The 114728-nt window shown below is 61.3% G+C and carries 102 protein-coding genes, 5 tRNA genes and 1 riboswitch (1 of these 108 cut by a window edge); of the genes, 59 read left to right on the top strand and 48 right to left on the bottom strand.

Annotation, left to right across the window (positions count from 1 at the left end):
• Both GSQ73_RS13755 and GSQ73_RS13750 read left to right on the top strand, forming a co-directional pair.
• A protein-coding gene (locus tag GSQ73_RS13755) for a M1 family metallopeptidase (RefSeq protein ID WP_158884917.1) crosses the window boundary here: on the top strand, positions 1-1131 show its 3' end. It extends 1521 nt beyond the left edge of the window; only the last 1131 of its 2652 coding nucleotides appear in the window; the start codon falls outside the window, past its left edge; the stop codon is at positions 1129-1131.
• A 174-nt stretch (positions 1132-1305) separates the two neighbouring features.
• Positions 1306-2082 (top strand): hypothetical protein, encoded by a 777-nt coding sequence (locus tag GSQ73_RS13750; RefSeq protein ID WP_158884915.1) that lies wholly within the window; start codon positions 1306-1308, stop codon positions 2080-2082.
• Position 2083: 1 nt separating this feature from the next.
• On the opposite strand, the gene GSQ73_RS13745 is transcribed toward GSQ73_RS13750, so the two are convergent.
• Positions 2084-2635 carry a cysteine dioxygenase family protein gene (locus GSQ73_RS13745; RefSeq protein WP_158884913.1) on the bottom strand — a complete coding sequence of 184 codons (552 nt, stop codon included), beginning with the start codon at positions 2633-2635 and terminating at the stop codon, positions 2084-2086.
• A gap of 201 nt (positions 2636-2836) precedes the next feature.
• Here GSQ73_RS13745 and GSQ73_RS13740 point away from each other — a divergent pair, with 201 nt between their 5' ends.
• Together GSQ73_RS13740 and GSQ73_RS13735 are read left to right on the top strand one after the other, a co-directional pair.
• Positions 2837-3184: a helix-turn-helix transcriptional regulator gene (locus GSQ73_RS13740; protein WP_158884911.1), complete on the top strand. Its 348-nt coding sequence runs from the start codon at positions 2837-2839 to the stop codon at positions 3182-3184.
• Positions 3174-4091, top strand: a complete 918-nt coding sequence (locus GSQ73_RS13735; RefSeq protein WP_158884909.1) for a hypothetical protein — start codon at positions 3174-3176, stop codon at positions 4089-4091. Before GSQ73_RS13740 ends, GSQ73_RS13735 begins: the two co-directional genes overlap by 11 nt.
• A gap of 11 nt (positions 4092-4102) precedes the next feature.
• On the opposite strand, the gene GSQ73_RS13730 is transcribed toward GSQ73_RS13735, so the two are convergent.
• Both GSQ73_RS13730 and gcvP read right to left on the bottom strand, forming a co-directional pair.
• Positions 4103-5311 (bottom strand): FAD-dependent oxidoreductase, encoded by a 1209-nt coding sequence (locus GSQ73_RS13730; RefSeq protein ID WP_158884907.1) that lies wholly within the window; start codon positions 5309-5311, stop codon positions 4103-4105.
• 52 nt (positions 5312-5363) lie between these two features.
• Positions 5364-8279 (bottom strand): aminomethyl-transferring glycine dehydrogenase, encoded by a 2916-nt coding sequence (gene gcvP / locus GSQ73_RS13725; protein ID WP_158884905.1) that lies wholly within the window; start codon positions 8277-8279, stop codon positions 5364-5366.
• A gap of 38 nt (positions 8280-8317) precedes the next feature.
• A riboswitch (glycine riboswitch) is annotated at positions 8318-8421 on the bottom strand.
• Between the two features lie 4 nt (positions 8422-8425).
• Here gcvP and GSQ73_RS13720 point away from each other — a divergent pair.
• The 3 genes from GSQ73_RS13720 to GSQ73_RS13710 all read left to right on the top strand — a co-directional run bounded on the left by GSQ73_RS13720 (position 8426) and on the right by GSQ73_RS13710 (position 13094).
• Complete coding sequence (locus GSQ73_RS13720; RefSeq protein WP_254063457.1) at positions 8426-9778, top strand: helix-turn-helix domain-containing protein; 1353 nt, start codon at positions 8426-8428, stop codon at positions 9776-9778.
• Between the two features lie 381 nt (positions 9779-10159).
• Positions 10160-12493 (top strand): S53 family peptidase, encoded by a 2334-nt coding sequence (locus tag GSQ73_RS13715; protein WP_158884901.1) that lies wholly within the window; start codon positions 10160-10162, stop codon positions 12491-12493.
• 193 nt (positions 12494-12686) lie between these two features.
• A complete protein-coding gene (locus GSQ73_RS13710) occupies positions 12687-13094 on the top strand; it encodes a VOC family protein (protein WP_158884899.1) in 408 nt (135 codons plus the stop codon).
• Between the two features lie 75 nt (positions 13095-13169).
• Here the strand turns inward: GSQ73_RS13710 and GSQ73_RS13705 are convergent.
• Positions 13170-13256 (bottom strand) — tRNA-Leu (locus GSQ73_RS13705).
• Positions 13257-13386: 130 nt separating this feature from the next.
• Here GSQ73_RS13705 and rnr point away from each other — a divergent pair.
• Genes rnr through GSQ73_RS13690 form a run of 3 tightly spaced genes read left to right on the top strand, consistent with a single transcriptional unit; the run spans position 13387 to position 17116 of the window.
• On the top strand, positions 13387-16086 hold the full coding sequence (rnr, locus tag GSQ73_RS13700) for a ribonuclease R (RefSeq protein ID WP_158884897.1): 2700 nt from the start codon (positions 13387-13389) through the stop codon (positions 16084-16086).
• Positions 16083-16829: a 23S rRNA (guanosine(2251)-2'-O)-methyltransferase RlmB gene (gene rlmB / locus GSQ73_RS13695; RefSeq protein WP_158884895.1), complete on the top strand. Its 747-nt coding sequence runs from the start codon at positions 16083-16085 to the stop codon at positions 16827-16829. Before rnr ends, rlmB begins: the two co-directional genes overlap by 4 nt.
• Positions 16826-17116 (top strand): hypothetical protein, encoded by a 291-nt coding sequence (locus tag GSQ73_RS13690; protein WP_158884893.1) that lies wholly within the window; start codon positions 16826-16828, stop codon positions 17114-17116. Before rlmB ends, GSQ73_RS13690 begins: the two co-directional genes overlap by 4 nt.
• A gap of 3 nt (positions 17117-17119) precedes the next feature.
• Here the strand turns inward: GSQ73_RS13690 and phoU are convergent, their stop codons facing one another.
• The 6 genes from phoU to rnt all read right to left on the bottom strand — a co-directional run bounded on the left by phoU (position 17120) and on the right by rnt (position 22480).
• On the bottom strand, positions 17120-17845 hold the full coding sequence (gene phoU / locus GSQ73_RS13685; RefSeq protein ID WP_158884890.1) for a phosphate signaling complex protein PhoU: 726 nt from the start codon (positions 17843-17845) through the stop codon (positions 17120-17122).
• Positions 17846-17862: 17 nt separating this feature from the next.
• On the bottom strand, positions 17863-18672 hold the full coding sequence (gene pstB / locus GSQ73_RS13680) for a phosphate ABC transporter ATP-binding protein PstB (RefSeq protein ID WP_158884888.1): 810 nt from the start codon (positions 18670-18672) through the stop codon (positions 17863-17865).
• Positions 18665-19531 carry a phosphate ABC transporter permease PstA gene (pstA, locus tag GSQ73_RS13675; protein WP_158884886.1) on the bottom strand — a complete coding sequence of 289 codons (867 nt, stop codon included), beginning with the start codon at positions 19529-19531 and terminating at the stop codon, positions 18665-18667. Before pstA ends, pstB begins: the two co-directional genes overlap by 8 nt.
• On the bottom strand, positions 19531-20547 hold the full coding sequence (gene pstC / locus GSQ73_RS13670) for a phosphate ABC transporter permease subunit PstC (RefSeq protein WP_158884884.1): 1017 nt from the start codon (positions 20545-20547) through the stop codon (positions 19531-19533). Before pstC ends, pstA begins: the two co-directional genes overlap by 1 nt.
• A 63-nt stretch (positions 20548-20610) precedes the next feature.
• Positions 20611-21645, bottom strand: a complete 1035-nt coding sequence (pstS, locus tag GSQ73_RS13665) for a phosphate ABC transporter substrate-binding protein PstS (RefSeq protein WP_158884882.1) — start codon at positions 21643-21645, stop codon at positions 20611-20613.
• Positions 21646-21790: 145 nt separating this feature from the next.
• A complete protein-coding gene (gene rnt, locus GSQ73_RS13660) occupies positions 21791-22480 on the bottom strand; it encodes a ribonuclease T (protein ID WP_158884880.1) in 690 nt (229 codons plus the stop codon).
• 209 nt (positions 22481-22689) lie between these two features.
• On the opposite strand from rnt, the gene GSQ73_RS13655 reads away from it, so the two are divergent.
• On the top strand, positions 22690-24081 hold the full coding sequence (locus GSQ73_RS13655; protein ID WP_158884878.1) for a carbohydrate porin: 1392 nt from the start codon (positions 22690-22692) through the stop codon (positions 24079-24081).
• A gap of 96 nt (positions 24082-24177) precedes the next feature.
• Here the strand turns inward: GSQ73_RS13655 and hflD are convergent, their stop codons facing one another.
• Genes hflD through GSQ73_RS13640 form a run of 3 tightly spaced genes read right to left on the bottom strand, consistent with a single transcriptional unit; the run spans position 24178 to position 26470 of the window.
• Positions 24178-24801: a high frequency lysogenization protein HflD gene (gene hflD, locus GSQ73_RS13650; protein WP_158884876.1), complete on the bottom strand. Its 624-nt coding sequence runs from the start codon at positions 24799-24801 to the stop codon at positions 24178-24180.
• On the bottom strand, positions 24798-25976 hold the full coding sequence (gene mnmA / locus GSQ73_RS13645; RefSeq protein WP_158884874.1) for a tRNA 2-thiouridine(34) synthase MnmA: 1179 nt from the start codon (positions 25974-25976) through the stop codon (positions 24798-24800). The genes hflD and mnmA overlap by 4 nt, the downstream gene beginning before the upstream one ends.
• Entirely contained in the window at positions 25973-26470 is a 498-nt protein-coding gene (locus tag GSQ73_RS13640) for an NUDIX hydrolase (RefSeq protein WP_158884872.1), read from the bottom strand. Before GSQ73_RS13640 ends, mnmA begins: the two co-directional genes overlap by 4 nt.
• Before the next feature lie 118 nt (positions 26471-26588).
• Here GSQ73_RS13640 and clpS point away from each other — a divergent pair, with 118 nt between their 5' ends.
• Together clpS and clpA are read left to right on the top strand one after the other, a co-directional pair.
• Positions 26589-26915 (top strand): ATP-dependent Clp protease adapter ClpS, encoded by a 327-nt coding sequence (gene clpS / locus GSQ73_RS13635; RefSeq protein ID WP_158884870.1) that lies wholly within the window; start codon positions 26589-26591, stop codon positions 26913-26915.
• Positions 26916-26980: 65 nt separating this feature from the next.
• The gene (gene clpA, locus GSQ73_RS13630) at positions 26981-29260 is read left to right on the top strand and encodes an ATP-dependent Clp protease ATP-binding subunit ClpA (protein ID WP_158884868.1); all 2280 of its coding nucleotides are present in this window, start codon (positions 26981-26983) and stop codon (positions 29258-29260) included.
• Positions 29261-29353: 93 nt separating this feature from the next.
• Here the strand turns inward: clpA and infA are convergent, their stop codons facing one another.
• Together infA and GSQ73_RS13620 are read right to left on the bottom strand one after the other, a co-directional pair.
• Positions 29354-29572 (bottom strand): translation initiation factor IF-1, encoded by a 219-nt coding sequence (infA, locus tag GSQ73_RS13625; RefSeq protein ID WP_007081871.1) that lies wholly within the window; start codon positions 29570-29572, stop codon positions 29354-29356.
• A gap of 122 nt (positions 29573-29694) precedes the next feature.
• The gene (locus GSQ73_RS13620; protein ID WP_158884866.1) at positions 29695-29970 is read right to left on the bottom strand and encodes a polyhydroxyalkanoic acid system family protein; all 276 of its coding nucleotides are present in this window, start codon (positions 29968-29970) and stop codon (positions 29695-29697) included.
• 99 nt (positions 29971-30069) lie between these two features.
• Here GSQ73_RS13620 and GSQ73_RS13615 point away from each other — a divergent pair, with 99 nt between their 5' ends.
• The 5 genes from GSQ73_RS13615 (at position 30070) to kdsB (ending at position 35341) form a co-directional block, all read left to right on the top strand.
• Positions 30070-30837: an FHA domain-containing protein gene (locus GSQ73_RS13615; RefSeq protein ID WP_158884864.1), complete on the top strand. Its 768-nt coding sequence runs from the start codon at positions 30070-30072 to the stop codon at positions 30835-30837.
• An 84-nt stretch (positions 30838-30921) separates the two neighbouring features.
• The gene (gene serC, locus GSQ73_RS13610; protein WP_158884862.1) at positions 30922-32007 is read left to right on the top strand and encodes a 3-phosphoserine/phosphohydroxythreonine transaminase; all 1086 of its coding nucleotides are present in this window, start codon (positions 30922-30924) and stop codon (positions 32005-32007) included.
• A gap of 74 nt (positions 32008-32081) precedes the next feature.
• Positions 32082-33170, top strand: coding sequence for a prephenate dehydratase (gene pheA, locus GSQ73_RS13605; protein ID WP_158884860.1), 1089 nt, complete (start codon positions 32082-32084; stop codon positions 33168-33170).
• A 24-nt stretch (positions 33171-33194) separates the two neighbouring features.
• Positions 33195-34502 (top strand): 3-phosphoshikimate 1-carboxyvinyltransferase, encoded by a 1308-nt coding sequence (gene aroA / locus GSQ73_RS13600; RefSeq protein ID WP_158884858.1) that lies wholly within the window; start codon positions 33195-33197, stop codon positions 34500-34502.
• A 62-nt stretch (positions 34503-34564) separates the two neighbouring features.
• Entirely contained in the window at positions 34565-35341 is a 777-nt protein-coding gene (gene kdsB, locus GSQ73_RS13595) for a 3-deoxy-manno-octulosonate cytidylyltransferase (RefSeq protein ID WP_158884856.1), read from the top strand.
• Positions 35342-35390: 49 nt separating this feature from the next.
• On the opposite strand, the gene fabV is transcribed toward kdsB, so the two are convergent.
• Positions 35391-36596, bottom strand: coding sequence for an enoyl-ACP reductase FabV (gene fabV / locus GSQ73_RS13590; RefSeq protein WP_158884854.1), 1206 nt, complete (start codon positions 36594-36596; stop codon positions 35391-35393).
• Between the two features lie 177 nt (positions 36597-36773).
• Here fabV and uvrC point away from each other — a divergent pair, with 177 nt between their 5' ends.
• The 5 genes from uvrC (at position 36774) to GSQ73_RS13565 (ending at position 39789) form a co-directional block, all read left to right on the top strand.
• Positions 36774-38612: an excinuclease ABC subunit UvrC gene (uvrC, locus tag GSQ73_RS13585; RefSeq protein WP_158884852.1), complete on the top strand. Its 1839-nt coding sequence runs from the start codon at positions 36774-36776 to the stop codon at positions 38610-38612.
• 72 nt (positions 38613-38684) lie between these two features.
• Positions 38685-39293 (top strand): CDP-diacylglycerol--glycerol-3-phosphate 3-phosphatidyltransferase, encoded by a 609-nt coding sequence (gene pgsA, locus GSQ73_RS13580; protein ID WP_158884850.1) that lies wholly within the window; start codon positions 38685-38687, stop codon positions 39291-39293.
• A gap of 53 nt (positions 39294-39346) precedes the next feature.
• Positions 39347-39422: transfer RNA gene (locus tag GSQ73_RS13575), tRNA-Gly, on the top strand.
• Between the two features lie 136 nt (positions 39423-39558).
• Positions 39559-39634 (top strand) — tRNA-Gly (locus tag GSQ73_RS13570).
• 81 nt (positions 39635-39715) lie between these two features.
• Positions 39716-39789 (top strand) — tRNA-Cys (locus GSQ73_RS13565).
• A 74-nt stretch (positions 39790-39863) separates the two neighbouring features.
• On the opposite strand, the gene GSQ73_RS13560 is transcribed toward GSQ73_RS13565, so the two are convergent.
• Positions 39864-40556 carry a DUF4142 domain-containing protein gene (locus GSQ73_RS13560; protein WP_158884848.1) on the bottom strand — a complete coding sequence of 231 codons (693 nt, stop codon included), beginning with the start codon at positions 40554-40556 and terminating at the stop codon, positions 39864-39866.
• Between the two features lie 255 nt (positions 40557-40811).
• Here GSQ73_RS13560 and GSQ73_RS13555 point away from each other — a divergent pair, with 255 nt between their 5' ends.
• The gene (locus GSQ73_RS13555) at positions 40812-42659 is read left to right on the top strand and encodes a chloride channel protein (RefSeq protein ID WP_254063409.1); all 1848 of its coding nucleotides are present in this window, start codon (positions 40812-40814) and stop codon (positions 42657-42659) included.
• A gap of 568 nt (positions 42660-43227) precedes the next feature.
• Positions 43228-44142 carry a DUF535 family protein gene (locus GSQ73_RS13550; protein ID WP_158884846.1) on the top strand — a complete coding sequence of 305 codons (915 nt, stop codon included), beginning with the start codon at positions 43228-43230 and terminating at the stop codon, positions 44140-44142.
• Positions 44143-44175: 33 nt separating this feature from the next.
• Here GSQ73_RS13550 and GSQ73_RS13545 read toward each other — a convergent pair whose 3' ends face one another.
• From GSQ73_RS13545 to GSQ73_RS13520, 6 genes are all read right to left on the bottom strand, one after another.
• Positions 44176-44682, bottom strand: coding sequence for a PH domain-containing protein (locus GSQ73_RS13545; RefSeq protein ID WP_158884844.1), 507 nt, complete (start codon positions 44680-44682; stop codon positions 44176-44178).
• 158 nt (positions 44683-44840) lie between these two features.
• A tRNA-Leu gene (locus GSQ73_RS13540) sits at positions 44841-44927 on the bottom strand.
• A 96-nt stretch (positions 44928-45023) separates the two neighbouring features.
• Positions 45024-46256, bottom strand: coding sequence for a TraB/GumN family protein (locus tag GSQ73_RS13535; RefSeq protein ID WP_158884842.1), 1233 nt, complete (start codon positions 46254-46256; stop codon positions 45024-45026).
• 78 nt (positions 46257-46334) lie between these two features.
• Positions 46335-47225: a carbon-nitrogen hydrolase gene (locus GSQ73_RS13530; RefSeq protein ID WP_158884839.1), complete on the bottom strand. Its 891-nt coding sequence runs from the start codon at positions 47223-47225 to the stop codon at positions 46335-46337.
• Positions 47226-47304: 79 nt separating this feature from the next.
• On the bottom strand, positions 47305-48339 hold the full coding sequence (locus GSQ73_RS13525) for an agmatine deiminase family protein (protein WP_158884837.1): 1035 nt from the start codon (positions 48337-48339) through the stop codon (positions 47305-47307).
• A 130-nt stretch (positions 48340-48469) separates the two neighbouring features.
• Positions 48470-48820, bottom strand: a complete 351-nt coding sequence (locus GSQ73_RS13520) for a hypothetical protein (protein WP_158884835.1) — start codon at positions 48818-48820, stop codon at positions 48470-48472.
• Between the two features lie 217 nt (positions 48821-49037).
• Between GSQ73_RS13520 and GSQ73_RS13515 the strand changes: the two genes are divergently transcribed.
• The 12 genes from GSQ73_RS13515 (at position 49038) to mug (ending at position 64685) form a co-directional block, all read left to right on the top strand.
• The gene (locus tag GSQ73_RS13515; protein ID WP_158884833.1) at positions 49038-50951 is read left to right on the top strand and encodes an ATP-binding cassette domain-containing protein; all 1914 of its coding nucleotides are present in this window, start codon (positions 49038-49040) and stop codon (positions 50949-50951) included.
• A gap of 1 nt (position 50952) precedes the next feature.
• Positions 50953-51876, top strand: coding sequence for a phosphoglycerate mutase (locus GSQ73_RS13510; protein ID WP_158884831.1), 924 nt, complete (start codon positions 50953-50955; stop codon positions 51874-51876).
• Positions 51873-53585 (top strand): single-stranded-DNA-specific exonuclease RecJ, encoded by a 1713-nt coding sequence (gene recJ, locus GSQ73_RS13505; RefSeq protein ID WP_158884829.1) that lies wholly within the window; start codon positions 51873-51875, stop codon positions 53583-53585. The genes GSQ73_RS13510 and recJ overlap by 4 nt, the downstream gene beginning before the upstream one ends.
• A gap of 63 nt (positions 53586-53648) precedes the next feature.
• Positions 53649-54020 carry an STAS/SEC14 domain-containing protein gene (locus GSQ73_RS13500; RefSeq protein ID WP_158884828.1) on the top strand — a complete coding sequence of 124 codons (372 nt, stop codon included), beginning with the start codon at positions 53649-53651 and terminating at the stop codon, positions 54018-54020.
• A 331-nt stretch (positions 54021-54351) separates the two neighbouring features.
• Positions 54352-56043, top strand: coding sequence for an asparagine synthase B (asnB, locus tag GSQ73_RS13495; RefSeq protein WP_158884826.1), 1692 nt, complete (start codon positions 54352-54354; stop codon positions 56041-56043).
• Between the two features lie 134 nt (positions 56044-56177).
• Positions 56178-57303 (top strand): peptide chain release factor 2 gene (prfB, locus tag GSQ73_RS13490; protein ID WP_158884824.1). Its coding sequence is split into 2 segments (ribosomal slippage): positions 56178-56252 and positions 56254-57303, totalling 1125 coding nucleotides; the frame shifts between segments, so codons are not numbered across the junction.
• A gap of 38 nt (positions 57304-57341) precedes the next feature.
• Positions 57342-58880: a lysine--tRNA ligase gene (gene lysS, locus GSQ73_RS13485; RefSeq protein ID WP_158884822.1), complete on the top strand. Its 1539-nt coding sequence runs from the start codon at positions 57342-57344 to the stop codon at positions 58878-58880.
• Positions 58881-58883: 3 nt separating this feature from the next.
• Positions 58884-59189: a YciI family protein gene (locus GSQ73_RS13480; RefSeq protein WP_158884820.1), complete on the top strand. Its 306-nt coding sequence runs from the start codon at positions 58884-58886 to the stop codon at positions 59187-59189.
• The gene (locus GSQ73_RS13475; protein ID WP_158884817.1) at positions 59186-59458 is read left to right on the top strand and encodes a BolA family protein; all 273 of its coding nucleotides are present in this window, start codon (positions 59186-59188) and stop codon (positions 59456-59458) included. Before GSQ73_RS13480 ends, GSQ73_RS13475 begins: the two co-directional genes overlap by 4 nt.
• 132 nt (positions 59459-59590) lie before the next feature.
• Positions 59591-63100, top strand: a complete 3510-nt coding sequence (gene smc, locus GSQ73_RS13470) for a chromosome segregation protein SMC (RefSeq protein ID WP_158884815.1) — start codon at positions 59591-59593, stop codon at positions 63098-63100.
• Between the two features lie 10 nt (positions 63101-63110).
• A complete protein-coding gene (gene zipA, locus GSQ73_RS13465) occupies positions 63111-64106 on the top strand; it encodes a cell division protein ZipA (RefSeq protein ID WP_158884813.1) in 996 nt (331 codons plus the stop codon).
• Positions 64107-64166: 60 nt separating this feature from the next.
• Entirely contained in the window at positions 64167-64685 is a 519-nt protein-coding gene (mug, locus tag GSQ73_RS13460; protein ID WP_158884811.1) for a G/U mismatch-specific DNA glycosylase, read from the top strand.
• A gap of 216 nt (positions 64686-64901) precedes the next feature.
• Here the strand turns inward: mug and fos are convergent, their stop codons facing one another.
• Together fos and GSQ73_RS13450 are read right to left on the bottom strand one after the other, a co-directional pair.
• Positions 64902-65336: a fosfomycin resistance glutathione transferase gene (fos, locus tag GSQ73_RS13455; protein WP_158884807.1), complete on the bottom strand. Its 435-nt coding sequence runs from the start codon at positions 65334-65336 to the stop codon at positions 64902-64904.
• 140 nt (positions 65337-65476) lie between these two features.
• Entirely contained in the window at positions 65477-66178 is a 702-nt protein-coding gene (locus tag GSQ73_RS13450; RefSeq protein ID WP_158884805.1) for a metal ABC transporter permease, read from the bottom strand.
• 155 nt (positions 66179-66333) lie between these two features.
• Here GSQ73_RS13450 and GSQ73_RS13445 point away from each other — a divergent pair, with 155 nt between their 5' ends.
• From GSQ73_RS13445 to GSQ73_RS13385, 13 genes are all read left to right on the top strand, one after another.
• A complete protein-coding gene (locus tag GSQ73_RS13445; RefSeq protein ID WP_158884803.1) occupies positions 66334-66873 on the top strand; it encodes a DUF2058 domain-containing protein in 540 nt (179 codons plus the stop codon).
• Positions 66874-67009: 136 nt separating this feature from the next.
• Positions 67010-67489: a GFA family protein gene (locus GSQ73_RS13440; protein WP_158884801.1), complete on the top strand. Its 480-nt coding sequence runs from the start codon at positions 67010-67012 to the stop codon at positions 67487-67489.
• Between the two features lie 43 nt (positions 67490-67532).
• Complete coding sequence (locus tag GSQ73_RS13435) at positions 67533-68213, top strand: DUF4124 domain-containing protein (RefSeq protein ID WP_254063408.1); 681 nt, start codon at positions 67533-67535, stop codon at positions 68211-68213.
• Between the two features lie 203 nt (positions 68214-68416).
• A complete protein-coding gene (locus GSQ73_RS13430; RefSeq protein ID WP_158884799.1) occupies positions 68417-68977 on the top strand; it encodes a sigma-70 family RNA polymerase sigma factor in 561 nt (186 codons plus the stop codon).
• The gene (locus GSQ73_RS13425) at positions 68974-69765 is read left to right on the top strand and encodes an anti-sigma factor (protein ID WP_158884797.1); all 792 of its coding nucleotides are present in this window, start codon (positions 68974-68976) and stop codon (positions 69763-69765) included. Before GSQ73_RS13430 ends, GSQ73_RS13425 begins: the two co-directional genes overlap by 4 nt.
• 7 nt (positions 69766-69772) lie before the next feature.
• Positions 69773-71203 carry a deoxyribodipyrimidine photo-lyase gene (locus GSQ73_RS13420; protein WP_158884795.1) on the top strand — a complete coding sequence of 477 codons (1431 nt, stop codon included), beginning with the start codon at positions 69773-69775 and terminating at the stop codon, positions 71201-71203.
• 184 nt (positions 71204-71387) lie between these two features.
• The gene (locus GSQ73_RS13415) at positions 71388-72287 is read left to right on the top strand and encodes an acyl-CoA desaturase (RefSeq protein WP_174236124.1); all 900 of its coding nucleotides are present in this window, start codon (positions 71388-71390) and stop codon (positions 72285-72287) included.
• Between the two features lie 2 nt (positions 72288-72289).
• Positions 72290-73582, top strand: a complete 1293-nt coding sequence (locus GSQ73_RS13410; protein WP_158884791.1) for an FAD-dependent oxidoreductase — start codon at positions 72290-72292, stop codon at positions 73580-73582.
• Positions 73579-74343, top strand: coding sequence for a DUF1365 domain-containing protein (locus tag GSQ73_RS13405; protein ID WP_158884789.1), 765 nt, complete (start codon positions 73579-73581; stop codon positions 74341-74343). Before GSQ73_RS13410 ends, GSQ73_RS13405 begins: the two co-directional genes overlap by 4 nt.
• Positions 74344-74350: 7 nt before the next feature.
• Entirely contained in the window at positions 74351-75634 is a 1284-nt protein-coding gene (locus tag GSQ73_RS13400; protein ID WP_158884787.1) for a cyclopropane-fatty-acyl-phospholipid synthase family protein, read from the top strand.
• Positions 75631-76185 carry a DUF2878 domain-containing protein gene (locus GSQ73_RS13395; protein WP_158884785.1) on the top strand — a complete coding sequence of 185 codons (555 nt, stop codon included), beginning with the start codon at positions 75631-75633 and terminating at the stop codon, positions 76183-76185. Before GSQ73_RS13400 ends, GSQ73_RS13395 begins: the two co-directional genes overlap by 4 nt.
• A 47-nt stretch (positions 76186-76232) precedes the next feature.
• Entirely contained in the window at positions 76233-76964 is a 732-nt protein-coding gene (locus tag GSQ73_RS13390) for a DUF1295 domain-containing protein (protein WP_158886479.1), read from the top strand.
• Positions 76961-78043, top strand: a complete 1083-nt coding sequence (locus tag GSQ73_RS13385; RefSeq protein ID WP_158884783.1) for a cyclopropane-fatty-acyl-phospholipid synthase family protein — start codon at positions 76961-76963, stop codon at positions 78041-78043. Before GSQ73_RS13390 ends, GSQ73_RS13385 begins: the two co-directional genes overlap by 4 nt.
• 25 nt (positions 78044-78068) lie before the next feature.
• Here the strand turns inward: GSQ73_RS13385 and GSQ73_RS13380 are convergent, their stop codons facing one another.
• A complete protein-coding gene (locus GSQ73_RS13380) occupies positions 78069-78245 on the bottom strand; it encodes a hypothetical protein (protein WP_158884781.1) in 177 nt (58 codons plus the stop codon).
• A gap of 166 nt (positions 78246-78411) precedes the next feature.
• Here GSQ73_RS13380 and GSQ73_RS13375 point away from each other — a divergent pair, with 166 nt between their 5' ends.
• Positions 78412-79263: an NAD-dependent protein deacetylase gene (locus tag GSQ73_RS13375; RefSeq protein ID WP_158884779.1), complete on the top strand. Its 852-nt coding sequence runs from the start codon at positions 78412-78414 to the stop codon at positions 79261-79263.
• 3 nt (positions 79264-79266) lie between these two features.
• Here GSQ73_RS13375 and tadA read toward each other — a convergent pair whose 3' ends face one another.
• The 4 genes from tadA to folD form a co-directional block, all read right to left on the bottom strand.
• Positions 79267-79707, bottom strand: a complete 441-nt coding sequence (gene tadA / locus GSQ73_RS13370) for a tRNA adenosine(34) deaminase TadA (RefSeq protein ID WP_174236123.1) — start codon at positions 79705-79707, stop codon at positions 79267-79269.
• Between the two features lie 67 nt (positions 79708-79774).
• Positions 79775-81367, bottom strand: a complete 1593-nt coding sequence (guaA, locus tag GSQ73_RS13365) for a glutamine-hydrolyzing GMP synthase (RefSeq protein ID WP_158884775.1) — start codon at positions 81365-81367, stop codon at positions 79775-79777.
• Between the two features lie 168 nt (positions 81368-81535).
• Positions 81536-82993, bottom strand: coding sequence for an IMP dehydrogenase (gene guaB / locus GSQ73_RS13360; RefSeq protein WP_158884773.1), 1458 nt, complete (start codon positions 82991-82993; stop codon positions 81536-81538).
• An 82-nt stretch (positions 82994-83075) separates the two neighbouring features.
• Entirely contained in the window at positions 83076-83936 is an 861-nt protein-coding gene (folD, locus tag GSQ73_RS13355; RefSeq protein ID WP_158884771.1) for a bifunctional methylenetetrahydrofolate dehydrogenase/methenyltetrahydrofolate cyclohydrolase FolD, read from the bottom strand.
• Between the two features lie 59 nt (positions 83937-83995).
• Between folD and GSQ73_RS13350 the strand changes: the two genes are divergently transcribed.
• The gene (locus GSQ73_RS13350) at positions 83996-84583 is read left to right on the top strand and encodes a GNAT family protein (RefSeq protein WP_158884769.1); all 588 of its coding nucleotides are present in this window, start codon (positions 83996-83998) and stop codon (positions 84581-84583) included.
• Positions 84584-84589: 6 nt separating this feature from the next.
• Here the strand turns inward: GSQ73_RS13350 and der are convergent, their stop codons facing one another.
• The 7 genes from der to ndk form a co-directional block, all read right to left on the bottom strand.
• Entirely contained in the window at positions 84590-85993 is a 1404-nt protein-coding gene (gene der, locus GSQ73_RS13345; RefSeq protein ID WP_158884767.1) for a ribosome biogenesis GTPase Der, read from the bottom strand.
• A 21-nt stretch (positions 85994-86014) separates the two neighbouring features.
• Positions 86015-87226, bottom strand: coding sequence for an outer membrane protein assembly factor BamB (gene bamB, locus GSQ73_RS13340; protein ID WP_254063407.1), 1212 nt, complete (start codon positions 87224-87226; stop codon positions 86015-86017).
• Entirely contained in the window at positions 87223-87873 is a 651-nt protein-coding gene (locus tag GSQ73_RS13335; protein ID WP_158884765.1) for a tetratricopeptide repeat protein, read from the bottom strand. The genes bamB and GSQ73_RS13335 overlap by 4 nt, the downstream gene beginning before the upstream one ends.
• Before the next feature lie 147 nt (positions 87874-88020).
• Positions 88021-89031 carry a RodZ domain-containing protein gene (locus GSQ73_RS13330; protein WP_158884763.1) on the bottom strand — a complete coding sequence of 337 codons (1011 nt, stop codon included), beginning with the start codon at positions 89029-89031 and terminating at the stop codon, positions 88021-88023.
• Complete coding sequence (gene pilW / locus GSQ73_RS13325; RefSeq protein WP_158884761.1) at positions 89028-89816, bottom strand: type IV pilus biogenesis/stability protein PilW; 789 nt, start codon at positions 89814-89816, stop codon at positions 89028-89030. The genes GSQ73_RS13330 and pilW overlap by 4 nt, the downstream gene beginning before the upstream one ends.
• Positions 89806-90951: a 23S rRNA (adenine(2503)-C(2))-methyltransferase RlmN gene (gene rlmN / locus GSQ73_RS13320; RefSeq protein ID WP_158884758.1), complete on the bottom strand. Its 1146-nt coding sequence runs from the start codon at positions 90949-90951 to the stop codon at positions 89806-89808. The genes pilW and rlmN overlap by 11 nt, the downstream gene beginning before the upstream one ends.
• Positions 90952-91019: 68 nt before the next feature.
• Positions 91020-91445, bottom strand: coding sequence for a nucleoside-diphosphate kinase (gene ndk, locus GSQ73_RS13315; protein WP_158884756.1), 426 nt, complete (start codon positions 91443-91445; stop codon positions 91020-91022).
• A gap of 222 nt (positions 91446-91667) precedes the next feature.
• Between ndk and GSQ73_RS13310 the strand changes: the two genes are divergently transcribed.
• The 3 genes from GSQ73_RS13310 to GSQ73_RS13300 all read left to right on the top strand — a co-directional run bounded on the left by GSQ73_RS13310 (position 91668) and on the right by GSQ73_RS13300 (position 96011).
• On the top strand, positions 91668-92294 hold the full coding sequence (locus GSQ73_RS13310; RefSeq protein ID WP_158884754.1) for a TetR/AcrR family transcriptional regulator: 627 nt from the start codon (positions 91668-91670) through the stop codon (positions 92292-92294).
• 63 nt (positions 92295-92357) lie between these two features.
• Positions 92358-94745, top strand: a complete 2388-nt coding sequence (locus GSQ73_RS13305; RefSeq protein ID WP_158884752.1) for a 3-hydroxyacyl-CoA dehydrogenase/enoyl-CoA hydratase family protein — start codon at positions 92358-92360, stop codon at positions 94743-94745.
• Between the two features lie 60 nt (positions 94746-94805).
• Positions 94806-96011 carry an acetyl-CoA C-acyltransferase gene (locus GSQ73_RS13300; protein WP_158884750.1) on the top strand — a complete coding sequence of 402 codons (1206 nt, stop codon included), beginning with the start codon at positions 94806-94808 and terminating at the stop codon, positions 96009-96011.
• A gap of 152 nt (positions 96012-96163) precedes the next feature.
• Here the strand turns inward: GSQ73_RS13300 and GSQ73_RS13295 are convergent, their stop codons facing one another.
• The 4 genes from GSQ73_RS13295 to GSQ73_RS13280 all read right to left on the bottom strand — a co-directional run bounded on the left by GSQ73_RS13295 (position 96164) and on the right by GSQ73_RS13280 (position 99407).
• Positions 96164-97177, bottom strand: a complete 1014-nt coding sequence (locus tag GSQ73_RS13295; RefSeq protein ID WP_158884748.1) for a hypothetical protein — start codon at positions 97175-97177, stop codon at positions 96164-96166.
• A gap of 69 nt (positions 97178-97246) precedes the next feature.
• Positions 97247-97606 carry a hypothetical protein gene (locus tag GSQ73_RS13290; protein ID WP_158884747.1) on the bottom strand — a complete coding sequence of 120 codons (360 nt, stop codon included), beginning with the start codon at positions 97604-97606 and terminating at the stop codon, positions 97247-97249.
• Positions 97607-97610: 4 nt separating this feature from the next.
• The gene (locus tag GSQ73_RS13285) at positions 97611-98207 is read right to left on the bottom strand and encodes a hypothetical protein (protein ID WP_158884745.1); all 597 of its coding nucleotides are present in this window, start codon (positions 98205-98207) and stop codon (positions 97611-97613) included.
• A 174-nt stretch (positions 98208-98381) separates the two neighbouring features.
• Positions 98382-99407, bottom strand: coding sequence for a hypothetical protein (locus GSQ73_RS13280; RefSeq protein WP_158884743.1), 1026 nt, complete (start codon positions 99405-99407; stop codon positions 98382-98384).
• Positions 99408-99832: 425 nt separating this feature from the next.
• Here GSQ73_RS13280 and GSQ73_RS13275 point away from each other — a divergent pair, with 425 nt between their 5' ends.
• On the top strand, positions 99833-100741 hold the full coding sequence (locus tag GSQ73_RS13275; RefSeq protein ID WP_158884741.1) for a hypothetical protein: 909 nt from the start codon (positions 99833-99835) through the stop codon (positions 100739-100741).
• Between the two features lie 288 nt (positions 100742-101029).
• On the top strand, positions 101030-102838 hold the full coding sequence (locus GSQ73_RS13270) for an ATP-binding protein (protein ID WP_158884739.1): 1809 nt from the start codon (positions 101030-101032) through the stop codon (positions 102836-102838).
• On the opposite strand, the gene GSQ73_RS13265 is transcribed toward GSQ73_RS13270, so the two are convergent.
• The 3 genes from GSQ73_RS13265 to GSQ73_RS13255 all read right to left on the bottom strand — a co-directional run bounded on the left by GSQ73_RS13265 (position 102835) and on the right by GSQ73_RS13255 (position 107925).
• The gene (locus GSQ73_RS13265; RefSeq protein WP_158884737.1) at positions 102835-103548 is read right to left on the bottom strand and encodes a response regulator transcription factor; all 714 of its coding nucleotides are present in this window, start codon (positions 103546-103548) and stop codon (positions 102835-102837) included. The two genes, GSQ73_RS13270 and GSQ73_RS13265, sit on opposite strands and share 4 nt — an antisense overlap.
• Positions 103549-103676: 128 nt before the next feature.
• Positions 103677-107006 carry a protease pro-enzyme activation domain-containing protein gene (locus tag GSQ73_RS13260; protein WP_158884735.1) on the bottom strand — a complete coding sequence of 1110 codons (3330 nt, stop codon included), beginning with the start codon at positions 107004-107006 and terminating at the stop codon, positions 103677-103679.
• 316 nt (positions 107007-107322) lie between these two features.
• Positions 107323-107925 carry a hypothetical protein gene (locus tag GSQ73_RS13255; protein WP_216844781.1) on the bottom strand — a complete coding sequence of 201 codons (603 nt, stop codon included), beginning with the start codon at positions 107923-107925 and terminating at the stop codon, positions 107323-107325.
• Between the two features lie 358 nt (positions 107926-108283).
• Between GSQ73_RS13255 and GSQ73_RS13245 the strand changes: the two genes are divergently transcribed.
• Complete coding sequence (locus GSQ73_RS13245) at positions 108284-109861, top strand: SDR family oxidoreductase (RefSeq protein ID WP_158884729.1); 1578 nt, start codon at positions 108284-108286, stop codon at positions 109859-109861.
• Between the two features lie 4 nt (positions 109862-109865).
• On the opposite strand, the gene GSQ73_RS13240 is transcribed toward GSQ73_RS13245, so the two are convergent.
• Complete coding sequence (locus GSQ73_RS13240; RefSeq protein WP_158884727.1) at positions 109866-110363, bottom strand: hypothetical protein; 498 nt, start codon at positions 110361-110363, stop codon at positions 109866-109868.
• 225 nt (positions 110364-110588) lie between these two features.
• Positions 110589-112232, bottom strand: coding sequence for a M28 family peptidase (locus tag GSQ73_RS13235; protein WP_158884725.1), 1644 nt, complete (start codon positions 112230-112232; stop codon positions 110589-110591).
• 186 nt (positions 112233-112418) lie between these two features.
• Here GSQ73_RS13235 and GSQ73_RS13230 point away from each other — a divergent pair, with 186 nt between their 5' ends.
• Positions 112419-113120, top strand: coding sequence for a pirin family protein (locus GSQ73_RS13230; protein WP_158884723.1), 702 nt, complete (start codon positions 112419-112421; stop codon positions 113118-113120).
• A 56-nt stretch (positions 113121-113176) separates the two neighbouring features.
• Here the strand turns inward: GSQ73_RS13230 and GSQ73_RS13225 are convergent, their stop codons facing one another.
• Both GSQ73_RS13225 and GSQ73_RS13220 read right to left on the bottom strand, forming a co-directional pair.
• Entirely contained in the window at positions 113177-114082 is a 906-nt protein-coding gene (locus GSQ73_RS13225; protein WP_158884721.1) for a sulfotransferase, read from the bottom strand.
• Between the two features lie 167 nt (positions 114083-114249).
• The coding region (locus tag GSQ73_RS13220) for a glycoside hydrolase domain-containing protein (protein ID WP_174236102.1) at positions 114250-114728 on the bottom strand (479 nt) is incomplete at its 5' end.

Here is a 114728-nt window from a genome sequence, read left to right as displayed (position 1 = left end):
TTCACGCGTGACCGACCGAACAAGGCCGCGCTGAAATGGCGCGTGCCGGTGATCGCGCAGAGCATCGGCGGCACAGCCGCACGCACGCTGGTCAGCGACGGCAAGGCCACGCTTGCGGTGAGCGGTTGCGGTCCGGTGATCGTCAACGCGGGGCAGAGCGGTTACTACCGCACGCTGTATGCGCCAGCGCAGTTCGCTTCGATCCGCGACAGCTTCGCCAAGCTCGCGCCGATCGATCAGCTCGGCCTGCTGAGCGACACCTGGGCGCTCGGCATGGCTGGCCTGCAGCCGGCGTCCGATGTGCTGAGTCTTTCGAAGAACACGCCGGCCGATGCCGATCCGCAGATCTGGCAGGACGTCGCCGAGGATTTCGATTCGCTCAACAACTATTACCGCGGCGATGCGAAACGGCAGGCGCGATTCCGCGCGTTCGCGATCAAGCGGCTGTCGCCGGTATTCGCGCGAGTCGGCTGGGAAGCGCGTGCGGGTGAAGCGGATCCCGTCGCGATTCTTCGCACGCAGCTGATCGGCGTGCTGGCCGATCTCGGCGACGACACGGTGATCGCCGAAGCGCGTCGTCGCTATGCCGCGCAGGACACGGATCCGAAGGCGATGCCGGCCGAACTGCGTAAGACCATCCTCGCTGTGGTGGCTGCGCACGCGGATGCGGCGACTTGGGACAAGCTGCACGCGACGGCCAGGAACGAGAAAACGCCGTTGATCAAGGATCAGCTGTACTCGCTGCTATCGATCGCCGAAGACGACGCGCTCGCGCAACGCGCGCTGGATCTGGCGATCACCGACGAACCGGGCGCGACCAACAGCTCGGGCATGATTGCCGCGGTCGCCTACCACCACCCGGACATGGCTTTCGATTTCGCGATGGCGCATCGCGCGCAGGTCGACAAGCTGGTGGATTCCACGTCGAGCAGTCGTTACTACCCGGCGCTTGGCGGCAGTTCGTTCAACCCCGCGATGATCGACAAGATCAATACGTATGCGAACGCGCACATCGCTGCCGGTTCGCGCCGCGTTTCGAACACGGTCGTGGGCAACATCCGCTATCGCATCATGGTCCGCAACGAGCGCATGCCCGCGATCGATGCATGGCTGGAGAAAAACGGCGACTGATCGGCGCGCAATTTCATGCTGATGGTTGGACGAAGAAGCCCCGGAATCCGGGGCTTTTTCGCAAGAAAAAGTCGATGTGCGATTGATGTCATCCATACGACAAAAGCTCCGTTAGCATGCGTACCGGTTGCGTTGATCATTCATGCCGCATCGGACTACCCAAGGAGATAAGCGATGGCGATGTCATCAAGGAAAATCATGCCGCGCTGGATGTTCGCCGGCTTGCTCGCAACATCGCTGGTGTCACTGATGTCGGTGTCCGCGGCGCAGGACACTACGCCGGCATCCGCTGCATCGAGCGCGACGAAAGTGCCCAGCGATACCGACCTGGCCGCTGCGCATTGCGTGATCGGCGAAGAGAGATTTCTGCCGGGCGATTACTACTATTGCCTCGCCTCGCAGAGCTACGGTTTGCAGCGCTACGAATATGCGAAGAAATTTTTCACGACCGCGGCGAGCTGGGCCAGCAAGCCCGCGCAGTACGTGCTCGGCGTGATGGCGTTGCAGGGTGATCACCAGCCGGTGAACCGACCGCTTGCGCTCGCGTGGTGGACACTCGCTTCCGAACGTCCGAACTCGACGTTCAAGGCGGCGCACGATGCGCTGTACGCCAAGGCGAGCCGCGCCGATCGACGCGAGGCGGACAATCTCCTGACCACGATGCGCGCCACTTATGCCGATGCTGTCGCGGCCACGCGCGCGGAACAGCGTTACACCCGAGGCATGGCGGACCTTGCCCGGCTGGACAAGGGCGGCAGCAAGTTCTGCCTCGCCGGGATGTCGCCTGCCTCAAGTCCGGTCAACGATCCGGAGAGTTGCCCCACGATCCAGGCGGTGACGAAACAGATCGACCATGCCGCGATCAATGTCTTCGACGGCTGGAGTGGCCACGTCACGGTGGGCCCGTTGCAACAGGTCGACGCGCCGAGCCACGCGGGCGGCGCGCTCTAGTTCAAAGCGGCTCGGTGTTGGTGGACTGACGGCGGGGCAGTTCGTCGCTGGTCGGCGGATAGACCGAGTACGACTGCAGCGGCCCGCCATACACGTGCAGGCTGAGCGCGGGCACGCTGGCCGATGGATTCGAGCATGCATGCGCATACGCCGCTTCGTCGAAAACGGCGGCGTGATCGGGCGTGAGATCCAGCGTGCGCACGGGGCTGGGTTGCTGCCCCGACATCAGCTTGAATTCGTCGACATGCAAGGCACCGCACAGAACCAGTTCGATGCCCCAAAGGCCATCGTGATCATGTACCGGCGTCTGATAACCGGCCGGCCAACCGATGAGAATCGCTGAATAACCGTCGCCTTCGGCCACGAGCCAGCGGCGGTAGCTGGTGTCGATCTGTGCGGCGCGTTCCGACAACGCGCGACGTGAGTCGGTGTGATCGGTCACCGCCGTCAATGACGCACACAGCGCATCGAGATCATGCGGCAGGCGTGGTTGATGTTCGATCAGCACACGTGCGATTGCAGCGCGCCAGATTTCCAGGGGAGAGAGAGTCATGCATGGCGAACGTCAGCTGGGGACGATCACCATAACGGAAAAAATCCGCGATTTGTTCACAGGATGTTGGAGCCGGAACCGCGGAAGGCGCGATACCGCCGTGCGCGAGTAGCCGTCTGTTCGGCGTCTCGTGATGGCGCGATGTCGACAGGCCTGCATGCGTCGTTGACTTACTGTTTGCCGCACAGTACAGTGCGGCACATGGCTAAGGATGATATTCCACCACTCGCGCTCGAACTGCGCCGCGGCGTCATCGTGCTGGCGGCGTTGTCGCAACTTCGCTCGCCTCGTTACGGATACGAATTGCGCCAGGCACTGGCCGACTGCGGCATGGTGATCGAGGAAGGCACGCTGTATCCGCTGTTGCGTCGATTGGAAACACAGGGCGTACTGAGCAGCGAATGGCGCACGAACGAGGGCGCGCCTCGACGTTATTACGTGCTGAGTGCGGAAGGCCGACGCTTGTTCAAGCGACTGACCGAAACCTGGTATGGCTTGAACGAAGCGATGGGTCGATTACTCACGAACGGAGGACACGATGGACGTTGATTCGATGATTGCAACCTACGTGGACGACGTCACGCAGTTGCTTCCGCGGAAGCAGCGCAGGGATGTCGCGCTCGAATTGCGTGAACTGGTACGTGAAGAATTGCAGGGTCGTGCAGCGGCTCAAGGGCGCGTACTCGACGCCGATATCGCGCTGGCAGGATTGCGCGCTTTCGGCACACCGCAGGACGTGGCCGCGCGATACTTCGAACCGTGGGTCATCGTGCCGGCAACGCAGACGCGGCGCTTCGGATTTGCCGCAGTGATCGGCATCGCGGTGCTCGTGGCGCTGACGCCTCTGAGCAACGAATCATCGCCGGCCAATTCGCTCGCCTTGGCGATACTCGCGTGGCTAGGCGTGCTGGTTGTCTATTTCGGATGTCGCAGCTTGATGCAGCGACGTGGCGCGAGCGAAGCTGCATGGGTGCCGCGCGAACGCGACAAGGTGAATCGCATCGGCTCCGTGCTGCTGATCGTGGTAATCGGGCTCGGCATTATCGCGTATGGCGCGCCGGGCTGGTTGTTCGCACAACTGACGCATGGTCACAAACTTGCCGCGTGGCTGGACTATGACCCGACGTTCCACGACACGCGCCTGCCGGTGCTGTTCGTGTTGTGGGGATGCCAGGCGATTCTGTTTGCGACGCTGGCTGTTCGAGGCCGCTGGAATGTATCGCTACGCCGAGTGGACGTCGCGCTGGGCGCGGCGGTGGTGCTGGTGCTGTTGTGGTTTCTCGTCGCCGGCCCGGTCTTCAGGGAAGCCGTACCGAATCGCGTGGCGCTCAGCCTGATCAGTGCGTCGATCCTGTTTCTGCTGATCGACATCGGCGTAAAGCTTTATCGCGGTGTGGATCGTGTTGCGGGCGAGGTCGCGTTCGATGCGCCTTCGTTATCGATGACGCGCAAGTAGCTCGATGTGATTCAACCGCGACGTATGCGCGAGAATAAATCGGCCAGCTGCAGGACGGCCGCTTCGGACACAGCGCGATCGGGCGTGGTATCCGGGTTGTTGAAGTTGCCCGTATCGCCGAGCACTTGCACGAGCAGGCCATCGCTTCGCGGCACCATGCTCACGTGTTCGGTGTTGAGCCCGTAGGTCACTTCCGGTTGCGGAATCAATCGCGCCGTTTGACCGCGCACGGGGATGATTGAGTCATCGTTGAACAACGCGCGGGCACCGTAGCCGGTGGCGTTGATCAAGGTGCGTTCGGGCAAGGCGTGCAGATCGTGAGGGCGATGGAATTCGCGTACCTCGATCTTGCCGCCGGCGGCGAGGAAGTCCGTCATCAGCATGCGCGCGTAAGTGCTGATGTTGAACATCATCGTGGTATAGCGGCGCGCGTAGCGTTGCGGAAATGGATGGCTGCCTTCAGGCAGTTCCACCGAGTGCGGTGTGAGATCGCGCACGCGTTCATGGAAGCTGCCGTATTCCGGTTCGTCGGAGATCGCTTCCACGTGCTGACCGGGCGGTGTGTCGGAAAGCGAATAGCCTTCTATCCAGTCGATCGGTTTGCCGGGCAGGCCGAGCATCGTCTGATACATGCCGAACGATGTGCGCGCCATCTCTTCCCAGCGCGCGCCGAGCGCCGGTGCATGTGCGGCATCACAGATGCGCGAGTCGGGCGTCCACAATCCAGTCGCGCGCATCGAATAGACGTCCGGCGGCAACGCCTTCGCATAGATGCGCACCGACAAGCCGGCACGTTGTGCGAGCAAGGCGGACGTAAGGCCCAACGCACCGCATCCGATGACGCCAAGATGCTTCACGCCGGTCGCCTGCGCCATGCGCAAGGCCAGCGTGCTCGATCCCCACGACAACGACCAGCCGCTGCCGCCGTGACCGTAGTTGTGCACGATGGTCTTGTCGCCGAGACGTTCGGTTTCGATGCGCGGACCGGCAGCGCGGAATGGTCGCGTGCAGACGTAGACGCCGGTGATGCGGTCGATACGCGCCTTGATCGGCGCAAGCTCGGCGATGCCCGATGTCATGCGCGCCACCATCGGCGGTGCGACGACATTCGGCATCTTTGTCGCAGGCATCACTCGCTGGTTCGCGCAGGCGACGAGCCCACCGGTGGACACCACCGCGAGTGTGGTGCCGGCCTGACGCAGGAATTGGCGACGTTGCATGGACGTGCTCCCGAAAAGTCTCAAGTGATCGGACGCGTCCTGCGACATGACCTCAGCCGACGTTGGGTTCGCTGAAGGCTTCGATCTCTTCTTCCTTGAAGTCGTTGATCGGCACGCAGCTGCAGAAAATATTCTTGTCGCCGTAGACATTGTCCACGCGCGCGACCGGCGACCAGTATTTCTGCAACCTCAGGCTGGCCAGCGGGAACGCCGCCAGTTCACGCGGATACGCGTGCGTCCACTCGCTGGCCGAAACCATCGTGGCCGTGTGCGGCGCGTGCTTGAGCGGGTTGTCCTCGCGGTCGAGCTTGCCTTCCTCGACGGCGCGTATCTCGTTGCGGATCTGGATCATCGCGTCGATGAAGCGATCGAGCTCGATCTGCGATTCACTTTCGGTCGGCTCCACCATCAAGGTGCCGGCGACCGGAAAGCTCAACGTCGGTGCGTGGAAACCGAAATCGATGAGGCGCTTGGCGACGTCCTCTGCACCGATGCCGGTGGCATCCTTCAGTGGGCGCAGATCGAGAATGCATTCGTGCGCCACCAGACCGTTGCGGCCGGTGTAAAGCGTTTCGTAATGCGGGGCCAGGCGCTTCGCAATGTAGTTGGCGTTGAGCAGCGCAACCTGCGTGGCCTTGCGCAAACCCTGGCTGCCCATCAGCGTGATGTACATCCACGAGATCGGCAAAATCGACGCGCTGCCGAAACTCGCTGCGCTGACCATGCCCACATCGCCTTCGCCGCCGAGTGTCCTTGGAAGGAAGGGCGCGAGATGCGACTTCACAGCGCATGGGCCGACGCCCGGACCGCCGCCGCCGTGCGGAATGCAGAATGTTTTATGCAGGTTGAGATGCGAAACATCCGAACCCCACTTGCCCGGCTTGGCCACACCGACCAGCGCATTCATGTTGGCGCCATCGGTATAAACCTGACCGCCATGCTGATGCACGATGTCGCAGATGGCGACGATGTCTTCCTCGAACACGCCGTGCGTGGACGGATACGTGATCATCAATGCGGCAAGACGATCGGAATATTTCTCGGCGGCGCGGCGGATGTCTTCCACGTCGACGTTGCCGTTGGCATCGCACTTGGTCACCACCACGCTCATGCCGCAGAGCTGCGCGGAGGCCGGGTTGGTGCCGTGCGCAGATTCGGGAATCAGGCAGACATCTCGCTTCTCGTCGCCGCGCGAACGGTGATATGCGCGAATCGCCAGCAGGCCGGCGTATTCGCCTTGCGCACCGGAGTTCGGCTGCAGGCTCACCGCGTCGTAGCCAGTGCATTCCACCAGCATCGCTTCGAGGCCGTCGATCAATTTCTGATAACCGACCGTCTGTGTGGCGGGTGCGAGCGGATGGATGTTGCCGAACTCCGGCCACGTCACCGGGATCATTTCCGCGGTGGCATTGAGCTTCATGGTGCATGAGCCGAGCGGGATCATCGTGCGATCCATCGCCAGATCCTTGTCGGCGAGCGAACGCATGTAGCGCAGCAGTTCGTGCTCGCTGTGATGCGTGTTGAACACCGGATGCGTAAGGAAGGCGCTCTTGCGCGAGAGCGCAGCGGGCAGGGCGTCGACAGTAGTGGCGTCGAGCTGGTCGATGCCATCGGCGGTGATGTCCGCACCAAAGACTCTCGCCAGTGCTATCACGTCTTCCCGCGTGGTGGTTTCATCGAGGCTGATCGAGACACTGCGATCATCGATGTGGCGCAAGTTGAGTTGCGCGGCATTCGCGTTCGCGTGGATGGTCTTCGCATCCACATCCATGATGTGCAGCGTATCGAAGAAATCGTTGCCGACTTCAACGCCCGCCTTGCGCAAAGCGCCAGCCAGAATCGCGGCCAGCCGATGCGTGCGGCGCGCGATGCGCGTGAGGCCGCCCGGGCCATGGTACACCGCGTACATGCTGGCCATCACAGCAAGCAATACTTGCGCGGTGCAGATGTTGGACGTGGCCTTTTCGCGGCGGATGTGCTGCTCGCGCGTCTGCAGTGTGAGGCGATACGCAGGCTTGCCTTCCGCATCGATGGAGACACCGATGAGTCGACCCGGCATCGAACGCTTGTACGCATCGCGGCAGGCCATGAACGCGGCATGCGGGCCGCCGAAACCGAATGGCACACCGAAACGCTGCGAGTTGCCGACGACGATGTCCGCGCCCCATTCGCCGGGTGAGGCGATCAGCGTGAGTGCGAGCAGATCGGTGGCGACGGCGACCAGCGCGCCGCGTGCATGCGCGGCATCGGCGAGATTCCTGTAATCGACCACGGTGCCGAAGCTGTTCGGGTACTGCAGCAATACGCCGAAGCTGTCGACGCTCGCGCCTTCCGCGTCATCGCCGACGTGCAACGCGATGCCCAGCGCTTCAGCGCGCGTCTTCACCACTTCCAGTGTCTGCGGATGCACGCCGCGCGACACGAAGAACACGTTGGACTTCGACTTGCACGAACGCTTCGCCAGCGTCATCGCTTCGGCGGCGGCGGTGGCTTCGTCCAGCAGCGACGCATTGGAGATTTCCATGCCGGTGAGGTCGGCACACATCGTCTGGAAATTGATCAGCGCCTCCATGCGGCCCTGCGAAATTTCCGCCTGGTACGGCGTATACGCCGTGTACCACGCCGGGTTTTCGAGGATGTTTCGCAGGATGACGTTCGGCGTGTGCGTGCCGTAATAGCCCTGACCGATGAAGCTGCGAAATACCTGATTCTGATCAGCCAACGTGCGGATTTTTGCCAGCGCTTCGACTTCGGTAATCGCCTGCGGCAACGCGAGCGGAGCGGGAGATTTGATCGCGGCGGGCACGATCGCGTCGGTCATCGTCTCCAGCGATTCGTGGCCGATGACGCGAAGCATCTGCGCGATTTCCGCATCGTTGGGGCCGATGTGGCGATCGATGAAAGCGCCGTGGTTTTCGAGATCGCGCAGGCTCGCGCCGGAGAAAGAAGAAGAGTGGGTCTGGCTCATGATTCGGGCATCCGCTGACAACGTGCCGTGCCGCACGTGGGCGCCCCTCTGTCCTTTTGCCTGAGAGTTTGGAAGCGGCGATGCCTGCCTGCTTCGTGCACCTTCGGCGCCGGATTCAACCGGTCTCTCCAGAGTGTTTACGCGTGATGGTATGGGGCCTGAGCGATTACGGGCGTTGCGTCTTCGGCAGCGTTACGAACCTGGAACAAGGTCGCGCGCTTCTCCCACCATGCGTTTACCGCAGCGATTATACAGGGCGCAGGAGCGTGTGTCGGCCGGGCTTCGATATCCAATCTCGTCGTTGCCCGATCTCCGAAGAAGCGTGGCGAGCAGCGCGAATCAGGTCGGCTAGACTGCCTTGCAGGCCACAGTGTCCATTGGCCGAACATCCTCATCGTCGAGCTTCCCTTTCCAAAAGCCTCCCAACGCCATCCGGAGCGGTGATGAACGTAGACAGCAAAAGCTCGTTCAATCCCAGAGCATTGGAGGCACTGGGTATCAGTGAAGCGGAGGAACAAGCCTATCGGGTCGTGCTGACCCATCGGCAGGCGTCCGCCGAGGAAGTCGCGAACCTGCTTTCGCTGTCGCCACGCAAAGCTCAACGCTTGCTCGACAGCATTCAGTTCAAGGGATTGGTTTCTCATTCGCCGTCGCGTCCGCGCCGTTACGCGGCGACGCCGCCCAAGCTCGCCGTCGAAGCATTGATCGCCCAGCGACAGGCCGTGCTCGAAGGTGCGCGCCGGTCGATTCCGGAGCTGACCGAACAGGCCAGGTTGTCTTCGGGTGTGGCGGATCGTGAGCAGGCGGTGGAGGTCATCAGTGGTCGTGCGGCGGTCGGGCAGATCCTGATGCAGCTGATGCAGACGGTACAGAGCGAAATCGTGGGGTTTCAACGCGCGCCGATGTTGTATATCCGCGCCGTGCAGTCGGAGATGCCCAGGGGCGTGGTGATCCGGAGTATTTCGGATGCCGGTTATCTGGCATTGCCCGGTGCGCTGGAATCCCTGCGTTCGGATGTGGAAAAGGGCGAGCAGGCGCGCATCTTTCCGGATCTGCCGGTCAAAATGATGGTGGTGGATCGGCGGATCGGCTTGATTCCTTTGAACACGGGCAATGAAGAGGGAACCGTGTTGCTGGTTCGATCGTCTGCGTTGCTTGATGCGCTCTACGCGTTATTCAATTTGCTTTGGGAGCGGTCGACGCCGATCGTGTTCGGCAGTAATGGAGAATTGAACACCTCCATGACAACGCCCATCGTTTCCGATGCGCTCGAACAGGTGATACCGCTCTTGGCTGCGGGCCTCAACGACAAGACCATCGCGCACGAAGCGGGGATTTCCGCGGCGACACTCAATCGGCGCATCGCTTCTCTGATGAAGCGTTTCGACACACGCACCCGTTTTCAGCTCGGCTGGCGTGCAGCGATTGAATCATTTCCTCAACACCTGGCAGAACCTGCGCGGGAAGTCACACTGCCGCCGGTCGCAGTGGTTGTTTGACGGATTTCTTTCACGAGAGAAATCCCTCAGCGTTTTCTATTGATGCCTTCATGGCCCGAGCCGATACTAGACGCTGACCGGGACCAGCAGCCGGGCAGGGGCAATCATCGGGTGGCAACGGGGCGATTCGTCCGCGCGATGCCGATGTTCTCTTCGTAGGGAATCCATTTCGTTTTGCGCATCGCCTGAACAGGCGAGACAGTCGCGTGTGCGCGCGATTCGTCTGCAGTCGTCCGTCGACTGCGAAAAGGCTACGCAAAGCGAGCAGCGACGCGATGGAAGTGCGCAAGGAATCTGCTGAGTTCGCGACACACCGTTCCCCACTGCTGTGGGCGACGAAGCCCCTTCCATTCCGACTCCATGACCCAGAGGTTCCGCGACATGAAGCAAGCCCATGTTCTGCTCAGCGCATCGATTGCCGCCGCACTCGCCAGCGCAACCTTCTCGCTGCCGGCCCAGACGATCAACGCAGGCAACGCGCCGCGGATCACCCAGACTGTCGACAACAGCCAGCTGTTCACGATCCCGAAAAGCCATTTGGCCTTTGTGGCCAAGGTGCCAACGAAAACGCTGCTGGCCGATGCGACGAAGATGAATCATCTGCAGCTGGTCTTGAAACCGGGCATGGCGCATCAGGCTGAAATGGAAGCGCTGATTGCCAGCCAGCACGATCCCAAATCCACGCAATTCCAGCATTGGCTCACGCCGCAACAGTTCGGCGCGAAATTTGGTCTGGCCGACCGCGATATCGCGACGGTGACGGCATGGCTGACGTCGCAGGGCTTCACGGTCAACAACGTGTACCCGAACAAGTTACAGATCGATTTCAGCGGCACAGCCGGGCAGGTGAACCAGGCGTTCCACACCAGCGAAGGCATCTACAAGATGAAAGACGCTTCGCATCTGGCGAACGCCGCTGATGTGAGCGTTCCCGCGGCATTGAAAGATGTCGTCGCCGGCGTGATGGGCCTGAACGATTTCCACGCCAAGCCGTTCGTGAAGAAACCCATGGTCGGCAAGTGGGATGCGTCGAAGAAGGCATTCGTCGCGAAGCCGGGAACCTTCGCGCACAGCGGCAACAAGGTGATCGACCAGACCATCGGCTACCCGGATGGATCGCTTCGTCTGCTGGTGCCGAATGACCTGGCCACGATGTACGACATCAAGTCGATCCGCGCGAACGGCGTGACCGGGCAGGGCATCACGATCGCCGTGGTGGAAGGCAACGACATGGTGCCGGGCGACTGGAACAGTTTCACCGATGCGTTCAACCTCACCAGGTACGGTGGCTCGCTGACGCAGGTCAACCCGGCACCTGCCACGGGGCCGAACAATTGCGTCGATCCTTCGGTCGAGATGCAGGGCGAATCCTTCGAGACGGTGATGGATACCGAATGGGCCACCGCCATCGCACCCGGCGCTCATATTGTGGTCGCGAGTTGTTCGAGTTGGGAGGCCGACTATTCGACGCCCACGACAGACAACTTTTTCGGCGGCGTCTATCTGGCATCCGCAAACCTGATCAATAGCAATGCGCGACCCGACATCATCAGCGCCAGCTATGGCTATGGCGAGTTCTTCACGGATCCGGCCAGCAAGACGGCGATCGATCTGATGTGGGCGCAGGCCGATGCCGAAGGCATCTCGGTGTTCGTGTCTACCGGCGACTCGGGATCGAACCCTAGTTTCAACGGTGGCTACATCAACGGCTTCTACGGCAACACCGCGGTCGATGCGAATTCCTTTGCGACGTCGCCGCATGTCACGGCGGTCGGTGGGACCGATCTGGCCGATTCACTCGATGGCACCACCAGCAAGTATTTCGCGCCGACACCCAGCGTGGTCGGTGGGTCGGCCCTCTCGTATGTGCCGGAGATTCCGTGGAACCAGTCCTGTGGCAATGGCGTGGCAGCGAAAGCGGCGGGTTACGCAAGCGCGGTGGCGTTCTGTCAGGCGTTGCTGAGTTTCGACACGCTCGGTTATTACCTCACTTCCGAAGCAGGCAGTGGCGGGCCGTCTTCGGTCGATGCCAAACCGGACTGGCAGAAACTGGTTTTCAACGCGGCCAAGGACAACTCGCGCGATCTGCCCGACGTGGCATTGTTCGCCGGTGCGTATGCCAACCGCACGTGGGCGGTGATCTGCACTTCCTACTATCCGTGTTCGCCGACCTGGTCGGAAAACGTGACCACGTTCAACGGCGGAACGTCGCTCTCCGCGCCGATGTTTGCCGGCATCCAGGCGCTAATGGATCAGGGTCTTGCCGCGCGCGGCGTCGCGAAAGACCAGGGCAACGCCGCACCGACGTTGTATGCACTGGCCGCGACGGAATACGGCGGCGCATCGGGCCCGGCTCCGGCAAGCCTCGCGGCCTGCAACGCGGACAACGGCACGACGGGCACCGCCAACTGCGTCTTCCACAATGTGACCCGCGGGTCGAATTCCACGCAGTGCATGTCGCGCCATGACGACTTCGACTACCAGACGGCCAATTGCTACACCTACGGCACGCTCAAGCATGGCCAGGTGCAATACGGACTGACGACTACGGATGCACAGCCGACTTCGTATGGCGTGGCGAACAAGGCGTTCGGTGCGCAGCCGGGCTGGAGCTTCGCTTCGGGTCTGGGTTCGGTGGATGCCAAAAACCTGTTGATCGCCTGGCGCGCTTTCGCCAACGCAGCACCGGCACCAGCGAGCGTGGCTTCTAAATAAGGCGAGCCTTCTGCCGGCCAAATAAAAACCAGCTGTTTCACTTTGATCCGCGGCATACCCTGACCGCGGATTTTTTTGGGCGTCTGTATGGTCCGGCGCGCGCATCGAATGAGAATCAAGTTGGGAGTTGTGGAGCCATCGGCACGGCGCGTTATCCTCCGCGCTTTGATGTTGTGCTTGACGGAGAATGGCGATGATCCGCATCGGCGAGATCGACCACGTGGTGTTTCGTGCCATCGACATGGTGGCGATGCAGCGCTTCTATTGCGATGTGCTGGGTTGTCGCGAAGAGCGACGACAGGACGAGATCGGGCTGGTGCAGCTGCGTGCGGGATCCTCGCTGATCGATCTGGTTCGCATCGATGGCAAGCTCGGTCGCCATGGCGGCGCGGCACCCGGCAGCGAAGGCCACAACGTGGACCACGTTTGCCTGCGTGTGCAGAACTACGACGAGGCGGCAATTCTCGAACACCTCAAGGCACATGGTGTGCGCATCGGCGAAAATGGCATGCGTTATGGCGCGGAAGGCGAGGGGCCGTCGATCTATCTGTATGACCCGCAGGGCAACATGATCGAATTGAAAGGGCCGGCGGTCGCGTGACGGCTAGCAGCGCAAAGCGAATACCTGAACCCTGAAAAGACGAAAGCCCGCATCGCTGCGGGCTTCGTTTACAATTGGTGCCCGGGAGAGGACTCGAACCTCCACGGAGTTGCCCCCGCTAGCACCTGAAGCTAGTGCGTCTACCAATTCCGCCACCCGGGCATGTCACGCCGCTCTGCGAGCTGCGTGAGCCGCGTAATGTAGGCATCCGTCAACAGGTTGTCAACTCTTTTTCACCCCATTCATTGCGTCGTGTCATCACACTACGCATCGTTTTCCACAAGGACATTTAGTGACCAGAAAAACTCCCAGGCAGTCCGGCAAAGACCAGGACTCCCAACCCACGACGAGCCGCGCGAAATCCGCCGGTCCGACCACGCGAATCAACGCGCCGAAGGCATCACGCAACAAGGCAGCCACAGGCGCCGGGCGTGATCTGCGCGCCGATCCGCAGGCCGATCGTGAAGCGCAGCGTTATGCGCGACCCATTCCGAGTCGTGAGGCGATTCTGGCCTTGCTCGACGAACGCGGCGAAATGATGACCGAGGCGCGCATCGCCGAAGCACTGCGTATCGACGACGAAGGTGACCTCGAAGCTCTGCGCAAGCGCCTCGCTGCGATGGTGCGCGATGGCCAGTTGCTGCTCGGCCGTCGCGGCGGTTATGCACCGGCGCAGAAACTCGACCTGATAGCCGGCGTGGTGATCGCCAACGCGGAAGGCTACGGCTTTCTTCGCCCCGATGAAGGCGGAGACGATCTCTACCTTTCGCCACAGCAGATGCGCGCCGTGATGCACGGCGATCGTGTACTCGCCAGCGTCGTCGGCATCGATCGCCGCGGCCGCAAGCAGGGCGCCATCGCCGAAGTGCTGCAGCGACGCTCGCCACGACTGGTCGGCCGAGTGGTGATCGAGGATGGCGTGACCTTGGTGACGCCGGACGACCGCCGCCTGAATCACAACGTGATGATCAAGCCCGGTCAGGATCAGGGCGCCAAGTCGGGCCAGATCGTGGTGGTCGAAATCACCGAGCCGCCGACAGCCAATCGCGGGCCGATGGGCGAGATTCGCGCCGTGCTCGGCGAACGACTTCAGCCATCGCTGGTGGTTGAGATGGCCATCGCCAGCCATGATTTGCCAAACGAATGGCCGGCTGAAGTGCTGCGCGATGCAGCGCAGGTCGAAGCGACCGTCACTGCCGCCGAACGCGAAGGTCGTACGGATATCCGCTCGTTGCCGCTGGTGACGATCGATGGCGCCGATGCACGCGACTTCGACGATGCCGTTTATGCCGAACCGAAACGTGGCGGCGGCTGGCGCCTGATCGTGGCGATCGCCGATGTCTCGCATTATGTGCAAGTCGGCAACGCGCTGGACCGCGAAGCGTATGAGCGCAGCACGTCGACGTACTTCCCGGGCTTCGTGGTGCCGATGCTGCCGGAGACGTTGTCCAACGGCATCTGTTCGCTGAACCCGAAAGTCGAGCGACTGTGCATGGTCTGCGACATGCAGATCGATGCCGAGGGCAACGTGGTCAAGTCGAAGTTCTACGATGCGGTGATGCTGTCGCATGCGCGACTCACCTACGACAAGGTGTGGCAAGTCGTCGGACTGAAAGACGCCGACGCGCGCCATGAAGTGGCCGATGTTTTGCCGCAGCTCGAGAACCTGCATGCGCTGTATGGCGCGATGGCAGCACAGCGCAAGCGTCGCGGCGCGATCGATTTCGAGACGCCGGAAGTGAAGTTCCGCCTCGATCAGACCGGCAGCGTCGAATCGATGGGCGCCACCGAGCGCAACGATGCGCACAAGCTGATCGAGGAATGCATGATCGCCGCCAACGTGCAGGCGGCGTTGTTCCTCGAGAAGAAAAAAATCCCCGCGCTGTTCCGTGCGCATGAGCCGCCGCCGGCGGAGAAGTACGAAGACCTGCAGCAGTTTCTGCGCGAGTTCAAGTTGCGCATGCCGCCGGTTGATGAAGTAACGCCGGCGGATTTCTCCGAAATCCTGCGCATGGTGAAGGATCGCCCCGAGCGCGAATTGATCCAGAACGTGCTGCTGCGTTCACAAAGCATGGCGGCGTATCAGCCTGACAATCGCGGACACTTCGGCCTAGCCCTGCAGGCGTACGCGCATTTCACTTCGCCGATCCGCCGCTATCCTGATCTACTGGTGCATCGCGCGATCCGTTTCGCGCTCACCGGTCGCAAACCCGTCGACTACAGCTACAGCCCGGCCGAGATGGCGGCGATGGCGATCCATTGTTCGCAACGCGAACGTCGCGCCGAGGAAGCCGAGCGCGATGTCGACGAGCGTTTCAAATGCGCGTGGATGGAAAAGCACATCGGCAGCGAATTCGAGGGTGTGGTCACCGGCGTCACTTCGTTCGGCCTGTTCGTGGAACTGGACGAGTCGAAGGTGTCCGGCCTCGTGCACATCAGCCAGCTCGCCAACGATTACTACCATTTCGACGCGGTGCGAAAACTGCTCAAGGGCGAACGCACCGGTGCGCAGTTCCGCCTCGGCGATCACGTGCGCGTGCAAGTGCTGCGGGCGAGCCTGGAAGATCGCAAGATCGATTTCCGTCTGGTTACGCCGCGCGCGACTGCGGCGGTACCTGGGGGAAGCGCCAAGGCTTACGACTATGCAGCGAGCGGCGAGCGTTACTCGTTGCCCAAGAAGCCGTCACCACCCGTCAAGACGCCGAACATGTTCGGACGTGCGGCCAACGCGATTGGTCGCGCATTCGGCCGTCGTGAAGCCGCACCGGTCGAAGCGCCGGTGGTGCGCGACTATCCGCCAGCGCGTTCGCATGCACCCGCGCCAGCCGCCGATAACGATCGTCGTCCGCGTCGTGGATCGTCGTCGCCCGCCAAATCGGCACAGCAGCCGAATCGTGGCAAACGGCAGGGCTCGGCGTCCAGGCCGGAATCCACGGCACCATCCGGCAACCGCAGCCGCGCACGCAAACCGAAACCGAAAGGCAAGCCATGAGCGAGAGCTGGATCGTCGGGATCAACCCGGTCGAAAGCATATTGAGCACCGATGCCGAGCGCGTGTGCGAGGTGGTGGTTGAACAGGGTCAGCGCAATCCACGCGTGCTGGAACTGGCCGAGCGCGCGAAGGCGTTGAAGATTACGGTGAACCATCGTGCGCGCGAGCAACTCGACAAACTGGCCGGTGACGCGCGTCATCAAGGCATCGCCGCGCTTCACGAACCGCCACCGGCGGCGACTGAAAACGATCTTGCCGCATTGATGGAACGCGATGGCAGCGGCACCTTGGTGCTGGTGCTGGATGGCATCACCGATCCGCACAATCTCGGCGCGTGTCTGCGCAGCGCGGCTGCTGCGAACGTCACTGCGGTGATCGTGCCGAAGGATCGCGCTGTCGGTCTGACGCCGGTGGTTCGCCGTGCATCGGCCGGTGGCGCGGATCGTGTGCCGTTGATCGCGGTCACCAATCTTGCGCGCACATTGCGCGAGCTGAAAGACGCAGGCGTGTGGATCACCGGGCTGGCCGGTGATACCGACACGTCAATCTACGGCGTGGACTTCAAGGGGCCGGTGGCGCTGGTACTCGGCAGCGAAGGCGAGGGCATCCGCCGGCTGACCCGTGAGCTCTGCGACTTCGTGGCGAAAATCCCGATGCCAGGCACGATGGAAAGCCTCAACGTTTCCGTCGCAACGGGTGTGGTGTTGTTCGAAGCGTTGCGACAACGGAGTGCGAAGCGATGACCACACTTTTCTGGCATGACTGGGCCGGTTACATCGGCGTGGTGCTGGTATTGCTCGCGTTCCTGCTGCTGCAGGCACACAAGCTGCACGGCAACGGGCTGACCTACCAGCTGATGAACATCCTCGGCGCGCTCGGCGTTCTGATGTCGCTGACGTTCGGCGGACACAACTGGTCCGCGTTCGTGATGGAAGCGGCGTGGTTGCTGATCAGCATCTACGGCGTGATGCGCAGCCTGCGGTTGCGCCGCGAGGGGCGCACACCGCCGGGTCAGTCGATGGTGCCCTGAGATTTACTCGCCCAGCTTGGTCATCTCGGGGTTGGAGGTGAAATCGCCCTTGCTGCGTTGTTTGTTCAGCGGCTCGCCGGTGACCTGGAACCACACGTTCTCGGCGATGTTGGTGGCGTGATCGCCGATACGCTCAATGTTTTTCGCCATGAACAACAGATGCGTGCATGGCGTGATGTTGCGCGGATCTTCCATCATGTAGGTCAGCAACTGGCGGAAGTAACCGGTGTACGCCTCGTCCAGCACCACGTCGTCTTTCCATACCTGATAGGCACGCTCCGCGTCGCGGTCGCGATACGCGTGCAGCACTTCGCGCACTTCGTTCGCGGCCAGTTCCGCCAGATGCTCCAGGCCACCGACCGGGCCAACTGGCGCGACCATCGACAATGGAATCGAACGCTTCGCGACGTTGGCAGCGTAGTCGCCGATGCGCTCGATGTCGGCGGCGATGCGCAGCGCCGCGAACACGTTGCGCAGGTCGCCGGCCATCGGTGCGCGCAGCGCGAGCAGGCGCACCACGTCGTGGCTGATTTCCTGTTCGAGTTGATCGATCGCGTCATCGTTGCCGACTACGCGTTGCGCGGCACGCTCGTCGCGACGCTCCACCACGTCGAGCGCGGCTTCGAGCTGGCTGACTGCGAGTTCGCCCATGCGAACGATCTCGCCGGTGAGGCGGGTGAGTTCGTCGTCGTAGCTCTTGATGATGTGATCTTTGCCGCTGCCGCTCATGATGATGTCCTGTGTGATCAGCCGAATCGACCGGTGATGTAATCCTCGGTCTGCTTCTTGCCCGGCTTGGTGAAGATCTTTTCGGTGACGTCGAATTCGATCAGCTCGCCCATGTACATGAACGCCGTGAGGTCCGACACGCGTGCGGCCTGCTGCATGTTGTGGGTAACGATGACGATGGTGAATTCGCTTTTCAATTCTTCCACCAATTGCTCGATGCGACTGGTGGCGATGGGATCGAGCGCGGAGGTCGGTTCGTCCAGCAGCAGCACTTCGGGCTTCAGCGCGATCGCCCGGGCGATGCAAAGACGTTGTTGCTGGCCACCGGAAAGACCCAGCGCGTTGTTCTTCAGCTTGTCTTTCACTTCGTCCCACAGCGCGGCACTGCGCAGTGCTTTTTCCACGCGGTCGCTCATGTCCGCTTTCGACAATTTTTCGTGGTGGCGAATGCCGTAGGCAACGTTCTCGAAGATCGTCATCGGGAACGGCACCGGTTTCTGGAACACCATGCCGACCTTGCTGCGCAGGCGGTTCATCGAATAACGCGGGTCGAGAATGTTCTCGCCGTCGAGGGTGATTTCGCCTTTCGCCTCAAGCTTCGGATAGATCGCGTAGATGCGATTGAAGATGCGCAGTAGCGTCGACTTGCCGCAACCGGAAGGCCCGATGATCGCGGTGACTTTCTTCTCCGGGATATCCATGGCGATGCCTTTCAGCGCATGGAAACCGTTGTAGTAAAAGTGCAGGTCGCGCACGGTGAGCTTGGGCGCGACAGCCGATGCGGCCGCTGCCTGCGCCGGATTCGTGGCGAGGGCGGAATCAGTCATGGGACACCTTGTTGCGGGAAAACAGCAGGCGGGAGGCAAGGCTGAGCAGCAGTACGAACATGGTGACCACGAACGCGCCGGCCCACGCCATGGCGTGGAGATCCGCGCCGGGATCGTTGGCGTACTGGTAGATGATCTGCGGCAGGCTCGACATCTTGTCGATCGGATTCAGCGCCATGTAGTTGTTGCCGAAGGCGGTGAACAGCAGCGGCGCTGTTTCGCCGCTGATTCTCGCCAGCGCCAGCAGCACGCCGGTGATGATGCCCGAGCGCGCCGCGCGGATCAGGATCTGCATGGTGAGCTTCCACTGCGGCACGCCGAGCGACAGCGCCGCCTCGCGCAATGTGGAAGGCACCAGCCGCAGCATTTCGTCCGTGGTGCGCACGATCACCGGCAGCGCGATCAGCGCCAGCGCGACACCGCCGGCGAAACCGGAGAAGGTGGTCGAGCCATTCGTGATCGCCGTGCTCGGCAGCACGATGATGGTGTAGACGAACAGGCCCATCACGATCGACGGCGCCGACAGCAGAATGTCGTTGAGGAAGCGGATCGATTCGCCGAGTTTGGTGCGGTTGGCGTATTCGGCCAGCCACATGCCGGCCATCACGCCGATCGGCGTGGCGATGGCGATGCCGATGAAGTTGATGATCAGGCTGCCGACCATCGCGTTGGCGAGTCCGCCGTCAGCGCCATTGGCGGTGATTTTCGTGAACAGGCTCAGGTGCAGCGCGCTGATGCCCTGGCGCAGCGTCTCCCACAGAATCCATGCAAGAAACGCGAGGCCAATCAGCGTGGCCAATGTGCTCAGGCCCATCGCCAGCCAGTTGGTGATGCGACGACGCAGGTAGAGCGAGCTCATCAGCGACCTTCCTTGCTGGCCAGCCGGCGCAGCATCAGTCGCGCGATCAGCAACACGATGAAGGTGACAACGAACAGCAGGAACGCCAGTGCCATCAACGACGATTTCTGCAAGCCGGACGCTTCACTGAACTGGTTGGCGATGGTCGACGCAATCGAGGTGCCCGGATCAAGCAGCGAGGCTGACAGGGTCATCGCATTGCCGAGCACGAAAGTTACCGCCATGGTTTCGCCGAGCGCACGGCCAAGGCCGAGGAACACGCCGCCGATAACTGCCGATCGCGTGTAGGGAAGCACGATGTCCCACGACACCTCCCAAGTGCTGGAGCCGAGCGCATACGCCGACTCTTTCAGGCGCGTTGGAACGGTCTGGAATACTTCGCGCATCACCGAGGAGATGAACGGGATGATCATGATCGCCAGCACGATGCCGGCGACGAGGATGCTGGCGCCGAACGGGTAGTCGCTGCCAAACAACTTGCCGATGAAGGGCACGTGCTGGGCGATCCACGAGAGTTTGCCGTCGTCGGGTTTGTTGCCGAGGTTGCTGGTGAGCCACGGCTTGATATGGTCGGCGAAGAACGGGGCGAAGATGAAAAGGCCCCACATGCCGTAGATGATCGAGGGAATGCCGGCGAGCAGTTCGATCGCCGAAGCGACCGGTGTGCGCAGCCAGGCGGGTGCGACTTCGGAGAGATACAACGCGATGCCGAAACTGATCGGTACGGCGATCACCAGCGCAATCAGCGACGTCATGACGGTGCCGTAAACCGGCACCAGCGCGCCGTAGACATCGTTGCCCGGATCCCACGCGGTGCTGACCAGGAAATGCCAGCCGAAGGTGGAGAACGCTTCGCGTCCACCCCACAACGTGGCACCCGCGGCACCGAGCAGCGAAGCCAATACGAGCAGGGCGCAGCCTTTGAGCAGCCAGCGGAACAGCCGTTCGGCACGGGCATCGCGCTTGCTGCGTTGCTCCAGGTCGATGGCTGAAACGGCGGCTTGGCTGGCTGACATGGTCTATCGAAACTCCGTGGCGTAAAAAGCCATCTCCCCGCGTGCGGGGAGATGGTTTGAAACTTAGTGCTTGTATTCGGAAGCCCAGTACGCCTCGATGCGACTGACCAGTGCGGGCGGCAGCGGCACGTAGTCGAGTGCGGCGGCATCCTGCTGGCCGCTCTCGAGCGCCCACTTGAAGAAGTCGAACGCGACCTTGCTGTTCGCGGCGTTCTTCGGCGACTTGTACATGATCATCCAGGTGGTGGCGGTGATCGGCCACGCCTGCGCACCGGGTGCGTTGGTCATGATCAGGTTGAAGTCCTTGGCGCTCGCCCAGTCGGCGGTGGAAGCAGCGGCGGCGAAAGCGGCAGCGTTCGGCGCGACCACATTGCCGGTGGCATTCTTCAGGTCGATCCAGGGGATGCTGTTCTTCACGGCATACGCATATTCGACGTAGCCGATGGAACCCTTGATCTGCTTCACGTACTGCGACACGCCTTCATTGCCCTTGCCGCCCACGCCGGTCGGCCATTCGACGGCCGTGCCGAACTTCACCTTGGCAGCCCAGTCGGCGTTGACCTTGGACAGATAGTTGGTGAAGTTGAACGAGGTGCCCGAACCATCCGAACGATGCACCACCGTGATCTTGCCGGCGGGCAGGGTGAGGCCGGCATTCAGCGCGGCGATCTTCGGATCATTCCAGTTGGTGATCTTGCCCAGGAAGATGTCGGCGAGCGTGGTACCGTCAAGCTTGATCTGGTCGGCCTGCACGCCGGCGATGTTGACGACCGGCACGATGCCGCCGACCACGATCGGGAACTGGCCGAGACCGTATTGCTTGAGGTCTTCCGGCTTCATCGGTGCGTCGGACGCGCCGAAGTCGATGGTGCCTTCCTTGATCTGCGCGATGCCGGCGCCGGAGCCGACCGACTGGTAGTTGAGATGGTTGCCGGTTTTTTCGGCGTATGCGGCCGACCACTTGGACATGACCGGATAGACGAAGCTGGAGCCGGCACCAGTGATATCGGTGGCCTGCGCGGCGACGCCGAACGTCGAAGTCACGGCAAGCGCGGCAACGGCGGCGAATCGAATCGAAGATTTGCGGGAGGTCAACACGGTAGCTCCTTGGAGAGATGTCGGATGAGACCCCGCCATTTCAGGCCTTTCGTGTTGCCATTGGATGTAATGAATGTTTCAGGCAGATGACAATCGACGACGGATTGTCATGCAACGGCGACGGATCGACGACAAGATCGCCTGATCAGCCCTGCAGATTCAACGCCATCATCGCTTCACTGGCTTCGCGCGATGCGTGTGATTGTTCGAAGAGTTCGAGCTGGCGCCAGCGGTTGATCACTGTACAAAAGAGTTGCGCCGTACGTTCCGCGTCGTAGACCGCTGAGTGCGCTTCCCGTCCGTCGAAAGCGTGGCCGGCGGCCAGCACGGCCTTGCTCAGCACGGTCTGTCCATAGGCGAGCCCGCCGAGGCTGACCGTATCGAAGCAGCTGAAAGGGTGGAATGGATTGCGTTTGTGCCCGCAACGACGCACGGCCATGTTGAGAAAGCCCAGATCGAACGCGGCGTTGTGGCCCACAAGGATGGCGCGCTGGCATCCGGCTTCGTGCACGGCCTGGCGTACCGCGTGAAAGATGTGATCGAGCGCGATGCGTTCGGCGAGTGCGCCACGCAGCGGGTTATATGGATCGATGCCGGTGATCTCCAGCGAACGCGGATCGAGATTCGCGCCGGGAAACGGTTCGACATGAGTCGATATCGTCGGTAACAGGCGCAGATAACCTTCCGCGTCCATCGACAGCGGCACCGCTGCAATTTCCAGCAGCGCGTCGGTCGCGGCATCGAAACCGCCGGTCTCGACATCGACCACCACCGGCAGAAAACCCCGAAACCGCTCAGCCATGCGGATCGAGGCGCTGTTGCTCATGATTTCCATCGGCAAAGCATATCAGCCGGTCGCCCGTGGCACGGCGGCCGCCGGCGTCGGCAAGTCGGGCCGTTACTCGGGCTGTCTTGGTTCTGTCATGAAAGTTGCATCCAACCGTAAAGACCTCCCGGCATCCTGCCTCCCGTTCTTGCTTGGTCGGCCAGCGATGCGTTTTAGGGGGCCGTCGAGATATTCCTTCCAACATTGCGGAGAAATTCATGCGATCCAAATTGATCGCGGTGGCCATTGCCACCGGCTTGGGCGTAAGCAGCTTCACGGTTGCTGCGGCGGCACCGGTAAAACACAAGCACAAGAAGGTGCAGACCCAGGCCCAGGTTGCTGATTCGTCGGCGTCCACCAACGCCGAGGTCGAAGCGCTCAAGGCGCAGCTGGCCCAGTTGCAGGCCCAGGTAGCTGCACTGGAACAGCGCACTGACGCGCAGTCGGACATCAACGTCTCCACTGGCCAGGCCGTGGAAACGGTGCAGAAGGCGCAGGTCGCCAGCGACGCGAAAGTCTCCACGATCGACAAGTTCGTCAGCAATACCAAGGTCAGCGGCACCATGTTCTTCGACATGACCGACACCGACCACAAGGAACAGACCGGCACCGGCAGTTCGGTCAAGAAGGACGGCCACGGTTCGGTCAACGGCATCGGCTACGACGTGAAGCGTTTCTACCTCGCCGTCGATCACAAGTTCAACGACATCTGGTCGGCCAACCTCACCACCGACTTCAACTACGTTTCCACTGATTCCGAAACGCAGCTGTTCGTGAAGAAAGCCTACCTGCAAGGCACGTTCGATCCGATGTTCACGGTGCGCTTCGGTGCGGCCGACATGCCCTGGATTCCGTTTGTCGAGAAGTGGTACGGCTATCGCTTCCTCGAGAACACCATCACCGATCGCAGCATCGACGGCGGTCGCGGTACCGCTGGCACCGCAGCTACCGGTGTGGGCTCGTTTGGCAATTCGTCCGACTGGGGTATCCACGCACTCGGCGGCACGCCGGGCGACAATTCGCTTAACTATCAGGTGTCGGTGGTCAACGGCGGCGGCTACAAGAATCCGACCCGCTCCAACGGCATGGACGTCGAAGCACGTCTCGGTTATCAGCCGATCAAGGAAATGGTCATCGCCGTGGGTGGTTACGACGGCAAGCGCGGCAAGGACGTGCAGAACGGCGCGCCAACGCAGGACACCAAGCGTGGCGATGCGCTCGTCGCATTCCGCAACGACACCTTCGGTATCGGCGCGGAATATTTTACCGCCAAGAACTGGGATGACGTGCTCAAGTACGCCGGCGCGCTGCCTGCACCGGTGGCGATCCGCGACAAGGCGGACGGCTACTCGGCCTTTGCCGACTGGACCTTCGTGCCGCAGTGGGCGTTGTTCGCTCGTTACGACAGCGTCGACTACCGGTACTGGGGCGTGAGCGACGTGCAGAACAAGCTCAAGGACACGTACTACAACGCCGGTATTTCCTACGACGTGCTGAAGAATCTGCGCCTGGCACTCGCCTGGAAGTACGACAAACTCGCCGGCCCGGTCGCCAGCCCGTTCACCTTCAAGACCAACGAAATCGGCTTCTGGGGCGTGCTGACCTACTAAGCCTTATCGTTATCGAAGGGAGTTCCACCCAAGGACGGAAAACGGCGGGCATTGCCCGCCGTTTGCTTTTTCATCGTCACGAATGCGGCGCTGGAATCAGCGGTTGTCGAGCGTCGCGCCAGTGAGCATGCCGCGCGCCAGCATGCTGCACTGCCGGCGATAGATCAGCAGCTGCCATTGCCGACCTCCGACCTGTCGCCACAGCACGGCGGAGCGCACGGCGGCGAGCAGATTGGCGCGCACTTTTTCCACCACGACCGGCAACTGCAGTTGCTGTGGATTGCCGCTGACCATCACGCGCGGTTTCAGCGTCGACAGCGTGGACGTATAGACCTCGGCGAGGCGGCGTGTGACCTGCGACGAGTCTTGGCCGAAATGCTCTACTTGGCGCTGTGTCGCCAGGATGCCTTGCTGCAATTTTTCCAGCAGCTCCGGCCGGCGCGACAGGCTGCGCTCCAGTCGCATCACGGTCACCACCATGCGGGTAACTGCCATGTCGCGATCGCTTTCGTCGAGCTGCGAGATCAGGTTGCGCAATCCAATGCGCACGTTGGAGATGCTGCCATAAACGCCCACCACCGATGGCGCATCGATGCGGAACACGCTGGCCACGCTGGCTTCCATCGCGCTGTCGTCGCAGCGTCCGTCATTGGCGAGTTGCTGGGCAAGCGCGCACGCCTGGAACAAACCGGCGAGGGAGAGAACGCGCTCTTCATTCATGGCAAGGTTTTCAAGCACGGTTCGGATTTTCTCGTAGTGGCATGGCTGTTCGCCGATGGCATGAAGATAGTGGAGGACGTTGACGGCATGCCGCCGTAGGGTGCGTCGGTGGCGGCGATCACGGCGCCGCCCAGGCAGATGTCGCCATCGTAGAGGACCACTGACTGACCGGGCGTGACTGCGCGCTGGGCATCATCGAAGCGCAACAGAAGCCCGGTGTCGTCGACTTCGACTTCGCAGGGCTGGTCGATTTGGCGATAGCGCGTCTTAGCGGTGCATCGGAACGTCGCAGCCGGCGTATGGCCGGATACCCAGGTCGGTGTTTCCGATCGCACTTGCTGCGAATACAGCCAATGGTTTTCGCCACCTTGGGCCACATAAAGCACGTTGGCCGACACGTCCTTGCCGACGACGTACCAGGGCTCGCCGCTGGCGCCGTGACGACCGCCGATGCCGAGTCCATTGCGCTGACCCAGCGTGTAGTACATCGCACCCTGATGTTCGCCGACGAGTGTCCCGTCGGGCGTTCGCATCTCGCCGGGTCGCGCCGGAATGTATTGCGCAAGGAAGCCGCGGAAGTCGCGCTCGCCGATGAAACAGATGCCGGTGGAATCCTTCTTTGCATGCGTCGGCAAATTTGCTTCGCGCGCCAACTCACGCACGCGCGGCTTCTCGATATCGCCGAGCGGAAAAAGCGTGGCCGACAGCTGCCGTTGTCCGAGTGCGTGCAGGAAATAACTCTGGTCCTTCCCCGCATCGACAGCGCGCAGCAACCGATAGCATCCACCAACAGCATCGACACGTGCGTAATGACCCGTGGCGATTTTCTCCGCGCCCAACGCGTGAGCTTCGTCCAGAAAAGTCTTGAACTTGATTTCGCGATTGCACAGCACATCGGGATTGGGCGTTCGGCCCGCGCGATATTCCGCAAGGAAATGCTCGAACACGCCGTCCCAGTATTCGGCTGCGAAATTGCGTGCGTGAAATGGAATGCCCAGGCGGCCACACACGGCCACGGCATCCTTGCGATCGGTGTCGGTGGTGCAAGGACCCTGGCGTTCGTCCTCCTCCCAGTTCTGCATGAAGAGACCTTCAACATCGTGTCCCGCCTGCTGCAGAAGCAAGGCCGCAACGGAGGAGTCGACACCGCCGGACATGCCCAGCATCACTTTCATGCTGGCTTGTCCGCGAGGTAGCTCAAGGCTGCGAGCGGTAAGCGCTGACCGGCGAGCCAGGCATCTATGCTGAGCAGGACCATCGGGCTGCGCAGCTGCGAACCCAGTGCAGCGATTTCGCTGCGGGTCATCCACAGCGCGCGAAGGATGCCGGTGTCCAGCGGGCGCGAGGCGTCGTGGCTCAGCGCTCGAGCGGCGAAACTGAAACGCACGACGGCGTCGCCGTGTTCGGTACTGCGCCATTGATGTGCGCCGATGAAGTGTTGTAATTCCACGGTCCAGCCGGTTTCCTCGAGCGTTTCGCGGAGTGCAGCGGTGGCGAGGCTTTCGCCATCGTCCAGATGACCCGCAGGCTGGTTGTAGGCCAGTTTGCCGCTTACCTCTTCCTCAACCATCAAGTAGCGATCGCCATCGGCGACCACGCACGCCACCGTGACGTGTGGGCGCCAGACGTCATAGCCGGATATCGCGTCGCTGGAATCGGAATTCGCCATGATCATTGCGGGCACTGGAAAAACCGGCATTGTGCCATCACCTATGCAGTCGGAAGCCGCACAGTGACGCATCCGGTGCGGCGTATACTTCGTATCAGAGATTGAACTCCAAGAAACCATGGCCCACGAATCAGAAAACGAGCAAGACAGCGGCCGCGGACTGGCGCTGGAAGTTGCGAAGCCCGAAGTTGCACGTCCACCCTTGTTCCAGGTGTTGTTGTTGAACGACGACTTCACGCCGATGGACTTCGTGGTGGAGGTTCTACGCGCGTTTTTCAATCTCGATCAGGAACAGGCGGTACAGGTGATGCTCCACGTGCACACCCGCGGCAAGGGTGTATGTGGCGTCTTTACGCGGGAAGTGGCCGAGACCAAGGTCACGCACGTCAACGAATATTCACGTTCCCATCAACACCCGTTGTTGTGCACTATGGAAAAGCTGTGAGCGTCCCCATTTCGTGCTCATCGCGGCGTTGAAAGCCGCCCACTTTGCAAGCGGAGACGATCCGAATGTTCAGCAAGGATCTGGAAGTCACCATCGGCCATTGCTACAAGCAGGCCCGTGAACAACGCCACGAGTTCATGACCGTCGAGCACCTGCTGCTCGCCCTCACCGAAAATCAGTCGGCCATCGGCGCGCTGCGCGCTTGCGGGGCGGATCTGCCGCGACTCTCGTCCGAACTCGAGCGCATCATCGCCGAGACGGTTCCCGTGTTGCCGCAGGGCGACGAACGCGACACGCAGCCCACGCTGGGTTTCCAGCGTGTCTTGCAGCGGGCCGTCTACCACGTGCAATCGTCAGGCCGAAAGGAAGTGACTGGCGCGAACGTGCTGGTGGCGATCTTCGGCGAGAAGGATTCGCACGCGGTGTATTTCATGCATCAGCAGGAAATCACCCGTCTCGACGTGGTCAATTACATCTCGCACGGCATTGCCAAGATCGGCGACGAGCCGGCTGCAGGCGCAGCCAATGCGAGCGAGCGTGAAGGCGAAGAGGGCGGCGAAGCCAAGGGCAATCCGCTGCAGGAGTTCGCCAGCAATCTCAACGAGCTGGCACTGGAAGGGAAGATCGATCCGCTGATCGGCCGTGCCGACGAGATCGAACGCACCATTCAGGTGCTGTGCCGTCGCCGCAAGAACAACCCGCTGTACGTGGGCGAAGCCGGCGTGGGCAAAACCGCGCTGGCGGAAGGTCTGGCCAAGCGCATCGTCGATGGCGAAGTGCCCGAAGTACTCGAGAGCGCCACGATCTGGTCGCTCGATCTCGGCTCGCTCGTAGCCGGAACCAAATATCGCGGTGATTTCGAGAAACGTCTCAAGGGCGTGATCGCGCAGCTGAAGAAACAGCCGGGCGCGATCCTTTTCATCGATGAAATCCACACCATCATCGGCGCCGGTTCGGCGTCGGGCGGCACGATGGATGCGAGCAACCTTATCAAGCCGATGTTAGCTTCGGGCGAGCTGCGCTGCATCGGATCGACTACGTTCCAGGAATATCGCGGCGTCTTTGAAAAGGATCGCGCGCTCGCGCGGCGCTTCCAGAAGATCGACGTAGTCGAGCCGACCGTGGCCGATAGCCTGGAGATCCTCAAGGGTCTGCGCTCGCGCTTCGAAGAACATCACCACGTCTCGTATACCAACGAAGCTTTGAAGGCCGCGGTGGATCTTTCGGTCAAGCACATTCCCGACCGTCTGTTGCCGGACAAGGCCATTGACGTGATCGACGAAGCGGGTGCGCGCCAACGCCTGTTGCCGGAGGATCAGCGCACCGGCAAAGTGGATGTCACCGAGGTGGAATACATCATCGCCAAGATGGCGCGCATTCCGGCCAAGCAAGTGTCGGCTTCCGATCGAGACGTGCTGCGCAACCTCGAACGCAACCTCAAGATGGTGGTGTTCGGGCAGGATCCGGCGATCGAAGCCCTGGCCGCTTCGATCAAGATGGCGCGCTCGGGTCTTGCCGATCCTTCCAAGCCCATCGGCTGTTTCCTGCTTGCTGGTCCCACTGGCGTCGGCAAAACCGAGGTGACCAAGCAGCTCGCGATGCAGCTCGGTATCGAGATGATCCGCTTCGACATGTCCGAGTACATGGAAGGCCATTCGGTTTCCCGACTGGTCGGCGCGCCTCCGGGGTATGTCGGTTTCGATCAGGGCGGCTTGCTTACCGAGGCCGTGACCAAGCATCCGCACGCGGTGCTGCTGCTTGACGAAATCGAAAAGGCACATCCGGATGTGTTCAACATCCTGCTGCAGGTCATGGATCGCGGCGTGCTAACCGACACCAACGGACGCGAAGCGAACTTCAAGAACGTGGTGGTGGTGATGACCACCAATGCGGGTGCGGCGATCGCTTCGAGGCGCACGATGGGTTTTGTCGAACAGAAGCACGAGTCGGATGCGATGGAAGTGATCCGCCGCATCTTCACGCCGGAGTTCCGCAATCGTCTGGACGCGATCATCCAGTTCGGCGCGCTCGATTTCGAACATATCCTGCGCGTGGTCGACAAGTTCCTGATCGAACTGGAAAGCCAGTTGACCGAGAAGCAGGTGAGTCTGGACGTCGATGCGGACGCACGACGCTGGTTGGCCGAACACGGCTTCGATCCTCAGATGGGTGCGCGTCCGATGGCCCGCGTCATCCAGGAGAAGGTCAAGCGTGCGCTGGCCGACGAGCTGCTGTTTGGCAGGCTCGCCGATGGCGGCAAGGTGCACTTGAGCGTGCGCGACGGCGAGCTGCACGTCGAATGCGAAGCGTCCGAGCAGTTGGCTGCCGTCGTCGAACCAAGCTGACGCATCAGTACTCAGGCAAAGCAAAGGCGGCGCAATGCGCCGCCTTTTTTGTTCCGCATCCGCGACCGTTGGTCAGCGACTTACTTCAGCGAATTACTTCATGCGGTACGTGATACGGCCCTTGCTCAGGTCGTACGGGGTCATCTCGATCTTGACCTTGTCGCCGGTAAGAATGCGGATGTAATGCTTGCGCATGCGTCCGGAAATATGGGCGATGACTACATGCCCGTTTTCCAGTTGCACACGAAACATGGTGTTGGGCAAGGTCTCCTGGACCGTGCCCTCCATTTCGATGACGTCGTCTTTGGCCATGTGTTCCGGGGGTTCGCGCACAACCGTGATGGCTGCGTAAGCCGACGATTATGCCATGGATACGCGCCTGGTTGAAGAATCCACAGGCAATCGCCCCGGAGGTTGTACTGAAGAAGGAAATCTCAGGCGAAATGTTCGTCCAGCTTGCGTCGAATTTCCTGCTCGATCATGCCTTTCAGCGGCGACAACATCATGCCCAACTCGACGACCACCTGGATGGCATCTTCACCCACGTGAATGCTGCCTTTGGCTCCTGATCGCGAAAACTCCAAGGTGTCGCCTTGCCATTTTCCGTCCATGCCGAACTTCTCGCGCATGCGCTCGGCGACCTTGTCCACGACGGCCCGGGCTTCGGCGATCGAGAGCAGGTGAGGACGACGGATATCGATCTTCGGCATGCGCTGATCTCTCAAAAGGGAGCCAGTTTAATGCCTGCCACCGACCGAAGGATGTGAACGCACATGTTAGAGTCCCGCGGTCCATCGAGCGGTTTTTTCATGCGTATCGAATTTCCCAATGCAGCCCGTGAGAATTTTCACTGGACACATTCGCAGCTGCGCATCGGCAGTGCGGCCGACAACGACCTCGTGCTTGCCACCGGACAGGCGGCGCCTCATCACATGCAGGTCCAGCAGGATCGTCGTGGCTGGGTATTGCGCATCCTTTCTCCCGCTGATCGCGTGCATGTGAATGCACGTCCCGTGCGCGAGCGCGCCTTGCTGCGTGCCGGCGATGTGATCAGCGTGGGCGACTGCCGCATGCTGCTTTGCGCCGATCAGGATCCGACAGCCCGTGTACCGGTTGCGTCGCCGATGCACGAACATTGCACCGTCGCCTTGCGCGCAATCGCCGGGCCGCTCTCCGGAAAGGTGTTGCCCGTAAAGGACGGTCTCGAACTCGGCTCCGGCGGGCGCTATCCGCTCGAGTTGCCGCAGGGTGACGCGGCCGCGTTTCGCGTCGGCTGGCGCGATGCGCAGTTATCGCTGGAATTGACGCAATCGTCAGAACGTCATCCGTTGCGCGTCAACGGGGTCGTTGCACAGAAGCTCGCGCTGCAACCCGGCGATCAGATCGGTGTGGCCATGCATCGATTCGTGGTCGACGCGCCCGGCATGGAGCCGGAACCCGAAATCGTCATGCCGGAATTGCCAGTCGAGCACTTGCCCGAAGAAGCGGCCGGTCCCGCGCGCGAAGTGTGGTGGCTGATCGTCACGGCGGCCGTCCTCGCCTTGGGCATCGCGCTTGTATTGTTCATCCGTTTCTAGATCAGTCCGTGTTCACGGCGGGTTGACCACCGCGTGCTGCGCCGCGCCATAATGCGCGGACCACTTTTATCGGACGCGACACACGTGAGCAGAGTCTGGAATTTCAGTGCCGGCCCGGCGGCGATTCCGCAGGAAGTCCTCGAGCGCGCTCAGCGCGAAATGCTCGACTGGAACGGGAGCGGCGCATCGGTGATGGAGCAATCCCACCGCGGCAAACGCTTTATCGACATGGCTGCACAAGCGGAGTTCGATCTGCGCTCGCTACTGGCGGTTCCCGACGACTATGCCGTGTTATTCCTGCAGGGCGGGGCCACCCAGCAGTTTGCACAGATTCCGATGAACCTGGCGGGCGAGGGTGACAGTGCCGACTACATTGTCAGTGGACACTGGAGCGCCAAGGCAGTCAGCGAAGCCGGCCCGTATGTGCGAGTGAATGTTGCAGCGAGCGGTGAGCCCGACGATTTTCTGAAGCTGCCGGCACGCGCGGACTGGCAACTCGATCCGCGCGCCGCGTACGTTCACTACACGCCCAATGAAACCATCCATGGCGTGGAGTTTCACGACATCCCCGATGTCGGCGAGGTGCCGCTGGTGGCGGACATGTCGTCAAACATTCTTTCGGAGCCGCTGGACGTTTCGCGTTTTGGTTTGATCTACGCTGGTGCGCAGAAAAACATCGGGCCATCCGGCTTGCTGGTGATGATCATCCGGCGCGACCTGTTGCTGCGGACCAGCCGTTCGATGGCGCGCATCTTCCGTTTTGCCGAGCAGGCCGCCAACGATTCCATGCTCAACACGCCGAACACCTGGGGCTGGTATCTGGCCGGGCTGACTTTCCAGTGGCTGCATGCGCAAGGCGGCTTGGTGGCGATGGGCGAACGCAATCGCGCCAAGGCTGCGCTGTTGTATCGAACCATCGACGATTCGGACGGCTATTACCGCAATCCGATCGATCCGAGCGCTCGCTCGCGCATGAATGTCCGCTTCACCCTGCATGACGCCGCGCTGGACGCTGCATTCCTGGAGGAATCCGAAGCTGTCGGTCTGCTTGCGCTGAAAGGTCACAAGGCGCTGGGCGGCATGCGCGCGTCGCTCTACAACGCGGTACCGCTCGAAGCGGTTGAAGCGTTAACTCAATTCATGGGTGACTTTGCGACGCGCCATGGATAACGGCGCAACAGCGGTATTTTTCGGGCAAGATGTCCTTCCCCATTTGGACTTCTTTCCTTCCAGGCGGCTAAACGATGAGTGACCAGAAAACATCCCTGAGCGAAATGCGCGAACGCATCGACCTTATCGATCGGCAGATCCAGCAGTTGATCTCGGAACGCGCCAACCACGCGCTGACCGTGGCCAAGGTGAAAGGCGCAGGGCTTTCGGCCATCGACTACTACCGACCCGAACGCGAGGCGCATGTGTTGCGTATGGTGGTCGACCGCAACGACGGGCCGTTGTCCGACACGGAAATGGTGCGGCTTTTCCGCGAAATCATGTCCTCGTGCCTCGCGCAGGAAGACCCGCTCAAGATCGGATTTCTCGGCCCCGAAGGCACCTTCAGCGAACTGGCGGTGCGCAAGCATTTCGGCCATGCCGCTTATGGCTTGCCGCTGGGGAGCATCGAAGAAGTGTTCCAGGAAGTCGCTGCGGGCCATGCCGATTTTGGCGTGGTGCCGGTGGAAAATTCCGGGCAGGGCATGATTCAGGTCACGCTCGACATGTTCCTGACTTCCGAAGCCACTATCTGCGGCGAAGTCGAGTTGCGCGTGCATCAATGCCTGCACTCGCTGGTGGGAAAACTTGAGGACGTCAAGCGCGTCTATGCGCACGCGCAGTCGTTGCAACAGTGCAAGACCTGGTTGCGCATCAATCTGCCGGGTGTCGAGTGCGTCGCCGTGGCCAGCAATGCGGAAGCGGCAAGAATGGCCCGGCATGCAGATGACTCGGCTGCCATCGCTGGCGAAACCGCGGGCAAGGTCTATGGCCTGAAAACCGTGGCCACGGGGATCGAGGATCGCGCCGATAACACCACGCGATTCCTGGTGATCGGTCGCTCGCTGTTCCCGCCGTCCGGCAACGATCGCACGTCGCTGTTGATCACCGTGAACGACAAGCCGGGCGCGCTTTACGACGTGCTCAGTCCGTTTGCCAAGCACGGCATCAGCCTGAACCGGATCGAGTCGCGCCCTGCACACACGGGCAAGTGGCAGTACGCGTTTTTCATCGATGTTTCCGGTCACATTCATGGTCCCGAATTGCAGGCCGCGGTGCAGGACATCGGCGAATCGGCAGCCACGATTCGCGTGCTCGGTTCCTATCCGGTCGCGTTGCCCTGATACGCCAGACATGGAGAAGTTGAATTGAATCGTCTCGACTGGATCAGTCAGGCTGGCAAGCCATTGCGTGGCTCGGTGCAGATACCCGGCGACAAATCCGTTTCGCATCGCGCATTGATGCTTTCGTCGATCGCTGACGGAACATCGCGCATCCGTGGTTTTCTCGAAGGCGAAGACACCCGCGCCACTGCGGCCGTGCTGTCGCAACTGGGCGTACGCATCGAAACGCCTTCGCCCGGCGAGCGCGTGGTGCACGGTGTCGGCCTGCATGGATTGCGTGGATCGGCGCAGCTTCTGGATTGCGGCAACGCCGGCACTGGCATGCGCCTTCTGACCGGGCTGCTCGCTGGCCAGGCTTTCGACAGCAGCCTGGTGGGCGACGAGTCGTTGTCCAAAAGACCAATGCGTCGCGTCACTGATCCGCTGACGACGATGGGTGCGCGCATCGATTCGAATGAGGGCTTGCCGCCGCTGAAAGTGCGCGGTGGGCAGTCACTTCACGGCATCCGCTACGAATTGCCGGTGGCCAGCGCACAGGTAAAGTCGGCATTGTTGCTGGCTGGACTTTACGCGTCAGGCAAAACCGAAGTGATCGAGCCGCATCCGACGCGCGATTACACCGAACGCATGCTTTCAGCGTTCGGCTGGCCGATCCGTTTCTCGCCGGGACACGCCACGCTCGAAGGTGGTCATGCATTGCGCGCGACCGATGTCGATGTGCCCGCCGATTTTTCATCGGCTGCGTTTTTTCTCGTTGCCGCAAGCATCGTTCCCGGCTCCGAATTACGACTGCCAGCGGTCGGCTTGAACCCACGCCGAACCGGGTTGCTGCAGGCGTTGCGGTTGATGGGCGCGGCGATCACGGTGGAGCACGAGCGCAGCGCGGGCGGCGAGCCGGTCGGTGATCTCGTGGTTCGGCACGCGCCGTTGCATGGCATCGAACTGCCCGAAGCGCTGGTGCCCGACATGATCGATGAATTTCCTGCGCTGTTCATCGCTGCTGCCGTCGCCAATGGCAGCACGATCATCCGCGGCGCTGCCGAGTTGCGCGTGAAAGAATCCGATCGCATTTCGACGATGGCGACCGGTCTTCGATCGCTTGGCGCATTGATCGAGGAAACACCGGATGGCGCAATCATCCATGGCGGCAAGCTTGGCTCCGGCACCGTGGAAACTGATCTCGATCACCGGATCGCGATGAGTTTCGCAATCGCCGGACTTGTCGCTGGCGGTCCGGTTCGCATCAACGATTGCACGCATGTCGCGACGTCGTTCCCGGGCTTTCTCGAACTCGCCAACGGATGCGGTTTTGCGTTGCAGGCGGCGCCGTGATTCATCCGCTCGCCAGCATTGGCGCCTGCGGCTAGGCTTGCTGGAAAACCTTCGGATCATCCATGTCCAACGCCACGACACCGTTCATTGTCGCTATACCCGCCCGCTACGGTTCGACCCGTCTGCCGGCCAAGCCGTTACGTGAAATCGGCGGCGTGCCGATGGTGGTGCGGGTCGCACAACGCGCGCTGCAAGCGGGCGCAACCCAGGTCGTGGTGGCCGTGGACGATCGCCGCATCGCCGACGCGCTGGAGGGGCAGGGCGTGGAGATCTGCATGACGCGCAGCGACCATGCATCCGGCAGCGATCGCCTCGCCGAATGTGCAGCTCACTACGGCTGGAGCAACGACACCATCGTGGTGAACCTGCAAGGTGACGAACCGTTCGCCCCCGCTGCCGGCATCCGCGCGGTGGCGCAGGCACTCGCTGGTGACGATGCGCCGATGGCGACACTCGCCACGCCAATCATCGACGCCGAGGAACTGTTCGATCCGAATGTGGTGAAGCTCGTGCGTGCGGCGAACGGGCGCGCGCTGTATTTCAGTCGTGCACCGTTGCCATGGGCGCGCGACGCTTTCGCGGCCGATCGGCACGCACTGCCTTCGGGCACGCCATTTCTGCGTCACATCGGCATCTACGCTTATCGCAGGGCGTTCCTCGCCCGCTATGCCACGTTGGCGCGTACGCCGCTGGAACAGGCCGAATCACTGGAACAGTTGCGCGTGCTGGAGCACGGCCACGCGATTGCGGTGCGCCTGACGCCGGAACCGTTTCCGCCGGGCATCGACACGCTCGAGGACCTGCAGCGAGCCGAACGCTGGTTGCAGGCGCAAGGCTGAATCGGATCCGTCGATCGCGCCGCCGATGGCGCGGCAGCGCGACGATCGCTCAAAGTTCGACGCAGTCGAACGAAACTTCAGTAGCAACGTCGGCGTTGTAGTCGACGTCGTTGCGATCGAAACCGAACAGTTGCAGGAAGCTGCGTTTGTAGCCGGCGTAATCGGTCAGCTCGAACAGGTTGGCGGTATTCACCTGCGGCCAGAGTTCCTTGCAGCGCTGCTGGACATCTTCGCGGAGCTCCCAGTCGTCCAGGCGCAGGCGGCCTTCGTCATCGGTCTGCGACGGCTGGCCATCGGCGCGATAGAGATGTTCGCGGAACAGGCGATTGGCCTGTTCTATGGTGCCTTCGTGGATGCCTTTTTCTTTCATCACGCGAAATACCATCGCGATGTACAACGGCAGCACGGGAATCGCCGCGCTGGCCTGTGTCACCACCGACTTCATCATCGCCACGTTGGCGGACAAGCCTTTCGCCTTGTAGCGATCGCGCAATTCGGCGGCGGTGCGATCGAGGTGTTGTTTGGCGCGGCCAAGCGCACCGTGCCAGTAGATCGGCCATGTGATCTCGGTGCCGATATAGCTGAAGGCGACGGTCTTGGCTTTCTCGGCAAGCACGCCGGCATCATTCAGCGCGTCGATCCACAGCGCCCAGTCCTCGCCGCCCATCACGGTGACGGTGTCGTCGATTTCCTTTTCGGTGGCGGGCTCGACCGAGACCTCGACCACGGTGTCCTTGTTTGTGTCAACGGTGGTGGCGGTATAGGTCTCGCCGATGGTTTTCAATGCCGAGCGAACCACTTCACCGGTGCCCGGCACCTTGCGCACGGGCGACGCCAGCGAATAGATTACCAGGTCGACCTGTCCGCCCATCTCGTTCTTGATGATGTCGATGACGCGCGCTCGCGCTTCGTCGGAAAACGCGTCGCCATTGATCGACTTGCTGAACAAGCCAGCCTGCTTGGCCTGCCGATCGAAAGCGGCGGAGTTGTACCAGCCAGCGGTGCCGGGCTTCGCATCGGTGCCAGGCTTTTCGAAGAAAACACCCAGCGTCGCGGCGCCATAACCAAACGCGGCGGTGATGCGCGCGGCCAGGCCATAACCGGTCGACGCGCCGATCACCAGCACGCGCTTGGGCCCGTTGCCGGGCTTGCCGAGCGCTTCGGTGATCTGGATCTGGTCGCGCACGTTCATTTCACATCCCAGCGGATGCGTCGTGATGCAGATGAAGCCTCGAACCCGGGGTTGAATGATCACGCGCTTTCCTCTGAACGGAGCAAGCGCGCATTTTAGCCTGTCGGGCATCGCGTGGTGCGGATCAGCACGGCGGCGCGATTGCCTCGATGCTTCGTCGCCCCCATACGTAGGAGCATGTTCAACCCGGATACGACTTCGTTCGCGGACGACATCCGCGCACCACGTTAAAATCACTCGATGCAAAACGACACTTCGCCGCCTGTGCCGCCGTTCGACGGCAAGGCGTTCGTCCGCACGCTCACTTCGTCGCCTGGTGTGTATCGCCATTTCGATGCGGAAGGCGAGCTGTTGTATGTCGGCAAGGCGGGCAATCTCAAGAATCGCGTCGGCAGCTATTTCCTGAAGCCGCGGATGGAGCCGCGCATCGCCGCGATGGTGGCGCAGATCGCACGCGTCGAGATCACGGTGACGCGCACTCAGGGTGAAGCGCTGTTGCTGGAATCGCAGCTGATCAAGTCGCTGAAGCCGCGCTACAACATTCTTTTGCGCGACGACAAAAGCTATCCATACATTTTTTTATCTGCTGGCGAAGATTACCCCCGGCTGGCCTTCCATCGTGGCGCCCGCAATTTGCGTGGGCGCTATTTCGGGCCGTACCCAAGCACGTACGCGGTGCGCGAAAGCCTTAGCCTGATGCAGAAGCTTTTCAAGGTGAGGCAGTGCGAAGACAGTTATTTTCGCAATCGCTCGCGTCCTTGTTTGCAACATCAGATCGGTCGATGCACGGCGCCGTGCGTGCAGCTGATCGGCGTGGAGGATTACCGCAACGACGTGCGCCACGCCGAGATGTTTCTCGAAGGCCGCAGCAATGCGGTGATCGACGAGTTGGCCGAGGCGATGGAACGGGCCAGCAAGGAGCTGAATTTCGAACGCGCAGCGACGCTGCGCGATCAGGTGTCGCCGCTGCGCCAGTTGCAGGCGCAGCATCACGTCCAGGGCGCGAGTGCTGACATGGACGTGATCGCCTGCCGAATCGAGTCCGGACTCGCCTGCGTCAGCGTGCTGTTTTTCCGCAACGGCATCAGTCTCGGTACGCGCGATTTCTTTCCGCGCCTCCCGCTGGAAGATGCGACATCGGGCGATGTGGTGGCGCAGTTCATCGCGCAGTACTACCTGGATCGGCCGGTACCGCGCGAACTGATTCTCGGCGAGGCGATTCCGGATCAGGATGTTCTCGCGGAGCTGCTCGCTCAGCAGTCGGGCCATGCGGTCGATCTCAAGTCCAGTGTGCGCGGTGACCGTGCGCAGTTCCTGCAGATGGCCGAACGAAACGCGCGCGCATCCTTGACCGCCCGACTTGCAAGCCGTCAGACGCTGGGCACGCGCTTCGACGATCTGCAAAAGATTCTGGGCCTCGCGCAGCTTCCACGGCGCATTGAATGCTTCGATATCAGCCACACGATGGGCGAAGCCACCGTCGCGTCCTGCGTGGTGTTCGGGCCGGAAGGCGCGGAGAAATCGCACTACCGGCGCTTCAATATCGCTGGTATCACACCCGGCGACGATTACGCGGCGATGCATCAGGCGCTGACCCGGCGTTTCCGCAAGGTCGCAGAAGGCGAGGGCATGCGCCCCGATGTGCTGTTGATCGACGGCGGCGGCGGACAAGTCGCGCAGGCGCTCGAAGTCCTGAAGACGCTTGGCGTCGAGGGCATCGAAGTCGTCGGTGTGGCCAAAGCTCCGGGCCGACGTGCCGGAGAAGAAACACTCGTGCTGGCCGACTCCGGGCGCGAGCTTCATCCTGGTTCGTCATCACCAGCGCTACACCTTGTGGCCGCAGTGCGCGATGAAGCACACCGGTTTGCGATCACCGGCCATCGCAAGCGGCGCGAGAAAGCGCGCGAGCGTAGCGTGCTTGAAGATGTTCCCGGCATTGGTGCGCGTCGGCGGTCTGCCTTGCTGAAAGCCTTCGGCGGTCTGGCCGGCGTGGAGAAGGCGGGCGTCGAGGAACTGATGCAGGTCAAGGGTATCGACCGCGGTCTGGCCGAACGCATCTACGCCAGCCTGCATGGCTGAACACTTCCGCCAAGTGCATCTCAACGCGCCGGGAACAGCATGCGACACTGTTGCAAATCATCGGGAAGAATCATGCGCATCAACCTGCCGACCTGGCTGACTCTGTTCCGCGTCGCGTTGCTGCCGGTGATGGTGGTGGTGTTCTACATGCCGTTTCAAGGGCACAACATCACCGCGGCCATCGTGTTCGTGCTGGCGGCCATCACCGACTGGTTGGACGGCTATCTGGCGCGTCGCATGAATTTGACTTCGGCGTTCGGCGCGTTTCTCGATCCGGTGGCCGACAAGTTGATGGTGGCCGTGACATTGTTTCTGCTGGTGGAATCGCATCCGAGCGGTGGCTGGTCGGGCATCGTGATGGCGGTGACGGCGGCGATCATCGTCGGGCGCGAGATCAGCGTATCGGCGCTGCGCGAATGGATGGCTGAAATCGGCATGAGCGCTGCCGTGAAAGTTGCCCTCGTGGGCAAGCTCAAGACCGTGATGCAGATGGTCGCGCTGGTCGTGTTGATCGTGCAGCATGAAAAAGTCGCGACCGCATTGCGGCTGTATCACATCGGCGAAGCGCTGCTGGTGATCGCCGGCATCCTCACGATCTGGTCCGGTCTTTACTACCTGCGCGCGGCGTGGCCCAGCCTGCGAGATGAAGCGGCGAGGCCGCAGGCCGGCCATCAGGATTGAAGTAACTCAGGGTTGACGATCCGCATTCACGTATTAGAATGCGCGGCTCCAATGCGGGAATAGCTCAGTTGGTAGAGCACGACCTTGCCAAGGTCGGGGTCGCGAGTTCGAGTCTCGTTTCCCGCTCCAGTGTTTCTCAAAGCCCCGATCCGTCGGGGCTTTGTCGTTTCGGAATGTCCCCGCGCGCGGAATGGAAATTCCGCGCTTCGAATGCTCGGCGGCTATTCAAATCCCGAGACCTTCTGCTATCATTCGCGGCTCCGATGCGGGAATAGCTCAGTTGGTAGAGCACGACCTTGCCAAGGTCGGGGTCGCGAGTTCGAGTCTCGTTTCCCGCTCCAGTTTCAAGCAAAGCCTCGGTCGTCCGGGGTTTTGTTTTGTCCAGGTAGCTTGTGGCCTCAGGGCTACGAATGCCAAGCAATGGCCTGGTGGCAGAGTGGTCATGCAGCGGCCTGCAAAGCCGCGTACGCCGGTTCGATTCCGACCTAGGCCTCCATTGCGCAACGGCTGCATGCAGCCAGCAAAAAGCCCGCTTCGGCGGGCTTTCTGTTTAGGGCAGTCGCAATTTTCTCAGTGCGATTTGGTTGCTGTCGGGGTTGACGCCGGTGTTGTTGGTTTCGCAGCGGAGGTTGCAGCGGGTATAGCCACCGGAGTCGTTGCAACCGCGGGTGTAACGGTGGTCGGGTCGGTACTTTGGGTCATCGACTTCATGACCTGATCCATCGATTTATCGCGCGCGTCGGGAACAGCGGCAAGTTGCGTGGCCATCGTCAGGTGCGATTGCAGCGTCGGCAGCGTGGCTTGCGCAAACTTGCGCAAATCATCGTCCTTGCTGTCCTTGGCCTCGGTCGTAAACAGTTTTACGGCCTTCTTGTGGTTGTCGACAATGGCCTTCGTCCACGCCTTGTCGAAAGCGGGGCCTTTCAATGCGTCGAGCTTCTTGCTCTCTTTCTGCGCATCGGCGTCAGGACCCGTCGGCAAAGTCATCTGCTTGCTCGCGGCAATCGCCTTGAGCTGATCGTTGGCCTTGGTGTGGTCGTCGACGACGTGCTGCGCAAAGTCCTTGAGGGATGCATTGGACGTCTTGCCCAACGCCATCTGGCCCATCTGCACTTCCGCCATGCCATCGGCAGCGGCGTGCTGCACAAATGTCTTGTCTGCAGCGCTCGGCGTGGCTTTCGCATCGGCCAGCGCATGGGCCGCGCCAATCATTCCAAGCACCAACGCGGCGGTACACAGCTTTGCAACAGGTTGTGAAGTCACGTTCGATCTCCGGAAGTTCGACAGGGAAGACGTCCGTCCTTGGCGCAATGAAAGTGCTTGTCATCAGAACACCGGATCAAGTGTCTCGTGAAAGTTGTGAACCGCGCGTTCACCGCAAGGCGCCTCCTTTAAATCGTCGGATGTCTGCGGACCGCAATGAACCGGGCATCACCAAAATCGGCGTTCATTTTCCAGCCAGCCACTGGGCCTCAAACCGCGTAGCCTCGATCGGCTGTACCTGAGGCCGAGCGCACGATGCCATCGAAAATTACCGAGCCACATTCGCGTGCGGCCGTTCCGCTGGCGCCATCGCTGGATGAGACGCTCGTCGCGTCGCACATGCCGCGGCGCTTCCGGCCGCTCGATCGACGGGTGATCTGGATTTCCGGCACCGCCATGTTGCTCGCTGTGGCCATTGGCGTTGTCGCGAAAATGCTGACGGCGTTAATCGGATTGTTCACGAATCTGACGTTCTTCGGCCGATGGGATTTCAGTTTCGTCAGCCCGGGGGGCAACCATCTCGGTTTGTGGGTTGTGTTGGTGCCGGTGGCTGGCGGACTCATCGTGGGGGCAATGGCGCACTGGGGTTCGCGTGCGATACGGGGACATGGCATTCCTGAAGCGATGGAGCAGGTGCTACTCAACGAGAGCCGCATCCCGCCGATGATCACCTGGTTCAAGCCGCTGTCTTCGGCGGTTGCGATCGGAACCGGTGGACCGTTCGGCGCGGAGGGTCCCATCATCGCGACCGGCGGGGCGCTCGGCTCGCTTGCCGGCCAGCTCATGCACGTTACCGCCGATGAGAGAAAAACATTGCTCGCAGCGGGTGCGGCTGCCGGCATGGCCGCGGTGTTTTCTGCGCCGGTGTCAGCGGTACTGCTGGCAATCGAGTTGCTGCTGTTCGAGCGCCGCGCTCGCTCGCTCATTCCGGTCGCGCTTGCTGCCGTCGTTGGTGCAGCCATGCATGGCATCTTCGAAGGCAACGCCGCGATGTTTTCGATGCCCGATGTCGCCGCACCCGGTGTCGCGGCGTTGGCCGCCTACATCGTGATGGGTGCGCTTGTCGGTGTTGCCAGCGTCGGCGTCACCCGACTGACGTATGCGATCGAAGACGCGTTCGAAAAATCGCCCATTCACTGGATGTGGTGGCCGGCGCTGGGCGGTGTCGTGGTCGGCTTGGTTGGATATCTGATGCCGGTCACGCTGGGCGTGGGATACACCAACATCAGCGCGGTGATTTCCGGACACATGGGTCTGGTCGCACTCATGTCGCTCTGCCTGCTGAAACTTCTGTCGTGGTCGGTGGCGCTGGGCAGCGGCACGTCGGGTGGGACGCTGGCGCCGCTGTTCACCATCGGTGGTGCGCTCGGCGGCGCAGTGGGTTTGCTGACGATGGCTTTCGCGCCGTGGCTGCATATCGATCCGGATCTGGCGGCGCTAGTCAGCATGGCGGCGATGTTCGCGGGCGCATCGCGCGCGTTCTTGACCTCGGTGGTATTCGCGTTCGAGACGACACGGCAATCGCAGGCGCTGCTTCCACTGCTGGGTGCTTGCGCCGCCGCGTATCTGGTTTCGGGCCTGATGATGCGCAACACCATCATGACCGAGAAGATCGTGCGGCGAGGCGTGCGTGTTCCTTCCGACTACGCCGCTGACTATCTCGATCAGATGATGGTGCGCGACGCATGCACGCGACAGGTCGTCAACCTGCAGGCAAACCACCGGGTATTGGATGTGCGCGCGTGGATGCGCGTCGACGGTCAGGACACCAGGCACCAAGGCTTTCCGGTGATCGACGAGCAAGGCCGGTTGATCGGCGTGGTGACGCGTCGCGATCTTTTCGCGCCGGGTCTATCCGAAAGCGCGTTGATCGAATCACTGATTCGACGCGCACCCTTAGTGGTCGAGGAGACGCATTCGCTGCGGGAAGCCGCCGATCACATGGTCGAATCGGATGTCGGTCGACTGGTGGTTGTCGCCGCAGATGACTCTCGCCGCATGACGGGGATAATCACGCGCGGTGATCTGCTTGCGGCGCACGCGCGGAGATTGAAGCAAGCCAGACACATGGGGCGTCACCTCCGTGGAAAACAACCCGCATAGCAGTTTCTGCTGGCGGCTCAGCGGCGCGCGGAGAGACCTTTCAGGCGCCACGCATCGCGCGCGGCTACATCCATTTCAAAAGCAGCCTGACATGACCCGAGTCGCGCCCAAACGGCCTGCATCTTCGGCGTTCCCGTCTGGCATGCTTTAAGAGTGGCTGCGCGAAGCTGGTCGTTGTACGCGTAAGACGATGGATCGATCTTCAAATCGCGAAGCTCGGCTGCGTGATCCTGGCCTCGACAGCCGGTACACAAAATCATCCAGGCAACGGCCAGGAACGCGACTCGGCGCGAACTCATGCAGATCTCTAGACCTCATTGAAACAATACGGTGACAGGCGATCGCGATCGCGATATTCCGTCGCGACCACTTGCTCGGACAGCGCATGTTGAGCTTCGTTTCTTTCTGCAGCATTTCGATGCATGGCTGCAGATGCGTGCGGCCGAATCAGACGGTGCGAAATTCATCAGAATAGCCGCCAGTCTTTCATTTTTCTTTCGACGCCGGAAAGTTTTTTGACAGGAGCGGCAAGTAGAAAGGCACCTCGATAGTGGATGGTGTCTTGCTCATGATTCGCGACATTTTTTTTCGCTCCCTCAAAAACCGGTTCGACTGGCGCGGCGCTGCACCCGAGCGTGTATGGCACTGCGTTAAGTACGTCGGGCGCAGCCTGTTGATGGCCAGGCAGCAAGCGCGATGGCTTTCGTTTTTATACGGCTCGGAAAGCATGAAGCAGATCGCCGCGCGCGATCCACGCATCCATGAAAGACCGCACCATCACTACATCAATCGACGGCTCACACGCGCATCCCGCTTCGACATCATCGAAAGTCACTATCGCTTTCTGCTGAAGCGATGGCCCATTGCCTTGCTGGAAGACATCTACATTCGCGATGGCGTCTCCCTTGGAAAACTCACGCTGAAGGATGGCAGTAACGTTGAGTTGTGCCTGCGAATCCCGGTGGGTCGAAGTCGCGAAGGCGAGTTGGCGCTCTATCTGTTGCGCTCGGATGGACAAGCGTTGGCGTCCATCATTTTTACCATCGCCAATGATGGTGCGAGCACGCTCATCGGTTGCGTGCAGGGTGCCTCCGATGGACTTGGCCTGGATGCGGTTCGCCAATTCACCAGGCAATCGCACGGATTGCGTCCGAAGAACCTGCTCCTCTCGATGCTCTATGCGTTTTGCGAGGTTTTCGATATTCGAGATCTGCGTGGCGTCGGCAATCACAATCATCCGTTCGCCGGAAGCCGCAAGATCAAGGCCGACTACGACGCTTTCTGGAAGGAATGCCAAGGTGTCAGGCTGGGAAACGGGTTCTATCAGCTACCACAGCGCGAAGCCGTACGCGACGAACGTTTGATCGAAAGCAAATCCCGCTCGGCGTTTCGCAAGCGCGAGACGCTGCGTGGTGAAGCGACTGATCTGATCCGTCGTCGATTCGGAACGACTTGTTTACGCGCGACTGCGTTGGCTGCCTAACTCAGATCAACTGCAGTGGAGATTCGCGCGCGACTACAAATGTTCGATCGGCATCACCCGTCGACGTGTGCGTTCACGCAACGAGCATTCGCGCAATTGGTCGGCCAGCGCCTCCAGATCGGGTATGCCGTAAAGCTCGACCGATTCCATGCCTTCGTCAGATGAATGCAGATGCACCGCGCATTGACCAAGCATGCGCATGCCCAACGGTTTCTGCAGATCGAAGTGATCGACCCGAAACAGTTCGAGGTTGTCCTGCACTTTCGAGAAGATGCCGCGTTCCACACGCACGCGCTGGGTCGTGAGCGTGAACGTGGTGGAAAGGCTCTGCAGCCAGTAGACTAGAAAGCCGATGCCGAGCGTGATCACGGACACCACGCACTGCCCGAATGTGTAGATGACTTTTGGATGGCCAGAAAAAAGCGTCTGCTCGACCGTGGCTTCCCGCGATGCGACATACGCATCGAGATCCGTTCCGCAATAACGACACTTGTGCGCCGCCGCCTGGATCGGCTCGGCGCACGCAGGGCAGGCTTTCATTCCATCTTCCATTGTCTTCTCACGTCATAGAGTGATCGGAAGAATTGTCACACAAACGCTGCTGCGTTCACGCGTCTGCGTTTGGTGGAGTACGCGTTGTTGGAATGTCAGCGCTACCGGCCGCGCATCCTTAAATTATTTGAATCGTCAAAAAGCGTTGGTGCCCGGGGCGGGGATCGAACCCGCATCGCCTTGCGGCGGAGGGATTTTAAGTCCCTTGCGTCTACCAGTTTCGCCACCCGGGCAGGGCGTTTCGCGTCGCGTTGTCGCGACAAGCGGGCGGCGCGAATCGTAGCATGCAGCGCCAGGTCAGCTTGCTCTAGCCGAAGTGGTGGCGAGGCTCAGACGAGGCTCTTGAAGATATGGATGCCGGCGCTGTATTCGCCAACGATGGTGCCGAGGCTGACCAGGAAAAAGTTGAGCAGGGTGCGCGCGACGCGGTTCTTCCACCAGCCGCTCCAGTGGACGATGTCGTCGCGCAGTGTGTCGAAATCGACAACGCGCGGTCGGCGCACCCACGCCTCGGCCATCGCACTGATGCCGCCAGCGGGGATGCCAGGGCGGAAAGGTTTGATCGGTGCGGCGATGAACGCGGCGACGATACTTAGCGGATGACCGCCAGCGACGAGTGCACCGAGCGCAGCGAAGCCGCCGGTGAACAGCACCCACGACAGCAGGGCGTGCGCGCCCAGCGCAGTATTGCGATGAAACGCGTAGGCGATGGCAGCGAACACCAGCAGCACCAGCGCGACGGCCAGGTATTTCGGCCAACGCGCCTTCGGTGGCGTTTTCGCCAGCTCCGCGACGGCGATGGCAGGGTTGCCTTGTTGTGTGCGCAACAATTCGCACAGACCCTTCAAATGGCCCGCGCCGATTACCACGAGCACGCGACGGTTTTCCAATGGCGTCCGCTTCGATGCTTCTTCGCGCAGACGCGCTGCCATGAAGGTGTCGCGCTCACCGATAAGGCTCTCGTAGAGCGGCTTGGAACCGCTGGCGAATTCGCTGAAGGCGCTCTCGAGAAGGTCGCTCTCTTTTAGTTTTTCGATGTCGCTCTGCTCGATCGCGTCGCGTTCGAACACGCTGGCGAGCATGCCGCCAAGCAAACCGAAACGCTGCCAGAAGCCGACGCTGTGCCACGCGCGCTTGAGCGTCGTGCCGACCTCGCGATCGATCAGCCAGACCGGCAGGCCTCGCTGCTCGGCGCCGTCCATTGCCGCTTTCATTTCGGCGCCAGGCTGGATGCCGGACTGATCGGCGAGGCGCTTCTGGAACGTCGACAGCACCAGGCTCGCGGCGACCATGCCGGCTTTGCCATCGCGTATGACCTTGAACAGATCCATCTGCTTGAACGCTTCGGGATCGCGCATGCCCTGCGCGCGGCTGTCGCACAATTCGACCGCAACCGCATCAAAATGTTCGTGCGCAAGAAGCGCGTCTACAGCATCCACGCTGACGCGCGAGACGTGTGCCGTGCCGAGCACCACGTATTCCACGCCGTCGCGCTGCACGCGTTCGATCGGCTGTCCTTGCAGGGCGGGCAGCAGGGCGGAATCGGTTTCGGAAACACTCATGCGGTCACGACTTTGTTTTTCGGAATGAAGTTGAAGCATGGGGACCGCGCTCACGCGGCACAAGTCGCGGTGCGGCTATCAGTCGCGGAAGCGCTTGAGCAGATCGCCGTAGGCATCGATGCGACGGTCGCGCAGAAACGGCCAGATGCGCCGTACGTGTTCGCTGCGTACGAGATCGATATCCGTCAACAGCAACTCGCGTTGATCGATACCGGCCTGCGCCAAAAATTCACCTTGCGGGCCGGCGACAAAACTTGAGCCCCAGAAATGGATCCCTGCGCCGACGCCCGAAGGATCAGCCTCGTAACCGGTGCGATTGCACGACAGCAACGGCAGGCCGTTGGCCACGGCGTGTCCGCGCTGCACGGTGATCCACGCGTCGCGCTGACGATCTTTTTCGACTTGCTCGTCATTCGGATCCCAGCCGATGGCGGTGGGATACAGCAGCAGATCCGCGCCAGCGAGCGCCATTAATCGTGCGGCCTCGGGATACCACTGATCCCAGCACACCAGCACGCCGAGCCGGCCGACTGAGGTATCGATCGGATCGAAGCCAAGGTCACCCGGCGTGAAATAGAATTTTTCATAGAAGGCCGGGTCATCCGGAATGTGCATCTTGCGATACTTTCCGGCGATCACTGCCGAACGATCGAACACCACGGCAGTGTTGTGATACAGGCCCGTCGCGCGCTTCTCGAACAGCGACGCGACGATCACCAGTTTCAATTCCTCGGCCAGCTTGCCGATGCGTTCGGTGCCGGGGCCCGGAATGGTTTCGGCCTGGTCGAACTCATCGACCGATTCGCGCTGGCAGAAATAAGGCCCGTTGTGCAGCTCCTGCAATAACACGAGTTCAGCACCGTTTCGCGCAGCCTCGCGCAGCCCCGCCTCGATCGCATCGAGGTTGGCACCACGGCTGCCGCGATCGGTTTCCTGCAGCAGCGCAACTTTGAGGGACTTGCGAGTCATCGGCTTTGATCCTCGGCACGTGGCCAAGACAGTCGGGTCGGAAAAACGGTCCGACCAGTTTAGCCGAGGTGGATGAATCTCACGCCAAACCAGCCGGCAACTGCATCGTGATGCAGTGCAGGCTGCCGTTTTGCCAGATCAGTGCGCGACAGGGCACCTGCACGATGTCGCGGCCGGGATGCGCGAGTCCGATGATGCGGGCTGCTTCATCGTCGGCGTTGTCGCCGTAGGCAGGCACCAGCACGGCACCGTTGACGATCAGATAGTTCGCGTACGACGCGGCGAGTCGACGGGCCTGATCGAGAATTGGCCTGGCCCACGGTAGCGGATGGAGTTGGTACGGCTTGCCGTCGACGGTGCGCAGCGCGGCGAGTTCGGCGGCCATGCGCTGCAGTTCGTCGTGGTGCGGATCGGCTGGATCGTCGCAGGCCTGGAACACGATGCGCTCGCCCGGCGCAAAGCGGGCAAGGGTATCGATGTGTGCGTCGGTGTCGTCGCCTTCGAGGTAACCGTAGTCGAGCCACAAGACGCGGCTGGCATGCAGGTTGTCGCGCAGGATGATGCTCATTTCGTCGCGTGATTGATCGGGATGTCGCTGTATCAGACAGCGCCAGGTCGTGAGCACGCTGCCTTCGCCATCGCTCTCGATGCCGCCGCCTTCCAGTGCCCAGTCCACGCGCTTGTGCGCGGCACGGCCGAATACGCCAGCATCGACCAACCCGGCGACCAGAGCATCGTCCTGCTCGGCGCCGAACTTGCCGCCCCAACCGGTGAAGCGGAAATCGGTGAGCTGGAATGTATCGTCGCCGGCCTTGAGCGTGATCGGGCCGGAGTCGCGCAACCATGTGTCGTCGTAAGGCAGTTCGATAAAGCGCACCTGCGCGAGTTCGACGCCTTCGCCGGTCAGTAGCGACTGCACACGCAAGTGCAATGCCTTGTTGGCGACCACGATGATCAGCGACTGGAATCGCGTGATCGCCGCGCTCAACGCCACGTACGTGACTTCCACCTCGGACAGGCGTTCCGCCCAGTCGGTGCCGGCGTGCGGCCAGGCGATCAGCACCGCGGACTGTGGTTCCCATTCCGCCGGGAGGCGCAAGGCGTGGTCGGTCATGGCTGGATTCTCGTGCAGTGGGAGCGATGCGCCCATGCGGACGTCAGGCTGCGCATTGTACGACTACGTTTTCAGCGGACACACAAAGACGCGGCCTGTGTCGCCACAGGCCGCGTCGTGAAGTCGCTATCTAGTTCGCTGACGACGGATTGGTGTTGTTGCCGGCCGGCGTGTTGAGTACCGCATGGATCACGTGGCTGCGCTCGAAATACACGATGAAGTTCGAGTAATCCCAGCGGTTGATCACCGGATGCTTTTTGCTGTCGCCACCACGCGGAGAGAGCTTGCGCTGCGGTTCGCCGAAAGTCTTTTCCACTTGCGCCATGCTCATGCCGCGGCGTGGCAGGTTCATGCCGTTTTCCTGCTGCACGCGATGGATCAGCAGGTTGTCGCCATGCTGCGCGAGCGCTGTCTGCGGTGCGGAGAAACCGCCGGCAAGCAGCAGGACGATGAGCGGCAAACTGCGTGTGAACTTGATCATGGCTCCCCCTTTTCATACAAGGCTGTATGCGGCGTGGTTGTAGCAGAACCGGTTGCGCCGCGCCACGCCGGTTTGCCGCGATTGGGATCGAATCGGCATTCAACCTGACGCGCATGCGGACAACGGCCGCCCGAGAATACCGCGATGGCCGCTATCATGGGCGGCTGCGAGCGACCGACTTCCGGTCTGGGCATCTCTCCATGATCCTGTTTCAACCATGATTTCATTCCGACACTTCGCCTTGCGCCGCGGCAGTCGCCTGCTGCTTTCCGACATCGACCTGGTGATCCAGAGCGGATGGCGGCTGGGTGTGATCGGGCGCAACGGCTGCGGCAAATCCAGCCTGTTCGCTGCCTTGCAGGGCAAGCTGGAGGGCGATGCCGGCGAACTGGACATGCCTTCCAGGCTGCGACTGGCGTCAGTAGCGCAGGAAACACCGGCGCTGCCGGATGCCGCGATCGACTACGTGATGGGCGGTGACGAGGAACTGGCCGCGGTGCTGCTTGAAGAAAGCGATGCCGATGCCCGCGGCGATACCGAAGCGGTGGCGCGCGCGCATCACCGCATCGAGGAGTTGCACGGTTACGACGCCCGCGCCCGCGCCGGTCGCCTGATGCACGGCCTGGGTTTTTCGCCGGAGACGCACGAGCGCGCGGTGCAGGAATTTTCCGGCGGCTGGCGCGTGCGGTTGAACCTTGCGCGTGCGCTGATGGCGCCATCCGAGTTGCTGCTGCTCGACGAGCCGACCAACCATCTCGATCTGGATGCCGTGTTATGGCTCGAAGAATGGCTGCGTCGTTATCAGGGCACCTTGCTGATCATTTCGCACGATCGTGAATTCCTTGATGGCGTGATCACGCACACCATGCACCTCAACGACGGCAAGGCGAAGCTTTACACCGGCAACTACAGCGCGTTCGAACGCTTGCGTGCCGAACAGTTGCGGCAACAGCAGATCAGCCACGAACGAGAGATGGCCGAGCGCGCGCATCTGCAATCGTTCATCGACCGCTTCAAGGCGAAGGCCAGCAAGGCCAAGCAGGCGCAGTCGCGCATGAAGCGGCTGGAGAAACTCGCCGGCACCGAGGCCGTGCGCGCCGAACGCTCTTTCAGTTTCCAGTTCGCCAAGCCCGATCGCCTTCCCGAATCCATGCTGCAACTGGAGGAAGTCGTTGCGGGGTATCCGGCCGACGATGGCAGCGTCGCGATCGTGCTCAACGATGTGCGTTTCAGTCTCGAATCAGGCGACCGCATCGGCTTGCTCGGCCCCAACGGCGCGGGTAAATCCACGCTGGTAAAGACGTTGGTCGGCGAGCTCGAACCGATCTCCGGCGAGCGCAAAGTGCACAAGGATCTGAAGATCGGCTACTTCGCCCAGCACACGGTCGAGAGCCTGCGCGAAGGCACCAGCCCGCTCGATCACCTGCAAGCCAAGGCGCCGGGCGTGGCGAACCAGGTGATGCGCGATTTTCTCGGCACCTGGAATTTTGCTGGCGACCGCGCATTCGAACTGGTCGACAGTTTTTCCGGCGGCGAACGTGCGCGACTCGCGTTGGCGCTGATCGCCTGGGACAAGCCGAATCTGCTGCTGCTCGACGAACCAACCAACCATCTCGACCTCGACATGCGCGAAGCGCTGGCCGACGCGCTGTCCGATTTTGATGGTGCGCTGGTGCTGGTGTCGCACGATCGCCATCTGCTCGGCATGGTCTGCGACAGTTTCTGGCGCGTCGCTGATGGCGTGGTCGAAACCTTCGACGGCGACCTGGACGACTACGCGAAGTGGCTGCGTTCGCGTGGCGCGGCGAACAAGAAAGCCGCGAAGGCCGGCAACGTCGCGAAAGTGGCTGCGCCGGTCATCGAAGAAACGCCCGAGCAACGTCGCCGCAACGCTGCCGCGCAACGCGACAATGAAAAAGCATCGCGTCAGCGCGTGAAGCGCATCGAGACGCGCACCGCGACGATCGAAACCGAACTCGACGCGCTGGAAAAACAGCTCGCCGATCCGGCTACATACAGCGGCTCCACCAGCGAGATGATGCGGCTCGGCCAACGACAGACCGAGTTGCGCCGCGAGAAGGAAGCGCTGGAAGCGGAGTGGCTTGAACTGTACGAGAAGCTGGAAGCCTGAGATGCGCGCGACGCCGGAATCCGCGCTGATCCTGTGGCTTCCCGCATTGCGATACTTCGATGTATCGCATCCGCTGCTCAAGCAGCTCGCACGCGCCGATCGTTTGCCTGAAGGCAGCAAAGGCTATCTCGCAGGACTCGCCGGTTATTTCGCGGTCGCCGATTCCGAACTTCCTGCGGCGGCGTTGACCCGCGAGTTGCTCGCTGGCGACGCGCACGATGCCTTGTGGTTGTCCGCGGACCCGGCCTGGGTCCAGCCCGACATGAACGGCGTGCGCCTGCTGGCCTGTGGCCGCATGCAATTGAGCGCAGACGATGCCCATGCGCTGGCCGACGCCGTGCTCCCGGTCATTCGCGATGCCGGCATGCAACTGGAAATTTCCACACCCGATCGCTGGCATCTGAAATTGCCGGCCGACATGACGTTGCCGATTTTCGCTTCGCCGGAGCAGGCGATGGGCGAAGACCTTTCGCAGCATCTGCCACAGGGTGAAGACGGACGCCGCTGGCGGCTGCTCCTCAACGACATCCAGATCGCGTTGCATCAGCATCCATTGAATGCACATCGACGCGCGCAAGGTTTGCCGCCGATCAACAGTCTGTGGCTGTGGGGCGGTGGTCGAATGCCCGCGCTGCTGACCAGTCATTTGAGTGGCGTGATCAGCGACGATCTGCTGCTCAACGCGTTGGCGCAGCACGCCGGTATCGCACGACAACCACGGGACGTTGAAAAATTATCCGCAGCAAACCGCGGCTCGTTGATGGACCTGCAGGATCTGCCGGCCGACGACATCGCTTCGTTCTGGTGGCCATCGCTGCGTCCGCTCCTAAATCGATCGCCGGTGATGATGCAATTCGCCAGTGGCGAACGCTGGCTGCACAAACCCTGGCATCGCTGGCGCTTCTGGCGCGGGGCGGCACGTTGAGCGCGTCGCCATTGCGTCGGCGCGAGGCGCTCGGTATTTCGAGTGGATGGCCCGATTCAGTGCATCCGGTCCTGCAGCGAATCTACGCAGCACGCGGCGTGTTGAACCCGACGCAGGTGGAACACCGGCTAGCGCGTCTGCTCTCGCCACATACGATGGGCGGCATGGCGCAAGCAGTCGATCTGCTGATCGAAGCGATTTGCGCCGATCAACACATCCTGATCGCTGGCGATTACGACTGCGATGGCGCCACCGGCACCGCGGTCGCCATACGCGGCCTGCGGATGCTTGGCGCAACGCGCGTGAACTACGCCATTCCCAATCGTTTCACCCATGGTTATGGACTGAGCGCGGCGTTCGTCGAATCGCTGCAGTCTTCGCCGCAACTGATCGTCACGGTCGACAATGGCGTCGCCAGCGTCGCCGGCGTCGCATCGGCCAAGGCGCGCGGCATACGCGTCATCGTCACCGATCACCATCTGCCCGGCGAACAACTGCCGGCATGCGATGCGATGGTCAATCCCAATTTGAGCGACGACGCTTTTCCAAGCAAGGCGCTCGCAGGCGTCGGTGTGATGTTCTACCTCTTGCTCGCGTTGCGCGCGAAACTGAGCGAGCAGGGCGCTTTCGGCGATGCGAAGCCCGACCTTTCATCGCTGCTCGATCTGGTTGCGCTCGGCACGGTGGCCGATCTCGTGCCGCTCGATTTCAACAATCGCGTGCTAGTGGAAGCGGGCTTGCATCGCATTCGTTCCGGCCGCGGCTGCGCCGGCATCGTCGCACTGGTGGAAGCCGGCAAACGCAGTGTCGCGACGGTGTGCTCCAGCGATCTGGGTTTCGTGGTCGGTCCGCGTTTGAATGCGGCGGGCCGACTGGAAGACATGAGCCTTGGCGTCGAGTGCCTGCTCACAGATGACGTCCAACAGGCGCGTCGTTACGCGGACGAATTGAGCACGATCAACCAGGAGCGTCGTGATTTGCAGGCTTCAATGGTCGCCGAGGCCGAAGTCATGGCCGCCGCGATGGCCGACGTCGATGCGGTCGGCGTTGCGCTGTTCGAGCCGAGCTGGCATGCCGGCGTGATCGGACTGGTGGCATCGAAGCTCAAGGATCGGCTGCATCGACCGGTGATCGCGTTCGCACCCGCCAGCGAGGACGACAGCGAACACTTGCGCGGATCGGCCCGTTCGATTCCGGGCTTCCACATCCGCGACGCGCTCGCGGCGATCGATGCAAGACAGCCGGGATTGATCGAACGATTCGGAGGCCACGCGATGGCCGCCGGCCTGAGCATGAAACTTTGCGACTACGCGCGTTTTGCCGAAGCATTCGACGCGGTCGCACGTCAGACAATCGACGCTGAAAGACTGCAGGCGGTATTGCATACGGACGGCGAATTGCCTGTCGGCGCATTTTCTCTGCTGCTTGCCAGGCAGCTACGTCAGGCAGGTCCATGGGGACAGGCATTTCCGGAACCGCTGTTCGACAACCTGTTCGAATGCGCGAGCTGGAAGGTCATGGGCGAACGCCACCTGCGCCTGCAACTGCGCGACCCGCGCGACGGCAGCGTGCACGATGCGGTGATGTTCAACGCGTATCACGGTGAACCACCCGTACAAAAAATGCGCGCAGCGTACGAGCTGGTGATCAACGACTGGCAGGGCCGCGAAACGCCGCGGCTTCTATTGCGACATATCGAACCTGGTTGAATATCTAGCGAGTTCTTCACGATGGATGAGGCAGGCTGGCATCGCCATCGAAAGGAGAGCGTCATGATTGAACAGATTCAGGATTTGCCAGCCGGCACTGTGGGCTTTCGCGTCCATGGTCAGGTCACCGCCGACGACTACGAACGCGTGATCGTTCCGGATGTCGAAGCCGCCTTCGCGTTGAATCGAAAACTGCGGCTCATCTATGTCACCGCGTCGGATTTCATCGGCTTCGACCCGGGCGCGATGTGGGATGACGCCAGGCTAGGCATGCGCCACTGGAGCAGCTGGGATCGCGTGGCGCTGGTCACGGATATTCCGTGGTTGCGGGCCACTGCAACAGCGATGGGCTTTGCGGTGCCGGCGGATTTTCGGCTGTTCCAGCAGGACGAAGAGGGCAAGGCGAAGGCCTGGATTGCCGAGCCCGCGGCCTGAAGTTTCATCTGAAAGCGTGCTTGCGTATGGACGTCCAATCTGTTCTAGTCGAACCATGTCTTCATTGATCGCCAGCATTCTGATCGCCACCACGCTCGCCACGTGGCGCTTGCTGCTCGCGAATCATTCCAATCGCACGAACCATAACGCCAACTTCCGGCGGGCCCGCGCGTAGCTTCTAGTTTCCACGAAACGATACGCGACGAAGGCCCGCCCACAGCGGGCCTTCGTCGTTCTGGCCGTGTGTAAATGTTCGGCTTCTTGAATCAGGCGTGCATGGATGCACGCTTCTCGACCCCGCGATCAGGGAAGACCGCAAAGGAGAAACATCATGTGTTCGATTTTCGGAATGTTCGATCTGCAACCCGGCGATGACTTGGTCGCCCTGCGTCGCCGCGCGCTGGAACTGTCGCAACGTCAGCGCCATCGCGGCCCCGACTGGAGCGGCGTGTTCGTGGACGCCGGTGCGATCCTGGTGCACGAGCGTCTTGCCATCGTCGATCCCGCCAGCGGCGCGCAGCCGTTGCGCTCGCTCGACGGCGCGCTCGCACTAGCGGTCAATGGTGAAATCTACAATCACGTCGCATTGAAGGCCCACTTGCAGCAGCCTTACGCATTTCAGACCGGTTCGGATTGCGAGGTCATCAACGCGCTGTATCGCCAAGGCGATCCGGGCGAATGGCTCAACCAGTTGAATGGAATCTTCGCCTTCGCGTTGTGGGACAAAGTCGCGAAGCGCGTGCTGATCGCGCGCGATCCGATCGGCGTGTGTCCGTTGTACTGGGGCCACGATCGTCATGGCCGGTTGATGGTCGCATCGGAAATGAAATCGCTGGCCGATGATTGCGCCGACGTCGCACAGTTTCCGCCGGGTCACTGGTACGACAGCGTCAGCGGAAAGTTGACTGCGTACTATCAACGCCCGTGGCGTGACTACGATGCGGTCGATGGCGTCGAGGTCGATGCGCAGGAATTGCGCGAGGCATTCGAGCAGGCGGTGCATCGCCAGTTGATGACCGACGTGCCGTATGGCGTGTTGTTGTCCGGTGGACTGGATTCGTCGCTGGTCGCCGCCGTCGCTGCGCGCTATGCGCGTCATCGCGTCGAGGACGGCGATCAGACTGAAGCATGGTGGCCGCGCCTTCATTCGTTTGCGATTGGCCTGAAGGGTTCGCCCGATCTCGCTGCCGCACAGATCGCCGCCGACGCGCTGGGCACCGTGCATCACGGTTTCGAATACACTTTCGAGGAAGGCCTGGACGCGCTGCCAGAAGTGATTCGCCATATCGAGAGTTACGATGTCACCACCATTCGCGCTTCCACGCCGATGTTTTTGCTGGCGCGGCGGATCAAGGCGATGGGCGTGAAGATGGTGCTGTCCGGCGAAGGCTCGGACGAAATTTTCGGTGGCTATTTGTACTTCCACAAGGCGCCGAACGCGCGTGAGTTCCACGAGGAGCTGATCCGAAAACTCGACGCGCTCAACTATTACGATTGCTTGCGCGCGAACAAGTCGATGATGGCCTGGGGCGTGGAGCCGCGCGTGCCGTTCCTCGATCGCGAATTCCTCGACGTGGCGATGCGCATGGATGCGCGCTACAAGATGATCGACAGGCAATCCAAAGGCGCAAGCCGGATGGAGAAGGGCGTGCTGCGCGAGGCGTTCGAGGGTTATCTGCCCGAATCTATTCTTTGGCGGCAGAAAGAGCAGTTCAGCGATGGTGTCGGTTACGGCTGGATCGACGGACTCAAGGCGCACGCCGAACGGCAAGTCAGCGAACGCGAACTGGCCGCTGCGGACAAACGGTTCGCGCACAACCCGCCGCAGACGAAGGAAGCTTATTTCTATCGCAGCCTGTTCGAGCAGTTCTATCCGACGCCGGCCGCCGCGGAAACCGTGCCGGGCGGCAAATCGATCGCCTGCTCGTCGCCGGCAGCGATTGCGTGGGATGCATCATTCGCCGGCATGGCCGACCCATCTGGCCGCGCGGTGCGCGATGTCCACGAGCAGGCGTTGACTTGATCGGAAGGATGGGGGCGATCGCGTCCTGCTTCTCATCGAGCAAGCAGGATGTGATCGGGTGAGGCCAAGTGGATATCGGCCATGGCGGCGGAGGCTGTTATCATTGATGGCTAGCCTTTTACAAAGTGTCCGCCATGATCGAGACCAATCCCATCCTCGCGCAGATCGCCGACCTTCGTGGCCGGGTCGAGTCGCTTCGGGGGTATCTTTGACTACGCTACAAAAAGCGAACGTCTGGAAGAAGTAAGCCGCGAACTGGAGAACCCCAAAGTCTGGGACGATCCGGCCAACGCACAGGAGCTGGGGCGCGAACGTGCCCGCCTGCACACCATCGTCAACGGCATCGATACGCTCACTGCCAGCCTCACCGACGCCAGCGAATTGCTGGAAATGGCGGTGGCGGATCAGGATGAAGAGACCGCCAGTTCGGTCGTCAACGACCTGGCCACGCTCGAGGCACAGGTCAGCAAGCTGGAATTCCAGCGCATGTTCTCCGGCAAGATGGATGCGACCAACGCGTTCGTCGATATCCAGGCCGGCGCCGGTGGTACCGAGGCGCAGGACTGGGCCGAGATGCTGTTGCGCATGTACCTGCGCTGGTGCGAATCGCGCGGCTGGCAGACCGAACTCATGGAAGTCAGCGGCGGCGATGTGGCGGGCATCAAGTCAGCCACGTTCCGCGTCGAGGGCGACTACGCCTATGGCTGGCTGAAAACGGAAATCGGCGTGCATCGCCTAGTGCGCAAGTCGCCGTTCGATTCCGACAATCGTCGGCATACCAGTTTTACTTCCGTGTTCGTATCGCCGGAAGTCGATGACGACATCGATATCGACATCAATCCTGCGGATTTGCGAACGGACGTCTATCGTTCGTCCGGCGCTGGTGGTCAGCACGTCAACAAGACGGAGTCAGCGGTGCGCATCACGCACATTCCGACCAACACGGTCGTGGCTTGTCAGACCGGCCGCAGCCAGCACGCCAACCGCGCCACCGCGATGAAGATGCTCGCCGCCAAGTTGTACGAGCTGGAAGTACAGAAGCGCAACGTCGAACGCGATGCGCTGGAAGCAACCAAGTCCGACATCGGCTGGGGCAGCCAGATCCGCAACTACGTGCTCGACCAGAGCCGCATCAAGGATCTCCGCACCGGCATCGAACGCACCGACACGCAAAAGGTGCTGGACGGTGACCTTGATGATTTCATCGAAGCCAGTTTGAAATCCGGCCTCGAAGCAGGTTCCAAACGCAGCGACGCGTAATCAACTCCACCTTTGCCGAAGCTCTGCCGGAAAACCGCATGACCAGCGACAACGCCACGCCCGACCTCGAATCCTTTGAACCCGCGCAGGACGAAAACCGCCTGATCGCCGAGCGTCGCGAAAAACTTACCAGCTTGCGCGGGCAGGGCATCGCGTTTCCGAATGACTTCAAGGTCGACAGTTTCGCCGGCGATCTGCAGGACGAATTCGCCGACAAGGACGCGCATACCGCCGAAGCCATCGAAGCCGCCGCGCGACGTGTGAAAGTCGCCGGTCGCGTCGTGCTGAAGCGCGTGCAGGGCAAGGTGAGTTTCGTGCAGCTGCAGGATTTCAGCGGTCGCGTGCAGCTGTTCATCCACCAGGGCACGGTGGGCGATGTCTATGAGGCCTTCAAGGGCTGGGACGTCGGCGACATCGTGGGCGCGGAAGGTGTGCTGATGCGCACCAAGACCGGCGAGCTGTCGGTGCGCGTTGATGCATTGCGCTTGCTGACCAAGAGCCTGCGCCCGCTGCCCGACAAGTTCCATGGCCTGGCCGATATCGAGCGGCGCTATCGCCAGCGCTACGTCGATCTGATCGTTACCGAGCACGCGCGCCGCACATTTGCGCTGCGCTCGAGGATCATCGGCTACACGCGCCAATGGCTGGAAGCACCGCATCGCCGCTTCATGGAAGTGGAGACGCCGATGATGCACGTCATTCCCGGCGGCGCGACGGCGCGACCATTCGTGACGCATCACAACGCGCTCGACATGGATCTCTACCTGCGCGTGGCGCCGGAGCTTTATCTCAAGCGGCTGGTGGTCGGCGGCTTCGATCGCGTGTACGAGATCAATCGCAACTTCCGCAATGAGGGCGTGTCGACCCGGCACAACCCCGAGTTCACCATGCTGGAGCTGTATCAGGCGTACGCGACTTATCACGAGATCATGGATCTCACCGAAGGCCTGATCCGCGACACCGCGCAGAGCGTACTCGGCACAACGCAACTCACCTGGGACGGTGCGGACATCGATGTCGGCCCGGGCTTCCGTCGCTGGCGCATGGAAGACGCCGTGCTGGAACACAACCCCGAGATCAAGCGCGAAGAACTGCGCGATCGCGAGGCGATGGCGGCGCACGCAAAGCGCCTGCACGTGCAGGTCAAGCCCGGTTATGGCTGGGGCAAGTTGCTGCTGGAAATCTTCGAGAAGACCGTCGAGCACACGCTGATCCAGCCGACCTTCATTACCGATCATCCGGTGGAGGTGTCCCCGCTGGCGCGTGAGAGCGATACCGACAAAGGCATTACCGATCGCTTCGAGCTGTTCGTCAACGGCAAGGAGATCGCGAACGGTTTTTCCGAGTTGAACGATCCGGAAGACCAAGCCGCGCGCTTTCAGGGGCAGGTCGATGCAAAGGACGCCGGTGACGATGAAGCCATGCATTTCGACGCCGACTACATCCGCGCGCTGGAAGTGGGTTTGCCGCCAACCGGCGGACTCGGCATCGGCATCGATCGTCTGGTGATGCTGCTGACCGATTCGGCATCCATCCGCGACGTGCTGCTGTTTCCCTACATGCGCCCGGAGGCCTGAGTCATGTGGTTTGCCATCATTGGTACCGACGTCGCCGACTCGCTGGAAAAGCGCAAGTCCGTTCGCCCCGCGCATATCGCGCGATTGCAGGATCTGCTCGATCAGGGGCGATTGCTGGTGGCCGGCGCATTCCCGGCGATCGAGTCGGAAGATCCGGGTCCGGCCGGATTTACCGGCAGCCTGATCCTGGCCGAGTTTCCGTCGCAGGCTGATGCCGAAGCCTGGGCACAGGCCGATCCGTACATCGCTGCCGGCGTCTACGCCGACGTGAGCATCAAGCCGTTCCGCAAGGCGCTGCCGCCGGCATGACCGCCGCGATGGTGGAACAGATTCGCGAGCGGCTACAGGCGGCGCTCGCGCCGACGGAACTGGAAGTGCTGGACGAAGGCCACAAGCACGCCAGTCACGCCAATGCGGGCAAGGGACATTTCCACGTGCACATCGTCAGCGCGGCCTTCGTGGGGCAGTTGCCGTTGAAGCGACATCGCATGGTCTACGCGGCGCTGGACGTTCTGATAGACAGCGGCATCCATGCCTTGTCGATCGATGCCCAAGCGCCACCGGCTTCAAATGATTGAATATCAACAACTTGAAGCATATTTCTCAAGTCGATCCTGTGTGCCCGCGCATTGCGACTCCGGTCGGTGTTTGGCACAGTGCCGTGTCGCCCGTTTTGTTCGGGCATCCATTGAAAAGCCGTTGAAGACCGCATGCGCCTGACCACGATCAAACTCGCCGGTTTCAAGTCCTTCGTGGACCCGACCACCTTGCATCTGCCCAGCAACATGATCGGCGTGGTCGGCCCGAACGGTTGCGGCAAATCCAACATCATCGACGCGATCCGCTGGGTGATGGGCGAGAGCGCGGCCAGCCGCCTGCGCGGCGATTCGCTGACCGACGTGATCTTCTCCGGTTCCAATACGCGCAAGCCAGTGGGGCAGGCCACGGTCGAGTTGATCTTCGACAACAGCGACGGTTCGATCCAGGGCGAGTACGGCCAATACGCCGAGATTTCAGTGAAGCGCCAAGTGACGCGTGACGGGCAGTCGGCGTATTTCTTGAACGGTGCACGTTGCCGCCGGCGTGACATCACCGACCTGTTTCTCGGCACCGGCTTGGGCCCGCGCAGCTACTCGATCATCGAGCAGGGCATGATCAGCCAGATCATCGAAGCGCACCCCGAAGAACTGCGTACGCACCTGGAGGAAGCTGCTGGCATTTCCAAGTACAAGGAGCGCCGCAAGGAAACCGAAAGCCGCATCAAGGCCACGCGCGAAAACCTCGACCGCGTACGTGACGTGCGCGACGAAGTGGACAAGCAGCTCGATCATCTCAATCGCCAGGCTCGCGCGGCCGAGCGCTGGAAAGCATTAAAGGAAGACCAGGTCCGCAAGGAAGCCGAACTGCGCGCGCTTGAATATCGTGGCTTGAAAAGCCAGCACGACGGCGAAGGCGCCGAGCTTTCCGCCGCCGAAATCGAAATCGAGAAACAGCTCGCCGGACAACGCCAGATCGAAGCGCAACTGGAAAGCGTGCGCGAACGCCACACCGGCGCCAGCGAACACATGAACGCGGTGCAGGCCGAGGTGTACAAGGTCGGCGCCGAGATCGCGCGCGTCGAACAGCAGGTGCGACACAATCGCGAGAACGCCGACCGTTTGCAGCGCGCGCATGGCGATGCCGAGCGCGAGCACGCTGAACTCGCTGCGCACATCGCCACCGATCGTGAGCAGATCGAAACGCTGCGGATGGCGTTGGCGGAAGGCGAGCCGAAGCTCGAATCACTGAAGCAGTTGCAGGAAGACACAGCCGACGCGCAGCGCGATACCGAAACGAAACTGGCCGACTGGCAGCAGCGCTGGGACAGTCATACGCGCAACGCCGGCGAATCCAGTCGCGCCGCGGAAGTGGAACGCACCAAGCTCAACTATCTGGATCGGCAAGGCATCGATCTGTCGCGCCGACGCGATGCATTGGAAGCCGAACAGAAGGCCACCGACGTCGTCGCACTGGATGCCGCCGGCGAGCAGCTGCATGCCGAACACGACAATCAGCGCGAGCGCGTCGAAACGCTCGGCAGCCTGCTTGATCAGCACAAGACCAGCCACGAAAAAGTGCAGGACGAAGAACGCCATGTGCAGTCGGCGTTGAACGAAGCGCGCCAGCAGCTGCAATCGGCGCGCGGTCGCCATGCGTCGCTCGAAGCTCTGCAGCATGCGGCGCTCGGCCAGGAAGAAAGCGCCGCAAGCGGCTGGCTTTCAAGGCTCGGGCTGGACAAGTCGCGTCGTCTCGGCGAATCGCTGCAAGTCGAAGCCGGTTGGGAAACCGCGGTGGAAACGGCGTTGACCGGATTTCTGGACAGCGTGCTGGTCGATGGTTCGCACACGCTCGCTGCGGAATTCGATGCACTCGAAAACGCCGACGTCGCTCTGCTCGACAACGCCGAAGGTGGCGCCAACACGACAGGCACGCTTGCAGCGCACGTACGCGGACCAGCTGCCGCGATGTCGATTCTCGGCCACGTGCTCACGGCGGAATCGCTGAGTGATGCACATCAGCGAGTCGCGTCGCTTTCCGCGATGGCTCCGTATCAATCGGTGATGACGCGCAGCGGCGAATGGCTTGGACCGGGCTGGGCGCGCGTGCGTCGTGCGCAAGGCAGCCAAGTAGGCGTGCTGGCACGCGAGCGCGAAATTCGCATGCTGGCCGAACAGATCGCCACGCTCGAAGCGCAACTCGAAGATGCCAGCGAGCAGCTTGAAAATCTTCGCGCGAGCAAGTTCGAAACCGAGCGGGCTCGCGACGACGCACAGCGCGAGCTGTACAACGCGCATCGTCGCCAATCCGAATTGGCCGGCCAGATGCAGAGCCATCGCGGCAAGCTGGAGACAGCGCGCGCGCGCGCTGAAAAAGTCGCCGGCGAACTCGGCGAGCTGGCGACTCAGGTCGACGACTTGCAGACGCAGACGCGGGAAGCGCGTGCGCGCCTGGATGAATCCGTCGGCTTGATGGGTGACCTGGAAGACCAGCGTCGCGAGTTGGAAAACGAACGCCGCGCGTTGCTCGAGGCGCGCGAAGAAGCCCGCATGAATGCGCGCGAGGCCGCCGATCAGTCGCACTCTCTGGCGTTGGGGCTGGAATCCAAACGGTCGTCGTTGAGTTCGCTCGAACAGGCTCTGGCGCGCATGGATACGCAACTGCGCCAGATCGATGCGCGTCGCAGCGAGATCGCCGAACAGCTTGCGGCCGGTTCCGATCCGATCGCCGAACTCGAAGGCGAACGCCAGACGTATCTCGATCAACGACTGCTCGTCGATCGTCAGATGGTCGAAGCACGGCGCGCGCTGGAAGATTGCGACGTTGAATTTCGCAAGCTCGAACAGCAACGCCACATGGCGGAGCAGGGGCTGTCCGCGCTGCGCGAAAATCTTTCGCAGAAGCGACTCGCCGCGCAGGCTTTGCACTTGCGTGCTGAACAACTGGCGCAGGCGATCGCCGCGTCCGGTCTCGAACTCGAAACCTTGCTGATCGAACTGTCCGAAGACATCGATGCCGATCAATGGCGTCAGCAGCTCGGCGATATTGCGCAGAAAATCGCGCGGCTGGAACCGGTGAATCTCGCTGCGATCCAGGAGCACGCCGAACAGAGCGAGCGCAAGACCTACCTCGACAATCAACTGGCCGATCTGGTCAGTGCGATGGAAACGCTCGAGGGCGCGATCAAGAAAATCGATCGCGAAACGCGCCAGCGTTTCAAGGAAACCTTCGACAAGGTCAATGCCGGCGTGCAGGAATTGTTTCCGCGACTTTTCGGCGGCGGCCACGCGTATCTGGAACTCACCGGCGACGATCTGCTCAACACCGGCGTGGCGATCATGGCGCGCCCGCCGGGCAAGCGTGTATCCAACATCACGTTGCTTTCCGGTGGCGAAAAGGCACTCACAGCGGTCGCATTGGTGTTCGCCATCTTCGGTCTCAATCCGGCGCCGTTCTGCCTGCTCGACGAGGTGGATGCACCGCTGGACGAGGCCAACGTCGGGCGGTTCTCAAGCCTGGTGCGCGAGATGAGCGAGAAGGTGCAGTTCATCTTCATCAGCCACAACAAGGCCACCATGGAAGCAGCTACCCAGCTCTGCGGCGTTACCATGCGCGAGGCCGGCGTGTCGCGACTCGTGCAGGTGGATCTGGACGAAGCGGCTAAACTCGCAGGCGCTGCCTGAGGAACTCAAGATGACGATGCAACCCGTGCTCGCTTTCGCCTGGAACCCATCCGTCGGCATTCCGCTGTTGATCGTCGGCGTGATCGTGCTGGCGCTGATCTGGCTGTTTGGTCAGCCCAGAAAAGAGCAGGGCACGCGCAGGCCAACCACCGGCCCGAGCAATGGCGAACGTCGCGAGCCGACGCTGGGCGAGCAGGGCGACGAACCATCTTTCAGCACGCGCGATCCGTTCTTCGACGATACGCTGGTCGGTGCCGTGCAGCCGCATCAAGGTGAACTGGACGTCGGCCTGCGCGAAGAACTCGAACGACTCGGCGCGACGCTGTCCGGTGAGCGCACAGGTGAACGCACCATCGAACGCCTCGAGCCCAAAACGCGACCGAAGCTGGCCGATCACGTCGCGTCGATCGTCGACGCGTTGCGCGCGCCAAGTGATTCGTCCGCACCGATCGTCTCGTCGCAATCTGAAGCGTCAGCGCCCGCTCCTGCCGCGCCCGCTTCAACCGCACCGAAAGCGCCACCGCCGCGTTCGGATTTGGGCCGTCGGCCGGCACAAATGCCGGTCGAGCGCATCGTCACGTTGTTCGTGGTGGCGCGCGACGGCGGCCACTTCAACGGCTCGGACCTGATCGTGGCAGCAGAAAAAGCCGGGCTCGAATTCGGCGACATGGGCATCTACCACCGCCTTGTGGATGGCAAACGCGAACTCGGTCCATTGTTCAGCGTCGCCAACATGCTCAAGCCCGGCAACTTCGACCTGGGCCGGCTCGACGCACTGAGCACCCCCGGCGTGAGCTTCTTCATGACGCTGCCAGCACCACTGCCGGCACTGGACGGATGGGACGCGATGCTGCCTACCGCGCAACGATTGGCCGAACTGCTCGACGGTCTGGTGCTCGATGAAGAGCGTAACGCGCTCGGTCGCCAGCGCATCGCGCACATCCGCGATCAGCTGCGTGGATGGGACCGGGACCACGAAGGCAAGGAAATCATTTTCGGACGTTGATGCAGTATTGCTGTCGCGTGTCAGTGATCGAGCCTGCTTTTTGAAATCGGAACTTGACCGATGACTGCGGTACTTCCGGACATTCTCGAAGCAGGCTTGTCCGCCATATTCTGCGGAATCAATCCTGGCTTGCGTGCAGCCGGAGCAGGGCACCACTTCGCCGGCCACAGCAACCGTTTCTGGCAGGCATTGCATCTGGCCGGATTTACACCCAACCGGCTCGCGCCCGAAGAAGACAGGAGGCTGCTTGAATTCGGTTACGGCATCACGGCCGTGGTTTCGCGCGCATCGCGCGCGGCAGCCGAAGTAAACGTCGCCGAGCTTCGTACCGGCCTGCGCCAACTCGAGACAAAAATCCAGCTTCTGCGGCCTCAGGCGGTCGTGTTTCTCGGCAAACCGGCGTGGACCGTCCACATTAAGCAGTCATCGTTTGACTGGGGCCGACAGCCGCAAACCTTCGGCGGCAGCGAAGCGTGGGTGCTTCCCAATCCAAGCGGATTGAACCGAAATTTTTCCCTCGACGATCTCGTGACCGCATATCGCGAGATGCGGCTGGCGCTTGGTCGCCAACTAAACTAAAGCTCGAGGAGCAACCGGGCTGGCTGGGCTTTGAAGGTGGTGGGAACACATTAGCTTAATTTCGCATAATGTATATTATGTCAAATTACGAAATGACCGGATATGGATGCTCCCATCGATATCGCTTTTTTCGTTCTGTTTTTCGGACTTTGTTCTGCGACCTGCCGATGTTTGCACGATATGCCGTAGCCGGCTGTGCGGAGCGAATCCGAATTCTCAATGCGTATCCGTCAGAACCTCGCGTCCATCGAAAATCTGCATGCCGGCGTAAGGTCGTTCGCGACAGTGGTCGAGCCGTGACGCCAGGCTGCCCACATGTGCTTCGAGCTTGTGTCCGTCGGGATCAAGAAAGTAGAACGAGTCGCCTTCGCTGCGATTGTCTTTCCACTCGGCGACGCCCACGCTGCGCAGCTTGTCGGTGAATGTGCCGAATGCGGCCGCCGAGATGGAAAAAGCGTAGTGCGTGTAATCGGCTAGCGATGGCTCGACGCAATCATCCAGTGAAAGACATAGCCAGAGTTCACCAAGCTCCAGATAAGCGCCGGTATTCCATTGCGCAGCGAGTCTGAAGCCGAGGATATCGCGATAGAAACCAATGCTTCGTTCGAGTTCGCGCACTGCGAGTGTCAGGTGATTGAGCCCTGTAAGCATGGTCCTTTCATCCGATGCGTGCGTAGCACTGTTGCGCGAAACTGCGGCACTGCCCTGCTCGCGCGAATATCTGCCTTTGCAAAAGATGCAGCGATCGACGCCAGAGGCCTCGATCGCCGTCCCGTGATGCCTCGCTATTTTTACATCGGCGGTACAGTGCCATCCAGGCCCACCGCGACCATGGCGGCAGCGACGGGTGATCCGGCTTGGCCGATCACGAACACATGCGCGCCTTTGATGATCGCCTTTCTATCGGCCGGCTTGAACGTCACGATCGGCGTGCCCGCGGGAATGTCGAGCGTCTTTTCGCCCTTGCCATAGTCGACAACGATGGTACGCGAGCCGTTGCCGCTGGCCGTTTTCACGGTACCGTTGGTCATGGCCGATTGCATCATCGAATCGTCGCTCTTCGAACTGTCCTTGACCGTACCGTCGGTCATCGCCGAGGACATCACGCTGCCATTCGTCATGGCGGACATGCCGCCGCCTTGAGCAGGCAAGTCCCACGGATGGTCGCCCATGCCGGAGCCTTTCATTGCGGGCGGAAACACCACCACTTCCTGTGCACGCCCGGTTTTTCCGTTCGACAGATTGGCCGAGCCGATGAACGAGCCAGGCTGGATCGCATCGACGCTGCTCGGCACGACGCCGGCAATACGCGTTGTTGCGGATACCACGACATTTTGCATGCCGCTGTCGGTCTGAACGGTGAAGCCGCTCGCGGAGACGCGTGTGATGGTGCCGCGTACATGCACGGGTTGCTCGGCAGCAACGGCGGCTGATGAGATCGCGACGAGCATGCAGGTGGCCAGCCATGTTCTGGCGAGTGAATGATTTTTCATGAGCGATACCTTGTGTGTGGGGGGGAGGTGTGAGAGGTGTGACCCCAGACTTTCGCTGCACAACGGCTCGTCGTTACATCCGAAGGTTCATCCACGCGAAGCGATCATCGATGCGGCGTTACAATCGCGCCCTCCTTCCCGCCTCATGTCCTTGCATGCGCAACCCACTCCAGGAACAACTGCTCAAGGCCGGCCTGGTCAACAAGACCAAGGCCGCGCAAGTCGTGCGCGAACAGGCCAAGCAGAAACAGGGCAAGAAACCTGCCCCGCCTTCCGTTGAGCAGGTTGATGCGCAGCGATTGCACCTTGAACGAGTCGAGCGTGATCGCGCGCTGGTAGCCGAACGAAACGCGCAGGCGCGCATCGCCGAGCAGCATGCGCAGATTCGCCAGATCATCGAAGCCCACAAGGTGCTACGCGAGGGCGAGATCGCATATCGATTCACCGCTGGCGACGTGATTCAAAGCTTGTTGGTCAATGAATCATTGCGCGCACAACTGGCTGCCGGCGCGCTGGTGATCGTTCGTCATGGATCTGGTTACGAGTTGCTGCCGCGTATCGCCGCCGACAAGATTCAAGCACGCGATCCCGCGTTCATCGTGCTCGATCATGGCCGGCCGCTATCCGACGACGTCAGTGGCGAAGACGACGAGTACTACAGGAAATTCCAGGTGCCGGACGACCTGATCTGGTAGAAGATTGCGTGCATGAGTGGCGCTTTGTAAGCGCAGCCTTTGCATGCGCCGTTACAACATCTGCGGATGTAGATTGCGGCTTACGATCCCGCGATGGTGTAGTTGATGCCATCGCCGGACAGCGACAGGAGACGTCATGGACAAGTGGAAACTTCCCTGGCTTGGCGGATGCCGATGCGGCGAAACAAGGTTTCGCATCAGCGCCCCTCCGCTGCTTTCTTCGGCGTGCCATTGCACCGGTTGCCAGCGCATGAGTGCCAGTGCGTTCTCCCTTTCACTCGCCGTTCCCGTCGAAGGTTTCTCCGTCACGGTGGGCGAACCGGTGATCGGCGGAATCCACGGTGCCACGCGTCACTACTTCTGCCCACGCTGCAAAAGCTGGGTCTTCAGCCGACCTGAAGGCATGGACGAACTGGTGAATGTGCGCGCCACCATGCTTGACGATCACGGCTGGTTCGTTCCGTTTATCGAATTCTGGACCAGTGAAAAGCTGCCATGGGCGGCAACGCCGGCGGTACACAGTTATGCACGCGAACCCGAAGAGAGCGAATTCGACGGCCTGCTGCGGCATTACGCGGAAACCGCAGCGACGCCCACCTTGAACCGTGCGGCCTGAAGTCCATTTCCAGATAAAGCGAATCGAAGCGAAGGTCACGACGATGAAAATCATTTCTCTCGGAAAGTCCTGCTTTTTGGCTGCGTGCATGCTGGCTGGCGTGGCCGGAACTCTTCATGCGCAAAACATCTACAAGTGCACGCAGGGTGGAAAGCTCGAGTTCACCGACCACCCCTGCCCCGGTAAAGCAGGCGAGCTGATCCATCAGGCCGATGATCGCGAAATCATTGACCAGTATCTCGACCTCGGGCAGGACGACATCGCCAGGCGTTATGCGACAACGCATCATCTTGATGCGCTCTACAAGGAACGCGTCGAAGCCTATCGACAGAACGCCCAGGCCAAGGCCGAGAAAGCCGTGCTGGATGCGCGACAACGCCAGGAACAGGCGCGGCAGCAGGCTTTGGCCAATGAAGCCAGCGAACGCGAACGGCTGCGCGACGAGAACAATGCACTGCGGCAGCAGAATGAGGATTACCGCGACCAACTCGCACAACCAGCCGAAAACCCGGCTCCGGTCGTGGGCTATGCGCCGGATTACGGCGCGCCGCCGTATCGCGATCACGATCACGGCCATGACCATAACCATGATCCCGGCAACGGGCATGAACATGACCCAGGCAAGGGCAGTGGCAATGGTTCGAGCCATCCGCCTCCGCCGCCGCCCGTACAGCCGGTGATTCATCCATGTCGGCAGATCGCCGGTGGTCAGTCGATCTGTTGATGCGCGCGTAGCCGGTCGATTGCGGTTTCGGCTGCATATAGCGGATGAGCGAATGTCGATGGACGCGCGGTTGCAGCCGGCGCGTGGCAACTTGATCAACCGTTCACCACATCATCTTCATGAAAAAGCAGGTATGTTCCGACGGCTCGTCTTGACGGGCGAACTCCCGCAAATGGATCGCCCGACCACAGGATGCTTTCTCCATGAGTGCCAGCACTCCCGCCGAGCGTGACGAGTTGAACCAGCTGCTGCTGCAGACCGGTCGAAATGATCAGAAAGCATTCGCCGAGTTGTACAAGCGGACGTCGTCCAAGCTGTTCGGCGTCTGCCTGCGCATGGTCCGCGACCGCAGCGAGGCCGAGGAAGTGCTGCAGGAAACTTTCACCACCGTCTGGCGGCGTGCTTCCAGTTTCGATGCCGGCAAGGCCAGCGCCATTACCTGGCTGGTGACGCTATCGCGAAACAAGGCCATCGACCGGTTGCGCCAGCACCGCGAAGAGTTGCTGGATGATCCGCTGAAGCTGGAAGAAGCGCCCGACGATCAGCCCACGCCCGCCGCGGGCGCCGAATCGAGCCAGGAATATCGACGGCTCGAGCTTTGTCTGGATGAACTGGAACCACAACAGAAGAGTTCGGTGCGTGAAGCCTTTTTCACGGGAGCTACGTATAACGAATTGGCAGCACGATCCAGGGTGCCGCTCGGAACCATGAAAAGCTGGATCCGCCGTAGCTTGATGCAACTCCGCACGTGCCTCGAACAATGAATACACCCGCCGACGACGGCAACAACAATCTGCGCTATGCCGAGTACGTGTTGGGCGTGCTCGATGCGGACGCGCGCGCCGAGGTGGCCCGTGAAGTGGAGACCATCGACGAAGCCGCCGTCGCTGTCGCACTCTGGCAACGCCGCCTCATGCCGTTGGCTGACACAATCAATAACGTGGAGCCCGGCCCGTATGTTTGGGCGCGCATTCGCGATGCCCTGCAACTGGATTCGGCAACGCCGGCCGCCAGGCCGCAGCCGCGCACCGGGCTCTGGAACAACCTCGCGCTGTGGCACTGGCTGGGTCTCGGCGCTACCGCAGTGGCGGTCGCGCTGGTGGTTGTGGTGTCGCTGCCGCGTACGACGTCCGTGCCGGCCGTGGTCCAGGCCAGTTACATGGCCGCAACCATCCAGCAGGACAACGGCACTACCGGTTGGACCGCCACGATGGATCTGCAGCACGCACGCATGGTCGTGGTTCCGGCCACGCCCGTTGCGTTCGTGCAGGGCCGCGCGCCTGAGCTGTGGTTGATTCCCGCTGGCGGCAAACCGATTTCCGTCGGCATGATCGATCGCGAGAAACCGACGACGATCGCGCTGGATCCAGCCACGCTGGCCAAGCTGGGCCCGACGGCCGCACTGGCGGTGTCGGTGGAACCGATCGGTGGTTCGCCGACTGGTCAGCCAACGGGCGCGGTGATCGGCAAGGGCGCCATCGGCGCAGCACCGGATACGCAAACCAAGGTAGCCAGTATCGTGGTAGTGCGAACGGATCGGCCCTCGGTCTGATCCCCGCATGAGCACCGCTGTGGTTCTGTTCCGGCATGACTTGCGCCTGGCCGACAACCCTGCCCTCACTGCTGCCTGCGCGGCGAACACGCGCGTGCTGCCCGTCTACATTCATTCGCCTGATGACCATTCGCCGGATGAAAAGAACCCTTGGCCTGCGGGCCCCGCGAGTCGCTGGTGGCTCCATCATTCTTTGACGGCGCTGGACAAGCGCCTGCATGCACACCGCGCGGCATTGCACCTGTGCAAGGGCGACACGCTGCAGTCGTTGCAAACACTGATTCGCGAGAGCGGCGCAACCGCCGTGCACTGGAATCGTCTGTACGAACCAGCGGCCATTGCGCGCGACACGCAGATCAAGAACACGTTGCGCGAACAGGGTGTCGGGGTGCACAGCCACAACGCCGCGTTATGGTGCGAGCCGTGGGACATCGCCACGCAACAGGGCGATCCCTACCGGGTGTTCACACCGTACTGGCGCAACCTTCGCCAGCAGTTGCGTGTGGTCGAACCGTTGCCGGAACCAGCCCTGCCCGGCTGGCGGAAGTTGCCAGGTGGCGTACCGCTGTCCTCGCTCGAATTGCTGCCACGCATACGCTGGGATAACGGCTTGGCCGATGCGTGGCAACCCGGCGAACACGGTGCGAAGGACATGCTCGAGCTGTTTGCCGATGACGCCATCGGCTATTACGCACGGGCACGCGACGTGCCGTCGCGACATGGCACCTCACGACTGTCGCCGCACCTGCACTTCGGTGAAATTTCGCCGCGACAGATTCACTTCGAACTCGATCGACTCATGCGGCGCGTCGATGCAAAACGCAGACCGGACATCGAACCCTATCTGCGCGAATTGGGCTGGCGCGAGTTCGCCCATCATTTGCTGTTTCATTTCCCCAGGACGCCGACCGAGAATTTCAATCCGCGTTTTGATCGCTTCAAATGGGCGCGTGCAAGCAAGTCGCAACTCGCGCGCTGGCAACAGGGTCTCACGGGCATTCCGCTGGTCGACGCGGGCATGCGCGAGTTGTGGCACACCGGCTGGATGCACAACCGCGTGCGCATGATCGTGGCGAGTTTCCTGACCAAGAATCTGCGCCAGCACTGGTCGCATGGCGCGCGCTGGTTCTGGGACACGCTGGTCGATGCCGATCTCGCCAACAACACGCTGGGCTGGCAATGGGTTGCCGGATGCGGCGCGGATGCCGCGCCTTATTTCCGCGTCTTCAATCCTGTCACTCAGGCGAAGAAATTCGATCCCGACGGCGTCTATCTGCGGTGCTGGCTGCCTGAACTGGCAGATGCGCCATTGAGCCTTTTGCACGAACCATGGAAAGACCCTGCCCTGCTCCAGCGCAGCGGTTACCCCGCGCCGATGGTGGATCTGGCGACATCGCGGCAGCGGGCATTGGCTGCTTACAAGGCGCATCGCGAGTGATTGCCTCGCCGGCCGAGTTCGTGCATCCGTAAACCGGTTTCGCCCGTATCTGTCATGGACACGTTGACAGGCACGGCGCATGGCTCTCACCCGATCGATCGCGACACCTGTTTCCGAACACGCATCGTTGTTCCGCGACGATGCGGGCGCGGAGCAGAAGCCCGCGTCATGGCTGGTCCGAACGATGCGTCGCTGGTTCGATACCGGTGTGTCGGTGGAAGTCGACGAAGATCGCGAGGATCGCGTCGACTGGTTGCGTGCCGCACCCTTCATCGCCATGCATCTGGCCTGCGCGGCAGTGTTCTGGGTTGGTGCTTCGCCGGTTGCCCTGATCGTTGCCGCTGCCCTGTATGCGGTGCGCATGTTTGCGCTGACGGGTTTCTATCATCGCTACTTTTCGCATCGCACTTTCAGCACATCGCGCGCCGTGCAGTTCGTGTTCGCGCTGATCGGCGCGTCGTGCGTGCAGCGTGGCCCGCTGTGGTGGGCGGCGCATCATCGCCATCACCATCGGGTGACCGACACGCCGGCCGACCCGCATTCGCCGGGCATCCATGGTTTCGTCTGGAGCCACGTCGGCTGGTTTCTGACCCCGAGAAACTTCCGCACCGACCTGTCGCGCGTGCCGGATCTGGCGAAATTCCCCGAGCTGCGCGTGCTTGATCGTTACGACACGCTGGTGCCTGTGTTGCTGGCCGTTGCGCTTTATTCCCTTGGCGTGCTGTTGAAGCATGTCGCGCCACAACTGGGAACCAGCGGCGGACAGATGCTGATCTGGGGCTTCTTCGTCTCCACCATCGTGCTTTTCCATGCCACGGTGACGATCAACTCGCTGGCGCATCGTTTCGGTCGTCGCCGCTTTGACACCAAGGACGACAGCCGCAACAACGTGTGGCTTGCGCTGCTGACCTTCGGTGAAGGCTGGCACAACAATCATCATTTCTTTCCGGGTTCGAGCCGCCAGGGTTTCAAGTGGTGGGAAGTCGACCTGACCTGGTACGGCCTGAAACTGATGTCCGCGTTTGGTCTGGTGCATGGGCTCAAGCCCGTGCCGGCCTGGGTGCTGACGAAGGCGCGGAGCTGACCATGCGCATCGCCGTTGTGGGCTCGGGTATTGCGGGGCTGGCCTCGGCGTGGCTGCTTTCACGTGAGCACGAGGTCACGCTGTTCGAAGCCGGCAGCTATTTAGGCGGCCATACGCATACGCATGATGTTGTGCAACAGGGCCGCAGCTATCGCATCGACAGCGGTTTCATCGTCCACAATCCGCAGCATTATCCGTTGCTGACGCGGATGTTGGACGAGATCGGCGTCGCGTCGCAGCCGACTACCATGAGCTTCTCGGTACATAGCGAAGCCAGCGGCCTGGAGTACAACGCGGCGACACTCGACACGCTCTTCTGCCAGCGTCGAAACGTGGTGTCGCCGCGCTTCATCGGCATGGTGCGCGACCTGATGCGCTTCTATCGCGAGGCGCCGGCGATGCTGCAATATCCCGACGACACCACCACGCTCGGCGAGTATCTCGATCGTTGCGGCTATGGCGATGCGTTTCGCGACGAGCATCTGATTCCAATGGCATCCGCGTTGTGGTCGTCGCCGCCGACACAGATTCTCGCGTTCCCTGTTCGCTATCTCGTGCAGTTCATGGCGAACCACCAGATGCTGCAGTTGAGCGATCGTCCGGAATGGCGTGTGGTTCGCGGTGGTTCTTGCACGTATGTGCAAGCACTGCGCGCGCGTTGGACGGTTCGTGAGCGCTTGAACTGCGCAGTGCGTTCGGTGCGTCGACATCAAGCCTCGGTGGAGGTTGAAAGTGTGGCGGGCATCGAGCATTTTGATCACGTGGTGATGGCCTGTCACAGTGATCAAAGTCTTGCGCTGCTGTCCGATGCCAGCGAACGCGAGCACACGATTCTCGGTGCGATACCGTACCAGGCCAACGACACCGTGCTGCACACCGATGCGAGTGTGCTGCCGGTTCGCCGCAAGGCGTGGGCAGCGTGGAATGCGTGGTTGCCGAGCGACCGCGATGAAGCGTGCACAGTCAGCTACTGCATGAACATTCTGCAGAACATCGAATCACCCGAACCGTTCGTGGTGACGCTCAACCGCACCGCGGCGATCGATCCGGACAAGGTGCTCGCACGCATGCGTTATCACCATCCGATCTACAACCGTGGGTCGGTTGCAGCGCAGTCGCGTCGACATGAAATTCAGGGCCAGCGCCGCACCTGGTTCGCCGGCGCGTATTGGGGCTGGGGCTTTCACGAAGACGGTATCCGCAGCGCGGTCGAAGTGGCACGAGCGCTCGGCATTCACTGGCCTTCTGTCGCAACGCGACGCATGGACGAAACGGCGCAGGCGTTGCCCGCATGACGACTGCACTTCAAAGCGCGATCTACGAAGGCGTGGTACGGCACAACCGGCTGTCGCCACATCCGCACGCGTTCGAGTACCGCATGGCGCAGCTCTATATCGATCTCGATGAGATCGACGGGCTGTTCGCCAAGCGCTGGTTGTGGTCGAACCAAACACCGAATATCGCCCGGTTCCGCCGTGCCGATTACCTCGGGCCAACAAATCTTCCGCTCGCGGAAGCGGTGCGTCAGCGCGTCGAGCAAGCTATCGGCGAACGGCCGATCGGGCCGATCCGCATGCTCACGCATCTGCGCTATTTCGGCGTCGTGTTCAATCCGGTGACGTTCTACTACTGCTTCGCCGAGGACGGCACGACGCTTGTTTGCGTGCTGGCCGAAATCACCAACATGCCGTGGCGCGAGCGGCATGCGTATGTGCTGCTGGTGGATGCCGCGAAGAAACACGGACGCGCATTGAGCTGGACATTCGCGAAGGCGTTTCATGTCTCGCCCTTCATGCCGATGGAACGTGAGTACGACTGGCGCTTCACCGTGCCCGGCGACGATCTTCACGTACACATGGATGTGCTGCGAGAAGGCCGGCGCGAGTTCGACGCCTCGCTCACGTTGCAACGCCAACCGATTACGGGCGGCTCGCTGGCCAAGGTGTTGTGGCGCTATCCATTGATGACGCTGCAAGTCGTGTTCGCCATCCACTGGCAGGCGCTGCGCCTGTGGCTCAAGCGCAATCCTGTCCACGACCATCCGCAAACGCTTTGAGGTCTGCATGAACGCCATTGTCAAAACATCCGTCGATGAATCCGCCGCCCTGCCCTCCGGCTCCGCGCGTTTTTTGCGCCAACGCCTGCTCGCGCAAATGGCCGGGCTTCGCCACGGCCGGCTGGTGATACGCGATGCGATGGGGTTACTTGAACTCGGTGTGCCGAGCACACAGCCAACTGACCTCGTCGTGCACATCGACATACTTGATATGGACTTCTATCGCGCGGTTGCCGCGAACGGCAGCGTGGGCGCGGGCGAGGCGTACATGGATGGATCATGGCGATGCGACAACCTGGTTGGCTTGATCCGCTTGCTGGTTCGCAATCGTGATCTGCTCGATGGCATGGAAACCGGCATCGCGCGACTCGGCGGCATGGCAATGCGCGCATGGCACGCGCTGCAGCGGAACACGCATCGCGGCAGTCGTCGCAACATCGCGGCGCACTACGACCTGGGCAACGAATTTTTCGAACTCTTCCTGTCGCCGGACTTGATGTATTCCTCGGCCATCTGGCAAGGCGATGACGACACACTCGAAACGGCGTCCACGCGCAAGCTCGATCGCATCTGCCGCGCGCTCGAACTCAAGCCGTCCGATCGTGTGATCGAGATCGGTACGGGCTGGGGCGGCTTTGCGTTGCATGCGGCGAAGCACTACGGCTGCCACGTAACCACCACGACCATCTCGCGCGAACAGCACGCGCTTGCCGGCGAACGTATTGCGGCGGCCGGCATGAGCGCGCATGTCACGTTGTTGCTCGAGGACTATCGCGACCTTCGTGGCAGCTACGACAAGCTGGTGTCCATCGAGATGGTCGAGGCGATTGGCGCACCGTATCTCGATACGTACTTTGCCCAACTGGGCAACCTGCTCAAGCCCGATGGACTGGCTCTGCTGCAGGCGATCACCATCGAGGACCATCGTTACGCGCAGGCGTTGAAGTCGGTGGATTTCATCAAGCGCCATGTTTTTCCGGGTAGCTTCATTCCATCTATCAGCGCGCTGCTCGCCGCCAAAACCCGTGTAAGTGATCTCGCCCTGTTGCAGCAAATGGACTTCGGCGAATCGTATGCGCGCACGCTGCGCGCCTGGCGCGGGCGATTCATGCAGAAACTTGCACAGGTTCGCGCGCAGGGTTTCGATGAGCGCTTCGTGCGCATGTGGGAGTTTTATCTCGCTTACTGCGAAGGTGGCTTTCTCGAACGCTCGATCGGGGTGTCGCATCTGCTGCTCGCAAAGCCGGGCTATCGACGTATTGATTCCACGCAAGAGCCGCTGACCGCATGAGATTCTGGATCAGCCTCGCGGGTTATCAGCTGGTGTGGTTTGCTGCCGTGATCGGTGCGCGCCGCGGACTGGCTTGGCCGGGCGTGTTCGGCATGGTGCTTTACGCGGCGTGTCAGCTGACGACATCCCGCACACCCCGTGCCGATCTCGCATTGATGGCATCGGCGTTTTTCATGGGCTTCATCGTCGACGGCGTGCCCGCACGCATGGGCTGGATTGTTTACGCCGCTGCGTGGCCAAGCGCGGAGTTGGCGCCGGCTTGGATTCTCGCGCTGTGGATGACGTTCGCGCTGACCTTCACGCAATCGCTGGTTTATCTGCAGACGCGTTTGTGGATCGCCGCCTTGCTCGGCCTGATCGGCGGACCACTCGCCTACCTGAGTGCTTCGCGCGGCTGGCACGCCGTGATGTTGATTGAACCGCGCTGGCACGCACTAATGTGGCTGGCGACCGGTTGGGCCTTGGCGACACCCGCGTTGGCGTGGCTCGCACGGCGCTGGTCGCGTGGCGGCATCGATATATCCGACGCGACGATGGAGCCTCTGCCGTGAATGCATGGATATCGCTGGCCTTGCTCTGGGTCACGGCCGTCGTCGTGATGACGCTCGGCTGGCAATGGCAACGTCGGCGCCAGAACGCCGGCATCGTCGACGTGTTGTGGTCGGCGGGACTCGGTGCAGGAGCGATCTGGTTCGCGTTGTTTGGCGATGGCGCGTTTGTACCTCGCACCACGCTCGCGTTGCTCGGCGGACTATGGAGCGCCCGACTTGCACTGCACTTGTGGACGCGTGTGCGTGGCGAACCGGAGGATGGCCGATATCAGAATCTGCGTGCGCACTGGAACGGCAGTCAGGCGAATTTCTTTTTCTTCTTCCAGTTTCAGGCATTGTTGATTGCCTTGTTTGCGCTGCCGTTTCTGGCAGTGTCGCGCAGCACGGACGGACTCAATGCGTGGACGATCAGCGCCGTCGTGATCTGGCTGATCAGCGTAATAGGTGAATCACTCGCCGATCGCCAGCTCGCACGCTTTCGAAACGATCCGTCGAATCATGGCCGGACCTGCCGCGAAGGATTGTGGCGTTATTCGCGCCATCCGAATTATTTCTTCGAATGGGTGCACTGGTTTGCCTATGTCTGCCTTGCGCATGGCTCGCCGATCGCCTGGCTGGCGTGGTCGGGGCCGTTGGTGATGTACGTGTTCCTGCGCTGGATCAGCGGTATTCCATTTACCGAAAAACAGGCGCTGCGCTCGCGTGGGAACGACTACCGCGAGTACCAGCGCAACACGTCGATGTTGTTTCCATGGTTTCCAAAAAGGATTTCCTCATGAGTAGCTCCGTCATCGCCATTGATGAATCGCCGGACGAGCGCCCGGCTTCCGGATTGCTGGGACTGGCCGAGCGCGGCCGCATTCCCGATGCGTTGTTGCGCCAGGGCATTCGTCGCCTCTGCGCGCAACGCCTGCGCGAAGAAATGGCCGGTGGCCTGGATCAGCAGGCCGCGCGTTTTGCCGAGCGTATCGATCTGCTTCGTCAAAGCCCCGTAGCCATTCATACCGATGCAGCGAACGCGCAGCACTACGAATTGCCGCCGGCGTTTTTCGAACTGTGCCTGGGCAAGCGGTTGAAGTATTCGGGTTGCTATTACCCACGCGGCGACGAATCGCTCGACGAAGCCGAGGAAGCGATGCTGGCTCTTTATGGCGAACGCGCCGAACTGGTCGACGGGCAGGACATTCTGGAGCTTGGCTGCGGCTGGGGTTCGCTCACGTTATGGATGGCCGAACGCTATCGCAACGCGCGCATCGTGGCCGTCTCCAACTCGCGGCAGCAGCGCGAGCATATCGAGGCCCAATGCAGACAGCGCGGATTGACCAACGTGCGCGTGATTACCATGGACGTGAATCGACTGGAGCTCGAAGCGGAAAGTTTCGACCGCTGCGTATCGATCGAGATGTTCGAGCACATGCGCAACTACGAAACGCTGCTTGGTCGTATCGGATGCTGGCTGCGGCCGGGCGGAAAACTTTTCGTGCACATTTTTGCGCACAAGACGTTGATGTATCCGTTCGAGACCGAAGGCGACGACAACTGGATGGGCCGGCACTTCTTCACCGGTGGCCTGATGCCTGCATCGGATACGCTGCTGTGGTTTCAGCGGGATCTTCGGATCGAGCAGCGCTGGCATGTCGATGGCACGCACTACCAGCGCACCGCCAATCATTGGCTGGCCAATCAGGACGCGCGGCGCGAACAGGTGATGGAAACACTGGTCAAGGCTTACGGAAGCAAGGCCGCACCACTTTGGTTCCAGCGGTGGCGGATGTTCTGGATGTCCTGCGCCGAACTGTTCGGTTACGACAACGGCCAGGAATGGCTGGTGGCGCACTACCGCTTTGCGCGCTCCTGATGCCTCGAAGTCATTCGGCTGCGCGCTATGCCTGCAGTGATCGAGTTGCTGCGCGCTTGATCGGCAACAGCCAGTCGTAACCGTCCCTCACCTGCAACACGTCGGTTTCGATGTCCTGATCCGGACGCGAGCGGTCTATGTCCTTGGAACCTTCGAATTCCGCAAGCTTGCGTTGCAGCAGATTATTCAGATGACGCTTCATGGCGATGATTCCTGTTGCGGTTGAGTGCGACCAACGCAGGATCCCGACAGGGACAGCTCGATCGATAGGCTTCAGACAACAAAAGTCGTGGCAAAGATGCTCGCGTTAAATATCCGTTTATCAACCAGTCTGTTTCGCGTCGCGAACGACATGGCACACTGCGGCGATGAGTACCCGACTCTTTATCGTTCCCGCCAGCGAACCCGTGCTTTCGGCGGAAAACGAAGCTCTGGCAGAATTCGTGCACAAGCATTCGCGCATTTTCGTCATCACCGGCGCGGGCTGCAGTACTGATTCGGGCATTCCCGACTACCGTGACACCAACGGCGACTGGAAACGCGCGCAGCCGGTGACGTATCAAGCCTTCACCGGCTATCACGCCACGCGCCAGCGCTACTGGGCACGCAGCCTTGTTGGCTGGCAGAGCTTCGGTCGCGCGCAGCCCAATGCCGCGCATCGTGCACTGGTTCGGCTTGAACAACGCGGCAAGCTGGCGATGCTGCTGACGCAGAACGTCGATCGCCTGCATCAGGCAGCGGGCAGCCGCCACGTCGTCGACCTGCATGGCCGACTGGATCTGGTGCGTTGTCTGGCGTGCGAATTGCGCCTGCCGCGCGAGGATTTCCAGTCCATGCTGATTGCATGCAACCCAGAATGGGCAAACCTTGCCGCTCCCGATGCGCCGGATGGCGACGCCGATCTGGATGGCCGCGACTTTTCCAGTTTCGTCGTGCCACCCTGCCCGCGCTGTGGCGGCATGCTGAAACCCGACGTGGTGTTCTTCGGTGAAAACGTGCCGCGCGAACGCGTCGTTGCGGCGATGCAGGCGCTTGAACTCGCGGACGCAGTGTTGGTGGTCGGCTCATCGCTGATGGTGTTTTCCGGCTACCGTTTTGTCCACGCCGCATCGCGCGCCGGCAAGCCGATCGCTGCGGTGAACATGGGCCGCACGCGCGCCGATGCACTGCTGAGCCTGAAGGTGGAACAACCCTGCGCGAAGGCGCTTGCGTTTCTCTGAGAGCTAGCGGCGCGCCCTGAAAAAATCGCGCAGCAGCGTCGCCGATGTTTCGGCCATCAGCCCGCCGGCCACTTCGACGCGATGGTTGTGCCTCGCGTCGATCAAGGTGTCGAACACGCTGCCGGCGGCACCGGTTTTCGGATCGGCTGCGCCATAGACCACGCGTCCGATGCGCGCATGGATCATCGCCATCGCGCACATCGAACACGGCTCCAGCGTCACGTATAACGTGGCTCCGGACAGCCGATGGTTGCTGAGCTTCTCGCCCGCCGCGCGCATCGCCTGGATTTCCGCATGCGCCGTCGGATCGTGAAGCGTGATGTTGCGATTCCAGCCAAGGCCTATGACTTCGCCATCCTGCACGAGCACCGCGCCGACCGGAACTTCGTTCTCCGCATCGCGCGCATGCGTGGCCAGTTGCAACGCATGCTGCATGTGTCGCATGTCTTCGGCCGAAAACAACTCCGGCGCCGATAGCATCTCGTCAGTCACCCGTGTTGCTCAAGCTTGATCACTCCCACTCGATCGTCGCGGGCGGTTTGCCGCTGATGTCGTAGACGACACGCGACACGCCACGCAGTTCGTTGATAATGCGATTGGACACCTTGCCGAGGAATTCGTACGGCAGATGCGCCCAGTGCGCGGTCATGAAATCGATCGTCTCCACGGCACGCAACGCGATCACCCATTCGTAGGCTCGCGCATCGCCCACCACGCCAACCGATTTCACCGGCAGAAATACCGCGAACGCCTGACTCGTCTGATCGTAGAGATCGGCCTTGCGCAGTTCGTCGATGAAGATCGCATCGGCACGCGCAAGCAACTCCGCGTATTCGCGCTTCACTTCACCAAGAATGCGCACGCCCAGGCCGGGGCCCGGGAACGGATGGCGATAAACCATCGCGCGCGGCAGGCCGAGTTCGACGCCGATGCGGCGCACTTCGTCCTTGAACAATTCGCGCAACGGTTCCACCAGCTTGAGCTTCATGTGCGCCGGCAAACCGCCGACGTTGTGGTGGCTCTTGATGACGTGCGCCTTGCCGGTCTTGCTGCCGGCCGACTCGATCACGTCGGGATAGATCGTGCCCTGCGCCAGCCACTTTACGTTGCCGCCGTCAGCAATCAGTTTCTCGGATTCCTCGTCGAAGATGTCGACGAACAGGCCACCGATGATCTTGCGCTTGGCTTCCGGATCGGCGACGCCGTTCAGCGCCTTGAAGTAGCGATCGGCCGCGTTGACGCGAATGACCTTGATGCCCATGCCGTGTTCGTCGGATGCAGCCATGGTGGCCATGACCTGATCGCCTTCCTCCCAGCGCAGCAGGCCGGTGTCGACGAACACGCAGGTGAGGCGATCGCCGATCGCACGATGCAGCAATGCGGCGACCACCGACGAATCCACGCCACCGGAAAGTCCGAGCAGCACGTGATCGTCACCGACCTGCGCGCGCACGCGCGCGATCTGGTCATCGATGATGTTGGCGGCGGTCCACAACATGGAGCAACCGCAGATCTCGGCGATGAAACGCTTGAGCAGCGCGCCGCCCTGCTTCGTATGCGTGACTTCGGGATGGAATTGCACCCCGTACCAGCGCTTGTCTTCGTTTTCCATCACGGCGACCGGAATGCGATCGGTAACACCAGTGACCGTGAAACCCGCGGGCGCCCTTGCGACATGATCGCCATGGCTCATCCACACATCGAGCAGTTGAGATGTGCCGGGATGATCGTTGAGGCCATCGAACAACCGGCTGGTCGCGACGATTTCAACCTGCGCGTGGCCGAACTCGCGCGCGTCGGCCGCCTCGGTTGCGCCACCGAGTTGTGCCGCGAGCGTCTGCATGCCGTAGCAAATGCCCAGGATCGGCACGCCCGCATCGAACACCGCTTGCGGCGCTTTGGGCGCGTCCGCCAGCGTCGTGGATTCCGGCCCGCCGGAAAGAATGATGCCCTTCGCGCCGAACGCGGCAATCTCCGTCGGCTCGTGGTCCCATGCCCATATTTCGCAATAGACCCCGAGCTCGCGAATGCGCCGTGCGATCAGTTGCGTGTACTGCGCGCCGAAATCGAGGATCAGGATCTTGTCGCTATGGATGTTGGTCATGGGGCGAAAGCCAGGGGCGAAGGTAAGTAGCGAGAGCGCGATAACCGGAAATCGTGGCGAGCATGCGACGCGGCGACGGAAGCAACATCGCTGTCGCGCCATCCGTTGGCAAAGTGCGAGAACGTTCGATTCTGCGCGCTCTACTCGCCACTGCTGCCTGATCTCGAATCAGGAATTTAGCCGATAGTTCGGCGCTTCCTTGGTGATCTGGATGTCGTGCGGATGCGCTTCGGTCACGCCGGCCGAGGTGACTTTGACGAACTGTGCGTTGTGGCGCACGTCGTCGATGGTCGCCGTGCCGAGGTAACCCATCGATGCGCGCAAGCCACCGATCAACTGGTGGATGATGTTGCGCAGCGGCCCGCGATACGGCACGCGGCCTTCGATGCCTTCGGGCACCAGTTTGTCTGCGTCGGCTTCGTCCTGGAAATAGCGATCCTTTGATCCGAGTTGCATCGCGCCGATCGAACCCATGCCGCGATAGCTCTTGTACGAACGGCCCTGAAACAGCTCGACCTCACCCGGCGATTCCTCGGTGCCCGCGAACATCGAACCCAGCATCACGGTGGACGCACCCGCAGCGAGCGCCTTGGGAATATCGCCGGAGTAGCGGATGCCGCCATCGGCGATCAAGGGGATTTCATCCTTCAGCGCCGTGGCCACCATGTCGATCGCGGTGATCTGCGGCACGCCGACACCGGCGACCACGCGCGTGGTGCAGATGGAGCCCGGACCCACGCCGACTTTCACCGCATCGACGCCTGCGTCGAGCAAGGCCCGCGCCGCTTCGCCGGTGACGATATTGCCGGCGATGACTTGTACCTGCGGATAGTTTTTCTTCACCCATCCGGCGCGATCGATCACGCCTTGCGAATGACCGTGCGCGGTATCGACAACCAGCACGTCCACGCCCGCATCGACCAGCGCGGCGACGCGTTTTTCGGTGTCGCCGCCGACGCCGACAGCCGCGCCGACGAGCAGCGCTTCCTGCTGGTCCTTCGCTGCGTGCGGATTGTCGCGCGCCTTCTGGATGTCCTTGACGGTGATCAAGCCGCGTAGCTGGAAATCGTCGTTGACGACCAGCACTTTCTCGATGCGGTGCTTGTGCAGCAACAGCAGCACGTCGTCCTGGCTGGCGCCTTCGCGCACGGTCACCAACTTGTCCTGGCGCGTCATGATGTTGCGCACCGGATCGTCGTGCTTGCGCTCGAAACGCAGGTCGCGACTGGTGACGATGCCGACCAGTTTGCTGCCGTCCACCACCGGTACACCGGAGATGTTGTGCGCACGCGTGAGTCGCAACACTTCACTGATCGAGGTGTCGGGGCTGACGGTGATGGGACGGCGGATCACGCCGGCTTCGAACTTCTTTACCAGCCGGACTTCGGCCGCTTGCTGCTCGGCAGTCATGTTCTTGTGGATGATGCCGATGCCGCCGTTCTGCGCCATGGTGATGGCGAGGCGCGCTTCGGTCACCGTATCCATCGCGGCCGACACGATCGGGATATTGAGGCGAAGGTTGCGGGTGAATCGGGTGGAAGTGTCCACGTCCCGTGGTAGCACGATCGAATGGCCGGGAACCAGGTAGACGTCGTCGTAGGTCAGAGCCTCGGCGAGGATGCGCATGCGAAAGTCCCGCTGCAAAGAGGGAATTATACGCGCCCTGCCGTGATGCTCGCCAGATATGCGGCTGAATGCCGCCCCACAATCATGCGTTGCCGGCAGCGGCTTCAGCCGCTTCGAGCGTGTTTTCGAGCAGAGTCGCCACCGTCATCGGGCCGACGCCACCGGGCACCGGCGTGATCCAGCTGGCGCGCTGCGCCGCCGGCTTGAACTCGACATCACCGACCAGCCGTCCATCGTCGAGACGATTGATGCCGACGTCGATCACCACCGCACCGGGTTTGATCCAATCGCCCTTGACCAGTCCCGGTTTGCCGACCGCGACGACCAGGATGTCCGCCTGGCGCACGAAATTTTCGAGATCACGTGTGAAGCGATGACACGAGGTGGTGGTGCATCCGGCAATCATCAACTCCAGCACCAGTGGACGACCGACATGATTGGACACGCCGACCACGACGGCATGCTGACCACGCACCGGACGATCGGTATGGCCGAGCAGCGTCATCACGCCCTTGGGCGTGCACGGACGCAAGCCGAAACGGCGCAAGGCGAGTCGACCGACATTGATCGCCTGGAAGCCATCGACATCCTTGGCCGGATCGATGCGATCGACCAGAGCGTCTTCATCGATGTGATCAGGCAACGGGGATTGCACCAGGATGCCGTGCACCGCCGGATCGGCATTGAGCCGGTCGATCAACGCAAACAGTTCGGCTTGGGTGGTGGTTGCGGGTAGATCGTGATCGATCGAACGGAAACCGACCTGATGGCAGGCCTCGCGCTTCTTGCGCACGTACACCGACGAGCCGGCATCGGTGCCAACCAGCACGACCGCCAGACCCGGCTCGACAAGGCCCTGCAACTTTCGCGCCTGCACGCGCTGAGCAATCAGCGCCAGCAGTTCCTGCGCGATGCGTCGGCCGTCGAGTATGCGTGCAGTCATGTTGATGGCCGAAAGAAAGTTGCCCATTATCGCGGCTCACACCAGCACGTACAAACGGCATGACCTGTTCCATCGAAGCAGCTGCCATCACGGCTCCGGAACTTCGCGATGAGTTTGTGTGCCTGCGCCCGTGGTCGGCTATTGATCCCGTTCAGCTGCGCGATGCTGTGGACGAGTCACTGGATACTGTGGGTCGCTGGCAGCCATGGTGTCATCGGGGTTACGGACTCGAAGAAGCCCGGGCATGGATCGAATATTCACGCGAAGGATGGACGTCCGGCACGGACTTTCCCTTGGCGATCTGCGACGCGTTATCAGGCGATCTGATGGGAGGCATCGGGTTGAATCACCTCAATCGCCTTCATCGCAGCGCGAACATGGGCTACTGGCTGAGGGAATCGCGACAGGGTCGTGGCATGGCGACCAGAGCCGGCGCGCTGATGGCGCGATTCGGATTCGAAAACATGCGGCTGATACGTATCGAAATCGTGGCCGAGCCCGACAACCTTCCGAGCCGGCGCGTCGCTGAAAAACTCGGCGCGCGGCTGGAAGCCATCGCGCGGCATCGGCTGTGGATTCACGATCAGCCAAAGGAGGCGGCGGTGTACGCCTTGTTGCCGGCTGACTTGCGTCAGACAGGGGCCTGACATCGATCAGCGCGTGCGCTTGATCAGATCGCTGACGCGGCGGCGTGCCTTTTGCTGTTGTTCCTTGGTCAACACTTTCTTGCGTCCCGCGTACGGGTTTTCACTTTCGCGGAAGGCGATGCGGATCGGCGTGCCTTCCAGTTTGTAACGCTTGCGGAAGAAGTTTTCCAGGTAACGCTGGTAGGCCGGTGCAATGTGCTTGGTGCGGCTGCCATGGATCACGATCGTCGGCGGATTGTTGCCGCCGGGATGCGCAAAACGAAGCTTGGGCGCATGGCCGTTCACGAGTGGCGGTTGATAACCCTCGTACGCTTTCTCGAGTGTCTTGGTAAGTTCCGACGACACCAGCACCTTGGTCGCCGAACCGTGCGCGCGAACCACGGCACGCATCAGTTCGCTGAGGCCGGATCCATGCAACGCCGAGATGTAAACCTGTTTGGCCCATGCCACGAATACGAGTCGGCGATCCAGCGCACGCTGGCATTCGTCGCGCTGGTATTTGTCCAGGCCGTCCCATTTGTTGACGGCGATCACTATCGCCCTGCCCTCGTCCATGGCGTAGCCGATGAGGGTGAGATCCTGATCCGCGAGATTTTCGCGGGCGTCGATCATCACCACAACGACTTGCGCTGCGGCGATGGATTGCAGTGTCTTGATGACGCTGAATTTCTCCACGGCTTCCTCGACGCGTGCCTTGCGCCGAATGCCTGCGGTGTCGATCAGCGTGTAGCGTTTGCCATCGCGTTCGAGCGGCACGCGGATCGGATCGCGTGTGGTACCGGCGACGTCCGAGACGATCAACCGTTCTTCGCCGAGCAGGCGGTTGATCAAGGTCGACTTGCCAGCATTCGGACGTCCGACGATGGCCACGCGGATGGTGCCGCTCTCGCCTTCCCCTTCGACCGAGCTTTCCTCGTCCACCGGAAGCAAAGGCAAAACCACCGAAATCAGATCGTCTGTGCCGCGGTTGTGCGCAGCGGACAGCGGCATGATCGTGCCGATGCCGATGGCCGAAAACTCGGCCAGCACGGCCTGTTCTTCCAGGCCGTCGGTCTTGTTGACAGCGGCGATAATCGGTTTGCCGCTGCGACGCAGCTCGCCGAGGATCACGTAATCCTGCGGCAGCAGACCCTCGCGCGCATCGACCACGAATACCAGCACATGGGCTTCTTCGATGGCCAGGCGCACCTGTTTCGCGGTAAGCACGTCCATGGCTTCCTCGACACCGGACAGACCGCCGGTATCGACCACCACGAAAGGCCGCTCTCCACTGCGGCAAACACCATAGTGACGATCGCGGGTCACGCCCGGCATATCGGCGACCAAGGCGTCACGGCTGCGCGTCAGAACGTTGAAGAGCGTCGATTTACCGACGTTGGGACGACCAACTAGCGCGACGACAGGCAGCATGATGGAACCATCTCTCCGCGATCAGTGCGCGGAGAGACGGTAAGCGCCAATGCGGCCCTTCACGTCCTCGACGTAGACGGTGTCGCCGGCGACCAGAGGCTGTGCACGAATGGCCTTCTTGGACAGACGCTCGCGTCCAGCCATGGCGCCATCGCCGATCTGCAGCCAATGGATATAGCCTTCCATATCGCCGACCACCACGTAGTTGCCCTGTACGGCAGGACCAGTGACCCAGCGATATTTCAGCGCAGCGTTTTTCCAGATATCCGCGCCGCCGTTCTTGTCGAACGCCCACACGCCAGAATCGTCGGCGACGCCATAAATGGACGTGCCGGCATCGGCGAGTGAATCGAAGGTCGAGAACGGATGTGTCCATAACGGGCGACCGCTCGGGCCGTCGACTGCCATCAGGCTGCCGTGATAAGCCGCGCCGAACAAGGTGCTGCCGTCGAGCAGAATCGAGCCATCCACGTCATCAAGACGGTCGATGTCTGTGCGGCCTTCGCCGCTGCCGAGTTTCTGTTCCCATAATTTCTGGCCGTTGTCCTGGCGCAGCGCGACCAGCTTGCCGTCGTCGCTGCCGAAGAACACCACGCCGTTCGCCGCGAGCAGGCCGCCATTGCCACGCAGGCTCAGCAGCGGAACGTTGCCCTGGTCGTAGACCCAGCGGCGTTTGCCGTCGGAAGAATCGAGTCCGTATACGCGACCGTCCTGCGTGCGCACGATGACGAGGTCACCGACAATCACTGGCGAGGCCAGCACTTCGGAGTCCAGTTCGGATTCCCAGCGAGCGTTGCCGTCTTTCGCATTCACGGCATAGACGTGGCCATCGAGTGTGCCGACTGCCAGCAACTCGCGGCTGACTGCGGGACCGCCAGCATAAAGGGCATCCTTTCGTTTCTTGTCGCCCCAGCCAAACCAGCCGTGGACGCGCGTGTTTTTCGACCACAGCGTCTTGCCGCTATTGGCGTCGATCGCCATCAGGTCACCATCGGTACTGTTGGCATAGAGCACGCCATCGACGACCGCAGGCCGCAAGCGCACGCCACTGTCGCCCGCGCCTTTGCCTACTCGACTGGTCCAGAGCTTGGTGACCTGCACCGTGGGTTTGAAATCCTTGGACAGCGGAGTCGGCGGCTCGACGTTCTCCTTCTTGAAGGAGTGGCAGCCCGCAAGCACCAGCATCGAGGTCAGGCTGATCAGCAAGACGCGTTTCATCATTTCAGCTTTCATGCACCCTGCTTCCCGGCCGTGGCCAAATCGTCTAATTTCATTTGCAAGGCACCGCGTTGCGGCGCGTCCGCGCCCAATGCCGACAAGGCCGTCTGGTACGCCTTGCGTGCATCATCTGCACGCCCAAGCTTGACCAGCACATCGCCACGGAGTTCCTGCGCAAGCCCTTTGAAATCGGCTGCAGGAATGCGATCGAGTGTCGAAAGCGCAACCGAGGCGTTGCCATGTTGCAATTGCACTTGCGCCAGACGCATCTGCGAAAGCGACTTCAGCGCGGGATCGCTGGCGTGAACTTCCGCCCAGCCAAGCGACGTTTCCGCCTTGTCCAGCTGTTTGTCCTGCAACTGCTGCCTGGCTTGAGCGCTCATGGCAAATACGGCATACGGCGACGTGTCGTAATCCTTGGTCAGCCGCGCCGTAAGTTCAGCTGCAGCATCCGGCTTGCCGGACGCGAGCATCACCTGCACCTGCTGATAGAGCTGCGCAGCCTCTCCTTCATGGCGTGCCTGGTGGTTGCGCCACTGCTGCCACCCGAAAATGCCCACCAGACCAATGGCGATGCCAACGACAATCGACAACCCGTTTTCGCGCAACCACTTCTGAACGATCTCGCTTTGTTCGTATTTGTCGTATTCGTCAAGAGCCATGCAATCACCGTTGAAAGGGCCGCACGCGTAAGGACGCGAGAGACGTCCAGCGCGTTGAAAATGAAAAAACTGTGCCAGCCCGCGATGACACGAGCGGGCAATGGACAAGCATAACCGAATTGGGCTGTACCGAGCGCCGAACAGCGATCAGAGACTGGCTGCTGCGGCCTTGCCGTCTTGCAGTTGAACGCGGAAGTGCGCGACGTTGGAATGCCTGAAATTGTCCAGCGCAACCGGCTGCCCGTCGATGTTGACTTGTGCGCCACTCGAATTGCCAATGCGCACATCCAGCGGTTGATCGCTGTGATACGTCTTGTTACTGCCGGCAGCCAACAGCCCGTATTCCAGCCGCTTGCCATCGCGATCGATCACTTCGACCCAGCTGGCAGAATCCAGGCTCAGGCTCAGGCTGTGACCGCCCGTACCGCTGTCGATGGCTGGCGACACGGTCGCAGGAGCCGAAGGCAATGTGCCGGTCTCCAGATTCGGAAACGGCGCCATCGATGCAAGCAGTGGTTGTTCCTGTTCCGGATTCTTGATGACAGCTGACGATTGCTGTGGCGCCAATGTCTTCGATGCCACTTGACCGACCGATACGACGCTCGAGCTTGCCGTCGATGCCGGCGCATCCTGCTGGGCAACCGGGGCGGCATCCAGTGGTGCGAGATGGCTGAGGTCACGATCCAGCGTGCCGCGCACGCCAAGCCAGATCATGGGGACCACAATCACCGCGGTCAAAATCGCATAGGTTGCGGCAGTCGCGTAGCGATCGAGCAGGAACCTGGAATGCGAAATGCCGCCGGTGGCTACCAGCGTGGGTTCGATGTGCCTGATCCGGTCGACCTCGACCTGGATTGACGATTCGTTGATGCCCAGGAACTGGCCGTATTTGCCTATGTAACTGCCGAGATAAATCTTCGAATCGATATCGTCGTACTGGTCGCGCTCAAGCTGGCGAAGAACGCGAGCCGGAAGCTTAAGCGTGTGCGCACACGTCTCGATATCCAGGCCACGGGCTTCACGAGCGGCATGCAATCGACTGCCGAAACTCACGGTGGGTGATTTCGTCGACGGTACATCGATGTCGACTAGATTGATGCCGAACAGATCGTGTCCGTTCGGATCCTGGTCGGCCGGTAGCTGGGGCGTCGAAGTCATGGGCTGGCAGTGCTGTTCAAGGCGTGCGCCTGTTCCGACTCCGGGAACTGCGTGCGCAACCGATTGCTGTAGATCTGGGCCCCTTCCGAGTTGCCCAATCGGGATTCGATGTCGTAACCAAGTTTCAGGCCCGCTGCGCTGGGCTGGTTCAGTGCGTCGAGACGCTGAATGAAGGCTCGGGCACGAAACGCATCGTTATGCAAGTAGAGGGTATTGGCAAGCTGAAAGAGTGCCTCCGCATTATTCGGATTTCGCGCGATGGCATCACGGAAACTGGCTTCGGCTCCATGAGGGTCGTTTGCGCGCGATTTGCAGATGCCCTCGTTGGTGAGAGCCATGTCGGCGGACTGGTTGAAGGGATCCGCTACCGCTTTCTGGAAATACGCGTACGCTTCGGGGTAATTGCCTACCCCGCAAAGGAACTGACCAAGATTGTTCTCGGCAGGCCCCTTGTTCGATTCCAGTTCCACGGCCTTGCGATAATGCAATTCCGCTTCGGGCAGCTGATGGATGCGCTCGTAAAGCACGGCAATCACCGTATGTGCAGGCGCGTAGTTGGGATCGAACTTCAACGCCAGCGTCAGTTTTTCTAAGGCGGTTTGCAGATCGCCGTTGGCCATGTAGCGCTGACCGAGTTCGGTATGCACGCGCGCCGCATCCTGTGCCTGCTCTGCGCTGCTGGTCTTGGGCATGTCCTTGCCCAACGAGTTGCTGTCGATCTGGGTGCTCACGCAGCCAGCCAGCGACAGCAATAGCGCGAATACCAGTGTTCGATCAAACCGCATGCTGCACCCCTTCGTCCTGCCGCTTGCGCAGATCCGCACTGCGACGGGTACGGTCGGTTACCTGCCCGGCCAATTGGCCGCAGGCAGCATCGATGTCGTCGCCGCGCGTGCGACGCAACATGGTCAATACGCCTGCACTCAGCAGCTGGGTCTGGAAATCACGGATGGCATCTGCACCGGAACGCTCGAAGCGCGTACCGGGAAACGGATTGAAAGGAATCAGATTGACCTTGCAGGTCGGCAGTTTGCGCATCAGTTTGATCAACTGGCGCGCATGTTCGGGCTGATCGTTCACGCCCTTCATCAAGGTGTATTCGAACGTGATCGAGGTGCGAGGTTTGCGTGCAACCCAGCGCTGGCAGGCGGCGATCAGCTCTGCAATCGGATAGCGCTTGTTGAGCGGTACCAGTTCGGTGCGCAGGTCGTCGTTGGCCGCATGCAGCGACACGGCAAGCGATACGTCGATGGTGTCCGACAACTGGTCGATCAACGGCACCATGCCGGCTGTGGACAACGTGACCCGCTTGGCTGCAAGGCCGAACCCGAGATCGTCGCGCATCAGCTTCATCGCGCGCACCACGTTCTCGAAATTGGCCAAAGGCTCGCCCATGCCCATCATCACCACATTGGTGATGCGGCGATTCTGATGCGTGACATTGCCCAGGTATTTCGCCGCAACCCACACCTGGCCGATGATCTCGGCCGTGGAAAGATTGCGATTGAAGCCTTGCGCACCCGTCGAGCAAAACTGGCAATTGAGCGCACAACCGATCTGCGACGAAACACACAAGGTGCCGCGGGTTGGCTCCGGGATATACACGGTCTCGACCGCGTTACCCTGATCCATGCCCAGCAGCCACTTGTGCGTGCCGTCATTGGCGGCCTTGTCCAGCACCGTCTTGGGCGCGCCGATGTAGCAGACCTCATTGAGCTTGGCGCGCAACGCCTTACCCACATCGGTCATGTTCTCGAAGTCGTCTTGCAGGTCGTGGTAAATCCACTTCATCACCTGCTCGGCGCGATATGGCTTCTCGCCGATCTGCGTGAAGAAATCACGCAGGCCCTGGCGATCGAAGTCGAGCAGGTTGACTTTGGAAGTCGTCTGGTCGGATGAAGTGAAAGCTGCCTGATTCATGGTTTTGTGAAGAGCGCGGCTATGGATGGCCGCTTCCTGATCCTCGCGTTCAAGAGCGAACGCACAAGTTATTTAGAAAGCACATCCGTTGCGGCGAAGAAATAAGCAATCTCCACCTTGGCAGTATCGGCCGCATCGGAGCCATGCACGGCATTCGCATCGATGGAGTCGGCGAAGTCGGCGCGGATCGTGCCCGGTGCAGCTTCCTTCGGGTTGGTCGCGCCCATCAGATCGCGATGCTTGAGCACGGCATTTTCGCCTTCCAGTGCCTGGATCATTACCGGGCCGGAAATCATGAACTCAACCAGCGCATTGAAGAACGGACGCTCGCGATGCACAGCATAGAAGCCCTCGGCTTCCTTGCGCGACAACTGCTTCATGCGCGCAGCGACGACCTTGAGCCCGGCCTTCTCGAAACGGGCATAAATTTCACCGATGACGTTCTTGGCGACGGCATCGGGCTTAATGATGGAAAGAGTGCGCTCCAGCGCCATACGGATCTGCTCCGGCAAACGAATGAGGGAAAGGGTCGTGCCGGCCCCGAGCCGGCAGAGAGCTAAACTTGACAAGGATTGAGGCTTTAGCTCACGAAAGTTTGACAGATTCTAGCTCATACGCAAGTCGGACTTTGTTTGCAACACGCCATTGTTTGACGTCCATCAAGTTGTCCGCGTATGCTCAAACGATCGTTTGAACTGGCCGATGGCCGTTGATGGATGACACCGCCCGTGAATACCTCCGGCTCGACCAAGGAACGCATTCTCGCCGCCGCCGAAGTCCTGTTCGCCCAGCGCGGTTTCGATGGTGCATCGCTGAGGCAACTCACTTCCAGCGCCGGCGTGAACCTCGCCGCCGTGAACTACCACTTCGGTTCCAAGGAAAAGCTGGTCGAGCAGGTATTCCGTCGCCGTCTCGATGCCTTGAATGCGCGCCGTTTGACCGCGCTGGCAAAGATCGCCGGCGTGGAAAACACCACGCTCGAAGACGTGCTGGCCGCCTACATCCGCCCTGCCCTGGACCTTTCGCATGACGATAGCGGCGCGCTTTTCATGCGCGTGCTGGCGCGCGCATTCGCGGAGCATGACGACACCCTGCGTCAGTTCCTGTCCGAGAACTACGGACATGTGATGCGCCAGTTCACCACTGAATTCGCGCGTTTGCTGCCGCAACTGAGCAAGCCCGAACTCTACTGGCGCATCGATCTGGTCACCGGTGCGCTGACCCACGCGATGTCCGGCTTCGGCATGATCCAGCGCAAGAGCGACGTCAGCGAGCACACCCATCGCGAACAGACCGCGCAGCACCTCATCGGCTTTGCCGTCGCCGGCCTGAGCCATCCCTGATTCCCTGTTATCGGCCATCCAGGCCGTGTTGTTTCTTTCGCATTCGTTCCATCGGAGATGCCAATGACCGCTGCACCATCCAACCAATCCACATTGCGTATTCGCAAGGCCGCCGTACTGGGCGCTGGCGTTATGGGAGCGCAGATCGCTGCGCACCTGACCAATGCGGGCGTACAGACCGTGCTGTTCGATCTCGCCGCGAAGGAAGGCCCGAAGAGCGGCATCGCGATCAAGGCCATCGCCAACCTTGCCAAGCTCTCGCCTGCCCCGCTGGCGGACAAGAACCTCGCGGCCGCCATCATTCCGGCCAACTACGACGAGGACATGTCGCACCTCAAGGACGTCGACCTGGTGATCGAGGCGATCGCCGAACGCATGGACTGGAAGCTCGACCTGTACACCAAGATCGCCCCGCACCTGTCCAAGACCGCGATCATCGCCTCCAACACCTCGGGCCTGTCGATCAACAAGCTGGCCGAAGCCCTGCCCGAGGACATGCGCCATCGCTTCAGCGGCGTGCACTTCTTCAACCCGCCGCGCTACATGCATCTGGTCGAACTGATCCCGACCAGGCTCACCGACCCCAACGTCATCGCCGGGCTCGAAGCGTTCCTGGTCACCACCGTCGGCAAGGGCGTGGTGATCGCCAAGGACACACCCAATTTCATCGGCAACCGCATCGGCGTGTTCTCCATGCTGGCCACCATGCATCACACCGAGCAGTTCAAGCTCGGCTTCGATACGGTCGACGCGCTCACCGGCCCCGCCGTCGGTCGCCCGAAGAGCGCCACCTACCGCACCGCCGACGTGGTCGGCCTCGACACCATGGCGCACGTCATCAAGACCATGGCCGATACGCTGGCCGATGATCCCTGGCACGACTACTTCAAGGCGCCCGCGTGGCTGCAGGGGCTGATCGATCAGGGCGCGCTTGGCCAGAAGACCGGCGCCGGTTTCTACAAGAAGGCCGGCAAGGACATCGTCGTGCTCGACGTCGCCGCGAAGGATTACCGCCCGTCCGAGCAGAAACCGTCCGACGACGTCGCCGCCATCCTCGCCATCAAGAATCCCTCGGAAAAGTTCGGCAAGCTGCGCGCCTCCAGCGATCCGCAGGCGCAGTTCCTGTGGGCGACCTTCCGCGACCTGTTCCACTACACCGCCTATCACCTCGCCGACATCGCCGACACCGCGCGCGATGTGGATTTCGCCATACGCTGGGGTTACGGCTGGAAGCTCGGTCCGTTCGAAACCTGGCAGGCTGCCGGCTGGCAGCAGGTGGCCGGCTGGATCAATGAAGACATCGCCGCCGGCAAGGCCATGAGCAAGGCGCCGCTGCCGGCGTGGGTTACCGACGGTCGTGAAGGCGTGCATTCCAAAAACGGCTCCTACTCGGCCAGCGCCAAGGCCGACAAGCCGCGTTCGCAGCATCCGGTCTACAAGCGCCAGTTGTTCCCCGATCCGATCCTAGGCGAAACCTTCGATCAGGGCAGCACGGTCTGGGAAAACGACGGCGTGCGTCTGTGGACGCTGGGCGACGACGGCATCGGCATCATCTCCTTCAAGACCAAGATGCACACCGTCAACGACTTCGTGCTCGATGGCGTGCAGGAAGCCATCCGCATCGCCGAGCAGAAGTTGAAGGCCGTGGTGATCTGGCAAACCGGCGAACCATTCTCCGCCGGCGCCGATCTCAAGGGCGCGTTGGGTCTGCTGCAGGCCGGCAAGATCGACCAGTTCGAGAAGATGGTCGAGAACTTCCAGCGCACCAGCATGACCATCAAGCACTCTCTGGTGCCGGTGGTGTCCGCCGTGCGCGGGCTGGCGCTGGGCGGCGGCTGCGAATTCCAGATGCATTCGGCGCGTACCGTCGCGGCGCTGGAAAGCTACATCGGTCTGGTCGAAGCCGGTGTCGGCCTGCTGCCGGCCGGCGGCGGTCTGCACGAGCTGGCCATCCGCGCGTTCAAGGCCAACCCGGCCGATCCGTTCGAGGAATTGAAGAAAGTGTTCGAGACCGTGGCGATGGCCAAAGTCTCCGCCAGCGCGATGGAAGCCAAGCAGCTCGGCCTGATGCGCGACAGCGACGTGGTCGTGTTCAATGCCTACGAGCTGCTCTACGTCGCCAAGCAGGTGGCCAACGCGCTGGCCGAAAGCGGCTACCGCCCGCCTCTGCCCGCCAACGCCATCACCGTGGCCGGCGATGTCGGCACGGCCACGTTCAAGGCCTCGCTGGCCAACCTGCAGGCCGGCTATTTCGCCTCCGAGCACGACGTGGACATCGCCACGCGCATCGCCGACACCCTGTGCGGCGGCGTGATCGAGCGCGGTTCGCAGGTCGACGAGGAATGGCTGCTCGCGCTTGAGCGCAAGCACTTCGTGGAACTGGCGCAGACCGAGAAAACCCAGGCCCGCATCGCCCACACCATGACCACCGGCAAGCCGCTGAGGAACTGACGGAAACGGAAGGCTGAACGTCCATCTCCCTCTCTCGTCATTTCCAAAGGATCAAACATCATGAGCAAGCAAATCCAAGACGCCTACATCGTCGCCGCCACCCGCACCCCGGTCGGCAAGGCGCCGCGCGGCGTATTCCGCAACACCCGTCCGGACGACATGCTCGCCCACGTCATCCGCGCCGTGATGGCGCAGGCGCCGGGCATCGATCCGCATCGCATCGGCGACGCCATCATCGGCTGCGCCATGCCCGAGGCCGAGCAAGGCATGAACGTGGCACGCATCGGCGTGCTGCTCGCCGGCCTGCCGGACACCGTGCCCGGCGTCACCATCAACCGTTTCTGCTCGTCCGGCCTGCAGGCCGTGGCCATGGCCGCCGATCGCATCCGCCTCGGCGAAGACGATCTGATGCTCGCCGGCGGCACCGAGAGCATGAGCATGGTGCCGATGATGGGCCACAAGATCGCCATGAACCCGGCCATCTTCAACGACGAGAACATCGGCATCGCCTACGGCATGGGCATCACCGCCGAAAACGTCGCCAAGAAATGGAAAGTCAGCCGCGAACAGCAGGACGCCTTCTCCGTCGAAAGCCATCGCCGCGCCCTCGCCGCCCAGGCCGCCGGCGAATTCAACGACGAGATCAGCCCGTTCGCGCTGGACGACCACTACCCCGACCTCGCCAGCCGCAAGATCATCACCGACGCCCGCCACATCAGCGCCGACGAAGGCCCACGCGCCGGCACCACCATGGAAGTGCTGGCCAAGCTCAAGACCGTGTTCCGCAACGGCCAGTTCGGCGGCACCGTCACCGCCGGCAACTCTTCGCAGATGTCTGATGGCGCCGGCGCCGTGCTGCTCGCCAGCGAAAAAGCCATCAAGGAGTACAACCTGCAACCGCTGGCCCGCTTCGTCGGCTTCTCCGTCGCCGGCGTGCCGCCGGAAATCATGGGCATCGGTCCGAAAGAAGCCATTCCCAAAGCCCTCAAGCAGACCGGCATCAGCCAGGATCAGCTCGACTGGATCGAACTCAACGAAGCCTTCGCCGCCCAGGCCCTCGCCGTCATGGGCGACCTCAAGCTCGACCCCAGCAAGGTCAACCCGCTCGGCGGCGCCATCGCGCTGGGTCACCCGCTCGGTGCCACCGGCGCGGTGCGCATCGCCACCCTCGTGCACGGCTTGCGTCGTCGCAAGCAGAAGTACGGGATGGTGACGATGTGTATCGGTACGGGGATGGGGGCGGCGGGAGTGTTTGAGGCGGTTTGATATTTCAGCTTCGCAGTTCAGCGAAGCTTGGCTCAAATAAAAGACAAAAGCGCCGTAGTCCATACGGCGCTTTTTCTATGCCTTCTTCAACCACACAATCTAGCCTTGCAAAAAGCGCTATATCACTTCACACATCATCTTGAGTTCTGGCGTTAGGCCTTTGTTCCGCTGACAACAGACTTCGTCATCAATTCCAAAACCGACTTACCAGCACCTTCCCCGGAATCCTTGGCAAATCCGGTCTCTTGCGCGCCAAATATGCAAGCCGCCGCATACGCTAAAACTATATCCTGGGAGCCGCCAGATGCCCCGGCATCGACTAGCACCTTATAAGTTTGCAAAGCCGTCTGTCGGTGTCTGTTCAATATTGCGTTGTGCTGATGCGCGAGAAAGTTCTTTGCACATAACGCGACGACGGCGGCCAATGTAACGAATACAAGGATTTTTCCACTGATAAATTCCGCAGCATCCCAAGAGCTTATTGCCTTCATCCAGTCAAGCTTGAAAGCGAAAGCTGATAAGACAGCAAAAATAATTGTGATAGCTACGGACACACCCGTCGCCGTTCGCCAATTATCGGAGCTCGCACTGTGTTCATCGGCACGATCCTTAAAATACTGCGCCTGCTGAGAGACACCATGTTCGGCAGCGACTTGCTGTATGTGGACCAGTATTTGTTGCGCCTCATTGTCTCGGTCCGCAAGGCTCTCAGATAATTTCTCAGCTTTATCTTCTATGCTTTGAAGGACAGAACGCGCACGTCCTTCAATAACAGATGCGTCTGTTGCAGTTGCCACTCCATAGGCGATGTACTGCCAGAGCACTGGAAACGTGGCTTCATAAGCCTTCAACATTTGACTGATTAATGTAGCCCTGACACCAGACGCGTTTGACTGGTCCGCTGAGAAATTCAGAATTTCTTTAAACCTATTAAAATCCGCATCGGCTTGCGAGCCAATTTGTTGAAGTTGGCTATCCACCAAATCATTTAGTGTCACTAACGAAATTCGCTTGTATAGCGCCACCAAGCGTTCAGCTGGCTCAACAATTTCTTCAAAGTTGAGCTGCCGCCCCAGATCTAAAGTCCTTGCTAGTTCCTTGGGCTCGAAATTTTGCACGCGCTCCAAAGAAGCGCGGGCTGTAGTAAGTATTGTCTCTGTAGCCATGACCAATCCCCTTACGATTCACTTTCATCTATGCAGATCGAAATTTCGAGTTGCGTGAATAGTTTGTCTCTACTCCAGTGCGTTAACCACTTCGTCGACAGCTTCTTTTGACGCATCTGTCTTTTGATGAACATCGTCTTCCGCATCCTCAACGTCGGGAACAACGCTGCGCCAATTGTCTTCGTTGAAACGGCTTACGTTGGTATCGGCCTCTTCGACAGCCGCCTGAAGACCTTCAAGTTCTGTTTGTGCATCGTCGGCTTTTTCTTTAGCGTTATCGAGCTTGTTTTGCATGTTTTCCAATTGCGTCTGAAGACTGGAGATTTTTTGTTCGAGTTGTTCGGTGCGGGTTGGACCGCAGCCGGACAAAAGCGAAATCATCAAAAAAATCACAATGGTCCATTTAAGCGTCGAAGATACGAAGTTCATAAGTTCACCCCTGCTGCGCCCGAAAAACTCGCCTGACCTCCGGGTCCAACGCATCCACCTGCCGCTTCTTCTGCAACAGCGCCCGCTGTCCCATACCCAACTGGCAATTGCGCGACAACGTATCCGCGCCTTCCGAGGTCTTCGCCGTCACGTCCTGCACGTTAACCACCACGGCCAGCGTGTCGCCGAGTGGTTGGAGGGCTAGGCAGATGCGGTCGATGGTGTCGGTATTGCGGTACTGGCTGCCGCCGACCATCACCAGCAGGTTTTCCCGGTCGATCCACACACTGGCGCGTACGCCCTGCAGTGGACGCACGGCGGCGCGGGCGGCTTCGTGATCGATGGGACGCGACGGGTCGGCCAGATGCATCGAACGCATCATGTCCTTGTCCATCGCTTGCATATGCGCCTGCATGGCGCGCTGGTTGCCGGTGAGGCCCGCCGCTTCGATGGCGGCAAGATGACCGGCCGTGACAACAGGATTCGTCGGCTCGGCCTGTTGCGGCCTTGGTGCGGTTTGAGCCGTGGTCCCTTCTGGCGTGCCGCTGCAAGCTGCAGCGGTGACGCAGGTGACGGCGGCGGCGATCAGCCAGCGCTGCATGGTCATCCATTCCCCCCGGAATACCGGGCGACCATACTCCCGCTCCGCCGATGAAGAAAGGCCCGGTGGTGACGTGCTGCCGGATTTCGAAGCGGTGGAAGTGAGCTGTCCGAGCGCAGCAAGTGTTCTTCTTTCTTAGATGAAGATCGCCAGCTTTCCTGATCGGCACCCGGATCAATGATTGCCGGCAGACGCCTCGGCGGCCTCATGCGGTGGATCGAAGGAGATGGTGACGTAGTAAATCTTCATCCCTTGCACGTCGTGCTCGACAAAGCTGGCGAAAGAGAAGCTATCGGCGGGTTGCTGCAGCGGTGCCATCTGCGCCTTGCCGCCCTGCTCGACCAGGACGCGGGCGGTGGCCTCGAACGCTTTCAGGCTGTCTACGTTGCCTTGGGCGGGCGTTTTATTGGCGGGTGTCTCCATGCCGCCGAAACTGCGTTGCATGCTTTCGTACAGCGCGCCCCATGCCTGGGTCGCCGCTGCGAGATCGTTGCCTTCATAGATGGAAGCGCCAATGCGTCCGAGCTGGTTGTCGCGAAAGAAAAACTGGAAGTCGCGTAGGTGGCCATCAAACACGCCGTTGTATGTTTCGAGGTCGCCGTTGGCAAAGCTTCGATAGGGGCCGTAATCGCTCAGAGCCGATACCTGCTGCTTGCTCATGCCGAAGGTCCAGGGAAAGCGGCTCGTGCCGGTCGATTTGGGAAGACAGTGGGCAATCACCAGCGGCTCGAGCGTTGCCTGCAGAGAGCCGGCAGCTTCGTCGCGCGACAGCTCGTCGAAACGCGCAATGCGCGCGTCCTTGTCGGCTGCCAGAAAAGCGCGATATGCCTTGAGCATGCTGGTCACCCCGGCGAGCTGGTTCGGCATCAGCTTGCCCTTGTCGTCGGGCACGACCAGTTGATGCGCACCGCTACCGAAGATGAACTGCCCAAGCAGTTCCCCGCTGTACTTGATCGACTTGTCGGGCACCGGCGCAAAGACGCCGGGGCAGACGACATCGACGACATCCTTGCTGTCGGCTTCCCAACCGATCAGCGCTGCGCGCAGGGGCGGCGCCTGTTTGTCGAGCGGCTGCTCTTCGAGGAATCGGGTCGCCGCAACCACCTTGTCGTTATCCATGGTCGTTGCATCCGTGGCCATGGCACCGGCCGTAACCGAAAGGGCCACGCCACACAGGGTGGCCATCATCAATACGCGCATGCTTATCTCCCTTGAATTACGCCAGGTAGCCACGCCAGCAAGGGCAGCCCTGCCTGATTGTTTTCACTGACACGCGGGGTCACCAAAAGCATTGAACGCTCTGCGGTCACGCCCTTGCGTGGCCCCAGCGCGCAGCATATCGGCTTGATGGCCTGTCGAAACGTCCCCCATGAAAAGGCTCGCACAGCGGAATCTTCGTTTGGCGTGCGACCGTCGAGCTCAGGGCGCTGTTGGCGGCGCCATGCGCATTCTCTCTCGGGCACGGCAGGCGAGAGTCTCTGGAAAAACATCGCAAGATATCGCGCCCAAGTCGCACTATGCTCTGCCAGCCGACTCGAGCCACGGGGACTTTGTCGGCCATTCACAAGACGCTTTCATGATTGCGCCGGCGTCTCGTTTGCGTCACCAATCAACAGGGGAAAAACATGTCCGGAATTCGCATCAAGCGTACGTTGGTGTGCGCCAGTCTATTGCTTGCTGGAGGAGCAATAGTTCCAGTCTGCGCACAGGAAGCAGTTGCTGTCACCACACAGGCTGCCGGTGCTGCGCGTGTCGGAATTTTCGCGCCGGTCAATCCCGACAGCACCCTCTTCACTACCTATTCCTTCTACAACACCTATACGAATATCAGCTGGGTGGTTTGCGGCTCGACGAAACAATCCGAAGGCTGCTATGCCTCGGGAAACCTGGGGCCGTATGGCCACGCGGGTGCTGTGATCGAAGGTACCGAAGCGTTTGACGTTCTCGTGGGAAGCAACATGTCTTCCAACCCTCAGACCAACACAGCCACACGCAAGATATTCGTAGTGGACGATGCCGATGGCGACGGCACCGGTGTGAAGCTCTACGTCTATACGAAAACCGACGTCGTGAGCGCATCGTTCGATACAGTCAACGTAACGCTTACCAATACCGTCAGCCTTCCATTGACCGGTGGCGTCAACACGAAAACCTTCATGGCCGCCGATGACAATTTCCTCTTCATCGGAACGAATCGGGGACAGACGGCACTCCGGATCGATAAGACCAGTCTCGCCATGACCCAAGTCGGCGGATTCTCCGGTCCCGAGCCCATTTACCTGTCATCGATTACCGCCGACAAATATGGGTATGTCGCTGTAAGTTTTGGTGGCCTCGGTCTGTACAGCGGCTTTTACGTTTTCGATCCGAATGGCAATGGCAGCGAGGACGGTGGTGGGTCCAATTTCGTGGCAGGCACTCAGAACGGCATAACGACCACCAACCTTTCATCGGCAGCAGGTATCCCGAATCTGGCCTCAAGGATGAAAGTTCATTTCACTACCCCTGCGCAAAAGAAAGCCGCAGGAAACTGATCCTTTTGATTGAAGGCTTCTGAGGAGCACGCGGTCAGCGGGTTGAAAAGTGAAGGCGCCTTCGTCAACGCCGTCCCATCGGCACCGATCGAGCCACACACTTGCGCTGCGGCTTGCGATTCTTACGCGCAGATGATGTTGAATGGCAGAAAGCGGCGTCGCGGCAACGCGGCGCCGCTTTCTTTTTAATTCGCGTTGTTCGTGCACGACGGTCCGACCTGTCCCCCAACCCGCATCTGCGACATCATGGGCGTTGCAACTTTGCGTGCCCGGGGTGAGGAAACGTCGATGTTCGAGCGCCTGCGAATCTGGTTGAACCGGTTGCCGATTGCCGATCCGGTGGATCGCAGCAATGCGTTCTTCATGCAGTTCTTTTTCGCGTTGATCGGTTGCGTGCAGTTGTTGAACAAGGCGTTCATTCTTGAGCAGGCGAACTGGAAGCTGCTGTACGTGCGGCACAGTTATTTTTTCCCGTGGCCGCACTTGCCGATGGTGATGGACCTGAGCACCGATGTGGCGATGGCGGCGTCGGCGTGGTTCGGCATTTACCTGATTCGCACAGGCCGTTTCCGCACCGCGGTCATCCAGTACCTGAGCGTGCTCATGGTGTCGGCGATCCTGTTTTTCGCCACCGTCGGCGTGCCCGATTCGCGCGATGACGCGTCGTTTTTCGAAGCCCTCATCATCAGTGGATTGATGCTCGGGCGTCGCGCGCTGTGGACCATCTTCGCCGCGACCATGCTGGTCTACCTCACCGGCATCACCACCGAGGTGCTGGCGCCACCGAACCTGCCGATGCTGCTGCGCAGTGCGTTTTCCGAACTGCCCGGCACGGTCTACACGTATGTCACGGTGGCGATCATCATCGATTTCAGCGCGCAGGCCTTGCGCAACAGTCTCGCGCGATCGCATGCCGATCATCACCAGCTGCAACTGGAAATCGCCGAGCGCGAACAGGTGCAGGAACAGCTGCTGCACTCGCGCAAGATGGATGCGGTGGGCCGGCTTGCCAGCGGCATCGCGCACGACATCCACAATGTGCTCGGCATCATCCTGGGCTTTGCGCGCGTGCGCGAGCGCGTCGACGAGCCGGACCTGCAATTCGGCGAGGACGCGCCGATTCTGGTCGATGCGCTCGAAGGCACGGAACTCGCCGCGCGTCGTGGCGCCGCGATCTGCCGCAAGCTGCTCAACTTCAGCCGTCGCGATGTGGCGCGCGCCGAAACCTTCGACATGCTATCCACGATCGAGGAAGTGCGGCCGCTGCTCCACCAGCTGCTGCCGCCGTCGGTGCGACTGGTGATCGAAAGCGAGCCCGGCGATTTAGCCATCCATTTCGATCGCAACCAGTTCGAGCTCGGCCTGCTCAACCTGGTCAGCAATGCACGCGATGCGATGCCCGATGGTGGCGTCTGCACGATCTCCGTCAGCCGGCCGTCGTCGTCGCGCGCGTTGCTGTCGGTGCGCGATACCGGCATCGGCATGTCCGATGATCACGTGCAACGCATCTTCGAACCCTTCTTCACCACCAAGCCTTCGGGCAGTGGCACGGGCCTCGGGCTCAGCGTGGTCTACAACCTGGTGCAGAGTGCCGGCGGGGAAATCAGTGTCGAGAGCGAAGAGGGTCGCGGCACGGTTTTCCACATCGCGTTGCCGACCACGCTGCCTGCGACGCAGCCTGAGTTGGTGACAAGCGACGATGTCGTGCGCGTGTTGCTGATCGACGACGACGACGATCTGCGCACGTTGCTCGGTGCTGCGCTCGAAAGCAGTGGCTGTCTTGTCGGCTTGGCGGCGAGCGGCGCGGAAACCGAGCGCTTCATCACGCAAACAACGCAGTTGCCCGACGTGCTGATCTGCGATCACCGCATGCCGGATACGGACGGGCTGAGCCTGTTGCGCAAGCTGCGTCTGCAGATGCCGGATGTGCCGGCGATCCTCATTTCCGCTTATCTCGAAACCGACGGGCAACCACCGGGCTTGATCGATCCGCTCAGCGAACGCCTGCCCAAACCATTCGCGCCGGACGTGCTCGTGGCTCGCGTGCATGCGGCGGCGAAACGTCATCGTGCACTACTTGCGGCCGCGTCCGCCTAGGGCACGAACACGTAGCCCTGCCCCTGCACGGCGTTCAACGGAAGCGACCTGCCGAGTACGCGCAACACCTTTTTACGCAAGCGATGAATCATCGAATCGAGGCGGTGCGGATCGTAGGCATGCACGTTGGTAGTCACCGCGCCGATCAACGCTTCGCGGGTGACCAGCGTGTTGGGCGCTTGCAGCAGCGGCGACAGCACGCGACTCTCAAGCTGGGTCAGTGCCACGGTCTGCCCGTCGGGTGACAGCAGGCACCAGCCATCGGCATCCAGGCGCCAGCGCGCGCTGGTCGCAGCCGGCATGGTTGATTGCAGACGGCGCGCCAGACTGTGCAACGTGGCGGCGAGCAGGTCGATATCGACAGGCTTGGACAGGTACGCATCCGCGCCTTCGCTCAGGCCGCGGATGCGGTCGGTGGTTTCGCCGCGCGCGGTGAGCATCACGATGCCGACGCCTGCATGCTCCGAGCGCAGTTTGCGCGCCACGTCGAATCCACTGGCGTCGGGCAGGCCCACGTCCAGCACCACGATGTCTGGCGTCAGTTGCCGCATCTGCTGCTCGATGTCCGACGCGTGGCCGATCGCCTGCACCATGAAACCGAATTGTTTCAGGCTCGGCACCAGCACGCGGTCGCGCAGAAGCTCGTCGTCTTCCAGCAGCAGCACGCGCAGCGGTGAATGCGCCTTGGCGGGTGTTTCGGGTGGAAGCATCGAAACGTTCATCGACAGGAGGATTCGACAAGCATACCAATCCGGTCCCGCGCGGATGCTTCGTGCACGCATGTCCAAAGAAAAAGGCCAGGCAAGAGCCTGGCCTTCTCTTTCGGCGTGCTGTTGCTTCAGTGATGTCCGGCGATGGCCGAACCCTGCAGTCGATTGATCTGGATCTGCGTGCCGGCAGGAATCTTCAAGAGGCTGCCGAATGCATCGGCGACATCGAAACCGAGGAAGTCGGTGCCGGTGCTGAGCCACTCCGTCACGGTGCCGTTGGTATTCAACCAGAGGATATCGGCGCGGCCGTCACCATCGTAGTCGGCGATGCCGGCCATGCTCTCGTTGGGTCCGAACGAGCGGGTCTGCTGCGCGACGACCTGCGTGCCGTTCATCAGCCACCACATCATCTGGTGCGTTTGCGGGTTGGTCCAGATCAGGTCGGTCTTGCCATCGCCATCGATGTCGCCTGCGCCGTACAAGGTGAAGTTCTTCGCGCGTCCGGCCACTTTGGATTTGACGAAGCCGCCGTTCTGGTCATTGATCCAGATCTGCACGTCGTTGACGAACGTCTGCCCGCTGGTCCACACGATGTCCGCATAGCCGTCGCCATTGACATCGGCGAGCGTCGGCGTGTATCCGGCGACGCCAGCCATCGCAGGCGATGCGCTGGTCACCGGCAGACCCGTGTCGAGGCTGAGGTCGATCTTCAACCAGCTGAACTGCGACGTCTGCGCGTTGAACCAGAACAGTTCCTGCATGCGGGTGCTGTCGACCATCGCCGAACCCATCAGCGTCCAGCCGACCGGATACGGCGTGCCAGCCGGATACGGGAAGAATCCGCCGATCGCCGTCGATGCCCAGAGATACAGGCCGTTGTCGGGATCGACGATCGCCAAGTCATCCGCCTTCAGTCCGAGCAGATCGAATGAAGGTGCGAAGTTGCCGATCGCACCCACACGATAACCCGTGCCACCGAGTGGTTGCGGGACGCTGGAGAGCTCGACGTTGCCTTTCATCGCCAGTGACGAGAGCGTGCCCTTGGCTGGATCGACCAGGGCGATGTCGCTGTAGCCATCGTTGCTGAACTGCGCATTCAAGGAGAGGAAATCCGCCGGCGCGGCATAGGTTCCGCCGCGCAAGGGCTGGTCGTACTTGACGATTGCGTTCACCAGATTGCTGACGTTGACCGTGCCCAGGCCGGTCGCCTGGTCGTAGCCTGCGTTGGTCTGCCATGCCGGTGACAGCGTCTGCGAACCGCCGTTGCCGCCTTCGGTAATGCCGAACTGGTTGGAGAGGTTGGTGCCGGAATAGCAGCCGATCGAACCGCTGAAGCACGGCTGCACGATGTCGCCGACGGTGACGTCGTTGAACACGCAGGTGCTGTCCTCGCTCGCGCCTTTGGACGAGTTGCATGCCGCCAGCAGCTGGGTGTTGGGCGCGCCGTTGGTGCCGTATTCCTTCGCGCCGATGTTGTACAGCGCAGGCAGGATGTTGCCGCTGCGATCACCGACCGCTGCGTTGATCAGCGCCTGCACGCCGGCCATGGTCGGTGCCGCGAACGAAGTGCCGCCGGCACTGTTGAAGTACACGTCATCGGGGTTGCTGTAGTCGCAGGTGGTACCGCCCTCGCTGGCATCCGACATGCAGTACACCAGCGCGTGGCCGAAGATGCCGTTGGCGGAGAACAGCGAGACGTCGGGAATCGTGCGTTGCTGGTGGTTGGTCGAGCCGTAGATGCCTTCCTGCCATTCCGCCTGCCCATGCACAAAACTCGCGCCGCCACCACCGCCGCCAATCTGCAGATAGTCCTGGCCGCGGCCCACGCTGTCGTTGCACGCGGTGACGCCGTCCGTGTAGCCGAGCAAGGTGTACAGCGTGACGCCCGCGCAGGAGTTGTTCCAGGTCTGCTCCGGGATATAGCTGATGGCGGACTGATAAAGCGCCTGGTTGGTCGGCGACCAGTACTGGCTGATCTTGCCGCGATCGTTGAAATCGGTACCGCCCACGGCAACGTCCGATGGCGAGGACGCCATGCCGTTGGCCTCGGGACCATACGTCGCGCCGAACAAGGCGCCCTGATCGCAGCCTGCCGAACCGGCGTCGCCCGTCGATACGAACGTGGTCGCGCCCTGCGCCGCCAGCGACGACCACAGAATGTCGGCGAGGTTGGTATCGCCCGCATCATTGATCTCGCAGGCACCGTAACTCAGGCTGAGAATCGGCGGTGCCGAAGGCGGCAGCCCATGCTGGCCGTCCTGCTGATACAAGTTGGCCGCCAGCAACGGACCGAAGTTGGACCCCACGTCCGCGCAGGACGCCAGCACGATGTTCGCATCCGGTGCTGCCGCGCCAGCCCACTCGACATCGAGCGCGGCCTCGCCTTCATCGCCAGTGATGCCCGGGTCCAGACAGGAGTTGTCGCCGGCAGCGTCGTTCGGGTGAACGATGCTCACCATGCCGGCCGCATCGGCAGGCAGGAACGCCTTGCGGAACGCGGTGACGTCGGCGAGGTTGATGTTTGTGCGCTCGAGCAGCACGACCGTCTGCCCTGCGCCGCGGTTGCCTTTGCTCCACAGCGGCTTGACGTTGTAGACCTGGTTGAAATCCGCCGGCGTCATGTCGTAAGTGATGTTGGGATCAGCCGTGCCCGGCGGCACCGTGATCATCGGCTGCGCCTTGCCGTTGCCGCTCGCGGTCGCCTTCGATACCGTTTTCCATGCGCCGGATTTCCTGTCCATGACGACCGTGCCGATGTCGACGTGTTGCGCCTTCGGGAAGAAATTGCCGAGCGACGCCACGCCCTGCACAACGGGCGCGAGCGCGGCCGGAATCTGCTGCGCGTCGAGATTGCCGAAATGCGTCTGGCCGTCTACCTTGAAGTTATGCAGGCGCGTATGGAAAGCCGTCTGGACGGCCGAAGCACTGCCGCCGAAACGGATCAGCATGCCGTCGGGCGACACGGAGCGAACGTTGAAACCCTGCGACGAGAGCCACTGCTTCACCTTGCCGATATCCGATGCTGCCGGTCCGAACATCGTTCCGACCTGCGCCGCCGTCAGCCAGTGGTGGAAATAGGGCGAGCCAGGCCGCGTGAGTTCGCTCAGATAACCGCGAAACTGGCCTTCTTTCTCGTCGCTGCGCTTGAGCAGCAAGGTCATGCTGCCGATCTGTGCGGTGGGCGCTACAGCGCCAGCATCGAACTTGGTGAACGCGGGCGAGAGCTGGCTGCCCGCGATGGTCGCCAGCTTGCCGTTGCTGACCGTCGCGGTGATGCGCGGCTCATCGGTGGGCACGTCGGGAAAGTAGCCTGGCGTCGCTCGCGCCAACGCAGTGGCGGCAGGCGGTGGCATCGTGGTTGTTTTGGCCAGCGTCGTTGCCTGTGCGCCGCATGTCAGCGCACCCGCAACCAGCAAGCCCGCCACGGCGAGCCTTGACCTGCATGTGTCGATTCGCATATCCGTCATCCCCATCGAGTCATAGAAGCGTCATGACTGACCGGGTCGTGTCGACGCATCGACTGCCCATTGCCTCGTCCGCTGCATGGCGCGCACCGCTGTCGTCCGATCGACAGCACTGCCGGAATCTAGATCGATGACGAACACATTGCACGCATCCGGAATCACTGCGACATCACCGCGAAGTCGCGGCGACTCACCGGTTCTCACCGGGCGAGAAAATAGGTCGGCTCCGGATACGAATCACGACGTGATTCACGGGCATCCTCGTGCGGAAGCGACGGGCAACCGATGCCCGCCGCTCGGATAAAACGGATCAGATGCCGTCGTCGGCCGGCAGCGTCAGCTCGGCCTTCTGCCGGGCTTCTGCGTTATCCCACTTGTGCATGTAGTCGAGTTTCCTGGCGGTGATATCGGCGGCGTTGGTTTGATACCACTGCTGCGCGGCCGGCGTGATGGTGATCCAGTCGGTCGAACCCATCCAGTCACGAAACTCCGGCGAGAGCGAATTGTATTTCGCGTCGGATCGATGGTGGATCGGAAGCAACGAGAAGCGCGCCTTCCACACGCCCATGCGCGGGCTCACCAGCGCGTAGTACGTTTTGCCCGCATCGAGATGCGCGATCATGAAATCCGCATTCTCAGCCACCACCATGAACAAGTGATCGCCGGGCTCGGCCTGGTAGGCGATCTTGGTCTTGGTCGAAACGATGCCGATGAAGTTGTCGCTTTTCGCGTGCGTGTCATATACCGACGACTGGATCGCGCCGCCGAACATCGAAGGCCGCATGAATACCACCATCGCCTTGCCCGGCTCGGGCGTGGGCGCGGCACCGGTCGACTTCACCATCAACGACGACTGGCAGCCAGCGAGGCCGGCCAGCAAAAGAATGCCCAAACTCCATCGAATCAGTCGCATTGTCATTTCCCCCTGTGGATGCAACAAAGTGATGTCGCTTCAGCGCGACTTGTTCCCGCACACATTCCGGATGTTCGGCTCATCGCTGACGTGGATGGCGAACGAAAGTCTCGAACGGCGTTTGTTCGACGCCGTGAGTAAGGCGATGGCCGCCTGCTGCATGCTGTTCGATTCCCCCCGGAATATCGGCGAAGCATAGCGTGAGCCCAATGCGTGCCGCACGACTTTCCTGCATCGTCGGATCGGTCGAACACGCGCAGCCATTCCACCTTTTCACGGCACGCCGCCAAAAAAGGCAAAATACGCAGTTGGGAACGCGGACTTGCGCCTCTCTCGTTACTTTTGCGGATGACATGACTTGAAGACCACGACGGCCACGGCCTCACCTGACAACACCGATACTGCGCTGCTCGAACGTCTGCGCGCTGCGGCCGAACTGCTCGAATCGGTCGCTGTCGATCGCGAATTGCTCGACGCGCTGCCGGCCGAAGATCGCCAGCGACTGCATCAGGCCGTGGCCAGCGTCTATCACCCTGATCCGGTCGCGCGTCGCATCAAGATGAAAGCGGCGGAGAAAGCACGCCATGCCACGAAGATCAGCGCGGAAGATTCAGTGTTGAACAACACCGGCATTCGCGAACTGCGGCGCCGGCCGGTGTTCACCACGCCAACCGTGTTCGCGCCGGCGGGTTTCGAAGCGCAGGACATTCCTGCCGATGTCGATGCCGCGCAGCCGCGTGAGTCGATCGAGCCGCAACACTGCTACGTGTGCAAGCAGAAGTATTCGACGATTCATTTCTTCTACGACCAGCTGTGTCCAGCCTGCGCGCCGTTCAACTACGCCAAGCGCACCGAGACGGCGGACCTACGCGGACGCGTCGCGCTGCTCACCGGCGGTCGGGTAAAGATCGGTTACCAGGCCGGGCTGAAACTGCTGCGTGCCGGTGCGGAACTCATCGTGACCACGCGTTTTCCGCGCGACTCGGCGGCACGCTATGCGGAGGAACCGGACTTCGCTGACTGGGGCCATCGTCTGCAGATCTACGGCCTCGACCTGCGCCATACGCCGAGCGTCGAAGCGTTCTGCCAGGAGTTGATCGCCACGCGTCCGCGGCTGGATTTCATCATCAACAACGCGTGTCAGACGGTGCGTCGCCCGCCGGATTTCTACGCGCACATGATGGATGGCGAAACGGCCGCCTTGCATGACATGCCCGAAACCGTGCGTCATCTGGTCGGCCACTACGAAGGCTTGCGCAGCTCGCACATCCTGCCCGAGACCGATGCGTCTGCCATGGCATTGCGCGGCAACGCTTCGAGCGTGCCCGGCCTGACACGCGCGGCGGAACTCTCACAGCTGCCTCTGTTGCCGGAAGAACTGCTCGCGCAGCAACACCTGTTTCCCGAAGGCCGACTCGATCAGGATCTGCAGCAGATCGACCTGCGCAGTCGCAACTCATGGCGATTGCTGATGGCCGAAGTCCCGTCGGTCGAATTGCTGGAAGTGCAGCTGGTCAATGCGATCGCGCCATTCATCATCAACGCGCGACTGAAGCCTTTGATGCTGCGCACGCCGGATCGCGACAAACACATCGTCAATGTGTCGGCGATGGAAGGCCAGTTCTATCGCAGCTTCAAGACCACGCGCCACCCGCATACCAACATGGCGAAGGCCGCGCTCAACATGATGACGCGCACCTCGGCCACCGACTACCAGAACGACGGCATCCACATGAACAGCGTCGACACCGGCTGGGTGACCGACGAGGATCCCGCCGAACTGGCGGCAAAGAAAGTGCTGGAGGAGCGCTTCCACCCGCCGCTCGACATCGTCGACGGCGCCGCGCGCATCGTCGATCCGATCATCCACGGCATCAACAGCGGCGAGCATGTGTGGGGACAGTTCCTGAAGGACTATCGTCCCACCGACTGGTGAGCTTTCAAGGCTCGGTGATTTTCACCATCCCGTTGTACCTCCCGTATTCGGTGCTGTTGAAATAAACCGAACCGCCGTGCGGCAATTGCCAGTTCGCGCGGAGCGACTGATATGGGTTCAAGCCGTCGGTGATGCGTTGCGGATCGGTGCGGCCGAACAACTGCACGAGCTCAGCGAGATCCTGGTTGTCCTGCCCTGCGCCGTGCGTCTTCGTGGCGACGCTGGTCACCACGCCATGTCTCAGGCCGACTTCCACATCGGCGCCGTGCATGAAACCGGGGCGCTGGTTGATGGAGATGTTGACAATGACCGTACCTTCATCAGGCACGCTGCTTGAAGTTTTTGCCGGACCGGACGGCCATTTGAAGCACACGGACCGATCATCCGGAAGATAACTGCCCTGTCGCTGCGCACACTCTCGCAGTTTGAGTGGCTGATGCATGGCAATGCCGAACAGATCGTCGGCAACGCTCGCCCCACTCCATCCGATCATCAACAACATCACGCCACCCACGAGCCTGTTCGCCGCATGACTGCCTCTCCGTTCTGCATTGTGCAGGAACTCTAATGCAGCACACGCTGACGTCAGCGTGGCGAAGGTCACGGATGAGCAACGCCTGCATGCGTTCGCGTCATGCCCGATGAGGTTTGTCTTCGCGCCGGGCTGCGTGCCGCGGCCGATCAGCCATATCGCTGATACGGGCAATCCGGAGAACCCAACGGAAAACTAGCGGTTATCGGGGCCGGACCGGCTGAAATCGCTACCCGGCTTCCATTGCGGAAACGTGGTTTCCATCGAGAGCTTGCTGCCGACCATGTAGAGCAGGCGGAGATCCTGCACCAGGCCGCGCAGGTCCCAGTTCGGCTCATAGACGTCGGATGGCTGGTGATAGCGATTGGCGATGTAATCGTCGTAGGCCTTGCGTCCGGCGGCCACACCACCTTCGCGCAGGTCCCAACCCGACCGCGCATACAGCACCGGAACGCCGGCTGTCGCAAAATTGAACTGGCCGGAGCGCGCGAAAAATCCCTTGTCCGGGAGCGGATCAGGCGAGAGTACGCGATGCTGCCTCCGTGCCGCTTCGGCAAGATCGTCATCGAGTTCGGACTGACCGTAGCCGATCACCGCGATATTCCTGCTGGGACCGATCACCGTGAGCGCGTCGGTGTTGATGTCGGCGACGGTGAGGTTGAGCGGCACGACGGGATGGCTGATGTAATAACGCGAGCCCAGCAGGCCGGACTCTTCCATCGTGAATGCCATGAACATCACCGTGCGCTCGGGCCTGGGACGGCGATGCGAAAACGCTTCGGCAATTTCGAGCAGGCCACCGACGCTGGACGCGTTGTCGACGGCGCCGTGGAAGATGCGGTTTCCGTCGCGACCCAGATGATCCCAGTGCGTGGAATAAATCACCGTTTCACTCGGCCGCTTGCTGCCAACCAGTTCGGCGATCACGTTGTGCGACTGGCCGGTGCTGACGACACTGTCGATGGCCACGCTGGCCTTGGCATTGAGCGACAGGGGTTTGAACGTCGGCAAGTCGGCAGTCTTCTCCAGCACGGCAAAATCCGCATTGGCGGAGGCGAACAGTTTTTGCGCGGAAGCGGTCGTCAGCCAGCCTGCGATCGAAAGACGCGCTCGCGCATCGTCCGATGGCGGAAGGCTGAAGCGTGTCGTGCCCCAATTGTTTCGCGCCACATTCCACGACAATCCCGTCGCATCCGCGTCATGCACCAGCAACGCGGCCGCGGCACCGTGCCGCGCAGCATCCTCCAGCTTGTGGCCGAACCACGTGAGTTTGCGGCCCTTGAACAGCATGGGATCTTCGTTGCGCCATCCCGGTTCGTTGACGAGGATGACGACGGTCTTGCCTCGCACATCGACACCGGCATAGTCATCGCGATGCTGATCGGGTTCCACGAGTCCGTAGCCGACGAAGACGACCGTCGAATCCTTGATCTCCGCATGCGGCAGGTTGGCCGGCGACGCCAGCACGACGTCATCACCGAAAACGAATTGCGCATCGCTCTTGTTGCCATGGATGTGCAGCTTCACGTTTTCCGGGTGTTGCAGGACGGTTTTCACATACGGAACCGCTTGCAGCCAGCTTCCGTTGTTGCCCGGTTCCAGGCCCATCCGCTGAAACTGCCGGATCAGATAATCGGTAGTGAGCTGCTCGCCGTGCGTGCCCGGCGCGCGTCCCTCGAACGCGTCGGAGGAAAGCACGCTTGCATGCACGCCAACGTCTGCTTCGATGATGCCCGGAGAGAACATCGCATTCCGGGCACGCGCCTGGTCATCACCTGAATGGTGATGGCAGGCAACGACGAACAGGCTGGCGACGGCCGTCAGGACAAGGCGTTTCAAGCAATCTCCCCCGAGATAGGACGCGCCATGTAATCAGTTGTCATCATGGAGTGCAATCCCAAAAGAAACGCGAGAACTTGCGGCTCTGGCGACAGACTGTTTCCCTCGTGATCACTTCGGTCCGGACAGGCGCAGCCCCATGTTTTGGCCATCCATATCACCGATGCAGCCCTGAGGAAAAAAACCATGATCGAACGCAGACCCTTCCACCGGCTGGGCGGAGCCAACCACGGCTGGCTCGATGCCAAGCATCATTTTTCGTTCGCCGGTTACAACGAGCCGCAGCGAATGGGATGGGGCGCGCTGCGCGTGTGGAACGACGACACCATCGCCGCGAAGTCCGGCTTTCCGCCGCATTCGCATTCGGACATGGAAATCATCACTTACGTTCGCGAAGGTGCGATCACTCATCGCGACAACCTCGGCAACGAAGGACGTACCGAAGCGGGCGATGTGCAGGTGATGAGCGCGGGCAGCGGCATCACCCATTCCGAATTCAATCTGGAATCGGACGTCACGCGCATTTTCCAGATCTGGATCATTCCCGACACGCAAAGCCAACCACCGTCGTGGGGTGCGCGACCGTTTCCGGTGGGCGATCGTTCCGGCCGCTTCGTCGCGCTGGCGAGCGGCTTCAAGGAAGACGCCGACGCCCTGCCCTTGCGCACCGATGCGCGTGTACTGGGCGCCACGCTGAAAGCCGGCGAAGTTGCCGAGTACGTTCTCGGGGCCGGTCGCCTTGGTTACCTGGTGCCTTCCACCGGCGCGGTCGAGATCAACGGCGTACGGATCGATGCCCGCGACGGCGCGGCCATCCGCAACGAGAGCGCATTGCATGTCACCGCACTTGAAGATGCCGAACTGGTGATGGTCGACGTGGCGTCATAACCGCTGCACTGAGGCCATGCATGACATCGGCATGGCCTTGCGTTGCAGAGGATCGATCAGCGGCAACTTCGCTGCGATGCATCGCGCGCTGTCTTTGCAATGTCCTTGGCACCCAGGCAGCGGCGCAGCTCGTCGTATGGCAGCAGCTTGTCCTGCAGCCACTGTCGAACTTGCGGGCCGAATACTTGTTCTGCCTTGCGCAAGGACGGCTGCGGCACACCGCTGACCGCATCCTGTTTCCATGGTTCGCTGTCGAGGTCGGTGACGATCTGTGCGCAGCTCCGGTCAAGTTCTGCGTTGGAATCGAGATCGAGGAAGGTGCAGAGTCGGTGCCACTCGCCATTGCGGTCCGCGATCAGATCCTCGAGAAAGATGAAGTGATGTCGCGGTCGGTTCTTGTACGCGAGGTGCATCTTTACTGCATGATTCCAGCGACGTGCCCAGTGGATGGTGCCGCCGCCAAACGCGTTGTTTCGATCGAAACGCATGTTGGCATCGGCCACGGATGCCAGTACGTCTTCTCCCGCGCGGATCACGTGCACGAAGCGCGCTTCCGGCACCTGATGTTCGATCTCCGGGACGTACAACAGGTGATATGGCGTTTTCTCGACCCACATCGAGCAACCGGCCGCGTCAGCGCAGCCGTCCAGCATCGTGATGAACTGGCACACGCAGCCGGTGACACGACGGGAGATCGGGCCGGCATGCACGCTGCTTGGCAGACTGCGCCGCAATGCCGCCAGTTTCATGCGTGCACGCTTGTGCGCAAAACCGAGCCGGTGACGCAGGCGAATTTTCCGCGGCTTCGCCCCGCGATCGCCCCAACGCCATTCCAGGCTTCCGTGCAGGTATTCAAAAAACGCCGTTTCGGGGAGCGTCAGTACGGCAGGATGTCGCGCAAGCAACGCCTGCACCAGCGTGGTGCCCGACCGCGGGCAACCAACAATGAAGGTTCGTCGCATTCGTCGCATTTCCCGAAGAGAGCCACCCATGAGTCAGCGGCATCGATTCGGTCAACGCACTTTGTACCGCTGTCGTTGACGCGGCGTAGCGTCAACGACAGCGAATGATCCTGCGGCTCGTGTCGCAATAGATTTCAAATCGCAAATGAATTCGAAATCTGCCGGCTTCAGCTCGCGGCTTTGCCAAACGATGGCGGACGATCCGCAGCTGCCGCACCGAATTGCTTGTTCGGCGTGCTGCCCATGTCGAACGCCAGCGTTCCGCCGGCCGCAAGGTCGGCATGGCTGATCCAGCTGCGTGTCCACGGCTTGCCGTTCCAGCTCACCGACTGGATGTACGGCTTGCCCGGTCCATTGCCGCTCGCCTGTACGACCAGCTTGCGATCATTGCCCAGGTCGATCTCCGCGCGATCCAGCAGCGGGCTGCCGAACACATAGTTGGTGCTGACCGGATCCACTGAATAAAGACCCATGGCGCTGAGCACGTACCACGCGCTCATCTGGCCGCAATCTTCATTGCCGGCAAGGCCGTCGGGCTGATCCTCGTACATGGTTTCCAGCAGCATGCGCACGCGCGCCTGCGTCTTGTAGTGCGAGCCGGAGTACGCGTAGAGATACGCCACGTGATGGCTTGGCTCGTTGCCGT

Origin of the sequence: Rhodanobacter sp. L36, from assembly GCF_009765755.1 — a bacterium.
Lineage (GTDB): Bacteria > Pseudomonadota > Gammaproteobacteria > Xanthomonadales > Rhodanobacteraceae > Rhodanobacter.
The sequence above is the reverse complement of the archived record's forward strand: the minus strand, read 5'-3'. Positions and strand labels throughout refer to the sequence as shown.

What these genes read in the sequence shown, in the direction of transcription:
- hflD (WP_158884876.1), bottom strand. Translation starts at nt 24,801, where the DNA reads ATGAATGAAGAGCGCGTTCTCTCCCTCGCCGGTTTGTTCCAGGCGTGC.
- folD (WP_158884771.1), bottom strand. Translation starts at nt 83,936, where the DNA reads ATGACTGCACGCATACTCGACGGCCGACGCATCGCGCAGGAACTGCTG.
- GSQ73_RS13240 (WP_158884727.1), bottom strand. Translation starts at nt 110,363, where the DNA reads ATGTTGTTGATGATCGGATGGAGTGGGGCGAGCGTTGCCGACGATCTG.
- bamB (WP_254063407.1), bottom strand. Translation starts at nt 87,226, where the DNA reads ATGAAAGCTGAAATGATGAAACGCGTCTTGCTGATCAGCCTGACCTCG.
- GSQ73_RS13475 (WP_158884817.1), top strand. Translation starts at nt 59,186, where the DNA reads ATGACCGCCGCGATGGTGGAACAGATTCGCGAGCGGCTACAGGCGGCG.
- GSQ73_RS13385 (WP_158884783.1), top strand. Translation starts at nt 76,961, where the DNA reads ATGAGTAGCTCCGTCATCGCCATTGATGAATCGCCGGACGAGCGCCCG.
- GSQ73_RS13545 (WP_158884844.1), bottom strand. Translation starts at nt 44,682, where the DNA reads ATGAAAGCCTGCCCTGCGTGCGCCGAGCCGATCCAGGCGGCGGCGCAC.
- GSQ73_RS13295 (WP_158884748.1), bottom strand. Translation starts at nt 97,177, where the DNA reads ATGGCTACAGAGACAATACTTACTACAGCCCGCGCTTCTTTGGAGCGC.
- GSQ73_RS13535 (WP_158884842.1), bottom strand. Translation starts at nt 46,256, where the DNA reads ATGAGTGTTTCCGAAACCGATTCCGCCCTGCTGCCCGCCCTGCAAGGA.
- GSQ73_RS13620 (WP_158884866.1), bottom strand. Translation starts at nt 29,970, where the DNA reads ATGCCGAAGATCGATATCCGTCGTCCTCACCTGCTCTCGATCGCCGAA.
- GSQ73_RS13395 (WP_158884785.1), top strand. Translation starts at nt 75,631, where the DNA reads ATGAGATTCTGGATCAGCCTCGCGGGTTATCAGCTGGTGTGGTTTGCT.
- guaB (WP_158884773.1), bottom strand. Translation starts at nt 82,993, where the DNA reads ATGCGCATCCTCGCCGAGGCTCTGACCTACGACGACGTCTACCTGGTT.
- GSQ73_RS13225 (WP_158884721.1), bottom strand. Translation starts at nt 114,082, where the DNA reads ATGCGACGAACCTTCATTGTTGGTTGCCCGCGGTCGGGCACCACGCTG.
- GSQ73_RS13440 (WP_158884801.1), top strand. Translation starts at nt 67,010, where the DNA reads ATGGACAAGTGGAAACTTCCCTGGCTTGGCGGATGCCGATGCGGCGAA.
- GSQ73_RS13425 (WP_158884797.1), top strand. Translation starts at nt 68,974, where the DNA reads ATGAATACACCCGCCGACGACGGCAACAACAATCTGCGCTATGCCGAG.
- rnt (WP_158884880.1), bottom strand. Translation starts at nt 22,480, where the DNA reads ATGGAAATCATGAGCAACAGCGCCTCGATCCGCATGGCTGAGCGGTTT.
- rlmN (WP_158884758.1), bottom strand. Translation starts at nt 90,951, where the DNA reads ATGAATCAGGCAGCTTTCACTTCATCCGACCAGACGACTTCCAAAGTC.
- GSQ73_RS13715 (WP_158884901.1), top strand. Translation starts at nt 10,160, where the DNA reads ATGAAGCAAGCCCATGTTCTGCTCAGCGCATCGATTGCCGCCGCACTC.
- GSQ73_RS13260 (WP_158884735.1), bottom strand. Translation starts at nt 107,006, where the DNA reads ATGCGAATCGACACATGCAGGTCAAGGCTCGCCGTGGCGGGCTTGCTG.
- GSQ73_RS13255 (WP_216844781.1), bottom strand. Translation starts at nt 107,925, where the DNA reads ATGCGACTGATTCGATGGAGTTTGGGCATTCTTTTGCTGGCCGGCCTC.
- GSQ73_RS13615 (WP_158884864.1), top strand. Translation starts at nt 30,070, where the DNA reads ATGCGTATCGAATTTCCCAATGCAGCCCGTGAGAATTTTCACTGGACA.
- GSQ73_RS13690 (WP_158884893.1), top strand. Translation starts at nt 16,826, where the DNA reads ATGACCACACTTTTCTGGCATGACTGGGCCGGTTACATCGGCGTGGTG.
- GSQ73_RS13280 (WP_158884743.1), bottom strand. Translation starts at nt 99,407, where the DNA reads ATGCGCGTATTGATGATGGCCACCCTGTGTGGCGTGGCCCTTTCGGTT.
- GSQ73_RS13435 (WP_254063408.1), top strand. Translation starts at nt 67,533, where the DNA reads ATGAAAATCATTTCTCTCGGAAAGTCCTGCTTTTTGGCTGCGTGCATG.
- smc (WP_158884815.1), top strand. Translation starts at nt 59,591, where the DNA reads ATGCGCCTGACCACGATCAAACTCGCCGGTTTCAAGTCCTTCGTGGAC.
- GSQ73_RS13330 (WP_158884763.1), bottom strand. Translation starts at nt 89,031, where the DNA reads ATGACTTCGACGCCCCAGCTACCGGCCGACCAGGATCCGAACGGACAC.
- guaA (WP_158884775.1), bottom strand. Translation starts at nt 81,367, where the DNA reads ATGACCAACATCCATAGCGACAAGATCCTGATCCTCGATTTCGGCGCG.
- GSQ73_RS13655 (WP_158884878.1), top strand. Translation starts at nt 22,690, where the DNA reads ATGCGATCCAAATTGATCGCGGTGGCCATTGCCACCGGCTTGGGCGTA.
- GSQ73_RS13380 (WP_158884781.1), bottom strand. Translation starts at nt 78,245, where the DNA reads ATGAAGCGTCATCTGAATAATCTGCTGCAACGCAAGCTTGCGGAATTC.
- gcvP (WP_158884905.1), bottom strand. Translation starts at nt 8,279, where the DNA reads ATGAGCCAGACCCACTCTTCTTCTTTCTCCGGCGCGAGCCTGCGCGAT.
- GSQ73_RS13265 (WP_158884737.1), bottom strand. Translation starts at nt 103,548, where the DNA reads ATGCTTCCACCCGAAACACCCGCCAAGGCGCATTCACCGCTGCGCGTG.
- GSQ73_RS13400 (WP_158884787.1), top strand. Translation starts at nt 74,351, where the DNA reads ATGAACGCCATTGTCAAAACATCCGTCGATGAATCCGCCGCCCTGCCC.
- mnmA (WP_158884874.1), bottom strand. Translation starts at nt 25,976, where the DNA reads ATGAAAGTGATGCTGGGCATGTCCGGCGGTGTCGACTCCTCCGTTGCG.
- lysS (WP_158884822.1), top strand. Translation starts at nt 57,342, where the DNA reads ATGACCAGCGACAACGCCACGCCCGACCTCGAATCCTTTGAACCCGCG.
- GSQ73_RS13530 (WP_158884839.1), bottom strand. Translation starts at nt 47,225, where the DNA reads ATGACTCGCAAGTCCCTCAAAGTTGCGCTGCTGCAGGAAACCGATCGC.
- GSQ73_RS13750 (WP_158884915.1), top strand. Translation starts at nt 1,306, where the DNA reads ATGGCGATGTCATCAAGGAAAATCATGCCGCGCTGGATGTTCGCCGGC.
- GSQ73_RS13640 (WP_158884872.1), bottom strand. Translation starts at nt 26,470, where the DNA reads ATGGCGAATTCCGATTCCAGCGACGCGATATCCGGCTATGACGTCTGG.
- GSQ73_RS13735 (WP_158884909.1), top strand. Translation starts at nt 3,174, where the DNA reads ATGGACGTTGATTCGATGATTGCAACCTACGTGGACGACGTCACGCAG.
- GSQ73_RS13720 (WP_254063457.1), top strand. Translation starts at nt 8,426, where the DNA reads ATGGTATGGGGCCTGAGCGATTACGGGCGTTGCGTCTTCGGCAGCGTT.
- GSQ73_RS13335 (WP_158884765.1), bottom strand. Translation starts at nt 87,873, where the DNA reads ATGGCTCTTGACGAATACGACAAATACGAACAAAGCGAGATCGTTCAG.
- GSQ73_RS13520 (WP_158884835.1), bottom strand. Translation starts at nt 48,820, where the DNA reads ATGATCAAGTTCACACGCAGTTTGCCGCTCATCGTCCTGCTGCTTGCC.
- GSQ73_RS13745 (WP_158884913.1), bottom strand. Translation starts at nt 2,635, where the DNA reads ATGACTCTCTCTCCCCTGGAAATCTGGCGCGCTGCAATCGCACGTGTG.
- mug (WP_158884811.1), top strand. Translation starts at nt 64,167, where the DNA reads ATGACTGCGGTACTTCCGGACATTCTCGAAGCAGGCTTGTCCGCCATA.
- GSQ73_RS13275 (WP_158884741.1), top strand. Translation starts at nt 99,833, where the DNA reads ATGTCCGGAATTCGCATCAAGCGTACGTTGGTGTGCGCCAGTCTATTG.
- pgsA (WP_158884850.1), top strand. Translation starts at nt 38,685, where the DNA reads ATGCGCATCAACCTGCCGACCTGGCTGACTCTGTTCCGCGTCGCGTTG.
- GSQ73_RS13375 (WP_158884779.1), top strand. Translation starts at nt 78,412, where the DNA reads ATGAGTACCCGACTCTTTATCGTTCCCGCCAGCGAACCCGTGCTTTCG.
- GSQ73_RS13405 (WP_158884789.1), top strand. Translation starts at nt 73,579, where the DNA reads ATGACGACTGCACTTCAAAGCGCGATCTACGAAGGCGTGGTACGGCAC.
- GSQ73_RS13740 (WP_158884911.1), top strand. Translation starts at nt 2,837, where the DNA reads ATGGCTAAGGATGATATTCCACCACTCGCGCTCGAACTGCGCCGCGGC.
- GSQ73_RS13515 (WP_158884833.1), top strand. Translation starts at nt 49,038, where the DNA reads ATGATTTCATTCCGACACTTCGCCTTGCGCCGCGGCAGTCGCCTGCTG.
- pstC (WP_158884884.1), bottom strand. Translation starts at nt 20,547, where the DNA reads ATGTCAGCCAGCCAAGCCGCCGTTTCAGCCATCGACCTGGAGCAACGC.
- GSQ73_RS13410 (WP_158884791.1), top strand. Translation starts at nt 72,290, where the DNA reads ATGCGCATCGCCGTTGTGGGCTCGGGTATTGCGGGGCTGGCCTCGGCG.
- fos (WP_158884807.1), bottom strand. Translation starts at nt 65,336, where the DNA reads ATGCTTACAGGGCTCAATCACCTGACACTCGCAGTGCGCGAACTCGAA.
- GSQ73_RS13415 (WP_174236124.1), top strand. Translation starts at nt 71,388, where the DNA reads ATGCGTCGCTGGTTCGATACCGGTGTGTCGGTGGAAGTCGACGAAGAT.
- der (WP_158884767.1), bottom strand. Translation starts at nt 85,993, where the DNA reads ATGCTGCCTGTCGTCGCGCTAGTTGGTCGTCCCAACGTCGGTAAATCG.
- GSQ73_RS13310 (WP_158884754.1), top strand. Translation starts at nt 91,668, where the DNA reads ATGACACCGCCCGTGAATACCTCCGGCTCGACCAAGGAACGCATTCTC.
- GSQ73_RS13550 (WP_158884846.1), top strand. Translation starts at nt 43,228, where the DNA reads ATGATTCGCGACATTTTTTTTCGCTCCCTCAAAAACCGGTTCGACTGG.
- pilW (WP_158884761.1), bottom strand. Translation starts at nt 89,816, where the DNA reads ATGCGGTTTGATCGAACACTGGTATTCGCGCTATTGCTGTCGCTGGCT.
- tadA (WP_174236123.1), bottom strand. Translation starts at nt 79,707, where the DNA reads ATGCGACACATGCAGCATGCGTTGCAACTGGCCACGCATGCGCGCGAT.
- pstB (WP_158884888.1), bottom strand. Translation starts at nt 18,672, where the DNA reads ATGACTGATTCCGCCCTCGCCACGAATCCGGCGCAGGCAGCGGCCGCA.
- uvrC (WP_158884852.1), top strand. Translation starts at nt 36,774, where the DNA reads ATGCAAAACGACACTTCGCCGCCTGTGCCGCCGTTCGACGGCAAGGCG.
- GSQ73_RS13730 (WP_158884907.1), bottom strand. Translation starts at nt 5,311, where the DNA reads ATGCAACGTCGCCAATTCCTGCGTCAGGCCGGCACCACACTCGCGGTG.
- GSQ73_RS13305 (WP_158884752.1), top strand. Translation starts at nt 92,358, where the DNA reads ATGACCGCTGCACCATCCAACCAATCCACATTGCGTATTCGCAAGGCC.
- pheA (WP_158884860.1), top strand. Translation starts at nt 32,082, where the DNA reads ATGAGTGACCAGAAAACATCCCTGAGCGAAATGCGCGAACGCATCGAC.
- clpA (WP_158884868.1), top strand. Translation starts at nt 26,981, where the DNA reads ATGTTCAGCAAGGATCTGGAAGTCACCATCGGCCATTGCTACAAGCAG.
- GSQ73_RS13525 (WP_158884837.1), bottom strand. Translation starts at nt 48,339, where the DNA reads ATGACCGACCACGCCTTGCGCCTCCCGGCGGAATGGGAACCACAGTCC.
- GSQ73_RS13500 (WP_158884828.1), top strand. Translation starts at nt 53,649, where the DNA reads ATGATTGAACAGATTCAGGATTTGCCAGCCGGCACTGTGGGCTTTCGC.
- GSQ73_RS13445 (WP_158884803.1), top strand. Translation starts at nt 66,334, where the DNA reads ATGCGCAACCCACTCCAGGAACAACTGCTCAAGGCCGGCCTGGTCAAC.
- GSQ73_RS13710 (WP_158884899.1), top strand. Translation starts at nt 12,687, where the DNA reads ATGATCCGCATCGGCGAGATCGACCACGTGGTGTTTCGTGCCATCGAC.
- asnB (WP_158884826.1), top strand. Translation starts at nt 54,352, where the DNA reads ATGTGTTCGATTTTCGGAATGTTCGATCTGCAACCCGGCGATGACTTG.
- GSQ73_RS13300 (WP_158884750.1), top strand. Translation starts at nt 94,806, where the DNA reads ATGAGCAAGCAAATCCAAGACGCCTACATCGTCGCCGCCACCCGCACC.
- ndk (WP_158884756.1), bottom strand. Translation starts at nt 91,445, where the DNA reads ATGGCGCTGGAGCGCACTCTTTCCATCATTAAGCCCGATGCCGTCGCC.
- GSQ73_RS13350 (WP_158884769.1), top strand. Translation starts at nt 83,996, where the DNA reads ATGACCTGTTCCATCGAAGCAGCTGCCATCACGGCTCCGGAACTTCGC.
- rlmB (WP_158884895.1), top strand. Translation starts at nt 16,083, where the DNA reads ATGAGCGAGAGCTGGATCGTCGGGATCAACCCGGTCGAAAGCATATTG.
- GSQ73_RS13290 (WP_158884747.1), bottom strand. Translation starts at nt 97,606, where the DNA reads ATGAACTTCGTATCTTCGACGCTTAAATGGACCATTGTGATTTTTTTG.
- pstA (WP_158884886.1), bottom strand. Translation starts at nt 19,531, where the DNA reads ATGAGCTCGCTCTACCTGCGTCGTCGCATCACCAACTGGCTGGCGATG.
- phoU (WP_158884890.1), bottom strand. Translation starts at nt 17,845, where the DNA reads ATGAGCGGCAGCGGCAAAGATCACATCATCAAGAGCTACGACGACGAA.
- zipA (WP_158884813.1), top strand. Translation starts at nt 63,111, where the DNA reads ATGACGATGCAACCCGTGCTCGCTTTCGCCTGGAACCCATCCGTCGGC.
- GSQ73_RS13430 (WP_158884799.1), top strand. Translation starts at nt 68,417, where the DNA reads ATGAGTGCCAGCACTCCCGCCGAGCGTGACGAGTTGAACCAGCTGCTG.
- GSQ73_RS13555 (WP_254063409.1), top strand. Translation starts at nt 40,812, where the DNA reads ATGCCATCGAAAATTACCGAGCCACATTCGCGTGCGGCCGTTCCGCTG.
- GSQ73_RS13510 (WP_158884831.1), top strand. Translation starts at nt 50,953, where the DNA reads ATGCGCGCGACGCCGGAATCCGCGCTGATCCTGTGGCTTCCCGCATTG.
- GSQ73_RS13450 (WP_158884805.1), bottom strand. Translation starts at nt 66,178, where the DNA reads ATGAAAAATCATTCACTCGCCAGAACATGGCTGGCCACCTGCATGCTC.
- GSQ73_RS13390 (WP_158886479.1), top strand. Translation starts at nt 76,233, where the DNA reads ATGACGCTCGGCTGGCAATGGCAACGTCGGCGCCAGAACGCCGGCATC.
- GSQ73_RS13420 (WP_158884795.1), top strand. Translation starts at nt 69,773, where the DNA reads ATGAGCACCGCTGTGGTTCTGTTCCGGCATGACTTGCGCCTGGCCGAC.
- clpS (WP_158884870.1), top strand. Translation starts at nt 26,589, where the DNA reads ATGGCCCACGAATCAGAAAACGAGCAAGACAGCGGCCGCGGACTGGCG.
- GSQ73_RS13285 (WP_158884745.1), bottom strand. Translation starts at nt 98,207, where the DNA reads ATGCAGCGCTGGCTGATCGCCGCCGCCGTCACCTGCGTCACCGCTGCA.
- GSQ73_RS13480 (WP_158884820.1), top strand. Translation starts at nt 58,884, where the DNA reads ATGTGGTTTGCCATCATTGGTACCGACGTCGCCGACTCGCTGGAAAAG.
- kdsB (WP_158884856.1), top strand. Translation starts at nt 34,565, where the DNA reads ATGTCCAACGCCACGACACCGTTCATTGTCGCTATACCCGCCCGCTAC.
- infA (WP_007081871.1), bottom strand. Translation starts at nt 29,572, where the DNA reads ATGGCCAAAGACGACGTCATCGAAATGGAGGGCACGGTCCAGGAGACC.
- GSQ73_RS13230 (WP_158884723.1), top strand. Translation starts at nt 112,419, where the DNA reads ATGATCGAACGCAGACCCTTCCACCGGCTGGGCGGAGCCAACCACGGC.
- GSQ73_RS13270 (WP_158884739.1), top strand. Translation starts at nt 101,030, where the DNA reads ATGTTCGAGCGCCTGCGAATCTGGTTGAACCGGTTGCCGATTGCCGAT.